Origin of the sequence: Thermaerobacter sp. FW80 (assembly GCF_004634385.1) — a bacterium.
GTDB lineage: Bacteria > Bacillota > Sulfobacillia > Thermaerobacterales > Thermaerobacteraceae > Thermaerobacter > Thermaerobacter composti.
This window is the reverse complement of record NZ_CP037895.1, coordinates 57,672-173,014: the sequence shown is the minus strand read 5'-3', so window position 1 is coordinate 173,014 and position 115,343 is coordinate 57,672. Positions and strand designations below refer to the sequence as shown.

General features: G+C 68.3%; 94 protein-coding genes and 7 pseudogenes (2 of these 101 cut by a window edge). 58 read left to right on the top strand and 43 right to left on the bottom strand.

Features of this window, described 5'->3' with window-relative positions:
• A protein-coding gene (locus E1B22_RS00740) for a GerAB/ArcD/ProY family transporter (protein WP_207669891.1) crosses the window boundary here: on the top strand, positions 1-661 show its 3' portion. Its footprint begins 617 nt before the window's first position; 661 of the gene's 1,278 nt are visible here — the last part of the coding sequence; its start codon lies off the left edge, out of view; the stop codon is at positions 659-661.
• Positions 658-1,974, top strand: coding sequence for a Ger(x)C family spore germination C-terminal domain-containing protein (locus E1B22_RS00735; protein ID WP_135224171.1), 1,317 nt, complete (start codon positions 658-660; stop codon positions 1,972-1,974). The genes E1B22_RS00740 and E1B22_RS00735 overlap by 4 nt, the downstream gene beginning before the upstream one ends.
• Positions 1,975-2,038: 64 nt before the next feature.
• Here the strand turns inward: E1B22_RS00735 and E1B22_RS00730 are convergent, their stop codons facing one another.
• Complete coding sequence (locus tag E1B22_RS00730) at positions 2,039-2,764, bottom strand: gamma-glutamyl-gamma-aminobutyrate hydrolase family protein (protein WP_243123516.1); 726 nt, start codon at positions 2,762-2,764, stop codon at positions 2,039-2,041.
• Positions 2,765-3,264: 500 nt separating this feature from the next.
• On the opposite strand from E1B22_RS00730, the gene E1B22_RS00720 reads away from it, so the two are divergent.
• From E1B22_RS00720 to E1B22_RS00700, 5 genes are all read left to right on the top strand, one after another.
• Positions 3,265-5,565 (top strand): right-handed parallel beta-helix repeat-containing protein, encoded by a 2,301-nt coding sequence (locus tag E1B22_RS00720; protein ID WP_167758809.1) that lies wholly within the window; start codon positions 3,265-3,267, stop codon positions 5,563-5,565.
• A 93-nt stretch (positions 5,566-5,658) separates the two neighbouring features.
• On the top strand, positions 5,659-5,988 hold the full coding sequence (locus E1B22_RS00715) for a cell wall arabinan synthesis protein (protein ID WP_135224169.1): 330 nt from the start codon (positions 5,659-5,661) through the stop codon (positions 5,986-5,988).
• A 29-nt stretch (positions 5,989-6,017) separates the two neighbouring features.
• Positions 6,018-6,431: a hypothetical protein gene (locus E1B22_RS00710; RefSeq protein ID WP_135224168.1), complete on the top strand. Its 414-nt coding sequence runs from the start codon at positions 6,018-6,020 to the stop codon at positions 6,429-6,431.
• A 7-nt stretch (positions 6,432-6,438) separates the two neighbouring features.
• A complete protein-coding gene (locus E1B22_RS00705; protein WP_135224167.1) occupies positions 6,439-6,618 on the top strand; it encodes a hypothetical protein in 180 nt (59 codons plus the stop codon).
• Positions 6,615-6,983, top strand: a complete 369-nt coding sequence (locus E1B22_RS00700; protein WP_135224166.1) for a hypothetical protein — start codon at positions 6,615-6,617, stop codon at positions 6,981-6,983. The genes E1B22_RS00705 and E1B22_RS00700 overlap by 4 nt, the downstream gene beginning before the upstream one ends.
• A gap of 82 nt (positions 6,984-7,065) precedes the next feature.
• Here E1B22_RS00700 and E1B22_RS00695 read toward each other — a convergent pair whose 3' ends face one another.
• From E1B22_RS00695 to E1B22_RS00685, 3 genes are all read right to left on the bottom strand, one after another.
• On the bottom strand, positions 7,066-8,670 hold the full coding sequence (locus E1B22_RS00695) for an amidase (RefSeq protein WP_135224165.1): 1,605 nt from the start codon (positions 8,668-8,670) through the stop codon (positions 7,066-7,068).
• Positions 8,671-8,795: 125 nt separating this feature from the next.
• Positions 8,796-11,138, bottom strand: coding sequence for a Ger(x)C family spore germination protein (locus tag E1B22_RS00690; protein ID WP_135224164.1), 2,343 nt, complete (start codon positions 11,136-11,138; stop codon positions 8,796-8,798).
• Positions 11,135-12,715, bottom strand: a complete 1,581-nt coding sequence (locus tag E1B22_RS00685; RefSeq protein WP_135224163.1) for a spore germination protein — start codon at positions 12,713-12,715, stop codon at positions 11,135-11,137. Before E1B22_RS00685 ends, E1B22_RS00690 begins: the two co-directional genes overlap by 4 nt.
• A gap of 294 nt (positions 12,716-13,009) precedes the next feature.
• Between E1B22_RS00685 and E1B22_RS00680 the strand changes: the two genes are divergently transcribed.
• The 17 genes from E1B22_RS00680 to E1B22_RS00605 all read left to right on the top strand — a co-directional run bounded on the left by E1B22_RS00680 (position 13,010) and on the right by E1B22_RS00605 (position 32,942).
• Positions 13,010-13,684 (top strand): GntR family transcriptional regulator, encoded by a 675-nt coding sequence (locus E1B22_RS00680; RefSeq protein WP_135224162.1) that lies wholly within the window; start codon positions 13,010-13,012, stop codon positions 13,682-13,684.
• A 211-nt stretch (positions 13,685-13,895) separates the two neighbouring features.
• Positions 13,896-15,074, top strand: coding sequence for a 2,4-dihydroxyhept-2-ene-1,7-dioic acid aldolase (gene hpaI, locus E1B22_RS00675; protein ID WP_243123514.1), 1,179 nt, complete (start codon positions 13,896-13,898; stop codon positions 15,072-15,074).
• The gene (locus E1B22_RS00670; RefSeq protein ID WP_243123512.1) at positions 15,071-15,889 is read left to right on the top strand and encodes a fumarylacetoacetate hydrolase family protein; all 819 of its coding nucleotides are present in this window, start codon (positions 15,071-15,073) and stop codon (positions 15,887-15,889) included. The genes hpaI and E1B22_RS00670 overlap by 4 nt, the downstream gene beginning before the upstream one ends.
• Positions 15,890-16,086: 197 nt before the next feature.
• Positions 16,087-17,637 (top strand): 5-carboxymethyl-2-hydroxymuconate semialdehyde dehydrogenase, encoded by a 1,551-nt coding sequence (gene hpaE, locus E1B22_RS00665; RefSeq protein ID WP_243123509.1) that lies wholly within the window; start codon positions 16,087-16,089, stop codon positions 17,635-17,637.
• Positions 17,638-17,941: 304 nt separating this feature from the next.
• Entirely contained in the window at positions 17,942-19,462 is a 1,521-nt protein-coding gene (gene hpaB / locus E1B22_RS00660) for a 4-hydroxyphenylacetate 3-monooxygenase, oxygenase component (RefSeq protein ID WP_243123506.1), read from the top strand.
• Positions 19,463-19,475: 13 nt separating this feature from the next.
• Entirely contained in the window at positions 19,476-20,630 is a 1,155-nt protein-coding gene (gene hpaD, locus E1B22_RS00655) for a 3,4-dihydroxyphenylacetate 2,3-dioxygenase (RefSeq protein WP_135224161.1), read from the top strand.
• A gap of 195 nt (positions 20,631-20,825) precedes the next feature.
• On the top strand, positions 20,826-23,231 hold the full coding sequence (locus E1B22_RS00650; protein ID WP_135224160.1) for a bifunctional salicylyl-CoA 5-hydroxylase/oxidoreductase: 2,406 nt from the start codon (positions 20,826-20,828) through the stop codon (positions 23,229-23,231).
• Positions 23,228-24,007: an SDR family NAD(P)-dependent oxidoreductase gene (locus tag E1B22_RS00645; RefSeq protein ID WP_135224159.1), complete on the top strand. Its 780-nt coding sequence runs from the start codon at positions 23,228-23,230 to the stop codon at positions 24,005-24,007. The genes E1B22_RS00650 and E1B22_RS00645 overlap by 4 nt, the downstream gene beginning before the upstream one ends.
• Positions 24,008-24,017: 10 nt before the next feature.
• Positions 24,018-24,533: a MarR family winged helix-turn-helix transcriptional regulator gene (locus tag E1B22_RS00640; RefSeq protein WP_135224158.1), complete on the top strand. Its 516-nt coding sequence runs from the start codon at positions 24,018-24,020 to the stop codon at positions 24,531-24,533.
• Between the two features lies 1 nt (position 24,534).
• A complete protein-coding gene (locus tag E1B22_RS00635) occupies positions 24,535-25,404 on the top strand; it encodes an enoyl-CoA hydratase family protein (RefSeq protein ID WP_207669890.1) in 870 nt (289 codons plus the stop codon).
• A gap of 4 nt (positions 25,405-25,408) precedes the next feature.
• Entirely contained in the window at positions 25,409-26,620 is a 1,212-nt protein-coding gene (locus E1B22_RS00630; protein ID WP_135224157.1) for an acyl-CoA dehydrogenase family protein, read from the top strand.
• Positions 26,601-28,223, top strand: coding sequence for a benzoate-CoA ligase family protein (locus E1B22_RS00625; protein ID WP_135224156.1), 1,623 nt, complete (start codon positions 26,601-26,603; stop codon positions 28,221-28,223). The genes E1B22_RS00630 and E1B22_RS00625 overlap by 20 nt, the downstream gene beginning before the upstream one ends.
• A gap of 41 nt (positions 28,224-28,264) precedes the next feature.
• A complete protein-coding gene (locus tag E1B22_RS00620; protein ID WP_207669889.1) occupies positions 28,265-28,684 on the top strand; it encodes a RidA family protein in 420 nt (139 codons plus the stop codon).
• 70 nt (positions 28,685-28,754) lie between these two features.
• Positions 28,755-29,546, top strand: coding sequence for a cyclase family protein (locus E1B22_RS00615; RefSeq protein ID WP_135224155.1), 792 nt, complete (start codon positions 28,755-28,757; stop codon positions 29,544-29,546).
• A complete protein-coding gene (locus E1B22_RS14015) occupies positions 29,543-30,097 on the top strand; it encodes a thiamine pyrophosphate-binding protein (protein ID WP_207669888.1) in 555 nt (184 codons plus the stop codon). The genes E1B22_RS00615 and E1B22_RS14015 overlap by 4 nt, the downstream gene beginning before the upstream one ends.
• On the top strand, positions 30,006-31,190 hold the full coding sequence (locus E1B22_RS00610; RefSeq protein ID WP_243123895.1) for a thiamine pyrophosphate-binding protein: 1,185 nt from the start codon (positions 30,006-30,008) through the stop codon (positions 31,188-31,190). The genes E1B22_RS14015 and E1B22_RS00610 overlap by 92 nt, the downstream gene beginning before the upstream one ends.
• A 522-nt stretch (positions 31,191-31,712) precedes the next feature.
• On the top strand, positions 31,713-32,942 hold the full coding sequence (locus E1B22_RS00605) for an IS256 family transposase (RefSeq protein WP_135224084.1): 1,230 nt from the start codon (positions 31,713-31,715) through the stop codon (positions 32,940-32,942).
• 282 nt (positions 32,943-33,224) lie between these two features.
• Here E1B22_RS00605 and E1B22_RS14010 read toward each other — a convergent pair.
• Positions 33,225-33,566, bottom strand: a pseudogene (locus tag E1B22_RS14010) (Crp/Fnr family transcriptional regulator); the annotation flags it as partial.
• On the opposite strand from E1B22_RS14010, the gene E1B22_RS00595 reads away from it, so the two are divergent.
• The 8 genes from E1B22_RS00595 (at position 33,565) to E1B22_RS00560 (ending at position 41,760) form a co-directional block, all read left to right on the top strand.
• Positions 33,565-34,701, top strand: coding sequence for an aminotransferase class V-fold PLP-dependent enzyme (locus tag E1B22_RS00595; RefSeq protein WP_135224154.1), 1,137 nt, complete (start codon positions 33,565-33,567; stop codon positions 34,699-34,701). The pseudogene E1B22_RS14010 and the gene E1B22_RS00595 overlap by 2 nt on opposite strands.
• Complete coding sequence (locus E1B22_RS00590; RefSeq protein ID WP_135224153.1) at positions 34,698-36,131, top strand: Na+/H+ antiporter NhaC family protein; 1,434 nt, start codon at positions 34,698-34,700, stop codon at positions 36,129-36,131. Before E1B22_RS00595 ends, E1B22_RS00590 begins: the two co-directional genes overlap by 4 nt.
• A 7-nt stretch (positions 36,132-36,138) precedes the next feature.
• The gene (locus E1B22_RS00585) at positions 36,139-37,389 is read left to right on the top strand and encodes an aminotransferase class V-fold PLP-dependent enzyme (protein ID WP_135224152.1); all 1,251 of its coding nucleotides are present in this window, start codon (positions 36,139-36,141) and stop codon (positions 37,387-37,389) included.
• Between the two features lie 206 nt (positions 37,390-37,595).
• A complete protein-coding gene (locus E1B22_RS00580; RefSeq protein ID WP_207669886.1) occupies positions 37,596-37,991 on the top strand; it encodes a MaoC family dehydratase N-terminal domain-containing protein in 396 nt (131 codons plus the stop codon).
• Between the two features lie 159 nt (positions 37,992-38,150).
• Entirely contained in the window at positions 38,151-38,609 is a 459-nt protein-coding gene (locus E1B22_RS00575; RefSeq protein WP_135224150.1) for a MaoC/PaaZ C-terminal domain-containing protein, read from the top strand.
• A 119-nt stretch (positions 38,610-38,728) separates the two neighbouring features.
• The gene (locus E1B22_RS00570) at positions 38,729-39,481 is read left to right on the top strand and encodes an SDR family NAD(P)-dependent oxidoreductase (protein WP_135224149.1); all 753 of its coding nucleotides are present in this window, start codon (positions 38,729-38,731) and stop codon (positions 39,479-39,481) included.
• A gap of 228 nt (positions 39,482-39,709) precedes the next feature.
• Positions 39,710-40,216: a zinc-binding dehydrogenase gene (locus E1B22_RS00565; protein WP_243123504.1), complete on the top strand. Its 507-nt coding sequence runs from the start codon at positions 39,710-39,712 to the stop codon at positions 40,214-40,216.
• Positions 40,217-40,326: 110 nt separating this feature from the next.
• The gene (locus E1B22_RS00560) at positions 40,327-41,760 is read left to right on the top strand and encodes an aldehyde dehydrogenase family protein (RefSeq protein WP_135224148.1); all 1,434 of its coding nucleotides are present in this window, start codon (positions 40,327-40,329) and stop codon (positions 41,758-41,760) included.
• 429 nt (positions 41,761-42,189) lie between these two features.
• Here the strand turns inward: E1B22_RS00560 and E1B22_RS00555 are convergent, their stop codons facing one another.
• The 7 genes from E1B22_RS00555 to E1B22_RS00525 all read right to left on the bottom strand — a co-directional run bounded on the left by E1B22_RS00555 (position 42,190) and on the right by E1B22_RS00525 (position 47,654).
• Positions 42,190-42,501: a PTS sugar transporter subunit IIB gene (locus tag E1B22_RS00555; RefSeq protein ID WP_243123502.1), complete on the bottom strand. Its 312-nt coding sequence runs from the start codon at positions 42,499-42,501 to the stop codon at positions 42,190-42,192.
• Between the two features lie 57 nt (positions 42,502-42,558).
• A complete protein-coding gene (locus E1B22_RS00550; protein WP_135224147.1) occupies positions 42,559-43,809 on the bottom strand; it encodes a PTS galactitol transporter subunit IIC in 1,251 nt (416 codons plus the stop codon).
• A gap of 5 nt (positions 43,810-43,814) precedes the next feature.
• Positions 43,815-45,149 (bottom strand): NAD(P)H-dependent oxidoreductase, encoded by a 1,335-nt coding sequence (locus E1B22_RS00545; RefSeq protein ID WP_135224146.1) that lies wholly within the window; start codon positions 45,147-45,149, stop codon positions 43,815-43,817.
• Positions 45,124-45,546, bottom strand: coding sequence for a PTS glucitol/sorbitol transporter subunit IIA (locus tag E1B22_RS00540; protein WP_135224145.1), 423 nt, complete (start codon positions 45,544-45,546; stop codon positions 45,124-45,126). Before E1B22_RS00540 ends, E1B22_RS00545 begins: the two co-directional genes overlap by 26 nt.
• A gap of 67 nt (positions 45,547-45,613) precedes the next feature.
• Positions 45,614-46,636, bottom strand: coding sequence for a PTS glucitol/sorbitol transporter subunit IIB (locus E1B22_RS00535; RefSeq protein WP_135224144.1), 1,023 nt, complete (start codon positions 46,634-46,636; stop codon positions 45,614-45,616).
• A gap of 37 nt (positions 46,637-46,673) precedes the next feature.
• A complete protein-coding gene (locus E1B22_RS00530) occupies positions 46,674-47,210 on the bottom strand; it encodes a PTS glucitol/sorbitol transporter subunit IIC (RefSeq protein WP_135224143.1) in 537 nt (178 codons plus the stop codon).
• 48 nt (positions 47,211-47,258) lie between these two features.
• Positions 47,259-47,654 carry a transcriptional regulator GutM gene (locus E1B22_RS00525; protein WP_167758808.1) on the bottom strand — a complete coding sequence of 132 codons (396 nt, stop codon included), beginning with the start codon at positions 47,652-47,654 and terminating at the stop codon, positions 47,259-47,261.
• A gap of 288 nt (positions 47,655-47,942) precedes the next feature.
• Between E1B22_RS00525 and pdhA the strand changes: the two genes are divergently transcribed.
• The 3 genes from pdhA to E1B22_RS00510 are packed head-to-tail and all read left to right on the top strand — an operon-like array spanning position 47,943 to position 51,308.
• Positions 47,943-48,917 carry a pyruvate dehydrogenase (acetyl-transferring) E1 component subunit alpha gene (gene pdhA / locus E1B22_RS00520; protein ID WP_135225861.1) on the top strand — a complete coding sequence of 325 codons (975 nt, stop codon included), beginning with the start codon at positions 47,943-47,945 and terminating at the stop codon, positions 48,915-48,917.
• Between the two features lie 40 nt (positions 48,918-48,957).
• A complete protein-coding gene (locus E1B22_RS00515) occupies positions 48,958-49,956 on the top strand; it encodes an alpha-ketoacid dehydrogenase subunit beta (RefSeq protein ID WP_256369291.1) in 999 nt (332 codons plus the stop codon).
• The gene (locus E1B22_RS00510) at positions 49,953-51,308 is read left to right on the top strand and encodes a dihydrolipoamide acetyltransferase family protein (RefSeq protein ID WP_135224140.1); all 1,356 of its coding nucleotides are present in this window, start codon (positions 49,953-49,955) and stop codon (positions 51,306-51,308) included. The genes E1B22_RS00515 and E1B22_RS00510 overlap by 4 nt, the downstream gene beginning before the upstream one ends.
• Before the next feature lie 38 nt (positions 51,309-51,346).
• Here E1B22_RS00510 and E1B22_RS00505 read toward each other — a convergent pair whose 3' ends face one another.
• Positions 51,347-52,315, bottom strand: a complete 969-nt coding sequence (locus E1B22_RS00505; RefSeq protein WP_167758807.1) for a sugar-binding transcriptional regulator — start codon at positions 52,313-52,315, stop codon at positions 51,347-51,349.
• 99 nt (positions 52,316-52,414) lie between these two features.
• On the opposite strand from E1B22_RS00505, the gene E1B22_RS00500 reads away from it, so the two are divergent.
• A complete protein-coding gene (locus tag E1B22_RS00500) occupies positions 52,415-54,034 on the top strand; it encodes a dihydrolipoyl dehydrogenase (RefSeq protein ID WP_135224138.1) in 1,620 nt (539 codons plus the stop codon).
• Positions 54,035-54,044: 10 nt separating this feature from the next.
• A complete protein-coding gene (locus E1B22_RS00495; protein ID WP_167758806.1) occupies positions 54,045-54,503 on the top strand; it encodes a PTS sugar transporter subunit IIA in 459 nt (152 codons plus the stop codon).
• A gap of 301 nt (positions 54,504-54,804) precedes the next feature.
• Here the strand turns inward: E1B22_RS00495 and E1B22_RS00490 are convergent, their stop codons facing one another.
• Positions 54,805-56,067 carry a Zn-dependent hydrolase gene (locus E1B22_RS00490; RefSeq protein WP_135224136.1) on the bottom strand — a complete coding sequence of 421 codons (1,263 nt, stop codon included), beginning with the start codon at positions 56,065-56,067 and terminating at the stop codon, positions 54,805-54,807.
• A gap of 463 nt (positions 56,068-56,530) precedes the next feature.
• On the opposite strand from E1B22_RS00490, the pseudogene E1B22_RS00485 reads away from it, so the two are divergent.
• Positions 56,531-57,364 (top strand): annotated as a pseudogene (locus E1B22_RS00485) (IS256 family transposase); the annotation flags it as partial.
• Positions 57,365-57,459: 95 nt separating this feature from the next.
• A pseudogene (locus E1B22_RS00480) lies at positions 57,460-58,624 on the top strand (IS3 family transposase); the annotation flags it as partial.
• Between the two features lie 34 nt (positions 58,625-58,658).
• On the opposite strand, the pseudogene E1B22_RS13010 reads toward E1B22_RS00480, so the two are convergent.
• Positions 58,659-58,784, bottom strand: a pseudogene (locus E1B22_RS13010) (IS110 family transposase); the annotation flags it as partial.
• 285 nt (positions 58,785-59,069) lie between these two features.
• Between E1B22_RS13010 and E1B22_RS00470 the strand changes: the two are divergent.
• The 5 genes and pseudogenes from E1B22_RS00470 to E1B22_RS13805 form a co-directional block, all read left to right on the top strand.
• Complete coding sequence (locus tag E1B22_RS00470; protein WP_135224134.1) at positions 59,070-60,041, top strand: asparaginase; 972 nt, start codon at positions 59,070-59,072, stop codon at positions 60,039-60,041.
• Between the two features lie 236 nt (positions 60,042-60,277).
• Positions 60,278-61,171: a polysaccharide deacetylase gene (locus E1B22_RS00465; RefSeq protein WP_135224133.1), complete on the top strand. Its 894-nt coding sequence runs from the start codon at positions 60,278-60,280 to the stop codon at positions 61,169-61,171.
• Between the two features lie 247 nt (positions 61,172-61,418).
• On the top strand, positions 61,419-61,679 hold the full coding sequence (locus E1B22_RS00460; RefSeq protein WP_135224132.1) for a hypothetical protein: 261 nt from the start codon (positions 61,419-61,421) through the stop codon (positions 61,677-61,679).
• Positions 61,680-61,742: 63 nt separating this feature from the next.
• Positions 61,743-62,732, top strand: coding sequence for a GTP-binding protein (locus E1B22_RS00455; protein ID WP_207669884.1), 990 nt, complete (start codon positions 61,743-61,745; stop codon positions 62,730-62,732).
• A gap of 150 nt (positions 62,733-62,882) precedes the next feature.
• Positions 62,883-63,423: pseudogene (locus E1B22_RS13805) on the top strand (oligopeptide/dipeptide ABC transporter ATP-binding protein); the annotation flags it as partial.
• An 8-nt stretch (positions 63,424-63,431) separates the two neighbouring features.
• On the opposite strand, the gene ilvB reads toward E1B22_RS13805, so the two are convergent.
• The 8 genes from ilvB to ilvN all read right to left on the bottom strand — a co-directional run bounded on the left by ilvB (position 63,432) and on the right by ilvN (position 75,413).
• Positions 63,432-65,252 carry a biosynthetic-type acetolactate synthase large subunit gene (gene ilvB, locus E1B22_RS00445; protein WP_371413476.1) on the bottom strand — a complete coding sequence of 607 codons (1,821 nt, stop codon included), beginning with the start codon at positions 65,250-65,252 and terminating at the stop codon, positions 63,432-63,434.
• Between the two features lie 710 nt (positions 65,253-65,962).
• Positions 65,963-67,651 carry a dihydroxy-acid dehydratase gene (gene ilvD, locus E1B22_RS00440; protein WP_135225858.1) on the bottom strand — a complete coding sequence of 563 codons (1,689 nt, stop codon included), beginning with the start codon at positions 67,649-67,651 and terminating at the stop codon, positions 65,963-65,965.
• A 344-nt stretch (positions 67,652-67,995) separates the two neighbouring features.
• Complete coding sequence (leuB, locus tag E1B22_RS00435; protein ID WP_243123500.1) at positions 67,996-69,555, bottom strand: 3-isopropylmalate dehydrogenase; 1,560 nt, start codon at positions 69,553-69,555, stop codon at positions 67,996-67,998.
• 151 nt (positions 69,556-69,706) lie between these two features.
• Positions 69,707-70,234, bottom strand: a complete 528-nt coding sequence (gene leuD / locus E1B22_RS00430; RefSeq protein WP_135224131.1) for a 3-isopropylmalate dehydratase small subunit — start codon at positions 70,232-70,234, stop codon at positions 69,707-69,709.
• A 276-nt stretch (positions 70,235-70,510) separates the two neighbouring features.
• Positions 70,511-71,812: a 3-isopropylmalate dehydratase large subunit gene (gene leuC, locus E1B22_RS00425; RefSeq protein WP_135224130.1), complete on the bottom strand. Its 1,302-nt coding sequence runs from the start codon at positions 71,810-71,812 to the stop codon at positions 70,511-70,513.
• A 322-nt stretch (positions 71,813-72,134) separates the two neighbouring features.
• The gene (locus E1B22_RS00420) at positions 72,135-73,463 is read right to left on the bottom strand and encodes a 2-isopropylmalate synthase (RefSeq protein WP_135224129.1); all 1,329 of its coding nucleotides are present in this window, start codon (positions 73,461-73,463) and stop codon (positions 72,135-72,137) included.
• Between the two features lie 17 nt (positions 73,464-73,480).
• Positions 73,481-74,551: a ketol-acid reductoisomerase gene (gene ilvC, locus E1B22_RS00415; RefSeq protein ID WP_243123498.1), complete on the bottom strand. Its 1,071-nt coding sequence runs from the start codon at positions 74,549-74,551 to the stop codon at positions 73,481-73,483.
• Positions 74,552-74,708: 157 nt separating this feature from the next.
• A complete protein-coding gene (gene ilvN, locus E1B22_RS00410) occupies positions 74,709-75,413 on the bottom strand; it encodes an acetolactate synthase small subunit (RefSeq protein WP_135224128.1) in 705 nt (234 codons plus the stop codon).
• A gap of 1,561 nt (positions 75,414-76,974) precedes the next feature.
• On the opposite strand from ilvN, the gene aceA reads away from it, so the two are divergent.
• On the top strand, positions 76,975-78,285 hold the full coding sequence (aceA, locus tag E1B22_RS00405; RefSeq protein WP_135225856.1) for an isocitrate lyase: 1,311 nt from the start codon (positions 76,975-76,977) through the stop codon (positions 78,283-78,285).
• A gap of 755 nt (positions 78,286-79,040) precedes the next feature.
• Here the strand turns inward: aceA and E1B22_RS00395 are convergent.
• From E1B22_RS00395 to E1B22_RS00365, 6 genes are all read right to left on the bottom strand, one after another.
• Positions 79,041-80,264: an IS256 family transposase gene (locus E1B22_RS00395; protein WP_135225854.1), complete on the bottom strand. Its 1,224-nt coding sequence runs from the start codon at positions 80,262-80,264 to the stop codon at positions 79,041-79,043.
• Between the two features lie 244 nt (positions 80,265-80,508).
• Positions 80,509-81,795 carry an IS256 family transposase gene (locus E1B22_RS00390; protein ID WP_135224104.1) on the bottom strand — a complete coding sequence of 429 codons (1,287 nt, stop codon included), beginning with the start codon at positions 81,793-81,795 and terminating at the stop codon, positions 80,509-80,511.
• Between the two features lie 481 nt (positions 81,796-82,276).
• Positions 82,277-83,563: an IS256 family transposase gene (locus E1B22_RS00380; protein ID WP_135224104.1), complete on the bottom strand. Its 1,287-nt coding sequence runs from the start codon at positions 83,561-83,563 to the stop codon at positions 82,277-82,279.
• A 471-nt stretch (positions 83,564-84,034) separates the two neighbouring features.
• Complete coding sequence (locus E1B22_RS00375; RefSeq protein ID WP_135224127.1) at positions 84,035-85,150, bottom strand: prephenate dehydratase; 1,116 nt, start codon at positions 85,148-85,150, stop codon at positions 84,035-84,037.
• A 397-nt stretch (positions 85,151-85,547) separates the two neighbouring features.
• Positions 85,548-85,979 carry a PIN domain-containing protein gene (locus tag E1B22_RS00370; RefSeq protein ID WP_135224126.1) on the bottom strand — a complete coding sequence of 144 codons (432 nt, stop codon included), beginning with the start codon at positions 85,977-85,979 and terminating at the stop codon, positions 85,548-85,550.
• Positions 85,969-86,208 (bottom strand): DUF6364 family protein, encoded by a 240-nt coding sequence (locus E1B22_RS00365; protein ID WP_135224125.1) that lies wholly within the window; start codon positions 86,206-86,208, stop codon positions 85,969-85,971. Before E1B22_RS00365 ends, E1B22_RS00370 begins: the two co-directional genes overlap by 11 nt.
• A 325-nt stretch (positions 86,209-86,533) precedes the next feature.
• On the opposite strand from E1B22_RS00365, the gene E1B22_RS00360 reads away from it, so the two are divergent.
• From E1B22_RS00360 to E1B22_RS00345, 4 genes are all read left to right on the top strand, one after another.
• The gene (locus E1B22_RS00360) at positions 86,534-87,394 is read left to right on the top strand and encodes a DinB family protein (RefSeq protein WP_135224124.1); all 861 of its coding nucleotides are present in this window, start codon (positions 86,534-86,536) and stop codon (positions 87,392-87,394) included.
• 143 nt (positions 87,395-87,537) lie between these two features.
• Entirely contained in the window at positions 87,538-89,472 is a 1,935-nt protein-coding gene (locus tag E1B22_RS00355; protein WP_135224123.1) for an FAD-binding oxidoreductase, read from the top strand.
• Between the two features lie 22 nt (positions 89,473-89,494).
• Positions 89,495-89,809 (top strand): hypothetical protein, encoded by a 315-nt coding sequence (locus E1B22_RS12620; protein WP_167758804.1) that lies wholly within the window; start codon positions 89,495-89,497, stop codon positions 89,807-89,809.
• 21 nt (positions 89,810-89,830) lie between these two features.
• On the top strand, positions 89,831-90,652 hold the full coding sequence (locus E1B22_RS00345; protein WP_135224122.1) for an NAD-dependent deacylase: 822 nt from the start codon (positions 89,831-89,833) through the stop codon (positions 90,650-90,652).
• 59 nt (positions 90,653-90,711) lie between these two features.
• Here E1B22_RS00345 and E1B22_RS00340 read toward each other — a convergent pair whose 3' ends face one another.
• Entirely contained in the window at positions 90,712-91,395 is a 684-nt protein-coding gene (locus E1B22_RS00340; protein WP_135224121.1) for a metal-dependent hydrolase, read from the bottom strand.
• A 269-nt stretch (positions 91,396-91,664) separates the two neighbouring features.
• On the opposite strand from E1B22_RS00340, the gene E1B22_RS13000 reads away from it, so the two are divergent.
• Entirely contained in the window at positions 91,665-92,936 is a 1,272-nt protein-coding gene (locus tag E1B22_RS13000; protein WP_135224120.1) for an XdhC family protein, read from the top strand.
• A gap of 254 nt (positions 92,937-93,190) precedes the next feature.
• Positions 93,191-93,640, top strand: a complete 450-nt coding sequence (locus tag E1B22_RS00330) for a carbon monoxide dehydrogenase subunit G (RefSeq protein WP_135224119.1) — start codon at positions 93,191-93,193, stop codon at positions 93,638-93,640.
• A gap of 63 nt (positions 93,641-93,703) precedes the next feature.
• Here the strand turns inward: E1B22_RS00330 and E1B22_RS00325 are convergent, their stop codons facing one another.
• Entirely contained in the window at positions 93,704-94,195 is a 492-nt protein-coding gene (locus tag E1B22_RS00325; protein ID WP_135224118.1) for a hypothetical protein, read from the bottom strand.
• A 136-nt stretch (positions 94,196-94,331) separates the two neighbouring features.
• A complete protein-coding gene (locus tag E1B22_RS00320; RefSeq protein ID WP_135224117.1) occupies positions 94,332-94,835 on the bottom strand; it encodes a nucleoside recognition domain-containing protein in 504 nt (167 codons plus the stop codon).
• 473 nt (positions 94,836-95,308) lie between these two features.
• Between E1B22_RS00320 and E1B22_RS00315 the strand changes: the two genes are divergently transcribed.
• On the top strand, positions 95,309-95,689 hold the full coding sequence (locus E1B22_RS00315; protein WP_135224116.1) for a carboxymuconolactone decarboxylase family protein: 381 nt from the start codon (positions 95,309-95,311) through the stop codon (positions 95,687-95,689).
• A gap of 113 nt (positions 95,690-95,802) precedes the next feature.
• Here E1B22_RS00315 and E1B22_RS00310 read toward each other — a convergent pair whose 3' ends face one another.
• The 3 genes from E1B22_RS00310 to E1B22_RS00300 form a co-directional block, all read right to left on the bottom strand.
• On the bottom strand, positions 95,803-97,077 hold the full coding sequence (locus E1B22_RS00310) for an acyl-CoA synthetase (protein ID WP_243123493.1): 1,275 nt from the start codon (positions 97,075-97,077) through the stop codon (positions 95,803-95,805).
• A gap of 82 nt (positions 97,078-97,159) precedes the next feature.
• Positions 97,160-98,446 carry an IS256 family transposase gene (locus E1B22_RS00305; RefSeq protein WP_135224086.1) on the bottom strand — a complete coding sequence of 429 codons (1,287 nt, stop codon included), beginning with the start codon at positions 98,444-98,446 and terminating at the stop codon, positions 97,160-97,162.
• Between the two features lie 90 nt (positions 98,447-98,536).
• Positions 98,537-99,235 carry an AMP-binding protein gene (locus tag E1B22_RS00300; RefSeq protein WP_243123491.1) on the bottom strand — a complete coding sequence of 233 codons (699 nt, stop codon included), beginning with the start codon at positions 99,233-99,235 and terminating at the stop codon, positions 98,537-98,539.
• A 338-nt stretch (positions 99,236-99,573) separates the two neighbouring features.
• On the opposite strand from E1B22_RS00300, the gene E1B22_RS00295 reads away from it, so the two are divergent.
• Both E1B22_RS00295 and E1B22_RS14005 read left to right on the top strand, forming a co-directional pair.
• Positions 99,574-100,461 carry a glycosyltransferase family 2 protein gene (locus E1B22_RS00295; RefSeq protein ID WP_167758803.1) on the top strand — a complete coding sequence of 296 codons (888 nt, stop codon included), beginning with the start codon at positions 99,574-99,576 and terminating at the stop codon, positions 100,459-100,461.
• Positions 100,462-100,512: 51 nt separating this feature from the next.
• Positions 100,513-100,575, top strand: a pseudogene (locus E1B22_RS14005) (hypothetical protein); the annotation flags it as partial.
• A gap of 16 nt (positions 100,576-100,591) precedes the next feature.
• On the opposite strand, the gene E1B22_RS00285 reads toward E1B22_RS14005, so the two are convergent.
• Positions 100,592-101,983: a glycosyltransferase family 39 protein gene (locus E1B22_RS00285; RefSeq protein WP_167758802.1), complete on the bottom strand. Its 1,392-nt coding sequence runs from the start codon at positions 101,981-101,983 to the stop codon at positions 100,592-100,594.
• A gap of 203 nt (positions 101,984-102,186) precedes the next feature.
• Here E1B22_RS00285 and E1B22_RS00280 point away from each other — a divergent pair, with 203 nt between their 5' ends.
• The 4 genes from E1B22_RS00280 to E1B22_RS00270 all read left to right on the top strand — a co-directional run bounded on the left by E1B22_RS00280 (position 102,187) and on the right by E1B22_RS00270 (position 105,520).
• Complete coding sequence (locus E1B22_RS00280) at positions 102,187-102,504, top strand: helix-turn-helix transcriptional regulator (RefSeq protein WP_135224113.1); 318 nt, start codon at positions 102,187-102,189, stop codon at positions 102,502-102,504.
• Entirely contained in the window at positions 102,501-102,746 is a 246-nt protein-coding gene (locus E1B22_RS12995) for an SRPBCC domain-containing protein (protein WP_243123490.1), read from the top strand. The genes E1B22_RS00280 and E1B22_RS12995 overlap by 4 nt, the downstream gene beginning before the upstream one ends.
• 345 nt (positions 102,747-103,091) lie before the next feature.
• Entirely contained in the window at positions 103,092-103,232 is a 141-nt protein-coding gene (locus tag E1B22_RS12615) for a class I SAM-dependent methyltransferase (protein ID WP_167758801.1), read from the top strand.
• Between the two features lie 332 nt (positions 103,233-103,564).
• Positions 103,565-105,520, top strand: coding sequence for a sigma-54-dependent Fis family transcriptional regulator (locus E1B22_RS00270; RefSeq protein ID WP_167758800.1), 1,956 nt, complete (start codon positions 103,565-103,567; stop codon positions 105,518-105,520).
• 143 nt (positions 105,521-105,663) lie between these two features.
• Here the strand turns inward: E1B22_RS00270 and E1B22_RS00265 are convergent, their stop codons facing one another.
• From E1B22_RS00265 to E1B22_RS00235, 7 genes and pseudogenes are all read right to left on the bottom strand, one after another.
• A complete protein-coding gene (locus E1B22_RS00265; RefSeq protein ID WP_135224111.1) occupies positions 105,664-107,619 on the bottom strand; it encodes an AMP-binding protein in 1,956 nt (651 codons plus the stop codon).
• Between the two features lie 12 nt (positions 107,620-107,631).
• The gene (locus E1B22_RS00260) at positions 107,632-108,198 is read right to left on the bottom strand and encodes an acetone carboxylase subunit gamma (protein WP_135224110.1); all 567 of its coding nucleotides are present in this window, start codon (positions 108,196-108,198) and stop codon (positions 107,632-107,634) included.
• A gap of 5 nt (positions 108,199-108,203) precedes the next feature.
• Entirely contained in the window at positions 108,204-110,498 is a 2,295-nt protein-coding gene (locus E1B22_RS00255) for a hydantoinase/oxoprolinase family protein (RefSeq protein WP_135224109.1), read from the bottom strand.
• Positions 110,495-112,264, bottom strand: a pseudogene (locus E1B22_RS00250) (hydantoinase B/oxoprolinase family protein); the annotation flags it as partial. The pseudogene E1B22_RS00250 and the gene E1B22_RS00255, both read right to left, overlap by 4 nt.
• Before the next feature lie 135 nt (positions 112,265-112,399).
• Complete coding sequence (locus E1B22_RS00245) at positions 112,400-113,803, bottom strand: IS1182 family transposase (protein ID WP_135224107.1); 1,404 nt, start codon at positions 113,801-113,803, stop codon at positions 112,400-112,402.
• The gene (locus tag E1B22_RS00240; RefSeq protein WP_135224106.1) at positions 113,779-114,339 is read right to left on the bottom strand and encodes a hydantoinase B/oxoprolinase family protein; all 561 of its coding nucleotides are present in this window, start codon (positions 114,337-114,339) and stop codon (positions 113,779-113,781) included. The genes E1B22_RS00245 and E1B22_RS00240 overlap by 25 nt, the downstream gene beginning before the upstream one ends.
• A gap of 135 nt (positions 114,340-114,474) precedes the next feature.
• Positions 114,475-115,343, bottom strand: the 3' portion of a protein-coding gene (locus tag E1B22_RS00235) for an IS256 family transposase (RefSeq protein WP_135225854.1). Its footprint extends 355 nt past the window's final position; the window shows 869 of its 1,224 coding nt (coding positions 356-1,224); the start codon falls outside the window, past its right edge; its stop codon occupies positions 114,475-114,477.

Sequence of the window (115,343 nt, the reverse complement as noted above, 5' to 3'; positions counted from 1 at the left end):
CCGGGATCGGCGGATCCGGCCGCTGGTGCTGGCCGCGGCGGGCATGATCGGGTTGCTGGCCGGCGTGACGGCGGCCTGTGTGGCGGTGTTGGGGCCTGGCGAGACCACGCGGGCGGTGGCGCCCACGTTCGTCTTGGCGCGGCTGGCGCGGCCGGTGCCGGTGCTCTCGCGACCCGAGATCTTCACCATCTCGGCCTGGCTGCTGGGGATCGCCCTCAAGCTGGCGCTCTTCGTCTACGTCGCCGGGGTCACCCTGCGGGTGACCCTGGGGCTCACGGAACGCCGGCAGGGGCTGGTTCACGGGGCGGTGACGGCGGCGGCCGTCGCCGTCGCCTTCTGGCTCTTCCCGGACACCCAGCGCTGGGAATGGCAGTTCACCCGGGTGTGGCCCCTGGTGGGATGGGCCGGGTTGGCGGCCGGCACGGTGGCGGGCCTCCTGCCGGTGGATCCGCGTCGTCGGGGCGACGGGTCAACGTCCCCGCCGGCCCCCGATCGCTCGGCCGTCGACGAAGTCCCCGCAGCGGCCAACGGAGGGAGCCCCGGGATCGATCCCGCGGTCGGCTCCCGCTCCGGGCGGACGCTCCGGCCACCGACGGACGGCGGGAGGGGGGCGGTGTCGGTGCGGGCGGCCGGCGCCCCGGAGGAGGCAGTGACAACGTGAGGGCTCGGCTCGGGGCCGGGTTCGTCCTGGTCCTCAGTGCCCTGGCCTTGACGGGGTGCTGGGGCTACAGCGAGGTGAACGACCTGGCCTTCGTCACCGTGGCCGCCCTGGACCGCGCCCCATCCGGCGGCTACCGGTGGACGGTGGCGGTGCCGGTGCCCGAGCTGGTGCTGCCCGCGTCGCTGGGGGGTGCGGGAGCGGGGGCGGCCGGTGCCGCGACGCGGACCAACCTGTTCCGCTCGGCGGTCGGGCCTGGTCCCCAGGCGGCCGCCCAGGCGCTGGACGATCGCATCCCCCGCGAGGTCCGCTGGTCCTTCGCGGATCACATCCTGGTGGGCGAGGCGGCGGCGCGGTCGGGCCTGCGGCCCCTGCTGGAGATGATCTCTCGCGGGTATCGCGTGGAGCGTCGGGCCTCGCTGTACGTGGTGCGGGGCGAGGCCGGCGCGATGCTTCTGCAGCTGCGGCCCTCCCTCGACCGGGCCGTGGCCCGCTCCTTCGACGCCGTGACCCGGAAGAACCGGCCCGGCACCATACGGGGCGTCGACGGCAACACCGTCCTGCGTTGGCTCGACACGCCGGGCACCGACCCCTTCCTCCCCGTGGTGACCACGGCCGGGGAGGGGAGCTCCGGGAGCCCTGCGCCGGCGGGGATCGCCCTGTTCCGTGGCGACCGGCTGGTGGGCTTCCTGCCGCCTCCGCTCCACCATGGGCTGCTGATGGCGCGGGGCGAGGCGCATCCCTTCACCCTGGTCGTGCCCTGTCCGGGGGAGACCGCCACGGCACCCGGTGGGGGCGGATCCGGAGACCGGACCGGTGGCACCGGCGTGTCGCTCCAGGTCGACCACGACGAGGCGCGGGTGCGGGTGATCGGCCCGACGGCCGTGGCGGACGGCGCAGGCGGCGCCGGGGCTTCTGGGGCGGACGGGGCGGCCGGGGCGGCAGCGGCCGGGTCCAGGGCGAACGGGGCCAAGGCCCTGTCCGGCGCCGCGATGCCCGGGGTTCGCCTCGAGGTCGACCTGGCGGGCGTCGTGCTGGAGTGGCAGTGCCGCGACCCCCAGGTCGACCGGCGACGCATCCAAGCGGTGGCCCAGGCGGCAGCCCGGCAGACCCGCGGTTGGATCGAGGCCGCCTTGGCCCGCGCCGCGGCGCTGGGCGTCGACCCCGTCGGGTTCGGGGCGGCCCTGCACCGCCAGGACCCGGCGACATGGCGGACCATCCGGACCCAGTGGCGCACCTGGGTGCGGGACCTCCGTCCCGAGCTGACGGTCACCTTCCACGTCCGCGGGCAGCAGCTGACTGTCTCGGCGCCGTGACGGGAGGGTGCCGTCCGGCGGCGATCGTCCCCCCGCCACGGTGCCACCGGGGGCGGCGCACCGCTCACGCCCCGCTCCGTCCGGCCGCCTCGACCAGCGCCGCGAAGAGCCGCTGCTGGAGCGCATCGTGGGCGATCCCGTCCTCGGGATGCCACTGCACGCCGATGGCGAAGGGATGGGTGGGATCGGTCCACTCCACCGCCTCGACGACGCCGTCGTCCGCGGTTGCCGCCACCGCCAGGCCCGGGGCGGGCCGCCCCACGGCCTGGTGATGGCGGGAGCGCACCGGGATGCGGTCCGACCCGTAGATGCGGTGGAGCTTGCTGCCCGGCACCAGGGTGACCGCGTGCACCGCTCGCGGTCCACTCCCGTCGGGGGGTGCGTGCGATACCCCGTGGCCGTAGCGGTCGGGAATGTGCTGGACCAGGTCACCCCCCAGGGCCACGTTCATCACCTGGGCGCCGCGGCAGATGCCCAGGACGGGGATGCGGCGCTCGATGGCCAGGCGGACCAGGGCCAGTTCGAAGGCGTCGCGCGCTGCATCGACCCCGGTGACGGTGGGGTGGGGGTCGGCGCTGTAATGGATGGGGTCCACGTCACCGCCTCCCACCAGGACGACCCCGTCGACCCGGGCCGCGATCTCCTCTGGCGGCGGGCCGTCCGCCACGAGGACCACGGGGATGCCGCCGGCCAGCCGCACCGCCGTCAGGTAGTCGCCGGGGACGAACAGGCGACCGCGCGCGTCCCACCCATAAGAGGTTACGCCGATCACGGGTCGGGGCACGACCATCACACGACCATCACCCCACGAGCCGCAGCGATGGCGATCGCTGTTCCCTTCGCACCGCCGGGGCCGGTTCCTCCCGGGAGCCCTTCGACGGGGAGCCGTTCCCAGCAGCAACAACCGTCGCCTCCGACGTCAAGCAGCCGGCCTCCATCATGAGTCCGACCCCGTGGGTCCAGGCCGGGCAGCAAGAACCGTCGCCTCCGACGTCGAACAGCCGCAGGAGCGGAGCAGATCGCACCACCTCGCCGAACGGTGGGACCCGCGCCACCGGATCCGGACCCCACCCGATCGCCGCGTCATGGGCGTCGGCGACGTCGACGGCGCGGGGACCGGATCGCGCCATCGATGGCGTGGAACGCTGCGTTCCACGCCGCCTGGGGGGATGCGTCATGGCGGCAGGCGTGGCGGGTTGCGGTAGCGCCGTTGCGGGAGGCCGTGGTGGTCCGCAGCCGAGACGCGGCGGGTTCCCCCGCGTCCGCTGTGACCTTGCCGGGCTCGGGATCGTGTGGACCCGGGCTTTCGAGCGCCAACGGTTCCCGCTTGCGGCGGCGGTCCTGCTGGGCGTCGTGGCGGTGGCGGCGGGAGCCACCCGCGCACCGGAAGGGGGCATGCCGCGGAGGGCGGAGGCAGCGTCGGCGCAGGGTGCTGCGGCCGGCAGCCCGGAGGTCTACGTCGAAGCGCGTGACGACTTCTTCCGCGACCCGGTGATCCGCATCACCCCGGGCACCACCGTGGTCTGGGAGGTGACGGGGCGCAACCCCCACACCGTGACGGCGGACGACGGGTCATGGGACTCCGGCCACCTGCGGCCCGGGGACGTGTACCGCCGGCGGTTCGACCAGCCTGGACGGTACCCGTACTATTGCATCTACCACGGCGCCCCCGGGGGCATCGGCATGGCCGGCGTCGTCATCGTGGAAGAACCCGGTGCCGGCGGCGGGACGGCGCCTGGCGCACCGAGCGACGGGGCCGGTGGCGCCGCAGGCGGCGCCCAGGGAGTGGGAGGTGGTGCCGGGGCCGGATCGGGCGGTGGGCCTGGAGCAGCCGTCGGTGGCCCCGGATCGGGTGCCGGTTCGTCTGGGGGGGAGGGACCGTTGCCGCCTGGGCCGCCCCCGCGGCCGGCGGGCCCGTACGACACCCTGCGGGTGCCCGAGGACTACCCCACCATCCAAGCGGCCGTCGACGCGGCCGAACCGGGGGACCTGATCGTGGTCGGGCCGGGCATCTACCGCGAGGAAGTGGTGGTGACCAAGCCCCACCTGACCCTCCGCGGCCTGGACCGCAACCGGGTGATCATCGACGGGGAGTTCAAGCGGGCCAACGGGATCAAGGTCCTGGGCGCCGACGACGTGGTCATCGAGAACATGACCGCCCGCAACCACCTGCTCAACGGCTTCTACTGGACGGGCGTGCTGGGCTACCGCGGCTCGTACCTGACGGCTTACAACAACGGGGATTACGGCATCTACGCCTACGACTCGGTCTACGGCCAGTTCGACCACTCCTACGCCTCGGGCAGCCCCGACTCGGGCTTCTACATCGGCCAGTGCAAGCCGTGCCACGCGGTGATCACCGAGGTGGTGGCCGAGTACAACGCCCTGGGCTATTCGGGGACCAACGCCGGCGGCAACCTCACCATCATGAACTCCGTCTGGCGGTACAACATGTCGGGCATCGTCCCCAACACCCTGGATTCGGAGAAGCTGGCGCCCCAGGACGGGACGCGGATCGTCAACAACCTGATCTACAGCAACCACAACCTCGACGCGCCGACCAAGGCCCTGCAGTACCCGTCCTTCGGCAACGGCATCGTGGTGGCCGGCGGCATCAACAACGTCATCGAGGGCAACCTGATCTGGGACCACCCCAACTACGGCATCCTCATCGTCCCCAACCTGGACGAGCAGGTCTGGATCGCCTCGGGTCACACGGTGCGGGCCAACACGGTGTGGGATTCGGGGCACGCGGACCTGGCGCTGGCGGCACCGGCCGGGCCGGGCAGCTGCTTTGTCGGCAACCGGTTCCGGACCAGCCGGCCGTGGGGCATCCAGGTGCTGTACGGGTGCGGGCCCGGCAGCCTGCTCAGGCGGGTGGGCGGCGGCGATCCGGCACCGCTGCTGGTGACGGGACGCCTCTTCCTGGCCGCGAGCACGGGCGACGTGCCCGACAACGACTGGCGGAACCAGCCCGTCCCACCACCCCAGCCCAACATGCCGGATCCGCTGGCACCGCCCAAGCCATCCTGGCCGACGCCCGAGAGCCGGCAGGTTCCGCCGCCGGTCGACCAGGCGCCGGTGGACCCGCCGTCGCCGCTGCCGGTGGAGGTCTTGCGGGTGGCGGGCGCTTCCGGGACGGAGGTCCCCGCGGCGGGCAGCGGGGCTGGTGTAGGAGGTCCTTCGGGGCCCAGTGGCGCGGCTCCGGCCGGGACGGGTCGCATCACTCCGGCCGGCGGCGGTTCCGGCCACGGTGGAGGTGGGGGAGCGGGCGGTGTGGCCGTCAGCGGGGAGGAGCCGGCCGTCCTGCCGCCAGCGGATGAGCTCCCGCCTGCCGAACGCTCCCTGGCCGGTGACCTGGCGGGCGCCGTGGGGTACCTGGCGACGATGATCCTGCCCCCTGTGGCCGACCTGGCCCTGGTGGTCTGGACGGGGCGGGACACCGGGCGGCGCAGGTTGCGGCCTTGGGCCCGGGTCTTCTGGGTGGCCGTGGCCGTGGTGCTGCCCGTGGTGGGCGGGCTTGTGTACTGGGTGTCGGCGCGGTGGAGCCCGTGGCGGGGCAGAAGGGCGGGAGCAGGAGCCGAAGCGTAACAGCGTAACTTACGCTGGCTGAGGGGGCAGGGGGCTGGTGCGGGCGCGAGCGGGCAGGAGGTTTGCACCGGCTCCCGGGGGAGGTGGGAGATCGTGCCCTTCGATCTTCACGCCGTCACCGTGCAGTTGACAGCAGGCATCGGTGCCGCGCTCGCCATGGTGGCGGCGTCGGTCCTTGGCCTGGTGCGGCGACGGCCGGGATGGCTGTTCGTCGCGGCGATCTGCGCGTTGGGGCCGTGCTATTATCTGCTCGGCCTGTCGGCGGTGCTGGCCACCCTCGGTGCTCTGGGGCCGCTGCTGCTGGTGGGGGCGGGGGTGGCGATGCAGCGGGGCCGGACGGATCTCGCCGCGGTGGCGGTGGCGCCCGTCTACCTGGCGGTGCTTGTCCTGCTCCTGATGTACGGGATGGCGACCGCCTACTGAGACTGCTGATACATGGAGGGGTGAACGCGATGGATGGGGTGAAGACGGGGGTGAAGACGGTCGACCGGATCACGGCGGTGCCGCCGCTGCTCGTGGGGGTGGCAGGTTCTGCGGCGGTCCTCTATGGGGCCCTTTTCTGGCTCCCTTACCACGTGCAGGGGGGCCGGTTCCACAGCACTGGCATGATCTTGCTCGCAACCCTGCTGGCCCTGCTCTCCCTCAGCTGGGCGCCGCTGGCCAAACGGCGGCTCAACCCGCGTGCCCGTACCGCCAGGCTCCTGGGTTATGACCTGTCCCTGGCGGGAGGAACGGCGATCCTGGCGGTGCCCTTCTTGATGTCGCCCGTGCGGTTGGTCGTCCTGCTGCCTCTGGTGGCGTATCTGGTGCTGATCGCTGCGGACCTGGCCGTGTGCCTTGGCCGGCCCCGGGCTGAGGGGAGATGATCCGACGGTGCCTGCCATCGAGTGCGTCCTGACGCTGGCGGTGACCGGAGTGGCATACGTGTTGACGCCCCAGGTCCTGGGGCTGGTCATCCTGTTCGCCATGCTCCTGCTCGGCCGGACCGATTTCAGCGCCTGGCACAACGCCCCCTGGCCCCCGCGGCGGTGTGGACGAGCGGCCTGCTCATGAGCACGATCCCGTACGCGGTGGGCGGCCTTTTCGTCGGCTGGGTCAGCCGTCGCAGGCAGACCGCACACCCGTGGTCCCAGGTGGCCGCCCTGGGCGTGGTGGCGGCGGCGATGGAGCGCGTGGTGATCCTGGGCGGTGCCCATCTCACCTATCTGGCCCATCTGGACCTCTTCAAGGGTCAGGAGTGGCTCGGCGTCCTTCAAGCTGAAGCCTTGCCGTACTACACGCCGGCCTACATCGGGGCGGGCCTTGTCGTATCGCCGCTGGTCCTGCTGGCTGCGGCCAGGGCAGCCACAAGGCGCCCGCAGGCCCCGCTGCCAAGGATCCAGCGGCCGCCCGCGGCGACCCGGGGAGTTGAGGACTGAACGGGTTAAAAAGGGCAACCCGGGGCGCCCGCTGCCGGACCCGCGGGCTTCTACGCCCGACTCCACCGGCCGGCCCGCGGGATCACGGCAGCGGCGGCCGCCGCTCGCACCACGGCGCCGCCCGCTCGAGCTGCCCCGCCAGGCGGAAGAGCACGTCTTCGCCGCCGAAGGGCGCCACGAACTGGACGCCGATGGGCAGGCCCTCCGGCGTCCAGTGGAGCGGCACCGACATGGCCGGCACCCCGGCCAGGTTGGCCAGCTGGGTGAAGGGGGTTGCGGCCAGGTTTTCCAGCGCCACCGTCTCCAGGATGCCCGCCGCCCGGTAGATCCGCCCCGAGCCCAGGGCGCCCAGGCCGTTGAGCACCTTCATCAGCCGTTCCTGGGCCGGCGACGGTTTCAGTTCCCCGATGGCCACGGGCGGCCGGGCCACCGTGGGCGTCATGTACAGGTCCCACTGCTGGAAGAACCGGCCCAGCGCCCGGGCGGCCTGGTCCCACTGGTCCAGGGCGCGGCTGAACTCCCCCGCGCTGACGGTCTCACCCAGAAGGCCCAGCATCCGCGTAGCCGGCTCCAGCTGCTGCACCGCCTCCGGACCCCGCAGCTCCCGCACCCGCCGCACCTCCGCCGCCACCACCCCGCAGTACATCGTGAGGTAGCTGCGGGCCAGGGCCAGGCCGTCGATCTCCGGGCGGGCCTCCTCCACGTGGTGGCCGAGTTCCTCCAACAGGCGCGCGGCCCGCCGCACCGCCTCCACGCACTCGGGATCCTCGGGCCGGCCGACGGGCGAGCGGGTGTCCATGGCGATGCGCAGCGGCTCAGGGTCCTGGCCGAGTTCGTCCAGGTAGGAACGGCGGGGCGGGGCGATCACGTAGGGTGCCCCGGGCTCCGGCGCGGCCAGCAGGTCCAGGATGGCGGCGCTGTCCCGCACTGAGCGGGTGACGACCCCGTAGACCGCGGCACCGTGCCACAGCTGGCCGAAGTCGGGCCCGGTCGGGGTGCGGCCACGGCTTGCCTTCAAGCCGAAGAGGCCGCAATGGGAGGCGGGGATGCGCAGGGATCCGCCGCCGTCGCCGCCCGAGGCTAGGGGCACCATGCCCGCTGCCACCGCCGCCGCGGAGCCGCCGCTCGAGCCGCCCGGGGTACGGGAGAGGTTCCAGGGGTTGCGGCAGGGGCCGAAGAGCTCGGGCTCGGTGAAGGCCACGAGGCCCAGCTCGGGCGTGTTGGTCTTCCCCAGGATGACGAGCCCGGCCGCCTTGTAGCGCCGCACCGTCTCGGCGTCGTGATCCGGGACGAACCCGGCATACGCCCGGGAGCCGTTGGTCAAGGGCACCCCGGCCAGCGCCTCGCCCAGGTCCTTGACGAGGAAGGGGACGCCGGCGAAGGGGCCTCCGGCGGAATAACCCGTAGCGTGGCCGGTGGTGGCCGGGGATCCACCGGTCGCGTCACCGGGGGCGGAACCGGAGGCCCTGACGGTCCCGGACCTGGCGGCATCGAGCTGACCGTCGATCGCCTGGGCGCGCTCGAGAGCCTGCTCGAAAAGCGGTACCACCACGGCGTTCAGCCGGGGATTGACGGCCTCGATGCGCCGGATGGCCGCCTCGACCACCTCCACGGCCTTCACCTGACGCGAGCGGATGAGCTCGGCGAGACCGAGACCGTCGTATCGGTCATATTCCTTGAAATCCACGGCCTGGGCCCCCTGGACGGGCTGCGCGGGCGGCGGGAGGACGCTGCCGCCCCGTCGCTCCGCCATATACGTCCCCTGGCAGTCGGTTCCTGCCCGCGCGGCCTCGGGGACCGGTGCCCGTGGGATCAGGGCGCACCCATCGTCAACCCGGTGCGCCGCAGGTGGACGTCCACCTGCACCGAGACCGGGAGGCTCGCGACGCGCCGGCGCCACCGCGAGGCCACGGTCCGCCACGCGGCGGGATCGCGGCGGTGCAATTCCAGGCCGAACCCGGCCGGATCCACCCCCTGGCGCCGCGCCAAGTCGATAAGGGCGGCGACGTCGCGGCGCACGGCGCGTTCCGCTGCGGCCTCGGCGCGCGGCAAGGCGGCCGTCGTCAGGGGCTCCGTACATCGCCACTCTTCGACGTCCGCCTCCACGCGCACCCGCACGGAGGCCGCAGGCCCTTCGGGGGTCCAGCGGGCACTCCGCCGGCTGCTGCTGCGCACGGCGGTGGCCCCGAACCCACGGCCCGGCGGATCCCCGGGGCAGGGCCACACCAGCCGGTCCACCTCTTGCTGGCCCGTCAACCAGTACAGGCCCCGGGTGGCCGGTTCGTCCGCCAGGGCGACCAGGTGCAGGCCGCGGAACAGGGCCACGCGCCGCACCATGGGCTCGGTCAGCGTCGACGCGGCGAGATCCACCACGGGCACCGCCGGATCCTCACCCCCGTGGCCCACGGTGCGCAGGAAGGCGTTCAGATCGATGGGTGGACCGAGACGGGCGGAGGGGCGAAGCATCATCCGCTGGAAGGCGACGAACCGCGGCGCGCCGAAGGCGGGGTGGAGGCGGCGGAGGAACTGGCCGGCCGGACCGTCGGTGACGAACAGGAAGGCGTTGCGGCGAAAGGTGTAGCGCCGGGACAGGGTGTCCAGGACGGGCTCGAGGCCCGATCGGGCCAGGTCCCGCCCCACCAGCACCACGTTGACGTGGCTCCACAGCATCTCCCGCCCCGCGGCCAGCTCCAGCCGCCGCTGCGCGTCGAGGAGCGACTGGCCTTCGGCGTGGAGCAGCCGGTGGGCGATGCTGCCCGGTTGTTCCATGGGACCGGCGGTGGGGGCGCCGACGATCTCGACGGTCAGCAGCAGGCGGTCGCTGCGGGTTCGATCGAGGCCCAGCACCGTCACCACGGCGGCTTGCTCGGGCTCGATGCGGCCATAGCAGCCGCCGAGGAACAGGCCGGCCGAGAGGGCGAGCATCCCCAGGGCCGCGGCCCGCCGCGACCCGGGTGCGGCGCCACGGACCTCGAGGCGGGAAGGACCTGCCTTTGCAGACCCAGCGGATCCGGTCTCCTCCCTCCCGTCCAACCGGGGGGACCCGGTCCGGGGCGTCGGCGGTCGCGGTCGGCTGGACCGGCGTCCCTTGAGGCTCAACCACCCGCCGACCAGCAGGAAGGCCATCCCCGTCATGGACACCGCCGGGAAGATCCGCTCCACGTGGTCGAGAAGCATTGGACCGCTTTCGAACGCCACCACGCCCAACCATCCCGCCCCGGCGGCGGGGACGGCGGTCACCACGCCGTGCCATCGCGACCGCACGGAGAGAGCGCGGGACGCGGCCGTCCCGGCCGCCGTCAGCAACAAGCCCAGATGGACGAAGGCGCCCGTCAGCCACGCGAACAGCGTGAGGATCTCCAGGCGCAGGAGGAACAGGCTGGCGCGGACCTGACGGATCAGGCTGAGCACGGGGAAGGTGGACCGCGCCACCTCGGTCGCCCCGAGCACCGCGACGGCGGCGGCGGTGTAGGCGACCAGCAGGAGGCCTGAGAGGGCCACGGCCAGGGGCAGCGCCCGGCGCAGGCGCCCAGGGTCCCGGACCCGGCCGGCGGCTGCCAGCACGACGACCGCCTCGCCGGCGAAGGCCAAGGCCACTGGCAAGGCGGCCATCACCGGACCGAGACCCGTTTCGAGGAGGGGCGTCAGCTCGCGGACGTCCACGTTCCCCGCCAGCACGACGGCGAGGTTGAGCACGCTGGCCCCCACCATCAGGGGGAAGAGCGCCTGGCCGCTGCGGTAGACCGCCTCCAGGCCGTAGGCCGCCAGGACCCAACCCGTCAGCGCCGTCCCGGCGGCGAACACCGCGACGGGCATCTCCGGCAGGACCGTGGCGAACACGGTGGCGACCTGGGCGACGAGCACCGCCGTCAGGTACGTGGCGTACCCGGCGAGGCCCGCGGCCAGCAGGCGATCGCCCCAGCCGGGCCGGGTCCCCGACGCCTGCTCGCCCGGTGCCCGCTCCGGCCGGAAGAACAGGGCCCACCAGCACCAGGCCAGGGCCATGCCGAGCAGCGTCGCCAGGCCCACCGCCACCCAGCCATCCCGCCCCGCCCGCACCACCACGGGCCGCGGCAGGTACAGCAGCGCCGCCGTGGTCACCGCGATGATGGCGTTGATGGCGACCTGCAGGGCTTCGACCCGTTGCGATCTCATGGCGTGGGCCCCGCCGTCCGCGCGAAGGTCCGCTCCACGGGGACGAAGGGCACCGGCTTGCGGTGCCGGGTCCACGGCATGCGCACCAGGACGTCTTCCAGCAGCGCCCCACCCCGCCAGGGTGCCAGCGGGGCGAGGAAGGGCTTCCCCACCGACTCCAGGGAGCTCAGGTGCCCGACCACGACGGTCACCCCCATGGCGATGCCGAACAACCCCAAGGCGCTGCCCAGGAGCAACAGGGCGTAGGAGATCAGGCGGAAGGGTACCGTGACGGCGAAGGTCGGCAGGGAGAGGGTGGCGACCGCCGTCACCGCGGCCAGCACCACCATCGGGGCGCTGGCCAGACCACCCCGCACCATGGCCTCCCCCACCACCAAGGCGCCGACCACGGACAGCGCACCGCCGATGCCGCGGGGCATGCGGGCCCCCGCCTCGCGCAGGAGGTCGAAGCCGAGGTTCAAGATGATCGCCTCGACCACCGTGGGATAGGGGACGGCGGCGCGACTGGTGAGGATCGTGACCAGCATGTTGGTCGGGATCAGCTCATGGTGGTAGTTGACGATGGCCACGTACAGCGCCAGGCCGATCACGCTGACGAACACGGCGAAGAGGCGCAGGAGACGCATGGCGGTCCCGAAGGGCCAGCGCAGGTAGTGGTCTTCCGGGCTCTGCAGGAAGTCCCAGAAGGTCGCCGGGGCGATCAGGGCAAAGGGCGTCCCGTCCAGCATCAGGACCACCCGCCCCTCGGTGAGGGCGGCGGTGCAGACGTCGGGGCGCTCGGTGCTGCGGTACTGCATGAAGGGCGACCAGGGCCGCCCCGAGAGGAACGCGGCCAGCTGGCTGGTGTCGACCACGGTATCCAGGTCGACGGCGGCGAGCCGCTTGCGGACGGTCTCGACCAGCAAGGGGTCGGCGCGACCGAGCACGTAGAGGAGGGCGCCCCGGCTGTGGCTCAGGCGGCCGACCTCGAAGTCCTCGATGCGCAGGCGATGGTCGGCCAGGCGGCGCCGGATGGCGGCCAGGTTGGTGCGCAGGACCTCGGTGAAGCCCTCCCGCGGCCCGCGTGTCACCACCTCCGACGTCGGCTCCTCCGGGAGCCGGTGTTCGAAGCCGCTGAAGTCGAGGATGAGGGCGCGGTCGACCGAGTCCACCAGCACCACGGCGCTGCCGCGGTGCAGCTCCCGCACGACGTCGTCGAAGCGGCGGGCCGCTTGCAGGCGGGTTCCCTGCAGCCCGCGGCGGACGAGCCACCGCACCACCTTCTCCGGGGTGTCGATGCCGGTCGGGACGCGGGCCAGCGGGACCAACACGAAGCGATGGATGAGCTCGTCGTCGGCCAGCCCGTCGATCACCGCGACGGCCACCCGGACCTGGCCCGGCAGCCGCAGGTGACGGATGTGCAGGTCGCTGGCATGGCCGAGCAGCGTGGCCAGGCGGCGGGTGGTCTCATCGAGGCCGCGGGGAAGGGGTTCCATCGTCGCCCGGTCGGCGGCCCAACCGTCCAGATACGCCCCGAGCCGGGCGCTGGCCGTATGGATGTCGCGCGTGAGCCGTTCCACCAGGTTGCGGTTGGCCATGGCAGGCGTAGTATGGGCTGTCGCGGATCATTCCTAGCGGGTTGCCGCCGGGGTCGAAGGCATCGCAACGGGGGTCGCCGTGGTCGGATCGCCGTCCGGACCGCCCGTGGCGGGTGCGGGCTCGGCCACCCGGAGCGAGCGATGGCGGGACGATCGAGCGGCGGGGGTTGGCAGCCACTTCGTGGATCCTATATGATTTCAGATAGCATCCGACGCCATCGGGCCGGTTCGACCCCGGGGCTGCGGCACCCGCGACGGCGGCGGTCCGCCCAGGCCGAACGGAGGGGCCGTGGGATGGGCAGCAAACAGGAGCATGCCTACCAGGTCATCCGCCAGCGGATCCTCGACGGGACCTACGGCCCGGGCTACCGGCTGGTGATCGACGCCCTGGCGCGGGAGCTGGGGGTCAGTCCCGTGCCCGTCCGGGAGGCGATCCGTCGCCTCGAGGCCGAGGGCTGGGTGGTCTACCGCGCCCATGCCGGGGCCGAGGTGGCGCCGGCCGACCCCCGCCAATGGGAGCACCTGATGGAGGTCCTGGCCGTCCTCGAAGGGGCCGCCACGGCTGCCGCGGCGCCCCGCCTCGCGGCCGTGGACCTCCAGCACCTGGAGTCCATCAACCGGGCCATGGCCGAGGCGCTCGAGGAACTGGACGTCATGGCCTTCGGCCGTCTCAATCGCCGGTTCCACTTCACCATCTACGCCGGATGCCCCAACCCCTATCTCATCGAGCTCCTGCACCAGACGTGGGACCGCCTCGACCGCATTCGCAGCACCATCTTCCGCTACGTCCCCCACCGGGGCTGGGAGTCCATCGAAGAGCATCGCCAGCTGCTGGAGATGATCCGGGCCGGGGCGGAGCCGGAGGCCATCGAAGCCTTCGCCCGGCAGCACAAGCTGCGCACCGTCGCCGCCTATCGGACGAACCGGCCGGAGCCGGCGGGCGTCCCCACGGGTGGTCCCGCCTCGTGACGGACCCGCCTGCCCCGGACGGATCCGTCTGCGCAGGCGATGACGCGCCAAGCCCGCTCGGTGTCCCGCTCGCGGGTCGTGGCCGACCCTCCCGGATCCGGAGCCGTTCGCCCCGCCGGCCCGCGATCGCAGGACGTGGGATGCGCCGTGGGACGCCTATCGCAGGAAGTGGGATGCGTCGTGGGACGCCTTGAGAGGGGAGGCCGGAACCATGGCCAGGACGGCGCCGCGGGACATCGCGCGGCTCAAGGGGTCCATCGTCCCGCTGGTGACCCCCTTCCGCCCCGACGGGGTCATCGACGAGAAGGCCCTGGTCGACCTCATCGAGTGGCAGATCGACAGCGGCAGCCACGGCATCTCCGTCTGTGGCACCACCGGGGAGCCCAGCGCCCTGTCCCTGGAGGAACGGGAACAGGTGATGGAGCTGGCCGCCCGCACCATCCGGGGAAGGGTTGCGTTCGTCCCGGGCACCGGCACCAACAACCTGGACGAGACCCTGCGCCTCACGCGATTCGCCGCGAAGCTGGGCGCCGATGCGGCCCTGGTGATCGTCCCCTACTACAACCGCCCGTCCCAGGAGGGCTTGTACCGCTACTTCCGCCGGCTGGCGGACGCGGTCGACCTGCCCTTGATCCTCTACAACATCCCCGGGCGGACGGCGGTGAACCTGGAGCCGGCCACCATGGCCCGGCTGCGCCGGGATTGCCCCAACATCATCGGCGTCAAGGAGTCCAACAAGGACTTCGAGCAGGTCTCCAAGGTGCTCCACGCCTGCGGGCGGGACTTCCACGTCTACTCGGGCATCGAGCTGCTCTGCTACCCCATGCTGGCCGTGGGCGGCGTGGGCCACTTCAGCGCCACGGCGAACGTGCTGCCGCGGGAGGTGGCGGCCCTCTACGACCACGTGGCCGCAGGCCGCTGGCGGGAGGCCATCGACCTCCACTACCACCTGCTGCCGATGAACGAGGCCCTGTTCCTGGAGACGAACCCCGGCCCGGTGAAGTGGGTGCTGGGCCAGCTGGGACGCATCCACCCCGTGTACCGGCCGCCGCTGTGCGAGCCGTCGCCGGCGAACCAGGAGCGGCTGCGGCAGGTCATGGCGTCGTACGGGCTCGAGCCGGTGCCGCGCGGCGGGGAACCTGCCGCCGGTGAGGATGCCGGCGGCCCGGTCGCCGCGGTCGGGGACGCCACCGGCTCGCCGGACGGGGCGGGCAGCGGGATCGCGGTCCGCGGGATGGGGCCGACCTCCAGGGTCAGCGGGCGCGGCGACGCCGGCCCGCGTGCCGGTGCGACGGCCGATCCGGCGCCGGGGGCGGCCGGGGCTTCCGGGCGGCGCGGGCCGACCGCCGCGCCGGACGCCGCCGGGGCGGCGGGAGGCGGGACGGCATGAAGCGGGCCCGTTTCCTCGCTGCCGGCCGCTACCACGAGGGATACCTGGCCGAGCCCGGCATCCTGGTCGACGAGGCCGGCCGCCCCCACCTGGAGGACGCGGTGAGCTTCCTGCCACCCGTCGAGCCCCGCAAGGTGATCGGCTTGGCCCTGAACTACGCCGACCACGCCGCCGAGCTGTCGCTTTCCGTGCCGGACGAACCGGCCCTCTTCTTCAAGCCGCCCAACACCTGGGTGGGTCACCGGGCGCCCGTGGTGGTGCCGGCGGGGGCCGGGTTCGTCCACTACGAGATCGAACTGGCGGTGGTCATCGGCCGGCGGTGCCGGCGGGTGGCGCCCGAACGGGCCTACGACGTGGTGGGCGGTTACACCATCGCCAACGACGTGACGGTGCGGGACTTCATCACCAACGTCTACCGGCCGCCGGTCAAGGCGAAGGGCTGGGACACCTTCTGTCCCCTGGGGCCCTATCTCGTGGAGGGGGAGATCGCCGACCCCCACGCGCTGGGGATGCGGGTGTACGTCAACGGGGAGCTGCGGCAGCAGGGGCACACCTCCCAGATGCTGCGCCGGGTGCCGGAGCTGGTGGCGTACCTCAGCGAGTTCATGACCCTGGAGCCCGGCGACGTGATCCTGACCGGAACGCCCAAGGGCATCAGCCCGGTCCGACCGGGCGACGTGATGCGGCTGGAGATCGACGGGTTGGGGGCGCTGGAGAACCCGGTGGTGGAGGAACCGGCGTCCGGCGGGCCGCGCAGCGGGCTAGACACCGGGCCGCGGGCCGGACCCGTGGGGACGCCGCCCACCGGGCCGTGACCCGAGGCCGGTTGCGTGACCCGAGACCGTTTGAGGGTGGGTTACCGCGGGGCGATGGGGTCCGGCCGGGTCAAGCGGACGGCCGTTGGGCGGTGGCCATGGCCCGTTGCGTCGTACGGATGGTCGCCCTCGGCCATGGCCAGTGATCGAGGCGACCGGGCGGCGGTTGCGGGGATGGCCGATGGGAGCGTGAGGTCATGGGCGGAGCGATGGGAGAGGCGGTCCACCAACAGGGGCAAGGCGCGGGCACGCCGGCGGCCGCCGTCCCCCGGCAGGCGCTGCACTTCATCGGCGGTCGGTTCGTCCCGGGGAAGGAAGGCCGGTTCTTCACCACCCTGAACCCTGCCACCAACCGGCCTCTGGCGGAGGTGGCGGAGGGCAGCCCGGACGACGTCGACGCGGCGGTGCAGGCGGCCCGGCGAGCCTTCGACGAGGGGCCGTGGCCGCGGATGCTGCCGGCGGAGCGGGCCCGGTACCTGGAGCGCATCGCCGACCGCATCGAAGCCCGCAGCGAGGCCATCGCCCGGGTGGAGGTGCTGGACACGGGCATGCCCATCAGCCAGGCGCGGGGGCAGGCGACCCGGGCGGCGGAGAACTTCCGCTTCTTCGCCCGGCGGATCCAGGACCTGGGCGGTCACGTCTGGCAGGTGGGCGACCGGTTCGTCAACTACGTGGTCCACAAGCCCGTCGGGGTGGCGGGTCTGATCACCCCGTGGAACACCCCCTTCATGCTGGCGACCTGGAAGGTGGCGCCCTGCCTGGCGGCGGGGAACACCTGCGTGCTCAAGCCCGCCGAGTGGGCGCCCCTCTCCGCCCACCTGCTGGCGGAGATCGTGGCGGAGGCGGGGCTGCCGGAGGGTGTGTTCAACGTGGTCCACGGCTTCGGCGAGCCGGCCGGGGCCAGCCTGGTGGCCCACCCGGCGGTCAACCTGATCTCCTTCACCGGCGAGACCACGACGGGCAAGGCGATCATGGCCAACGGGGCCGCCACCCTCAAGCGGTACTCCTTCGAGCTGGGCGGCAAGTCGCCGGTGGTGATCTTCGCCGACGCGGACCTCGAGCGGGCGGTGGACGCCGCGGTGTTCGGCGTCTTCTCCCTCAACGGCGAGCGGTGCACGGCGGGGTCGCGGCTCCTGGTGGAAGAACCGGTCTACCGCGACGTGGTCGAGGCCGTGGCCCGGCGGGCGGCTCGGATCCGCATCGGCGACCCGGCCGACCCGCGCACGGAGCTGGGGCCGCTCATCCACCCGGAGCACTGGCGGCGGGTGATGGGATACGTGGAGGCCGGGCGGGCCGAGGGGGCGGAGCTTCTCACCGGCGGGCGGCGGCCACCCGGGCTCCCGCCGGAGCTCGCGGGGGGCAACTACCTCGAGGCGACGGTCTTCGCTGGCGCCCGGCCGGGCATGCGGGTGTTCCAGGAGGAGATCTTCGGGCCGGTGGTGGTCGCGACGCCCTTCCGCACGGAGGACGAGGCGGTCCGCCTGGCCAACGCCGTCCGCTACGGGCTGGCGGCCTACGTCTGGACCCGGGACGTGGGGCGAGCCCACCGGGTCGGCCAGGCCATCGACGCCGGCATGGTGTGGCTCAATTCCCAGAACGTGCGCGACCTGCGGACGCCCTTCGGCGGGATGAAGGACAGCGGCATCGGCCGGGAGGGCGGCGACTACAGCTTCGAGTTCTACTGCGAGCGGCAGGTGATCCACGTGGCCCTGGGGGAGCACCCGATCCCGCGCTTCGGTGCGGGATGAACCGGCTGGCTGGGCGGGCCGGTGAGCGCCACCGAGCCCGCGCCAGTCCGCCGCGCCGCGGCCCCGGTCCCGCAGGCGGTGCCGCCGATGGCGATGCCGTATGCGGCCGTGGGCACAGGGGACGCCGGCCGGGGTGCTTTCGGGTATGCCAACCCGGCGCCCAGGGTGCTTCGCAGGGCGAGCGGGATGGGTGGTGCACAGGGCGAGCCGGGCTGGGGCCGGTTCGTCCGGAAGAACCAGGCCTGGCGGGGCGGCAGGCAGCCGGCCGCCGGACCGAGCGGCGACGCACGCGAGGAGGGGGAACATGCCGGCACGGGACGGCCGTGCCTACGTGGAGGCGCTCAACGCCTCCCGACGCGACGTGCTCATCCACGGGGAGCGGGTGACGGGCCGCATCGCCGAGCACCCGGCCTTCCGCAACCTGGTGCGGACCTTCGCCGCCCTCTACGACCTCCAACACCGGCCGGAGCTTCGGGACATCATGACCTACCCGTCGCCCACCACCGGCGAGCCGGTGGGGGTGCATTTCCTCATGCCGCGCACCCGTGACGACCTGGCCCGCCGGCGAGCCTTTATGCAGGTCTGGGCCGACTACAGCGGCGGGATGCTGGGCCGGACGGGCGACTACCTCAGCGGGGCCATCGTCGCCATGGCGGGGGCGGCGGCGTGGTTCGCCCAGGCGGACCCCGCTTTCGCGGAGAACATCCGGCGCTATTACGAGTACATCCGGGAGAACGACCTGCTCCTCACTCACACGCTGATCAACCCCCAGGCCAACCGCGCGGCGGGGCCGGCGGGGCAGAAGGACCCCTACCTGGCGGCGCGGATCGTCAAGCACACCGACCGCGGGATCGTGATCCGCGGCGCCCGGATGCTGGCGACCCTGGGCCCCATCGCCGACGAGATCATGGTCTTCCCCTCGACCCTGCTCAAGGCGACGCCGGAGGACGAGCCCTACTCCTACGCCTTCGCCATCCCCTGCGACACGCCGGGACTGCGCTTCCTCTGCCGCGAGAGCTTCGACTACGGGCGCAGCCGGTTCGACCACCCGCTCGGGTCCCGCTTCGACGAGATCGACGCCATCGTGATCTTCGACGACGTGCTGGTGCCCTACGAGCGGTGCTTCATGATCGGCCACCCGGAGCTCTGCAACGGCCTCTATGCGGAGACGTCGGCCACCGCCTTCATGACCCACCAGGTGATGGTGAAGAACCTGGCCAAGACGGAGTTCATCCTGGGGGTCGTGTCGCTGCTCACCGACGCCATCCAGATCGAGCGGTTCCAGCACGTGCAGGAGAAGGTGGCGGAGATCATCGTCGCCCGGGAGATCCTGGCCAGCCTGCTGCGGGCGGCGGAGGTCGACGCGGCGCCCAACCGGTGGGGGGTGATGACGCCAGCGTGGGGGCCGCTGAACGCCGGCCGCAACTGGTTCCCCAAGGTGTACCAGCGGTTCGTGGAGATCCTCCGGCAGCTGGGGGCCAGCGGGCTCATGGCCCTGCCCACCGAGGGCGACGTGTTCGGGCCGGGGCGGGCCGACGTGGAGCGCTACCTGCAGGCGGCGACCCTGGACGGGGTGGAGCGGGTGCGGCTCTTCCGCCTGGCATGGGATGCGGCCCTCTCCGCCTTCGCCGGGCGGCAGGCGCTGTACGAGTACTTCTTCTTCGGCGACCCGGTGCGGATGGCGGGGGCGCTGGTGGCGAGCTACGACCGGGAGCCCTTCAAGGAGCGGGTGCGGCGGTTCCTGACGGAAGAACCGGCCACCGCCGGCGGGGCGACGCGGCCGGAAGCCGGGCCGGCATCCGGTGCCGCCGCGGCGGGTCTGTGAGGGGGGCCCGGGGATGGTCGACATGCGGTGGCAGCGGCCGCCGTTCGACATCGTGCGGGCGGCCCACGCCGAGCTCCTGGTCTCGGATCTCGAGGCATCCCGCCGGTTCTACGTCGACCTGCTGGGGTTCGTGGTGACGGCGGAGGAACCCGGCGCCCTGTACCTCCGGGGCTACGAGGAACAGGTCCACCACAGCCTGGTGCTGCGGCGGCTCCCGGCGGCTGGCGGACCGGCTCGCTGGGGGCCTGGGCCCGGTCCGCACCCGGAGGCGCCCGGATCGGTCCCGGACAGCCAGGGGTTTCCATCGGAGGCGGACCGGTTCGAGCCTGGATCGGGGCCCGCAACGGCTCAGGGCCGCTCCCTGCCCGCCGTCGCTCACCTGGCGTACCGGGTGGCGGACGAGGACGACCTGGACCGGCTGGCCGCGTTCTTCCAGTCCCGGGGGTGTCCCGTGCTCTGGCTCAAAGCCGGGGACGAACCCGGCCAGGGCCGCGCCCTGCGGGTCCAGGACCCCCTGGGCTTTCCCGTGGAGTTCTTCTGCCGCATGGAGCGGGCGGAACGCCTGCTGCAGCGGTTCGACCGTTACCGCGGCGCCCACATCCTGCGCCTCGACCACTTCAACCTGCACGTGCCCGACGTGGCGGCGGCCTTCGACCACTACAGGGCCCTGGGCTTCCGCTGCTCGGAGTACACCGCCACGGACCCGCCAGGGCCGGGCGAGAGGCTCTGGGCGGCCTGGATGTACCGCAAGCCCAACGTCCACGACGTGGCGCTGATGAACGGCGACGGGCCCCGGCTCCACCACCTGGGGTTCTGGGTCAGCGACACCCAGAGCGTGCTGCGGGCCTGCGACATCGTGGCCGCGGCGGGGCTGGCGGCGGCCATCGAGCGGGGGCCTGGGCGGCACGGGCTGAGCAACGCCTTCTTCGTGTACCTGCGGGACCCCGACGGCCACCGCATCGAGCTCTACACCTGCGACTACTACACCGGCGATCCCGACTTCGAGCCCATCCGCTGGAGCGTCAACGACCCGCGGCGGGGCACCTTCTGGGGCCACGCGGCGCCCGCCAGCTGGTTCGAGGAGTCAAGCCCCGTGCTGGACCTAGAGGGCCGGCCGGTGCCGGTGGAACCCGCCCGGCTCACGGAGCGGCCCCAGACGGTGACCTAAGCCACAGCGGGCTCCGACCCCATCCCGTGGATTCCTGCTGGATAAGTTCGGTGGTCGGCCCCGGCTTGCAGGGCCGCCGCCCATAAAAATAAATGTTTAAAAAGTTGACGTATATAATATTTTCAGGTAACCTAAAGCTTAGGATGCGTCTGGGTGGGACCCGGTGGTGCTGGGTCGCTAGAGGGGGACGGTAACATGCGCATCCTTTGCGTTGGGGGTGGCCCTGCGGGGCTTTATTTCGCCCTGCTGATGAAAAAGCTCGATCCTGGGCACGAAGTGGTGGTCTATGAGCGCAATCGGCCCGATGATACCTTCGGCTGGGGCGTGGTGCTCTCCGACAGCACCCTGGACAGCCTGAAGGCCGCCGACCGGGAAAGCTACGACGCGATCCAACGCAACTTTTACCACTGGGATGACATCGAAGTTCACTTTAAAGGACGGGTCATTCGCTCGGGCGGCCATGGCTTTGCCGGCATCGCACGCAAACGCTTGCTCCTCATTCTCCAGGAACGAGCCCGTGAACTAGGTGTGCACCTGGCCTTCCAGTACGAAGTGGAAGATGTGGTGACTCTGGCCGAAGAGTGGAACGCCGATCTGGTGGTCGCCGCCGATGGGGTCAACAGTCGGATTCGCAGCCAATACGCCCATGCCTTTCAACCCGAGATCGAGTGGGGTAAGTGCCGCTACGTATGGCTCGGAACCCATAAACCCTTTAAGGCCTTCACTTTCGCCTTCGAGCAAACCCAGTGGGGCTGGTTTACCGCTCACGCTTACCCTTTCGACCACCAAACCAGCACCTTCATCGTTGAAACCCCGGAGGAAGTTTGGAAAGCCGCCGGGATGGATCGAATGGAGAAGGAAGAGTCCATTGCCTTTTGCGAACGCCTCTTTGCCCGTCATCTGGATGGCCACGCCTTGATGTCCAATGCGGCCCACTTGCGGGGATCCGCCCAATGGCTGCGTTTCCCGTGGCTCCATTGTAAATCCTGGGTGCACCGGCTCGACGTGAAGGGTCGCCCCGTGCCCCTGGTGTTGATGGGCGATGCAGCCCACACCGTGCACTTCTCCGTAGGTTCAGGTACCAAACTGGCGATGGAGGACGCCATCGGCTTGGTCAAAGCGTTCGCCAAATATGGCGACCAGGATGAGCGGGCCGTGGTCGCAGCCCTGAAGGCCTACGAAGCGGACCGTAAGGTGGAGCTACTGCGTCTGCGGAACGCAGCCCGTAACTCGGCGGACTGGTTCGAAAACGTCAAGCGCTATGCTTACCTTGAGCCGGAGCAGTTTGCTTACACGCTACTGACCCGGTCGCAACGGCTTTTTCACGAAGAGTTACGCCAGCGGGATAGCAACTACATCAAGCGCTTCGAAATCTGGTTTGCACGCCAGTGCGGACTTGGTGATCAACCGGTCCCGCCGATGTTTACCCCCTTTCAGCTGCGCAGCATCCGCCTCAAGAACCGGGTGGTTGTGTCTCCCATGGCGATGTACTCCGCCATCGATGGCACCCCCAACGACTTTCATCTCGTGCACCTGGGGGCACGGGCTTTAGGGGGGGCGGCCTTGGTCTTTACGGAGATGACCGCTGTGTCCCGCGAGGGTCGCATCAGCCCGGGTTGTGCGGGGATGTACAAACGCGACCATGTGGATGCCTGGAAGCGCATCGTGGAGTTTGTGCACCAGCATACCGATGCGAAAATCGCCCTCCAACTGGGTCACTCCGGGCCCAAGGGTTCCACCCGGGTTGGCTGGGAAGGGTATCACAAGCCTTTGCCAGATGGGAACTGGCCGGTCATCGCCCCGTCCCCCATTCCGTGGAGCCCCGAGAATCAGGTGCCGCGGGCGATGACCCGGGAAGACATGGACCGCGTGAAGGCCGATTTCGTGCGAGCGACCCAGTGGGCGATCGAGTGTGGTTTTGACTGGTTGGAACTTCACTGCGGCCATGGCTACTTGCTTTCCGCGTTTATCAGCCCGCTCACCAACCGACGCACCGATGAGTATGGCGGAAGCCTTGAAAACCGCATGCGCTTCCCCCTTGAGGTGTTCCGCGCAATGCGGGAGGTGTGGCCCGCCCACCTGCCCATGTCCGTTCGGATATCCGCTCATGATTGGGCACCAGGGGGCATCACCCCGGACGATGCGGTGGAGATCGCCCGCCTGTTCAAGGAGGCAGGTGCCGATCTCATCGATGTGTCCAGCGGGCAAACCACCCTCATGGCGCGGCCGGTGTACGGGCGTTTATACCAGACCCCGTTTGCCGACCGGATTCGTCATGAGGTGGGCATTGCCACCATGGCGGTGGGATCCATTTACGAAGCGGACCATGTCAACTCGATCATCGCCTCGGGGCGCGCGGATCTATGTGCCATTGCTCGGCCCCACCTCGCCAATCCCCACTGGACCCTCCTGGAAGCCGCCAAGCTGGGGTACACCAAGGTCGGTTGGCCGAAGCAGTACCTGGATGGCAAGGAGCAGTTGGAACGCCTCATGGCTCGGGCCCAGGCGGCTCAAGAGGGTGAGCGGGCGATTATTGAAGAGCTGGAGCGCATCATGGCCCGGGCCGCCCAGGACCGGGCGGAGGTGGAAGCCAGCTCATGAGCGAGCGCTTCCTTGAAGGCCAGCACGCCCTGATCACGGGGGCAAGCCGGGGCATCGGCGCGGCCATTGCCGAGGCCTTGGCTCGGGCGGGCGCTCGCTTGACCCTGGTCAGCCGCAACCAGCAAGCCCTTCGGGAGCGGGCGACCCACCTTAAGGCCCTGACGGACGTGCATCTCAAGGTGGCCGACGTCACGGATCCGGCGGCGGTGGACCGGGCCTTTCGGGGGGCCGCGGCAGCCTTCGGTCCGGTGACCATCTTGGTCAATAACGCGGGCCAGGTCGAGTCCCGGCCCTTTCTCAAGACGGACCTGCAGCTGTGGACCCATTTGCTGGCCGTCAACCTGACCAGCACGTACCTTTGTACCCGGTGCGCCCTGCCCGGCATGCTGACGGCCGGCTGGGGGCGCATCGTCAATGTGGCCAGCACGGCTGGACTTACCGGGTACCCGTACGTCAGCGCCTACTGTGCTTCCAAACACGGGGTCGTCGGGCTGACCCGGTCCTTGGCACGAGAACTGGCCCGCAAGGGCATCACGGTTAATGCCGTCTGTCCGGGCTATACGGAAACAGACCTGATCCGCAATGCAGTCCAAACCATCGCCGTTGCCACCGGACGCACCGAAGGGGAGGCCCGGGCCGAGCTGGTCAAAAGCATTCCCCTCGGTCGACTGGTTGAACCCAGCGAGGTGGCCGACGCCGTGCTTTGGCTCTGTCGGCCGGAGTCGGCGGCCATCAACGGGCAAGCCATCGCTGTCGCTGGCGGCGAGGTCATGTAAGGAGGATCCCATGGGTACGCGGACCAAGGAGGCCAAGGTGGTTTCGTTGGACCTTGAATCCCGGATCACCGAGGACGACCACCAGGCCATCAAACTATGGCTCCGGCTGCTGTCGACGACGAACCTGATCGAGCATCAGGTACGGGTCCGGTTGCGGGCAGAGTTTCAAACGACCCTGCCCCGGTTCGACCTCTTGGCCCAGCTGGAACGCCACCCGGCGGGTCTCACCATGAATGAACTTTCGCAGCGCATGATGGTCACAGCGGGCAACATCACCCGTCTGGTCGACGAGCTGGAGCGGGAGGGGCTGGTGGCACGAGAACCCCATCCTCAAGACCGGCGCGCCATCAAGGTCAAGCTGACTCCCGCCGGGTCCCGCCGCTTTGCTGCCATGGCCAAGATTCACGAAGGCTGGATCATCGACCTGTTTGCAGGTCTTTCCCGCGAGGAGAAGGAGTTGCTGTACCGTCTGTTGGCCAAGTTGAAACAGCACGTGCTTGCCACTGGGAACGAGGAGGCGCCGTGACGTGCAACAGGACGTGCCACCGCTACGCCCGATGAAGGGCCTTCACCTTCCGGGACATGGGCTTCGCCTGGCGGACTATCAGGCCCGGCATTTTCTCTGGTCTGTTGAGGGTTCCGTCGCCACCATTACGCTAAACCGTCCCGAGCGCAAAAACGCCCTGACCTTTGAGAGCTATGCCGAGCTGCGGGATCTTTTCCGGGCCCTGGCCTACGCGGTGGACATCAAAGTCGTGGTGGTCACCGGGGCCGAGGGCAACTTCTGCTCTGGGGGCGACGTCTTTGAGATCATCGGCCGGCTAGTGGAAACCGACATGCCGGGGCTGCTGCGCTTCACCCGGATGACGGGCGATTTGGTCAAGGCCATGCGCCATTGTCCTCAGCCGGTGATTGCGGCAGTCGACGGCGTTTGCGTAGGCGCCGGGGCCATGATCGCCTTAGCCTCCGACATCCGCCTTGGAACCCCGCGGAGCCGAGTGGGATTCGTGTTTACGCGGGTCGGCTTGGCGGGATGTGACATGGGAGCGTGTACCCTGCTGCCCTGGGTGGTCGGCCAGGGACGGGCTGCCGAGCTGCTTTACACCGGCCGGATGATGGATGGTCCTGAAGCGGAACGGTGGGGCTTTTTCAACCGCTTGCTCGCGCCCGAGGAACTTCTTCCCGCCGCCCAGTCCCTGGCGTTGGAGCTGGCCCAGGGCCCCACCTTTGCCTTGGCTATGACCAAAGCGATGCTTCATCAGGAGTGGAACATGGGCCTGGATGAGGCCATCGAGGCCGAGGCCCAGGCCCAGGCCATCTGTATGGCCACGCGCGACTTCACCCGCGGCTATCAGTCGTTTTTGGCCAAGGGGATGCCCGAATTTCAGGGGGATTAAGGCCATGGGAGAAGCCGCCCACCTGGACTGGCCGTTTTTCGAGCCCCACCACCGGGACCTGAAACAGCGCCTGGAAGGGTGGGCGCGGAATCACCTGGCGACCCATCCTTTAGACCCTGTGGATGTGGATTCGGCCTGTCGACAGCTGGTGCGCTTGCTCGGCAAGGCCGGCTGGCTCCGTTATGCGGTCGGTGGACGCGAAGAAGGGGGTGGTTCTTCCTCGATCGATACCCGGGCGGTCTGTTTGATCCGTGAGACGCTGGCCTATTACAGCGGGTTAGCCGACTTTAGCTTTGCGCTGCAAGGCTTGGGCTCTGGGGCCATTAGCCTCTTCGGTACGCCGGAGCAACGCCAGCGGTACTTGCCGCGGGTTGCGACCGGCGAAGCCATTGCTGCCTTTGCCCTTTCCGAACCTGATGCCGGGTCCGATGCGGCTGCCCTACGCTGTGAGGGTCGTCTGGAAGGTGACGAGTACGTCCTCAATGGCGTCAAGACTTGGATCTCCAACGGTGGAATCGCTGATTTCTACGTGGTCTTCGCACGCACGGGGGAGGGTGAAGGAGCGAGGGGCATTACCGCCTTTATCGTGGACGCCGGGACACCCGGCTTCGAGATCGCCGAACGCCTTGAGGTGATGGCTCCCCATCCCCTCGCCACCCTGCGCTTCCGCGACTGCCGCCTTCCCCAAGGCCAACGGCTGGGTGCGCCTGGGCAGGGGTTCAAAATCGCCATGCAGACCCTAGACGTTTTTCGTACGTCGGTCGCGGCGGCCGCCCTCGGCTTTGCCCGGCGGGCGCTGGACGAAGCGCTGCACCGAGCCGTGAACCGGCGGATGTTCGGCGCTGTCCTGGCCGATTTTCAGCTTACCCAGGCCAAATTGGCCAACATGGCCACCCAGGTCGAGGGAGCCGCCCTGTTGACGTATCGAGCCGCGTGGCTCAAAGACCAAGGTCGACGGGTCACCAAAGAGGCGGCCATGGCCAAGATGGTCGCCACCGAGAGCGCTCAGCAGGTCATTGATGCCGCCATCCAAATGTGGGGCGGTCTGGGGGTCACACGGGGTCAGCGGGTCGAGGCGCTCTACCGGGAGATCCGGCCCCTCCGCATTTATGAGGGGGCGACGGAGATCCAGCAACTCATCATTGCCCGGGAACTGCTACGGGAGTATCGCGAACGGCTCGCAGAGGGGGATTGCCATGAGCCAAACCGCTCATAAGGATACCTTCGTCCGCGATCGGTTGCCGCCACCCGACATGCAGCCTGAGTTCATTTTTGAACTGCCTGAACTCCAATACTCGAAGCGGCTGAACTGTGCTCGCCCACTTCTTGATCACTGGGTCGAGCAAGGGCAGGGGGAGCGTGTGGCCCTGGTGGCGCCTGGTGTGCGCTGGACCTACGGCGAGCTGCAAGCCAAAGCCAATCAGATCGCCCATGTGCTGGTGGAAGACATGGGGCTCGAACCCGGCAATCGGGTGCTGCTCCGGGCGCCCAACAACCCCATGTTGGTAGCTTGTTGGTTTGGGGTGATCAAAGCCGGTGGTGTGGTCGTCACCACCATGCCGCTGTTGCGTACCAAAGAGCTCATCGACATTCTATCCAAGGCCGAGATTACCCACGCGCTGTGCGATTGGAGATTCCGGGAGGATCTGGAGGAAGCGAGCCAACACTGCCCGACGCTGCGGGAAGTCCGCTACTTCGGTTGCGAGGGCCCCGACGGGCTCGAAGCCCTGATGTCGACCAAGCCCAAGGGTTTCGTAAACGTGGATACGGCCAGTGACGATCCGGTCCTCATCGCCTTTACTTCGGGCACCACCGGACGGCCCAAGGGCTGCGTCCACTTCCACCGCGATGTGTTGGCGGTTTGCGATACCTTTGGCAAATACGTCCTCCGTGCAACGCCCAACGACGTCTTTATTGGCAGTCCGCCACTGGCCTTCACCTTCGGCCTGGGTGGTTTGGTGCTCTTCCCCATGCGCATCGGTGCTTCCAGTGTGCTTCTGGAGCGGGCGACCCCCGACCTCTTGCTTGAGGGCATCGCCAAATTTGCGGCCACCGTGTGTTTCACGTCGCCCACGGCCTACCGGGCCATGGCCGCCAAGGCAGGCGACTTCGACCTCAAGGCTTTGCGCAAGTGCGTCTCAGCCGGTGAGGCCTTGCCCGCCTCCACCCGCCTGCTTTGGCGACAGGCCACTGGCATAGAGATCATCGACGGCATCGGCTCCACCGAGATGCTCCACATCTTTATTTCCCACACCGAGGAAGAGGCGAAGCCGGGGGCCACCGGCAAGCCGGTACCAGGCTATCGGGCCTGCGTGCTCGACCCGGACGGCAACCCCCTGCCCCCGGGTCAAGTGGGTCGCCTTGCGGTCAAAGGACCCACCGGTTGTCGCTATTTGGCCGATGAGCGCCAAAAGGATTACGTGCAGCGGGGGTGGAATGTGACCGGCGATGCCTACCTGCTGGATGAGGAAGGCTACTTCGTCTACCAGGCACGTACCGACGACTTAATCATTTCGTCCGGTTACAATATTTCGCCGGCGGAAGTCGAGGAGGCATTGCTGCTCCATCCGGCCGTTCGCGAATGCGCCGTCGTTGGGGTTCCGGATCCGGACCGTGGTCAGGTGGTCAAGGCGTTCATCGTGCTGGCGGAAGGGGTCACGGCGACGGACGAATTGGCTCGACAGCTTCAAGACTTTGTCAAGCAGACGATCGCTCCCTACAAATATCCTCGCGCCATCGAATTTTGCGATGCGCTGCCTCGCACCGCCACCGGTAAACTCCAACGCTTTGTGCTGCGGCAGAGGTCGGGCACCCTTTAGGAAGAACACCACGCCAGGTTCTCGGTAGCGAGGGACTCGAAATGAAAATGAAAGTGCTTCAACCACCACACTGGGCCAAGCCAAAGGGTTACGCCAACGGGATTGCCGCTCGGGGTACGCTGGTCTTCCTCTCAGGGATGGTGGGCTGGAATCCCGAGGGCCGTTTCGAAACCCACGACTTCGTCGGTCAAGTTCGCCAAGCCCTGAAAAATATTGTGGAAGTCCTCGCCGAAGCGGGCGGCCTTCCGGAGCACCTGGTACGATTGACCTGGTTCATCACGGATCGCGAGGAGTACCTGGCGGCCCTTCCCCAGCTGGGTGTGGTCTATCGCGAGGTGATCGGCCCCCATTACCCCGCCATGTCCGTTGTCCAAGTCCAAGCGCTGGTGGAACCGGAGGCAAAGGTCGAAATTGAGGCAACGGCCGTCGTTCCGGATCCAGCGGAACGATCCCTGCCGTGACGCAGCGAGGCCGTGGGTACCACGATTGTTCCATTTTCACAGGTGTTCCATTTTCACTGGGGGTGGCACCATGACGGTTCTTGCGCAACTCCTTGCGGCGATGACGTCCGGGGCCGTGGACATTGTGGATCTATCCGCGCCATTGTCGGAACGCACGCCTGTCATCCAGCTGCCTCCTCCCTTTGCAAACACCAAGCGCTTTTCCCGGACGGTTGTCAGCCACTATGACGATCGAGGGCCAGCCTGGGCGTGGTACGACCTTGAGTTGGGTGAGCATGTGGGCACCCATTTTGACGCCCCCATCCACTGGATCAGCGGGCGGGAAGGCCTTGACGTATCCCAAGTTCCCTTGCGCAGCCTGATTGCACCCGCTGTGGTGATTGATAAGAGCGCCGAGTGTGCGGAAAACCCGGACTTTCTCCTTGAGATTGCCCATATTGAGGAGTGGGAGCAACGCCACGGCCGTTTGCCCGAGGGATCGTGGCTTTTGTTCCGTACGGGTTGGAGCGCTCGGGGTGACGACGAGCAGGCGTTTTTTAACGCCGACGCCCAGGGACCCCATACCCCCGGTGTCTCGGTGGAATGTGCCCGGTGGCTGGCAGAAGAAGCACCAATTGTAGGCATCGGTGTGGAGACCGTGGGTACCGATGCGGGTCTGGCCGCCCGGTTCGATCCCCCCTTCCCCGTCCATCATTACTTGCTGGGGGCCGGAAAGTACGGCATTACGCAGCTCCGCAACCTCGATCAACTTCCTCCAACCGGTAGCATCCTGGTGGTGGCGCCGCTGCCCATCGTCGGAGGCACCGGCAGTCCCGCCCGGGTGCTGGCCTTGGTTCCTCGTGGCGAGGAGGCCCGTCCATGAAGCGGGTTAGCGACGCGGTGGCCCGTGTCCTGGCACAACTGGGGGTCCGCTGTTTCTTTGGCCTTATTGGCAGTGGCAACTTCCATGTCAGCGCCGCCTTATGTGCGGAAGGGGCCCGGTTTGTCGCAGCCCGCCACGAAGCGGGTGCCATCACCATGGCGGACGCTTTCGCTCGGGTCACCGGCCAGGTGGGCGTCTGCACGGTGCACCAAGGGCCAGGGGTGACGAATATCATGACCGGCTTGGCGGAAGCGGCCAAGAGCCGGACGCCCCTTCTCATCCTCGCGGCGGACACGCCCAGGGCGGCGGTGACCTCCAACTTTCGCATCGACCAGGCCCAGCTGGCTTCCGGTGTGGGCGCGATTTTCGAGCGCCTCCATACCCCCCCAGTCTGCCATCACGGATACGGTTCGGGCCTGGTGGCGGGCTCAGACGGAACGGCGCCCGGTCGTCTTGAGCATGCCCCTAGACGTTCAGGCATCGGCGGTGGAACAGGAAACGGTCCTGCCATCCCTACCGAAACTCAGCCCCGTTCGTCCCCACGCCGATGATGTGGCCCGGGTGGTTGACTTACTACGGGGGGCAAGTCGTCCCCTCATCCTTGCAGGACGGGGTGCCGTCCGGGCCGGTGCGGGCGACGTTCTTCAGCGCTTGGCGGATCGGATCGGCGCCCTCCTGGCGACGACGGCCGTGGCCAATGGCCTGTTTGCGGGCAACCCCTGGTGTCTGGGTATTTCCGGAGGGTTTGCCTCCCCGGTGGCCGCTGAACTGATCCACGAGGCCGACCTGGTTCTGGCTTTTGGCGCGTCGCTAAACATGTGGACTACACGGCACGGGAAGCTGTTCAATCCCGAAGCCACCATTGTGCAGGTGGACGAGGAAGCGGAGGCCATCGGACTCCACCATCGGGTCGACCTGGCCCTGTTGGGGGACGCCCGAGAGGTCGCGGTCGCCTTGTTAGATAAGCTCGAGCGGTCGGCGGTGCCGGTTTCGTCCTGGAGAGAGCCCGGCATCCAGGAGGCCATTCGGGCGGGCAGCTGGCACGGCGTTCCTTACGAGGATGCCAGCGATGGAACCACCATTGATCCGCGCACCCTTTCCATCACCTTGGACGCGATCTTACCCGAAGAGCGGGTGGTGGTGACCGACTCAGGGCATTTCATGGGGTTCCCGGCCATGTACCTACGGGTTCCTGATGCGAGGGGGTTCGTGTTCACCCAGGCCTTTCAATCGGTAGGGCTGGGATTGGCGACGGCCATCGGTGCCGCGGTGGCAATGCCGGATCGCCTCACCGTGGCTGCCTTGGGTGACGGGGGCGCCCTGATGGGGCTTTCCGAACTGGAAACGGTGACTCGCCTTCAACTCCGGATGCTTATCGTGGTTTATAACGACGCGGCGTACGGCGCGGAGGTTCACCACTTCAAGCCAACGGGTGTTGGCCTTGACCTCGTGCGCTTTCCTGACGTGGATTTTGCGCCGCTGGCGCGGGCAGTAGGCATGCGTGCCGTCACCGTGCGTCGGGTGGAGGATCTTGACGCCGTTCGAGAGTGGGTCGCGGCAGGGGCCCAAGGAGCGATGCTGGTCGACGCCAAGGTCACGCCGACCGTGGTGGCCGAGTGGCTTGAAGGGGCCTTTGGTCACTGATCAAACACCCAACCACCGGCGGTTCAAGCGAATCGCGAAGGTCACCGGCGGCTCCCCTTTGGGTTGCAGGTCCCGTGGCCCTGGGGACCGTCCCCCGGTGACCTTTGACTTTTCAATGGACTTCCGGCGACGGCTTCTGGCGGCCTAGTGTTTCGGACCTTCGCCAAGATGCTTCCGGCCGTGATCCTACTGTAAATGGGTTAACAGATTTGCACCTTCCTCACCGTTTAGACTTGGACTTAAGCAGACTCTCCGCCGGCCTCCTCCATCACGCCAAGGAGTCGCGACACGTTGTGGATGTGGTAATACCGCCCGTTGCGGGAGATCAGTCCGGATTTCACCAAGCGGCCTAGTCCAAGGGCCACCGTGACGCGACTGGTACCGACAAGGGTTAAAGTCCCGGGTAGTGGTGGACTTTCCGGCCAGGGTTTAGGCGTGGCTGGTGGCCGTTGACAGCAGCGGTCACCGGCGGCTTCCCTTCGGGTTGGACGAACCCGAGCACGAAGGGAGGTCGGACCACCGGTGACCGCTGACTTCAGGATGGCACTTCTCGAACTGCTGCGCCAGTACCAGGGCGAGCCCGAGGTCGACGCCCTGCGGGAGGGCCTGCGCTGGCTCGCCCAGCAGCTGATGGAGGTCGAGGTCAGCGAACTCATCGGCGCCCAGCGCTACGAGCGCACCCCGTCGCGCACTACCTACCGAAACGGGTACCGCCCCCGGCGCTGGGACACGCGCGTGGGCACCATCGAGCTGCAGATCCCGAAGTTACGCCGCGGCAGCTACTTCCCCAGCCTCTTGAAGCCGCGGCGGCGCGCGGAGCGGGCCTTGCTGGCCGTGGTGCAGGAGGCCTACGTGCACGGGGTGAGCACGCGCAAGGTGGACGAGCTGGTCCAGGCGCTGGGCGTCGGGGGCTTGAGCAAGAGCGAGGTCTCCCGCATCTGCGCCGAGCTGGACGAGCACATGGAGCGCTTTCGGAACCGGCCGCTGGAAGGCGAGTACCCCTACGTGTGGCTGGACGCCAAGGCGGTGAAGGTGCGGCAAGACGGACGGGTGGTGAACATGGCGGCCGTGATCGCCGTGGGTGTGCGGGAGACAGGGGAACGGGAGGTCCTGGGGTTCGACGTGGGCGCGGCCGAGACGTACGAGTTCTGGCTGGACTTCCTACGTCGCCTGGTGGCCCGGGGGCTGAAGGGCGTGCGGCTGGTGATCTCGGACGCCCACGAGGGCCTCAAGCGAGCCATCGGTGAGGTGCTGGCAGGCGCCACGTGGCAGCGGTGCCGGGTGCACTTCATGCGGAACCTGCTGGCGCGGGTGCCCAAGCACGCCCAGTCCATGGTGGCAGCGCTGGTACGGACCATCTTCGCCCAGCCGGACCGTGCCTCGGCTCGGCAGCAGCTGGAGCAGGTGGCGGCAAACTTGGAGCGGCGGTTCCCCCAGGTGGCGAGCCTGCTGCGGGAGGCCGCGGAGGAGGTTTTGGCCTACATGGACTTCCCGCCGGAGCACTGGCGGGGGATCCACTCGACGAACGTCCTGGAGCGGCTGAACCGCGAGCTGGCGCGGCGGTGCGACGTGGTGGGCATCTTCCCGAACGTGGCGGCGGTGCTGCGCCTGCTGGGTGCGCTGCTGGAGGAGCAGCAGGACGAGTGGCTGGTGCAGCGGCGGTACTTTAGCCAGGCGTCGATGGCGAAGCTCAAGGGCGGTGACGCGTTGGGGAGTGACTCGGTGAGCGCCTTGGCTGTTGCAGCGAGGTAAGCCCATGGAACCCGAGGGGGAGCCGCTTTTCCACCACTTGCCGGGACACGGCCCGACAAGGTCGGCCATTTCCTGCTGGGTGAAGGGGATGGTGATCCGCACGGACTCGTTAGAAAGCCATTGGCCATAGGTCATAGCGAGGCTCACCAAGGCACAGCCCATTCGCTGTAACGGCGTACCATAGGCTAACAAATGCGAATAGATCGCGAGCATGTGAACCTTCATGTTGAGAAATTCAATGACTTGACGACTCAACATGGGAGAGGCCCCAATGGCATCGTGAAATTCCTGCGTGGTAAAGGCCCACAGGGTGGCCGCCGTGGTGGTAACCGCCGTATACGGGTACAAGGCTGCGGAAGCCCCAGCCACCTGCCCGATGAGGCCGTTGCGGCCAATGATGGCCAGGGTTTTTTCGCGGCCATCGGTGGAGGCCATGGCCAACCGGACCCTCCCCGTCTGAACGATGTAGACTTGCTGGGCGGGTTCACCTTGCCGAAAGACGGTTTCACCGCGTTTTTTGGCCACCTGGCGATGGGATGTCGCGATGGCGGACCAGTCGAAGGGAAGATGATCGAGCCAAGGTGAGACCGTGACACCCAGTGGCGCGGAGGGGGGTAATGCCATGGACGGACCGTATGAACGGCACCACTTCCCCATCCTCAATCACCTCACCCAGCTATCCAGCTGCTCCCAAAGTGCCCTTCATACGGAAGTCCGGGCGGCCATCGACGAATTCATCGAGAGCTGGTCGATCCGGGGCATGGACTGGGACGCATGGATGGCAGCTTGTGAGGAAGCACGCCGGACCTTTGCGAACCTCATCGGAGCAGAGCCCGATGAGGTTGCGCTGGTATCCTCGGTATCTCATGGCTTATCGGCTGTCGCAACGAGCTTACCACGAAGGGGACGACACAAGATCGTCACGACCCTTCTGGACTTCCCCTGCGTAGGCAATGTATGGCTGTCCCAACCCGACCTACAGGTGACGTTCCTTTCTCCTGACAACGGCGAGATTCCTCTCGACCGATATGCGGAATCAATCGACGAACAGACCCTCCTCGTTTCCACCTTTCACGTCGCCTATTACAACGGCTATAAGCAGGACGTGGCTCGCATTGCCCGCATCGCTCACGACCATGGTGCCTACGTACTAGTAGACGCCTACCAATCGGCCGGGCAAATACCCCTGGATGTCAAGAAGATGGACATTGATATTCTGATTACCGGTTTGCAGAAATATCTCCTTGGTACGCCAGGACTCGCCTTTCTCTACGTGCGGCGAGAATTAGCCGAGCAAATCCAGCCTCGGGTCACCGGCTGGTTTGGCCAGGCCAATCCCTTTGCCTTTAACCCCGCAGTGATCCACTATGCGCCAGGTGCACGACGATTTGATAACGGAACCGCACCGATGATCAATGCCTTTGCCGCGAAGGCCGCCCTGTCCATCATCCAGCGGGTTGGTGTAGAGCGTATCCATACCTACCTGCACGCCCTGGTTCGCGACGGCCTCGATTACCTGGGGCGGCATGGATTGACGGTTCGGGGGCCTTTGGATCCAACGGCAAGGGGTTCGAATCTGGCAGTGGTGGTTCCTGACGCCCACGTCATGGAAGACCGTATGCGAAAGGAGGGGTTCATTGTTTCGGCCCGCCAGGATGTCGTCCGAATTGCGCCGCACTTTTATAATTCCGCCGCCGACGTACGGAATGCGGTTGATTGTTTAATCCATCTTTTGCAAAAGGGGGAAGCCGTCCCATGAGCAGCGCCGGACAAAAGGTGCTCGAATTTCATGGCGGAGTGCCCGCCATGTTGTTATCCTTTGGCGTCATGTTCGCTGGCATTCTGTGGCTCGGTTTCACCGGCTCGGCCCTTCCGGAGGCCTTTTGGCCCTTTGTCATCCTCGGCCTATTTGTTGGACTCGTCCTGGCCAAAGACCGACAGCTGTACATCGATGCCTTGGTACGGGGCATTAGCTCAAACATGCTGGCCATTATGCTCCTGGCCTGGTTTCTCGCTGGTATTATGGCGCGCCTGCTTCGCGAAACCGGCTTAATTGAAGGGCTCATTTGGATGTTTATTAAGATCGGTATATCCTCTGCTTGGTTCCCGCTCATCACCTTCTTGGCATCTTCGATGATGTCCCTATCCACAGGAACCTCCGTCGGCACCATTATCGGTGTAACACCCATCCTCTTCCCCGTGGGTTATGCCTTAGGGGCCAACCCGCTGCTCATCGTTGGAGCGGTGATCGGCGGGGCTTTTGTTGGTGACAACCTGGCACCAATATCAGATACGACCATTGTATCCGCCTATTCCCAGGGCACAACAACTCAGAAAGTCGTCCGCACCCGCCTTAAGTATGCTGTCGTTGCGGGTACGGTGACCATCCTAACGTATATTGCCTTTGCCATCGGAAATCCAGGTCAGACCGTCCGCGAGCTACCGGAGCTGAAGCCAATGGGCCTTGCCATGCTATTGGTGCCGATTCTCTTAATGTATTTAATGATCCGGGGACAACACTTGGTATCGGCGATGTTATATAGCACGGCCTTTGGAATGATTTTGGCATTGGCCACCGGGTTGTTGACGCCATCGGGCCTACTTTCCATCAACAAGGCTGAGTTTACAGCCGGGGGAATTGTTATTCAAGGCATTGCTGATATGTGGGGGGTTGCGGTCTTTACGATCTTCCTTATGGGGATGATCGGTACGCTGGAACAGGCGCGCTTTATTGATTGGCTCATTGAAAAGTCGGAAAAGTTCGCGACCACTCCACGTCGGGCTGAAATCGCCATGGTTTTTGTATCGCTCCTCGTCAACGCCTTGACCACAGCAGGTACACCGACGATGGTCATGCTCGGCCCATGGGTGCGCCGTCTTGGCCACCGGTTTCGTATTGCTCCGTGGCGGCGAGGTAATTTGCTTGACGCCACTTCATGCTCGATCATTGGCTTTTTGCCGTACAGCGTGGCAGTTCTCATTCCCTTTGCGATGGTGGGCACTCTCGTAAAAGATGCAGCAGCCATCAACTTCACACCGGTAGGGTTGATTCCATATGTATTTTACTGCTGGGCATTGATGTTGGTGATGATTTTCGCTGCGGCCACCAGTTGGGGCATTGAGTTGATCGACGAGGTGGAATACGAGCGGGAAGCTGAGGAAATTTACGGCATGCAGGAGGCGCTCTGAGGAATCCATGGCTTCGTCATCGCTGCCGGACAGTCAGGGCGCGGTGGTTACGGGTCTGCCCGAGATTTACCTTGATTTTGCCTCCATGGGGCTGGTATCCCCCCGCGTTGCGCAACGGGTGCGGGACGCAATCGACACCTTAGCCGGTCCACCCTTGGGGCAGACAGGAACTCAACGGACGCTGGAAATGATGGACGTTGTGGAACGGGCCCGCCGGTCCATTGCGCAATGGTTGGGTGTTGAACCAAGGCATATTGCATTGATTGACAATACCACCCATGGGTTGGGAGTCCTCGCTGCATCGCTAACGGCCTCGGGGTATCTGGGCAGGGGGGATGCAGTGGCTCTACCAGACATAGAGTTCATCAGTTCAGCCCTGGTGTGGCGACGGGCCCAAGTGCGGTATGGCTTTCAAATTCGAGTCATTCCGTCGCGGCAAGGGTGTGTTGTGCTGGACGATTTGCTGGAAGCTTGCGATCAAGCCGTTCGCGTTGTTGTCGTTTCAGCCGTTCAGGAGGTTACGGGGGATCGGTTGGGTTCTCGTGCCTTTACAGAGCTGGCGAAGCATTTGCACGCTCGAGGAGGGTTCTTAATCGTCGATGGGATTCAAGAGGCAGGAGTGAGGCGACGCGACCTTCGGTTGGAGGGTGTCGATGCTTATATTGCCGGGGGTCACAAGTGGTTAGGTAGCCCCTTTGGTCTGGGCTTTATGTACGTCAGCGACCGTTTGATCGAAAGTTGCGATTCCGTATTCCACGGATACCTCAGCCTTTGGGAGCCGCCCCGGGGGTGGGACGAATACCTGTCGGACCGTAGTCGGCATCCACTGGATTGGTTGCCTGTGCGGCAGGAGGCCCGCAAGTTTGAGGCGGGCGGGATGCCCAATTACGTCGGTGCGGTAGGGCTAGCCGCGGCTATGGAAGAAATCGAGTCGTTGGGCATCGACAACATTGAACAACATGTCCTAGGGCTCAATCGCCACTTTCGTGACAACTTGAGGGTGATGGGGCTGACGGAATTCGTCCTCGGTCGGCCCGATCCGGATGCCCAGGCCGGCATTGTAACCCTATCCCTGCCCGGCGGGGTGGAACGAGAACGCCAACTGCTTCATTGGTTACGAAGCCGACGGGTGGCGGTGACGCTGCGGTCCATCGCAGGGGTGGGGGGAGTTCGCTTTTCCTTCTACACGCCAACGACAGTGGCGGAGATCGACCGGTGCTCGACCTACATCGAAGCCTTTTTGCGGCCCGGTGCCTGACAACCGGTGGCTGCAAGCCCCAACGCCCAGGCTGAGCCTGGGCGTGTTCGTTTTCTGGCCGCCTGGCCGTCGGCCGGAAGGACGCCCTCCGGGAGGCGGCGAAAGCAGCTCCTAGGGCGGGCTCCGGGTGGATCGGAGCCCCCCTTGACACCCGTGCGATGACCCCCCAGCCGACCCACCCCTTGGCGGGAAAGGAGGCTGAGACGGTGTCCATCGACCGTTCTTTAATAGGAAAGGAATCCCCCGAAGAGGTCTTCGAAGTCGAAAAGGGGGCCATCCGCAAGTTTGCCGAAGCCATTGGCGACCCCCACCCCGCCTTCCGGAGCGGGGAGATCGCCCCGCCCACCTTCCCCATCACGTTCCGCATGGGCATCCCCGGGGTGAACCTGGAGCTCAGCCGGGTGCTCCACGGCGAGCAGGAGTACAGCTACCGCCGCCCCGTCCGGGCGGGCGACCGGCTGCGCTGCAAGACGCGGGTGGCCGACGTTTACGAGCGGGAAGGCCGCCTGGGCAAGATGACCTTCCTGGTCACCGAGATCGAGGGGCGCGATGAGGCCGGGGAGCTGGTCTTCACGGGGCGGAGCACCATCATCGTGCGCTAAGCCGTCGGGGCGCCCGCGGTGTCGGCCACGGCCGGCAGGGCCGCAGGGGTTCCGCGGGGTGGCGGCGAGCCCGGGGCGGGCGGTGCCGCAGGGTCCCCGGCGGGTGATGCCGGAGGGCCTGCAGCGGGCCGGAGCCCGCTGCCAGGGAGGTGAAGAACCGTGCCGGAACCGGTGCGAGCGGAGGCAGCCCCGGTACGCTGGGAACCCGGGGCCGAGCTGCCGCCGCTGGTCAAAGAGCCCATAACCAAGGTGCAGCTGGTCAAATACGCCGGGGCTTCCGGCGATTACAACCTGATCCACACCGACGACGAGACCGCCCGGCGGGTCGGGCTCGACGGCGTCATCGCCCACGGCATGCTGAGCATGGGTTTCCTCGGCCAGTATCTGGTCCAGCTGGCGGGCCCGGAAGGGGTGCGCCGGTTGAAGGTCCGCTTCCGGCAAATGGTCCGGCCCGGCGATGTTTTGACCTGCAAGGGCCGGGTGGTGGAGGTGGGGGCGGAAGAGGCCCCCGGCCTGCGGCGGGTGCGGGTTGAGGTGTGGGCCGAAAACCAGCGGGGTGAAGCCGTCACCGCCGGCGAGGGCGAGGTGCTGGTGCCGGCGCCGGCAGGTTCGTCCTGAAGCGGGGCCCGACCGGGAGCCGGTCCTGAAACGGGGCCTGCCCGGGAACCGGTACCGGGCCCTGGACGAACCGGCCCAGGGGCGGGGCGGCGGACCCGTGGAGGGAGAGGAGGATCCGGATGCGCTTTGCCGATCGGGTCGCCCTGGTAACGGGGGGCGGCCGGGGCATTGGGGCGGCCACCGCCCTGCGATTCGCCCGGGAAGGGGCGGCGGTGGTGGTGTCCGACGTGGATGAGGGGCCGGCGGAGGAGGTGGCCTCCCAGATCCGCCAGGAGGGCGGCCGGGCCCTGGCCGTCGCCTGCGACGTGCGGGACCGCGGCCAGGTGGAGGCCATGGTGCAGCGGGTGGTCGAAACCTTCGGCCGGCTGGACTTCCTGGTGACGTGCGCGGGGATCATCCGCGACAACCTGATCCACAAGATGACTGACGACGACTGGGATGCCGTCATTGACACCCACCTCAGGGGCACCTTCCTCTGCGCCCAGGCGGCCCAGCGGGTGATGGTCCCCCAGCGCTACGGGAAGATGGTCTTCCTCTCGTCGACCTCGGCCCTGGGGAACCGCGGCCAGACCAACTACTCGGCGGCCAAGGCGGGGATCCAGGGCATGGCCCGGACCCTGGCCATCGAGCTGGGGCCCTTCAACATCAACGTCAACGCCGTGGCGCCGGGGTTCATCGAGACGCGGATGACCCGGTCGGTTGCCGAGCGCACGGGGGTGGATTACGAGGAGCTCAAGAAGGCAGCTGCCGAGCGGACGCCCCTGCGCCGGGTGGGCCAGCCCGACGATGTAGCCGGCGTGATCGCCTTCCTCTGCAGCGAGGACGCCAGCTACGTCACGGGCCAGGTGATCTACGTCCGCGGCGGTCCGTGAGGTCGCATCGGCCTGCTCTCGCGGGCCGTCGGGCTAGCACCGGCGAGCTGCCCTCGCCCCACGGGACCCTTGGCGGACGAACCCCGTCCAACGGTTTGCCAGATCGCGGCCGCCCGCCGCCCGGGGGATGCCGGGAACCGGCCCCACGGCTGCGCGAAGCGGTGGTGTCGACCTTGGCGCTCCTGCTCGGGTTCGAGAGCGAGGGGCTGGCCGGTCGTCGGGGAGGCCGTGACGGGGGCGGTGGCGGCCGGGGCGTACCCCGTCGTGGCCGTCGACGTACTGCCGGACAAGTTGGAGCGGGCTCGCGCCCTCGGCGCCACGCACACCGTCGACGCCCCGAATGTCGACGCGGTGGAAGCGGTGCGGGATCTCACGGGGGGTGGCGTGGACTACGCCATCGAGGCGGCGGGCAACGCCGACGTCCTGGCCCAGGCCTATCGGGCCACCCGGCGGGGTGGCACCACCGTGGCCGTCGGCCTCCCGCATCCCGCGGCGATGTTGTCCATCCCGGCGGTGACGGTGACGGCCGAGGAGCGCGTGATCCGGGGATCGTACATGGGTTCCGCCGTCCCCCGGCGGGACTTGCCGCGTTTCCTCCGCTTGTTCCGGGCGGGTCGGCTCCCCGTCGACCGATTGATCACCCATCGCCTTGGCCTCGAAGAGATCAACCAGGGCTTCGATCGCTTGGCTGCCGGGGAAGCGGTTCGACAGCTGGTGCTGCCGCATGCGGACTGAACTTTCGGGCCATCTGAGCCGGGAGCGCCTGGTGGCCGAGGGCGAGCACCGGTATCGTGGGGGTGGGGGACGGCCGGAGGACCGGCCATCCGGCGGGAGGCGATAGGATCATGGCTGCTGTTGCGGTTCGCACCCATGGGCTGTTCATCGGCGGCGAATGGGTGGTTCGACCCGAGACCATCGCGGTGTACAACAAGTACACCGGCGAGGTGATCGGTCATGTCGCCCGGGCGACGCGGGAGGACGTGGACCGGGCTGTGACCGCGGCGCTACGGGCCTACCGAGAGAATCCGCTGCCCCCGTACCGCCGCTACGAGATCCTCAAGCGGGCCTCGGAGCTGGTCCGGGAGCGCAAGCCCGAGCTGGCCCGCACCATCGCCGCCGAGGCAGGCAAGCCCCTCAAAGAGGCGCTAATCGAGGTGGACCGCTGCACCCAGACCCTGGAGATCTCGGCCGAAGAGGCCAAGCGCATCCACGGCGAGCAGGTACCGATTGAGGCCGCCCCGGGGGCGGAGAACCGGCTGGCCTTCACCCTGCGGGTTCCCGTGGGAGTGGTGGCGGCCATCAGTCCCTTCAACTTCCCGTTGAACCTGGCGGCCCACAAGGTGGGCCCCGCCTTGGCGGCGGGCAACGCGGTGGTCCTCAAGCCGGCCACCGCCACGCCCTTGAGCGCCGTTCACCTGGTCCAGGCCCTGGTCGATGCCGGACTGCCGGCCGGTTACCTCAACCTGGTCACGGGTGCGGGGGGCGAGGTGGGGGAGTGGCTGCTGGCGGATCCCCGCATCGCCGCCTACACCTTCACCGGCAGCGCGGCGGTGGGCGAGCGGATCAAGGCGGCCTCGGGGCTGCGGCGGGTGGTGCTGGAACTGGGCAACAACTCGGCGACCATCGTCTGCGCCGACGCCGACCTGGACCTGGCCGCGGCCCGCTGCGCCCGGGGTGCCTTCGCCAACGCCGGGCAGATCTGCCTGTCGGTGCAGCGGATCTACGTGCAGCGGCCGGTGTACGAGGCCTTCCTGGAGAAGCTGGTGGCGGAGACCCGGAAGCTCAAGGTCGGCGACCCGCTGGATCCGGACACCGACGTGGGGCCTATGATCAGCGAGGCCGAGGCCCAGCGGGCCGAGGCCTGGATTCGCGAAGCCGTCGCGCAGGGGGCCCGCATCGTCTGCGGCGGTGGGCGGCGGGGCGCTGTGCTGGAGCCCACGGTGCTCGTGGACGTGCGCCCGGACATGAAGGTGGTCTGCCAGGAGGTCTTCGCGCCGGTCGTCTCCGTGGTGCCCTTCGACGACGTGGACGAGGCCATCGCCATGGTCAACGACAGCTTCTACGGCCTGCAGGCCGGCATCTATACCCGGGACATCGGCGTGGCCATGAAGGCGGCGCGGCGCATCGAGGTCGGCGGCGTGATGGTCAACGAGATCCCCAACTGGCGGGTGGACCTGATGCCCTACGGTGGCGTCAAGGGTAGCGGCATCGGCCGCGAGGGTCCGCGTTACGCCATCGAGCACCTGACGGACCTGCGACTTGTGGTGTTCAACCTGTAGGGTGGTGTGAGGTGGCCTGCGCCGGGGACATGGCCACTCGAGTATATAGATTTAGGACGGCGAGCAGGTTAGGACGGCGAGCAGGCGTGCATGTGTTCAGCGATGAAGCACGGGACATGGCGGCCGACCCCTGGCGTTGACCCATGGCGTACCCGCTGACCTCCTCCAGCAGCGCTCGAACCACCGCGGGGAGAACAGTGTCGGACGGAGGACGAGGAGAGCAGCGGCCGACGGAGGCCCCGCCGCGGCGCCGACCGTCGGTCCCCACGCCAGCGCCGGGGGCCGGTCTCGCCGAGACCGGCCCCCGGCCCGGCTCGGGGCATCGGCCGACGAGGGGTATGGATTATGGCCAGACAAGGGCTATGCCCTTTGCCCCCCTTTGCCCCCTTTGCCCCCCAAGGGCTATGCGCTATACGCCCGGCGGGCCCATCAACGCTGGGCGGTCGACAGCGCTTCCACGATCTTGTCGATGACCTCCTGCTCTCCCACGCCCGTCAGGAGCGACACCGCCGGTACGACGGGCACGCCACGGGTATCGCCCACGACCGTGGTCGCCACGATGAGGTCCGTGTCGCTGAGATAGTTGGGAACCTCGGTCACCTTGCACTGGATCAACTCCGCATCGATGCCATGGCTGCGAAGGGCGTTCGCCACCTTCTCGGCCACCACCGTCGACGTCGCGATGCCCGTTCCACAGACGACGAGGACGCGCTTCTTCCGCATCACCCGACCCCCCGTCACCGCGGCCATCCCTGGCGTGCAAGGCACCGATGGATGCGATCCCAGTGTATCACGAAGCTACGAGACCAACTGCATCAACTTCAGGAGAACCCACGTCAGCGGATTGGCACCGTCGCAGATGCTGGAGATCAGCGTCGCGCCCTCGGGCATCTGAAAGCCGCTGGCAATCGCAGCCTCGGTGTGCAGGGGCGCCACGTTCGTGGCGATGAGCAGGCCGACGGCCAGGACCACCGAACCGATGATGACCGATCGAAATACGTTGCCCCGGACGACGGGAATCACCATGGCGACCATGAACGGGATGGTGGCCAGATCCCCGAAGGGCAGGACGTGGTTACCAGGGATGATGACCGCCAGCCCGATGGCGATCGGCACCAGGATGAGGGACGTGGCGATGGCCGCCGGGTGTCCGACGGCGATGGCCGAATCCAGCCCGATGTAGACCATCCGGTGGGCGAACCGCCGCTGCATGAACTGCCGGGCGGCCTCGGAGACCGGCATGAGCCCCTCCATGAGCAAGCGGACCATCCGCGGCATCAGCAACATGACGGCGGCCATCGTGATGCCCAACTGCAACGTCTTCTGAGCGTTGTATCCGGCTAGCAAGCCGAGGGCGATGCCCAGGACCAGTCCCTGGACCAGGGGATCCCCGATGACGCCGAGCCGGCGCTGGATGGATTCCGGGCTGATGACCACGGATCGGATGCCGGGGATCCGGTCGAGAAGGGCGTTCAACGGCACGGCGATGGGCACGTACGCCGCCGAGAACCCGTGGGGCAACGAGATGCCGGGTGCATCGTAGAACTCCTGGACGGAGCGGGCAGACCAATCGCCCAGTTTCAGCACGATGGCGGCATTGATCGCAGCCGCGATGAGGCCAAGTGGCAGGCTTCCGGTGGCGGCGGCCACCAGGGCGCCCGTGAAGGCGAAGTGCCAATAGTTCCAAAGGTCGACGTTCAACGTCTGGGTGGTCCGCGTGAGCAACATCAGGATGTTGACCCCAAGCCCGATGGGGATGACGAACGCCCCCACCTGTGACGCGAAGGCGATGGAGGCAGCCGCCGGCCAGCCGACGTCCACCACGTCCAGCTGCACGCCGAACCGATCCACCATGGCCTTGGCCGCCGGTCCCAGGTTCTCCACCAGCAGGTTGATGACGAGGCCGATCCCGACGAAACCGACGCCGATGGTCAGACCCGCCCGGAAGGATCGTCCCCATCCGAGGCCAAAGGCTGCCCCCAAGAGCAAGATGATGATGGGAAGCATCACGGAGGCGCCGAGATCGAGGATGTACTGGATCACACCCATGCCCTTCACTCCTCAGGAGGTGATGTGCGACTCGGAACACGGTGCGCATCGGGCCCCATGGCTGCGAAGTGCTGGTCCTGCCGTCTGCGCAAGGTGAGGACGACCGGTTCTTCGCTGGGCCATTCGACGTCCCCGTACGTCAACACCTCCCCCTTCCGCACGCGACGTGCGACGCGGGTCCCTGGGAGCGCCAGCCCCACAGGGAGCAGCTGGTCGCGGCGAGCGCGTTCCGCTTCGATGCAGAGGCCGTATACGGTCGTCCCCCCCAGACCATCGAGGCGATCGCCGGGGTGAAGGTCGCGTTTGGCCACGGCGACGGTCTCCGCCACCGGGGCGCCGAGCGGCGCGATGGTGGGTTCCCCATAGATCGCGGCACGCGCCACGGACAAGGGCGTTTCCACGCTGGTCAGGTGGTACGGGCGGTAGAGCACGAAGTTGGGGCCCTGGCCCAGGCGGACGTACCGGAGGGTTTCCAGGGATATCGGGTGCTGTGCCCGGAAGATGACGAACACGCCCGGTGCCAAGCCTCGGACGTACTCGACCACGCCGTACCGGTTCAGCACGCCGCCTTCGCTGACGAGGCGGAGTCGATCGACCACGGTGTCGAGGTCGGCTTCGACGCCGTGCATGCCGGGGACATCCGGGACCAGGCCGGTGGCGTTGGCGAGGCACGTCATCTCCACCATCGTCTTCGTTCCGTCGACAAAGGACGCCAGCATCTTCGGGTTCATCCCGCGGCGCACGGCTTCGGCGCGGACGCTCTGCGGGGTGGCAAAGGGGTCGAGGGGGTTGTTCTTCCCCTTCCCCGCGACGAGCACCTCGAAGCCCAATGCATCGCAGAAATCGTAGAGCTCCTTGGTCGCACCCGGCTCGTCACCGGCGGACCCGGTGTACACGACGCCCCGTTGCGCGGCCTGGTACGCGAGCCATGGGCCTACCGTCGCATCGGCCTCGGCGTTGAGCATCACCACGTGCAACCCCGCGGCGATCGCGGCGTCCGCCACCCGCGCACCCGCCTCGGGATCGCCCGTGGCCTCCACGACGGCGTCGAGCGGGCGTTCGAGCAGGCGCTCTGCAGCCACCGTCACACCCGGTCGTTCGCCGTCAGGGGATGGTCCCGCGTCCAGATCGACGATCCGGTCCCGCGCCCATCCCGCGGCGACCAGGGCATCGGCAGCCCGTGCCGGATCGAGATCGCACACGGCCAGCAGGCGCATGCCGCGCATCCGCCCCACCTGGGCGGCGAAGGCCATGCCCATCTGACCCGCCCCGACCAGGCCGACGCGAATGGGTGCGCCGACTCGTTCACGGTCGTCAAGGTGCCGGTTGATGTTCAGCACCTTCGCGCCCCCCTTCCGTTGTCGCCGGGATCGAGGCCACCCTCTCGACGCGGATCCACATGCCCGGTCGTACGGCGGGCGTCGGCCAGGTCTCCACGCACACGTCGCCGGGGAGCTCGGGTTCGGTTCGTCCGTTGAACTTGATCACCACGTGTCCCAGGTTCTGCAGGTTCTGGTTGGCCATCGACCCGACCGCTGTGATGGTGTACCGGTTCGGCCCGACCCACAGGTGCTGACCCGGTTCGAGGGGGGCCCGGTGGTGCCGGGGCTCGTGGATCACGGCGACTTGCCGCAGTTCGGGCGGAGCCGACGGCCCGAAGAGGATCAGGAAGCCTGCGGCGATCAGCTCTTCCGCTTCGGGTCCGAGCTCGAGGACGCGGCTCTCGAACACGGTCATCGCGCTCTCCCACCTGTCCCAGGTTGGCGTCTGGACGTGCCGAATTGAGCGCAAGGACGTGCCGACATCAGCGGTAGAGGCCAAAGCTCGCCAGGTAGGCGATGACGACCGCGGCCGGGCCGGTGAACAGCCGGGAGATGAGCACCGCCGGTACGCCGACCTCGATGGTCTCCGGTTTGGCCTCGCCCAGCGTGAGTCCAACGGGCACGAAGTCGCACCCCACCTGGGGATTGATGGCAAAGAGGGCGGGCAGGGCGAGCTGGGGCGGGATGTTGCCCCGTCCGATCTCCACGCCGACCAGGGTCCCGACGACTTGGGCGACCACCGCACCGGGTCCCAGCACGGGGGACAGGAAGGGAAGGCTGCATACCAGGGAGATGAGCAGCAGTCCAGGAAGGGTGCCCGCCAGGGGTTTGATGCCGGCGGCGATGAGGTTGCCGAGGCCCGATGCCGGGATGATGCCCACGAGGGTCGAGACGAAGGCCATGAAGGGGATGATGTTGCGCAGGACTTGTTCGATGGTCTCCCGGCCGGCCTGGTAGAAGATCCCCACCACGCCCCCCACGGCCCGCCCGGTGCGCGTGAGCGGGTTGTCCGAGCCGCCCGCGGGTCGGGCCACGGGAGCCGGCGGGTGCGCGACGGCCGCATGGGTGGCCGTGGGGGCTGCCATGGCGGGCGCGGGCGCCGGCTCTCGGGTCTGGGTGGGGACGCCCGCCTCTTCCGCCAATTCCACGCATTCCGCCGTCACGCCGGAGACGAAGTTGTCCTCGCGGATGTATTGCATCAACGGCCCGGACGGGAAGGTCGGGGTGACGTCGACCGTGAGGACCCCCATCCGCGGATAGACGCCGCATCGCGCGGTGCCGCCGCAGTCGATGACCACACACGCCATCTTGTCGGTGGGGACCGGGTTGTTGAAGGCGTCCACGACGTCGGCTCCCGTCAGCTCGGCGATCTGTTGCGCCACCGGGTGGATGCCCCCACCCGTGACGGAGGCGATGACATTCCGCTCGTCGGACGGGGTGATCCGCAGGGGACCTCCCCAGCCACCCGGCCCCTTGCGGACGATCACGGTACGGTACCGGCGCATGGCAGTCCTCCTCCGATCCGATGCGCGTTCGACCCGGTTACGGACTCGTTCGCACGTTCTGGCGACGGGCCAACAACTGGTTGGTGATCAGCTCGGTGACCACGCCACGAAGGAAGATGACGACGACGCCCACGAGGAAGTACCGCAAGGCGAGGGGACCCAGGGGCAGTCCCAGTTGCTCCACGCCCTGGGCGATGCCAAGCCAGACGAAGAGTTCGGCAGGGTTCGCGTGGGGAAAGAGGCCGGTGACGGGGTGGACGAAGGAGACGGCGGCGTCGTAGAAGGCGGGCTTGTGGCGCTCCTGCAAGAACCTACCGAATGTATAGGCCATGGGGTTCGTCAGGAAGAACACCGCCAGGACGGGGAGCAGGGTGTAGCGGAGGACCACGTTGCGCGTGATCCGCTGCGCGAAACGCTCCACGCGCTCCTGGCCGATGATGCGGACCAGCGCATTGACGGCCACGAGCAGGCAGATGAGGGTGGGCAAGATGCCTCCCGCGAGGCTGAGAAACACCTCCCCGCCCTTCCGGAACAAGCCAATGAACCACTCGGCGCCATGCGCAAGGACGTCCATGTTGGATCTTCCCCTCGGAAGCGTGTTTCAGGCGGTGCCCGCCTTGGATCATCCAGCGGCCATGCGGGCCGCGATCTGCTGCGCTGCCTCGGCCGCCGCCCTGTGAACCAGGGGGACCGAAGGGTCGGACGAATCCACCGCGGCGAGTTCCCTTGCGTGACGGCCGTTCCACACCTCCTCCCGCTGGAAGCGGGCGAACACCGAGACGCCACGGAGCACCCAGGCGTCGACGATGGTGCCGTGTTCGTCCGCCAGAAGGATGACGACGGCTCCGCCCCGCCAGCCGTGCCGGATGCGGCCGGAACCCAGGAAGCCACGGCTACGGGACGCGTAGATCCGCCGGAGCAGAGTCCGATAGTGCGCGATTTGGCGGTACGTCAGCAGAGCCTGGACGGCCCAGGCGCCGGCCAGCGCCACGAGGACTCCTTGCCAGTCGACGGGCACACCGACGCATCCCCCTCTCGCCGTCCTCCCCACGTCCACCGGGTTGCAGCAGGGTGCGAGGGAACCCGGTGCGCAGGCCATTACAAGTGAATTTAGAATGAACTTTTGTGTTCACAGGGTTCGCCGCTTTCCGTCGATCTCCTCCCGATGGTCACGGTTTTCCTGCGGAGACGGATTCCTTGCCAGCGGTCCGGAGCCAACCATTTGATATGGTATAGTTACAGTTGATCTACCCCGGGCCCGACGGACCACCCCGGAACCGGGACGAGGGGGAGCGGAGGTGTGAGCATGGGCACCCAGGTGCTGGGAGGCGACCGGGCACTGGCCCGCTGGATGTACGAGACCATGGTGCTCATCCGCCGCTTCGAGGAGGCTGCGGAGAGGCTCTTCTACGCCGGGCGCATCCACGGCACCATGCACCTGTACATCGGCCAGGAGGCCGTTGCCGTCGGCGTCTGCGCCGCGTTGGAACCGTCCGACTACATCACGAGCACCCATCGGGGGCACGGACACGCCATCGCCAAAGGACAGGACGTCAACCGGATGATGGCGGAGCTCATGGGCAAGGTGTCGGGATACTGCCGGGGGAAGGGCGGCTCCATGCACATCGCCGACATCGAGGTCGGGAATCTCGGAGCCAACGGCATCGTCGCCGGCAGCCTGGGGATCGCCTGCGGGGCGGCCCTGGCCTTGAAGATGCAGGAACGGGCGCAGGTGGTGGTGGCCTTCTTCGGGGACGGGGCCGTTCACGAGGGCGACTTCCACGAGGCGCTCAACCTGGCCGCGATCTGGAGGCTGCCGGTGGTCTTCGTGTGTGAAAACAACCAGTACGGCATGTCCGCTCCGGTGGAGCGGATGCTGGGCAACCCGCGCATCCACGAGCACGCCCACGCGTACGGCATCCCCGGGCTCCGGGTCGACGGTTGCGACGTGCTGGCGGTGTACGAAGCGGCCCGGCAAGCGGTGGATCGGGCCCGCCAGGGGGAGGGGCCCACCCTCGTCGAGGCCGTCACGTATCGGTACCGGGGTCACTCCCGGAGCGACGCCCAGCGCTACCGCACCCGGGAGGAAGTGGAGCGCTGGAAGGCCCGCGATCCCATCCCCGCCTTCCGCCGGCATCTGGAGGCCCACGGCTTCGAGGCCAAGGAGTTGGATGCGCTGGAAGCCGACGTCATGCAGCGGATCGATGCGGCGGTCCGGTACGCCGAGGAGAGCCCGGAACCGGATGCGGCCGACCTGCTGGCCGACGTCTACGCAGAGTGACGGGCGTTGCGTCTACGCAGAGGGACGGAGGGTGAGGGGCGTGCGCGAGCTCACGACGGCCCAGGCGATCCGTGAAGCGCTAGCCGAGGAGATGCGTCGCGATCCCCGGGTCTTCCTGTTGGGGGAGGACATCGGGATCTATGGCGGTGCGTTCGGGGTGACGAACGGGCTGCTGGAGGAGTTCGGCCCGGAGCGGGTGCGGGATACCCCGATCGCCGAGTCGGCCGTGGTGGGGTGTGCCATCGGTGCGTCCTTGCTGGGGATGCGACCGGTGGTGGAGATCCAGTTCTCGGATTTCATCACCAACGCCATGGACGCCATCGTCAACCAGGCCGCCAAGATTCGCTACATGTTCGGAGGGAAGGCGCGGGTCCCGATCGTGGTGCGCACGCCGGGGGGAGCCGGGACGGGAGCGGCAGCCCAACACTCGCAAAGCCTCGAGGCGTGGACGGCCCATGTCCCGGGTCTCAAGGTCGCGATGCCCTCGGACCCCGCAGAGGCGAAAGGCCTGCTGAAGGCAGCCATCCGCGACGACAACCCGGTGATCTTCTACGAACACAAACTGCTGTATCGCGTCAAGGGTCCCGTGCCGGAGGAGGACTACACGATTCCCATCGGCAAGGCTCGCGTGGTCCGGCCGGGGCGGGACGTCACCGTCATCGCCACATCGTACCAGGTGCAGCGCGCCCTGCAGGCTGCGGAGCTCCTGGCGGCGGAGGGAGTGGACGTGGAGATCATCGACCCGCGAACGCTGCTGCCCCTGGATCGGGACACCATCGTCGAGTCGGTGGCGAAGACGGGGCGGGTCGTCATCACCCACGAGGCCGTCGAGCACGGTGGCGTCGGCGCGGAGATCGCAGCCGCCATCATGGAGAGCGAGGCCTTCTACTACCTGGATGCGCCGCTGGTTCGGGTGTGCGGGAAGCCGGTGCCCATTCCCTGCAACAAGCGGCTCGAGGAGATGGCCCTACCCCAGGTGGCGGACATCGTCGACGGGGTGCGGCGGGTCCTCGGCGTCGCCGCGGGGGGTGTGGCATGATGGAACCCGTGATCATGCCGGTCCTGGACATGACCATGGAACGGGGGATCATCCTTCGTTGGCTCAAGAAGGAAGGCGATCCGGTGCGGGCCGGTGAGCCGCTCTTCGAGGTGGAGACGGACAAGGCCGACATCGAGGTCGAAGCGCCGGCCGACGGGGTCTTGGCTCGGATCGTCCACCCGGAGGGCGCCGAGGTGCCGGTGCGGGAGATCGTCGCCTACATCGCGGCCCCCGGCGAGCGTTACGACGACGACCGCCAGAACCCGCCCCAACCGAAGGCCGACGTCGACCCCAGCGCGCGGTCCGATCCGGCCCAAGGAGCGGCCCAAGGAGAGGTCCAGGGAGAGGCCCGGAAAGGCGCACCGGAGGTTCCCAGCGGTGCGGCGCTCGGCCGTAACCGCATCCGGGCCACGCCTGCGGCGCGGCGGCGGGCTCGGGAGCTCGGCCTGGACCTGGCCCGGGTCCCGGCAGGCGGTCGTGGCGGTGTGATCCGCCTCGCGGACGTCGAGGCCGCGGCCGCGACCATGGCCGCGACGACGAAAGGGGAGCCGGGCCCGCGGGGTCGCCAGGAAGGGGGTCGGGTGGACGGGGTTTCACCGACGCCCCGCGACGCCGAGCATGGCGCGTTCCGCCCACCCGCTCCGGAGCCGGAGGATGACGGCGTGGAACGCATCCCCGTGACGGGCAACCGCAAGGCGGTGGCCGAGCGGATGGTGCAGAGCGCCCGCATCCCCCAGGTGACGTTGTTCGCCCGGGCGGATGCCGAGGCGATCCAGGACTTCCGTCGTCGCCTGGAACCCGCGGTGGCCGAGGCCACCGGCCAGTCGCTCTCCTATACGGCCCTGTTTGCCTTCGCGGTCGCGCGAACCCTGCCCCGCTTTCCCGATCTCAACGCCCACTGGCGAGACGGTGAGATCTGGCGTTTTCGGTCGGTGCATCTCGGGATCGCGGTGGCCCTGCCGGCAGGTGGCCTCGTGGTACCGGTCGTTCGCCACGCAGACCGGCGTCCCCTGGCAGAGCTCGTCAAGGCCGTGGCCGATGTCACCTCGCGGGCCCGGGAAGGCCGGTTGAAACCCGACGAGATCGGGGGCGGGACGTTCACGCTCAGCAACCTGGGCATGTTCGGGGTGGAAGCCTTCAACGCCCTGCTGAACCCGCCGCAGGTCGGGATTCTCTCCGTAGGGACCTTCGTGAAGGAGCCGGTGGGAGGCCGGGAGGAATCGTCTGCAAGGACCTGGTTGACCCTCGGCCTGACCTTCGACCATCGTGCCCTTGACGGCGCCGACGCGGCGCGATACCTGCGGTTTCTCGTGGAGACGCTGAGCGATCCCTGGCGGTTGTTGGTGTCGTAGCGCACGAAGCCTTGTGGGAAGCGGCGGGTGATGCGGCGCTACGGCGGCGTGCCGACGGCTCCGTCGGCGGTGAGCAGCGCCCGCGCCGTTCCCGCATCGGTGATCAGCGTCTTCACGTAGCCTCCCCGCAGGGCGCCCAGCAGCGCCCGCACCTTGGCCGGGCCACCGGCGACGACGATGACGTCTTCGATGGCATTGAGGTCTTCAAGGCGGATGGCCACCGTACGGCGATCGAGATCACTCGGGACCGGTTGGCCGAGGGCGTCGTAGAAGCGGGCGAACATGGAACCGACGGCGCCCATCCCGATCAGCGACCGGAACGTCGCTTCGTCCAGGTAGCCCACCTGGCGGAAGGTGGCCGTGGGCTCCATCTCGCCAACGCTGGTGAGCACGTGGGTTGCACTTCGCGCTTGTTCGAGGACGTGGGCGATGAAGGGTTCGTTCATCAGGGCTTCGCACACCTCGGGTCGGCTGACGAACATGGGAGCGTAAAGATAGTAGCAACGCGCATCGAAGGCCTCCGCCACGCGACGGGCGATGTCGAACGGGTTGATCTCGCCCACATCGGGGGTCAGACCCCCGGTGATCTGCACCACACGCAGATTGGATACGGAGCGGGGTACCAGTTGCTGCGCGACTTCGAGCAACGTGGTGCCCCAGGTGACCCCCAGGCAGTCGCCGGGACGAAGGGCCCGTTCGAGATAGGTCGCGGCCGCCTTGCCGAGGACCCGCTTGAGCTGCGTGCGGTCCAGGGGGGTGGGGATCACCACCGCCCGCATCAGGCGAAAGTGATCGATGAGGCGTTCCTCGAGTTCGATGAGGCGAACCGAAGGGTGTTGGATCGAGATCTGCACGATCCCGGTGTCGCGGGCTTGCTTGAGGAGTCGATTGACCCGTAGCCGACTGATCCCGAGCCGGTCGGCGATCTCCTGTTGCGTCAGGCCTTCCTCGTAGTAAAGCCAGGCGCAGCGGACCAGCAGCTCGATGGTCTGGTCGTCGAGTTGCATCGGGCGTTCCTCCCTCGCAAGACCCGTGTCCATGGTATCATTCGCCGCTGCGGTCACCGTGGAATCCTTCGCTGGGTACCGATGGGAGTGGGTCGCAACATGGTCGTCGGCGAAGTCGCGACGGAAACGGAGGTCCTGGTCATCGGCGGCGGGCCGGGCGGCTACGTGGCCGCCATCCGCGCGGCACAGCTCGGCAAGGACGTCACCCTGGTGGAGAAGGATCGCCTCGGTGGCGTGTGCCTCAACGTGGGGTGCATCCCCTCCAAGGCGCTGATCGACGCCGCCAAGGCCTACCACCGCCTGGCGCGCGAGGCCGAGCGCGGCATCGTGGTCGAGGGGGCGCGCCTGGACTTTGGCCGGCTGCAGGGGTGGAAGCAGTCGGTGGTCCAGCGGCTGACGAGTGGCGTCGAGCAGCTCCTCAAGGGCCACGGCGTGACGGTGGTGAAGGGGCGGGCGACCTTCACCGGCCCGAACCAGGTGTTGGTCGAGAACCCCGGCGGCGGCAGCGAGGTCTACCGCTTCCAGCACTGCATCGTGGCCACGGGCTCGCGGCCCGTGGAGCTGCCGGGCTTTGGCTTCGACGGCGTGCGGATCCTGGATTCCTCGGACGCCCTGGCCCTGGACCACCTGCCGCTGCGGCTGGTGGTGATCGGGGGCGGGTACATCGGCCTGGAGCTGGGCACCGCCTTCGCCAAGCTGGGCTCGGCGGTGACGGTGCTGGAGCTGGCGGACCAGCTCTTGCCCGGCACGGATCCCGAGCTGGTGCAGGTGGTGGCGCGCCGGCTCCGCCAGCTGGGGGTGAAGGTGCACACGGGGGTGCGGGTGCTGGGCTGGGAGGAGGAGCCCGGCGGCGAGGGCGTGCGGGTCGTGTTCCGACCCGAGCCGCGCGGGGCGGGTGCGGCGAGCGCCGCGATGGCAGGGGCCGGTGCGGCGGGCCGGGGGGCGGCGGCCGAGGGGCCGGGGGCGCGGTCGAGTGGCGCCGGGACGGGCGGCTCCGGCGGGGCGGGTGCGGCGGGGGCCGGTTCGTCCGGATCGGAAGAACAGGCCGTGGTGGCCGATGCGGTGCTGGTCAGCGTGGGCCGGCGGCCCAACACCGACAGGCTGGGCCTGGAGCGGGTGGGCGTGGAGCTGGACGAGCGCGGCCGGGTAAGGGTCGATGCCCAGCTGCGCACCCGCCAGCGGCACATCTTCGCCATCGGGGACATCGCCCCGGGCCCCATGCTGGCCCACAAGGCGAGCCGGGAGGGGATCGTGGCGGCGGAGGTCATCGCCGGGCTGCCGGCGGCGGCCGATTACGTCGCCGTGCCGGCGCCGGTCTTCACCGACCCGGAGATCGCCACGGTGGGGCTCAGCGAGGTGGAGGCGCGGCAGCAGGGGTACGACCCCGTGGTGGGCCGCTTCCCGTACGCCGCCAACGGGCGGGCCCTGACGCTGGGCGAGCGGGACGGGTTCGTCAAGCTGGTGGCCGATCGGGAGAGCAAGGTGGTGTTGGGGGCGGGCATCGTGGGGCCGGAGGCGTCGGACCTGATCGCCGAGCTGGCGCTGGCGGTGGAGATGGGAGCGACGCTGCAGGACCTGGCGCTGACCATCCACGCCCATCCGACGTTGAGCGAGGCCGTCATGGAGGCGGCGGAGGCGGGGCTCGGGCACGCGATCCACGTGCTGGCGGGGAAGTCCCACCGGGGCGATGCGACGGCGAAGCGCTCCGCGACGGAATGAGGGTGAGCCCATGTTCTCCCGTGAGCTCATCATGCTGGATCTGGACGTGGCGGATGCCCAAGGCGCGATTCGTGCGCTGGGGAGTCGGCTGCGGGAATGCGGTCACGTTGCAGAGACCTTCGTCGATGCCGTCCTCGACCGCGAACGCACGTTTCCGACGGGTCTCCCCACGAGGATCCCGGTCGCCATACCGCACACCGACGCAGCCCATTGCTACAAGCCGGCCATTGCCGTCGGCGTCTTGCGGCACCCCGTCGAGTTCGGCGAGATGGGCAATCCCCAGGGTACCGTGGGCGTCAGGGCCGTGTTCCTCCTGTCGATACCCGATCCGTCCCAGCAAGTCGACTGTCTCCGCGCCTTGGTCGAGGCTTTTCAAGACCCGCACTTCCTGCCTGCCCTGGTGGGCAGCCGCACCACCGACGAGGCCTGGCAGGTCTGCCAGCGTACCTTCGGAGGAACGTTGGCTTGAGCCGCGGGGCGGGTTTCCATGGGCTCGCGGAGCGGGGGGAAGGGTTCCATGGGCTCGCGGAGCGGGGGGAAGGGTTCCATGGGATCCCGGAGCAGGGCAGGGGTTCCATGGCCTCCCGGGAGGGGGCTTCGCCGGGTCTCTTCACAATGTAAGGGCTTTCGCAACATGGAAGCTGTCAGACGAGCCCGATGGGGCGTCAGAGGAGCCTTGTGGAGCGCCAGAGGAGCCTTTCCCGTGCGGGAGGGGCGTGCCGACCGATGATTCGGAATCGATGATTCGGAATCGTCACACCCCCCGTTGCTCAGGGTAGGTGGCGGTCCAACCACTGCAGGGCCCGCGCCAGCACCTCCGCCCCGCGGGCAATGTCCCGAGGCTCCGCCCATTCCTCCGGGCAGTGGCTCAACCCCGCGCGGCAGGGGATGAAGAGCATGCCCATGGGGGCGATCCGAGCCACGTGCATGGCGTCATGACCGGCGCCGCTGCTCAGCCGGAGGGTGGCGTAGCCGAGCTCCTGCGCCGCTCGCTCCAGGGCTTCCATCACCATCGGGTCGGCCTGGACCCCCGGCGCCCTGCCGAGGCAGCGGGTCGAGCAGCGTAGACGGCGGGCTTGGCAGATGGCCTCGACCGCATCGAGGATGCGCTGCCACCCATGGTCCAGCAGGGCCTCGTCGTGGCTGCGGAGGTCGACGGTGAGCTCGGTGCGGGCGGGCACCACGTTCATGTTGTTCGGCTCGTTGCGCAGCCGGCCGGCCGTGGCGACGAAGGGGCCGCGAGCGGCCAGCTCCCGGCCGATGCGTTCCACCGCCAGGACGATCTCCGCCGCGCCCGCCAAGGCGTCCTGCCGCAGGTCCATCGGCGTGGTGCCGGCATGACCGGCCCGGCCCTCCACCACGATCCGGTGCCATGCCATGCTGGCAATGCCAGTGACGATGCCGATGGGCACGCCGCGGCTCTCCAGCACCGGTCCCTGCTCGATGTGCATCTCGAGGTAGGCCGCGATCTCCCCCGGCCGGCGCAGAGGGCGGGCCAAGGCGTCGGGGTCGCCACCCATGCGGCGGATGCCCTCGGCCAGGGTCTCGCCGGCGGGGTTGACCTGGGCCAGCATCGGAGGGCTCAGGCCGCCCGCCAGCGCCTGGCTGCCCACGCAGGAAGGACCGTAGTCGGTGGGTTCTTCGGCGAGGAAGTCGACGACCTCCACCGGATGTCGCAGCCGGACTCCCGCCTCCTGCAGGGCCCGGATCGCCTCCAGGGCGCCCAGCACGCCCACCACCCCGTCGAACCGACCCCCGTTGACCACGGTGTCGGTGTGGGAGCCGGCCATCAACGGCGGTAGGCCGGGATCGGTACCCTCCCAACGGCCGATGAGGTTGCCTCCCGCGTCGACGTGGGTCTCCAGGCCCGCCTCCCGCATGCGGGCGGCCAGCCAGCGCCGCCCTTCAAGGTACACCTCCGTGAAGGCCCGGCGGGTGTAGGGTCGATCCGGCTCGGTCCGAGCCGCCAGCGCCTCGATGTCCGCCCAGAGGCGTTCGGCGTCGATGCGGGCCGGTGGTGTTGTGGAAGTCATGGGGGCTCCCCCTCGGCTTCACGTGGTTCGGGTCCAGCTGCCACAGAGCTGCCACACCCAACCACGGTGTTCTCGGAAGCGTCCTCGTCCCCTTCACGCAGCGGGCATCGCGCCGGTCTGGGGGCGGAGGGGACTGTCAAGCTGACGATGTGAGACCCGCAAAAGTCGCTTCGCTTTCGCGGCCACCGCGAGGCCACCGAAACGCTAGAGTCCCAGGTGGTGGTGTGGGCATGATTTCGGTCAAGCCCCCGGCGCAGGAATTGGGCGCTTCAAGGGATAACCTTGTGCCGATTCTGTGGGCGGAGGCGGCAGCGGAGCGTAGGCAGACGCCGTTAAAGTCCCGGGTAGTGATGGACTTTCCGGCCAGGGTTTAGGCGTGGCTGGTGGCCGTTGACAGCAGCGGTCACCGGCGGCTTCCCTTCGGGTTGGACAAACCCGAGCACGAAGGGAGGTCGGACCACCGGTGACCGCTGACTTCAGGATGGCACTTCTCGAACTGCTGCGCCAGTACCAGGGCGAGCCCGAGGTCGACGCCCTGCGGGAGGGCCTGCGCTGGCTCGCCCAGCAGCTGATGGAGGTCGAGGTCAGCGAACTCATCGGCGCCCAGCGCTACGAGCGCACCCCGTCGCGCACTACCTACCGAAACGGGTACCGCCCCCGGCGCTGGGACACGCGCGTGGGTACCATCGAGCTGCAGATCCCGAAGTTACGCCGCGGCAGCTACTTCCCCAGCCTCTTGAAGCCGCGGCGGCGCGCGGAGCGGGCCTTGCTGGCCGTGGTGCAGGAGGCCTACGTGCACGGGGTGAGCACGCGCAAGGTGGACGAGCTGGTCCAGGCGCTGGGCGTCGGGGGCTTGAGCAAGAGCGAGGTCTCCCGCATCTGCGCCGAGCTGGACGAGCACATGGAGCGCTTTCGGAACCGGCCGCTGGAAGGCGAGTACCCCTACGTGTGGCTGGACGCCAAGGCGGTGAAGGTGCGGCAAGACGGACGGGTGGTGAACATGGCGGCCGTGATCGCCGTGGGTGTGCGGGAGACAGGGGAACGGGAGGTCCTGGGGTTCGACGTGGGCGCGGCCGAGACGTACGAGTTCTGGCTGGACTTCCTACGTCGCCTGGTGGCCCGGGGGCTGAAGGGCGTGCGGCTGGTGATCTCGGACGCCCACGAGGGCCTCAAGCGAGCCATCGGTGAGGTGCTGGCAGGCGCCACGTGGCAGCGGTGCCGGGTGCACTTCATGCGGAACCTGCTGGCGCGGGTGCCCAAGCACGCCCAGTCCATGGTGGCAGCGCTGGTACGGACTGGACTTGCCCCGGTTTAGTGGACACCCCGATACTTGGGGCGTAAGCCCCGGAAAGGGTGATCCCCATGCCGGCGACCAAGCCGCCGTAGCCTCCCCAGTTCCGGGCCGAAGCCGTCCGCCTCGTCCGGGAAAGCGGGAAGAAGCTCCAGCAGGTTGCTGCCGATCTCGGCGTTTCGGAAGCCAGCTTGCGGAAGTGGATCCGCCAAGCCGAGATCGATGCGGGGCAGCGCCCCGGGTTGACCCCAGCCGAGCGGGAGGAGCTGAACCGGCTGCGGCGGGAGAACCGGATCCTGCGGGAGGAGCGTGAAATCCTAAAAAAAGCTGCAGCTTTTTTGCCCAGGAGAGCCGACGGAACCGGTGACGGTGTTTCGGTTCATCGAGCAGGAGAAGGCCCACCACCCGGTCGCCACGCTGTGCCGTGTCCTGGGCGTCTCGACGAGCGGCTACTACGCATGGCGGCAACGTGGTACCTCCAGACGGTCCCAGGAGGACGCGGATTTGAGTCAGCAGATCCGAGCCATTCATGTCGCCAGCCGGGGCACCTACGGGGCTCCGCGCGTTCACGCCGAACTGCGGATGGTTCATGGCGTCCGTTGTGGGCGGAAACGCATCGCCCGGCTGATGCGGGCCATGGGGCTGGCTGGCGTGCACCGGCGCCGAGCCCGGGGGATCACACGCCGGGATCCCCGCCGCCCGGTCGACCCCGATCGGCTGGGTCGGCAGTTTGTGCCCGATGCCCCCAACCGGGTGTGGGTGGCGGACCTCACGCAGCACCGCACCGAAGAGGGCTGGTTATACCTTGCCACAGTGGTCGACGCCTTCTCTCGCATCGTGGTGGGCTGGGCGATGGGCGACCGGCCCGTGGCGGAACGGGTGGTGGACGCTGTCACCATGGCGGTGCGGCGGCGCCGCCCGGGGCCCGGTCTAATCCACCACTCGGATCATGGAGCGCAGTACACCTCGCTGGCGTTCACCTGCCGCTTGGAGGCCCTGGGCATCGCCGGGTCGATGGGTTCGGTGGGCGATGCACTCGACAACGCCGTGGCCGAGAGTTTCTATGCGACGCTGCAGCGGGAACTCCTCGACCGGCAAGCCTGGCCTACCCGGCAGCAGTTGCAAACGGCGATCTTCGAGTATATCGAAGGCTTTTACAACCGACGGCGACGTCACTCGTCCCTGGGTTACCTCTCGCCCTATGAGTACGAGGCACGTTGGTTCCAAGGGCGAAAAGTTCAGCAGCAGTCAGGGGTCGTCGCGTAAGCCTCAACCTGTCCACGAAACCGGGTCAACTCCAATCCGTCTTCACCCGATCCCCAGGACGTGTCGGCGTCAGCGCCGGGGCGACCACCACGCACCGGATCCCCATCCGGGCCAGCAGGCGCTGCAGCTCGTAACCCGTAGGCCCGGCTTCGTAGCCGACCATCAACTGCTCCTTTCGGCTCACCGGGCTCATGAGCTTACGGACCGCTTCGGCCCGGTGAGGGATCGTGCCCCAGGACCGGCCCCGGCCGCCTTCCCGGTCGGCTACACCGACCGCAATCGTGTCCTGGTGCACGTCGAAACCCACGAACTTCGTGATATCCTTCATGGTACCGGCCCCTTTCGTTTGTGGCTCTGCGCGAAGGTAGCCACCTTCAGCGTAACCCACGTACCTGCGAAACGGGGCCGGCCTCGTTCATTATGACTAGGTCGTGCAAGGGGGGGCGTGAGGGTGGGCCACGTGGTGGTGCTTGCGACGGGGGGCACGATTGCATCGGTTCCAGGTGAACATGGTGACTACGTAGCATCGTTGGGCGGTCGTGAGTTGGTGAGCCGGATTGGCGAGGCAGGAGCCGTCCGGGTGGAAACCCTGTTCGTCAAGGGCAGTTATGCCTTTACGTTGGAGGACCTGCACACTCTTGCCCAAGCGGCAATCCAGTATCTGGATGATTCGGCCATAGACGGTGTGGTGATCACCCAGGGGACGGACACCCTGGAGGAAACGAGTTTCTACCTGGCGCTGGTACTTGAGCGCCGAAAGCCGGTGGCACTCACCGGTGCGCAGCTCCCCGCCAGCGACCCCCAGGGTGACGGTCCACGGAACCTGTCACAGGCGATTGCAGTGGCCCGCGATCCGGAGGCGGCTGGCTGGGGACCGGTCGTGGTCTTCAACGGAGAAATCCACGCCGCGCGGGACGTGCGCAAGGTCGACACGGCCGCCCTCGACGCGTTCAAGTCGCCGGGCTGGGGCCCTGTCGGGCTGGTGGATCGCGGCCGGGTGATCAAGGCCCGTAGCGTGCCGGAGCGCCGCGTGTTGCCGCCGGCTGTTCCCCGTCCCGTGGCTCTCATTCGCCTGGCCGTAGGTTTGACAGGAGATCAAGTTCTGCAGGCGGCCGCCGGGGCTGCGGGAGTCGTGTTGGAGGCCTTCGGGCGGGGGAACGCGAACCCGTCGGTGGCCGACGCTGTCAGGCGACTTGTCGACGCCGGCGTCCCCGTGGTAGTCACCAGCCGTTGCGTGCGAGGGTTTGTGGCCCCCATTTACGGTGATGGCGGGGGACGCGACTTGGAACGAGCAGGCGCCTGGTTTGCTGGTGACCTGGCAGGCGAAAAGGCACGCTTATTGCTCGGTCTCTTGCTGGCCCATGGCATCAGAGGGGAGGCAGCTCAGGAGTGGCTAGCGGAGTGGGCTATGTCGTAGACCGCGCAGGAATGAAGGCGGAATGCCGCAAAATCTACGGCCTTGGAAGGGGGTGAGCCGTCGCCTTCAGTTGTTGTTGGAGACCGGATACGGTTGCCATCCGTGGGATTACAAGCTGGTGTTGCCAGACGCGTGACACGATGTGGTGGCCTGTTACCACACGAGAGGGGCTATGGTGACCGTAGGGACGCGTTATAAAGGCGTATTTCATGACATTAGAGTGGGAGGGAATGCGGATGGCGAAGGAGATCCTGGTTGCCTTCGGTGTCGACGTCGATGCCGTAGCCGGATGGTTGGGGTCCTATGGGGGAGAAGACTCGCCCTGTGACATCTCACGCGGCATCTTCGCCGGCGAGGTTGGGGCCCCGCGCCTGCTAAAGCTATTTGACAAGTACGGGCTCAAGACCACCTGGTTCATTCCCGGCCATTCCATTGAAACCTTCCCGGAGCAGATGCAGATGGTAGCGAAGGCCGGTCACGAGATCGGCCTGCACGGATACTCCCACGAGAACCCGACGGCCTTGACACGAGAGCAGGAAGAAGCAATCCTTCGTAAGTGCGTTGATCTGGTAGAGAAACTCTGGGGCCGGAAGCCGGTCGGCTATGTTGCCCCCTGGTGGGAATTCTCGAAGAACACGGTCGAACTGCTGTTGAAGTACGGCATCAAATACGATCACAGCCTCATGCACAACGACTTCCACCCCTATTATGTGAGGGTTGGTGATAGTTGGACGAAAATCGACTACTCCCAGCCTGCGGAAACGTGGATGAAGCCCCTAGTACGTGGCGAGGAGACGGACCTGATCGAGATCCCGGCCAACTGGTATCTGGATGATCTCCCGCCCATGATGTTCATCAAGAAGGCGCCTAATAGTCATGGCTTCGTCAACCCGCGCGATATCGAACAACTGTGGCGGGATCAGTTCGATTATGTCTATCGGGAATACGATTATGCGGTCTTCACGATGACGGTTCACCCGGACGTCAGTGGGCGTCCCCAAGTCCTGCTGATGCTGGAGCGGTTAATTGAGTATATCAGCCGGCACCCCGGGGTACGGTGGGTCACGTTCGAGCAGATCGCTAACGACTTTGCTAGGCGGTTCCCGCGGGCGAAGGTCGGTACTCAGTGAGCCGGACTTTGCCCACCACAAAACCGGATGGGGCGAGGGGAACCCGGTTGACGCGTCCGGCGGTTCCCCTCGCGCCAATTCCCAGGGTTGGCCAGCCGCGAGTACCGGGTGCGGGGAAGGAGGAACGGGAATGTGTTTGCTCTGCAGTGAGTTCGCCACCCGGGTGCACTGGTCCGAACACGCACCGGTGTCGACGGGACCCGAAACGGTCAGAGTTGAGCCGGGTCACGAAGGAGTTGGCATGCGGTTGCGCCAGCGCTATCGCCGCCTAGACATCGTCAACGAACTGCTGTGCCCCTTGGGCTTGGCGGTTTACGACTGGAACGGAACCAAGTACGTGGTCGATGACCGCAAGGGAAATGTGGCCCTGGTGGATGACCTCGGCGGCATCTGGGGAGTTGTCGAGACCCGCTTGGGCTGGAGGCTCGACCCGTTGGACCCCAAATGGCTGGAAATGCTATCCGCGGGAACCGGCACGGACGGGCGGTCCACGGCGGCTCCGCAGTGATATCAGCGGCAAGATCAAGCGCAGAGGTTCGATTTTCGTTTGGCCCTTCGAGCGAGGGAATGTATGATGCCCGGCTCTGCGCGATTTCCCATCACCCTCCTTACTGGCTTTCTCGGGAGCGGTAAAACGACCATCCTGCGGCGCGTCCTCGGGGCAACGGCAGAACCCGGGGTTGCGGTAATTATCAATGAATTCGGAGAGGTAGGGCTCGACCATCACCTCGTCCGGCATGTGGGAGAGAGCGTCACCCTGGTCGGCAACGGTTGTCTGTGCTGCGCCCGGCGTGAGGATCTGGTCCGCGTGCTGCGCGAACTCCTGGAGCTTCATGACGGGGGCAAATTGCAACTTACGCACGTCATCCTTGAAACCACGGGACTGGCCGATCCAGCGCCCATCCTTTTTACGGTAATCAACGACCCGTTGCTACAGCACCGCTGCCGCATCTCGCGCGTCTTGGTAACGGTGGACACGGTCCATGGCGAGCTCCAACTGGAGCGACACCCGGAGGCGCGCAAACAACTGGCCGTAGCCGACCATGTGATCCTCACCAAAACTGATTTGAATCCCCACACGGAGGGACTGGTTCAGCGGATCCGCGAGCTCAATCCTGCTGCTCGTGTGCACAGGGATCTCGATACCCCCGCATTGAGGGATCTCTTGCTGGATCGAAATGATGACAAGGTTTGGCGAGCCCTCCTGGAAATGAACGAGGCGGTCCCTGAATTCACCGGTGGGAGTGCGCACGGAGCGAACACGGAGTCGCTTTCCCTGGTATTAGACTCACCCATGGATTGGAATGTCTTCGCCGTCTGGCTGACCATGCTGCTCCACGCCCACGGGCAGGAAGTGTTGCGGGTGAAGGGCATCCTGGATGTGGGCGATGGGGCGGTGTTGATCAACGGGGTTCAGCATGTGATTCACCCGCCTGAACACTTACCTGAATGGCCGACGCAGGACCGCCGGTCCCGAATTGTCTTCATTGTTCGGGGCCTCGAGCACGAGCGGCTGCTCCGGTCCTTGGAGACGTTCCAAGCCCGGTTCGGTTCCTCGTAGGGCGTAGCCGCCGGTGCGCTGGTCCTGCGCGGTGCGAGGTGACGGGGGCGATCGGGACCTCCGGGGACGGCCGGCTTCGTACTGCCTGGTAGCCCACGGTGAGCCTGTCCGGGTACGTCCCCGAGTTTCCGTCAGATTGTGTGGAAATACCCCAAGCTCATCGTGTGCGACGAGCCCGTCTCCGCCCTGGCCGTGTCCATCCAGGCCCAGATCCTGAAGCTGCTGGCAGACCTGCAGAAGGAGTTCGGGCTCACGTACCTATTCATCTTCATCTTCTTCATCTTCATCGCCCACGGCCTGGCGGCGGTGAAGCACATCTCCAACCGGGTGGGCGTGCTGTACCTGGGGAAGCTGGTGGAGCTCGCGGACTAGCAGGAGCTCTACCGGAATCCTCGGCCTCCGGACACGGAGGCGCTGCTGTCGGCGATCCCAATCCCCGACCCCACGGTGAAGCGGGAGCGCATCATCCTCCAGGGCGACGTGGCCAGCCCCCTGAACCCGCTGCGGGGCGACCGCTTCCACACCCCGCGGCCCGCTGGCGGAGGACATCTGCCGCGAGAAGGAGCCGCCGCTGTTGGACATTGGCGGCGGTCACTGGGTCGCCTGCCACCTGTGGGCGGGGGAGGGGCCGCCGGCACCAGAAGGCACGGACGCATCCCACCGACGGGAACCCGAAAAAATGGTGGGGTAGCCTCCCGGCTACCCCACGATCATCTCCTTCAGCGCCGCCCCCGGCGGGACCATGGGCAGCACGTCCTCCTCCTGCCGCACGACGCAGTCCACCACCACCGGTCCGGGGCGCGCCAGGGCCTCGCGCACCGTGCCGGCCAGTTCGTCCGGATGGGTGATCCGGAAGGCTGCGATGCCGTACGCCTCGGCCAGCTTGACGAAGTCCGGCTGGTGCTCGAAGACGCTGGCCGACAGGCGGTGGCCGTAGAACAGGTCCTGCCACTGCCGCACCATGCCGTGGGCGCGGTTATTAATAATGAAGACTTTCACCGGCAGGCCCAGCTCGGCCAGGGTCGAGAGCTCCTGCACGTTCATCTGGAAGCTGCCGTCGCCGTCGATGCACAGCACCCGCGCGTCCGGCCGGGCCAGCTGGGCGCCGATGGCGGCGGGCAGCCCGTAGCCCATGGTTCCCAGGCCACCGGAGGTCAGGAATTGCCGGGGCCGGCGGTACCGATAGAACATGGCCGCCCACATCTGGTGCTGGCCGACGCCAGTGACCACCAGGGCGTCGCCGGCCGTGGCCCGCTCGAGTTCCTCGATCACCGCCTGGGGAAGCAGTTCGCGGCGGGCCAGGTCCCGGTCGTAGCGGTAGGGGTACTCCTGCTTCCAGCCGTTCACCCGCTCGAGCCACGGGCTGCGATCGGACCACTCGTCCGGACGAACCCGGCCCAGGGCCTCCCGCAGCGCCTCCAGCCCCTGCCGGGCGTCGGCGGCGATGGCCACCCGCGGTGCCTTGACCTTGCCCAGCTCGGCGGCGTCGACGTCGATGTGGATGATGGCGGCGTCGGGGGCGAAGGCCGACACCTTGCCGGTCACCCGGTCGTCGAAGCGGGCCCCGACGGCGATGAGGCAGTCCGTCTCGGTGAGGGCCATGTTGGCGGCGTAGGTCCCATGCATGCCGGGCATGCCGAGGAAGAGGGGGTGATCGCCGGGCATGGCGCCCAGCGCCATCAGGGTGGTGGTGGTCGGAAGAACCGCCTCGTCCGCCAGGCGGCGCAGGGCCTCGGCGGCCCCGGCGACGATCACCCCACCGCCGGCGTAGAGCACGGGCCGCCGGGCGCGGGCGATGAGCCGGGCCGCCTCGTCCAGGTTGCCCAGGCCGCGGCACCCGGCGGGCCCCCATGGGGTGGGGTGGGCGCCAACCCGTGGCGCGCTGTCGTGGCGCCGACGGTGGTCGTCCCCATCGGCCGTCGACGCCACGGGCGTCGGTCGCAGCGGGCGATCCCACGCCTCCGGCGAGATGGTCGCCGTGAAGACGTCCTTGGGGATGTCCACCAGCACCGGCCCGGGCCGGCCGGACGCGGCCACGGCGAAGGCCTCCCGCAGGATCGCGGGCAGCTCCTCGGGGTCGAGCACCAGGTAGTTGTGCTTGGTCACCGGCATGCTGACGCCGAAGGTGTCCGCCTCCTGGAAGGCGTCGGTGCCGAGGAACGCCCGCCCCACGTTGCCGGTGATGGCCACCACGGGGACCGAATCCAGGTAGGAGGTGGCCAGGCCCGTGATCAGGTTGGTGGCTCCGGGGCCGGAGGTCGCGATGCACACCCCGACCCGGCCACTGGCCCGGGCGTAGCCGTCGGCGGCCAGGGCGGCGCCCTGCTCGTGGCGGGCCAGGACGTGGCGCAGCGGGGCCCCGTAGAGGGCGTCGTACAGGGGCAGCACGGCGCCGCCGGGAATGCCGAAGACCACCTCGACCCCCTGTTCCACCAGCACCTGGACCACGGCTTCGGCGCCCGTCATGGGCGCCCGCTGGGTACGGGGAGCAGGGCCCGCGCCGGCCGAGATGCTGGCCACGACGCCGGCCTGGGGGCCCCCTCCAGCCCCGACGGCGCGGCGAGCCTCGGCTCCGGTTTTGGGGCGAGCCTCGGTGCCGGTCTGGGTGCCCACCGCAACCTCGGTCTTGGGCCGAGCCTCGGTGCGGGTCTGGGTGCCCACCGCAGCGCCGGTCTTGGGGCGAGTCTCAGTGCCGGCCTGGGGGCCCCTTTTTGCCCCCCTATCGGGGCGAGCCTCGGCCCCGGTCTTGGCGCGAGCCTCGGTCCGGGCTCCGGGGTGAGGCTCCGCGCCGGCCTTGGAGGCGGTGCCAGGGGGGACCGCCGGGTGCCGGCTCCGTCCGTCGGCCCGGCCGTCGGGCAGCGGCTCACCGTCAGGCGACGGCTCTCGCCCGTCGGCGCCCGGGGTGAAACCGGGCGGAGTCTCGCGCGCGGCGGCCGTCGATGGGGGGCGGGTGGCAACCCGTTCGCCGAAGGAAGTCACGGCGCAACCCTCCTAACCGGAAAGAACCACCGAAACCTGAACGAACCACGACACCTGCGAAACCACGGCCTCGTCGGGGCCAGGACCATACCACGACCCGATCAGCACCATGTCGGAACCCTGACCATGTCGGAACCCTATCGGACCCTTTGCGATCGCACCCTACGGGCCCATCGGGCCCAGGCAGGCCCCACGCTGATGCAACGCGGCTGCAACGCGGCTTCCGTCAAGGCTCCCGTCAGCCCATCAGTTCAACCCATCAGCACCGCACCCGTGTTGGCCGACGTCACCGCCCGGGCGTAGCGGGCCAGGTAACCCCGCGCCTCCCGCGGGGGCCGCGGCTGCCACCGCTCGCGGCGGCGGGCCAGTTCGTCCGGAGGAACCCGCAGCTCCAGGCGGCGGCCCGGGATGTCGATCTCGATCTCGTCGCCGTCCTCCACCAGGGCGATGGGCCCGCCGGCGGCGGCCTCCGGCGAGACGTGGCCGATGGAGGCGCCCCGGGTGGCGCCGGAGAAGCGGCCGTCGGTCACCAGGGCCACCTCGCGGTCGAGGCCCATGCCGGCCAGGGCGGCGGTGATGGCCAGCATCTCCCGCATGCCGGGCCCGCCCCGCGGCCCCTCGTAGCGGATCACCACCACGTCCCCCGGGCGGATGCGGCCCTGGCGGATGGCGTCGGCGGCGTCCTCCTCGCTGTCGAAGACCCGGGCCGGGCCGCGGTGCCGCAGCATGGCCGGGTCAACGGCCCCCTGCTTCACCACCGCCCCGTCGGGGGCCAGGTTGCCGCGCAGCACGGCCAGGCCGCCCTCGGGGCTGTAGGGCTCCTCCAGCGTCCGGATCACGTCGGATCGCCAGGCGCGGGCCCGCTGGATCCGGCCCTGGGCGGCGGCCACGTTCTCTGCCAGGGTCCGGCCGGTGACCGTCAGCACCGAGCCGTCCACGTGCCCGCCCCGCAAGAGCTCCGCCAGCACCGCCTGGATGCCGCCGGCCTGGTGCAGGTCCTGGATGTGGTGGGGGCCCGCCGGGGCCAGCTTGCAGAGCTGCGGCGTGGAGCGGCTGATCTCGTCGATCAGGTCCAGGGTGATCACGTCGGCCAGGCCGGCGTCGTGGGCGATGGCCAGCAGGTGCAGCACCGTGTTGGTGGAGCAGCCCAGGGCCATGTCGACGGCCAGGGCGTTGCGGAAGGCGGCCTCGGTCAGGATGTCCCGGGCCCGGATGCCGCGGCGCACCAGCTCCATCACCTGCATGCCGGCCTGCTTGGCCAGCCGCAGCCGGGCGGCTTCCACGGCCGGGATGGTGCCGTTGCCGGGCAGCCCGAGGCCGATGGCCTCGGTCAGGCAGTTCATGGAGTTGGCGGTGAACATGCCGGAGCAGGAGCCGCAGGTGGGACAGGCGGCCTCCTCCAGCTCGAAGAGCTCCTCGGCGGTGATGCGGCCGGCCTGGAAGGCGCCCACGCCCTCGAAGACCGTAGCCAGGTTGACGGCCCGGCCGTAGACGTTGCCGGCCATCATCGGCCCGCCGCTGACCACCACCGTGGGCAGGTTCAGGCGGGCCGCGGCCATCAGCATCCCCGGCGTGATCTTGTCGCAGTTGGGGATCAGCACCAGGCCGTCCAGCTGATGGGCCTCGGTGACCGTCTCGATGGAGTCGGCGATGAGCTCGCGGCTGGGCAGGGAGAAGCGCATGCCGCGGTGGCCCATGGCGATACCGTCGTCGACGCCGATGACGCCGAACTGGATCGGCGTGCCGCCGGCCATGCGGATGCCGTCGCACACGGCGCGGGCGATGTTGTCCAGGTGCACGTGGCCGGGGATGATCTCGTTGCGGCTGTTCATCACCCCGATCAGCGGGCGGCGCAGCTCCTCGTCGGTGTAGCCCATGGCCTTGAAGAGGGAGCGGTGGGGGGCGCGGTGGAATCCCTCCACCACCTCCCGGCTGCGCAGGGGGACGGCCGTGCCGTTGGCCCGGGGCTCGGCCGCCGGGGGCGCCTGGACCGACGAACCGGCCGTCGTGGCGGAGCCGGTGGCGGTCGGCCCGGGCGGCACGGCGACGGTCAATGCTTGCTGCGCCGCGGCGGTCGGCCCGTGCGGCACGGCGACGGTCGATGCTTGCTGCGCCACGGCGGTCCGCCCGTGCGGCACGGCAGAGGTCGACCCTTGCTGCGCCGCACCGGTCGGCCCGGGTCGCACCGCAGCGGTCGGCCCCAGTTGCACCGCAGCCGTCCCCCGTTCCGTTGCCGCCGCAGGGGCCACGCCCGTCCCCGTTCCGGATGGCGACGTCACGCGTCTCACACTCCCTTCCGAGCTCGGGCCCGGCGACGGGTGCTCCCCGTCCCGGCGCCCCGGCGTGCCTTTGGTGGGGCCGTGGGGCGTTGGCCGGGCGGCACCATCCCGTTGGTGGCGGCGGCGTGGTCGGCCGAGCCCTGGGGTCCAGGGGTGGTGCCGCGGCTTCCCGCCCGGCCGGCCGACGCCGCCTCGGGTCCGTGGACGCCGCCGGGCGCTGCGTCGGGGGTCGGGCCCCGGCCGGCGCGGTCGCGGGCAGCGCCTGGGGCCCCGGCGGGCGGGGCCGGTTCGTCCGGAGGAACCGGCCGGAAGCCGTAGTCGCCGGCGATCCACGAGGCGGCCACCGCATCCCCGGCCAGCCCCGGACCCTCCCCGGACCCGCGGCGGTCCGGCGATCCCCGGCCGTCCCGCTCCGCCGCCGGCACCACCGGCTCCAGCGGCGCGGGGGCCAGCCGTTCCCGCACCCGGCGGGCGACGGCCCGGCCCACGTCCTCGGTGCCCGCCACCGGGGCGCCGGGCGGCGCGATGTCAGGCGTCCACGGCCCCGCGGCCAGCAGGTCGTCGACGGCCTCTTCCACCGCGCGGGCCTCCCGCTCGAGGCCGAAGGCGTAGCGGAGCATCATCGCCGCCGAGGCGATGGCCCCCAGGGGGTTGGCGATGCCCCGGCCGGCGATGTCGGGCGCCGAGCCGTGGACGGGCTCGAAGAGGGGCGGCCGGCCGGGCAGCCCGAGGCTGGCCGAGGGGAGCAGTCCCAAGGAGCCGCAGAGCGCCGCGCCGAGATCGCTCAGGATGTCGCCGAAGGTGTTCTCGGTCACCAGCACGTCGAAGCGGCCGGGGTTGCGGACCAGCTGCATGGCGGCGTTGTCCACCAGCATGTGCTCCAGCTCCACGTCGCCGAACTCCTCGGCCACCGCCTCGGTCACCCGGCGCCACAGGCGGGAGGTCTCCAGCACGTTGCTCTTGTCGACCGAGATCACCCGCCGGCGCCGCCCGCGGGCCAGCTGGAAGGCCATGCGCACGACCCGCTCGATCTCGGGCGTGGTGTAGACCATGGTGTCGTAGGCCCGCTCGCCGAAGGGCTCCTGCTGCACCCCGCGCTCGCCGTAGTAGAGCCCCCCGGTGAGCTCGCGGACGATCAGGATGTCGATCCCGCCGCCGACCACCTCGGGGCGCAGGGGACCGCGGCCCGCCAGGGCCGGATGAACCCGCACCGGCCGCAGGTTGGCGTAGGCGCCGACGCCCTTGCGCAGCCGCAGCAGGCCGGACTCCGGCCGGCGGGCCACCGGCTCGCGATCCCAACGCGGCCCGCCCACCGCTCCCAACAGGATGGCGTCGGCGGCTAGGCAGGCCTGCTCGGTCTCGGGCGGGAAGGGGTCGCCGGTGGCGTCGACGGCGGCGCCGCCGATGGGTGCCTCGACGAACTCGAAGCGGATCCCGGCCGCCGCCCCCACCGCCTCCAGGACCCGCACCGCTTCCCGCGTCACCTCGGGGCCGATGCCGTCCCCGGGCAGGACGGCGATGCGATACGTCATGCTGCCCGCCCCCTCCGCAATCCGTCCCGGCACCGGAAGGCCCTCATGGCACTCGTGCCGGCGTCCGTCGGCTGCCTTCGTCCGGGCTTCCGTTCCCCGCGGCTCCCTCGGGGAGCGCTGGTCCGGTCCGTCCCCGAGGCCCGCGACATCGCGTGGTCCGGTGGCAGTTGTCCGGTGTCAACCGTCAAGGGGACCGCTGTGGGTCCGCACCCTCCGGTGCCGCCGCGGCGGCCGCCAGCTTGCGGCGCGCGTACTCCACCAGCCCGCCGCACCGCAGGATCTCCTGCATGAAGGGCGGGAAGGGGGCCGCCTGGAAGGTCTCCCCGGTGGCCACGCGCCGGATGGTGCCGGCCGCCACGTCGACCTCAACCTCGTCGCCGTCCTGCAGGGCGGCCACCGCCTCGGGGCACTCCAGGATCGGCAGGCCCACGTTGATGGCGTTGCGGTAGAAGATCCGCGCGAAGGACACGGCGATGACACACGCCACCCCCGCGGCCCGGATGGCGACGGGCGCGTGTTCCCTCGACGAGCCGCAGCCGAAGTTGCGGCCGGCGACGATGACGTCGCCGGGACGGACCTTGCCGGCGAAGCTGGGGTCCAGGTCTTCCATGCAGTGGGCCGCCAGCTCCGCCGGGTCCGTGGTGAACAGGTACCGCGCCGGGATGATCACGTCGGTGTTGATGTCGTCGCCGTACTTCCACACGCGGCCCACGGCCGCCACCTCCTCACCGTGCGCACCTCGCGTCGTCTATCGCGTCCGACGCCCGTAGGACGGGACGAACCGGCCGCCGCCCCCGGATGCTCCCTCCGCCGCCCCCGCCGGCCATGGACCCACCGCGCTCGCGCGAGCGGCCTGCTGCCCTCGGGGAGCGCCCTGCACCACGGGCGCCGCCCCCGGGACGGAGGCACCGCAGGTCGCCTTCCGCCGCCCCCCGGGATGATGGCACCGCAGGGTCGCCTCCCGCCGTTCCGGCTACTCCGGGCCGCCTCACGCCACCCCGGCCACCTCTTCGTACCGGATGCCGAGTTCCTCCGGATGGCAGAGCCGGCCCGCCACCGCCGAGGCCGCGGCCACCGCCGGATTGGCCAGGTACGACTCCGACTCGGGGTGGCCCATCCGGCCGACGAAGTTGCGGTTCGAGGTGCTGACGCAGCGCTCGCCCTTGCCCAGCACGCCCATGTGGCCGCCCAGGCAGGGGCCGCAGGTGGAGGCGCTGACCACGCACCCGGCGGCCATGAAGACCTCGATGAGCCCCTCCTTGAGCGCCTGCAGGTAGATGTCCCGCGACGCGGGGATCACGATGGCCCGCACCTCGGGATGCACCCGGCGGCCGCGCAGGATGCGGGCGGCCATGCGCAGGTCGTCCAGGCGGCCGTTGGTGCAGGAGCCGATGAACACCTGGTCGATGGGGACGCGCTCCACCTGGCTCAGGGGCCGCACGTTGTCGGGCGACCAGGGCAGGGCCACCTGCGGCTCGATCTGGGCGGCGTTGAACTCGTACACCTCGGCGTATTCCGCGTCGGGATCGGACCAGACGGGGCTGCACGGCCGCTGGGCCCGCTGGGCGACGTAGTCCAGGGTCCGCTGGTCGGGGTTGAAGATGCCGTTCTTCCCACCGGCCTCGATGGCCATGTTGGCCATGGCCAGCCGCCCGTCCATGCTGAGGTCGGCCAGGGCCTCGCCGGTGAACTCCATGGCCTTGTACGTGGCCCCGTCGCACGAGATGCGGCCGATGGTGTAGAGGATCAGGTCCTTCCCGGTGACCCACGGCTGCAGCCGGTTGTAGTACACGAACTTCAGCGTCTCCGGCACCTTGAGCCACGTCTCGCCGGTGGCCATGGCGTACGCCAGGTCGGTGCTGCCCACGCCGGTGGCGAAGCAGCCCACGGCGCCGTAGGTGCAGGTGTGGGAGTCGGCCCCCAGCACCAGCTCGCCGGGAAGAACCAGCCCGCGGTCGGGCAGCAGCGCGTGCTCGATGCCCTCGCCCATCTCGTAGTAGTGGGTCAGGCCCTGCTCCCGGGCGAACTCCCGCGCCACCTTGCACTGGTCGGCGCTGCGGATGTCCTTGCTGGGGGCGAAGTGGGAGAGGACGATGGCCACCCGCTCGGGGTCGAAGACCTTGGTCGCCCCCATCTCCCGGAAGGCCCGGATCGCCAGGGGCGCGGTGATGTCGTTGGCCATGAGGAAGTCGACCCGGACCTCGACCAGCTGGCCGGGTTCGACCGAGGGGAGGCCGGCGTGGGCGGCGAGGATCTTCTCGGTGATGGTCATCGGGCGGCGTGCCGCCATGGGTTGAACCTCCTCTGCGCAAGCCTTGCCGTCGACGCATGGGGCCCTCGGCGCGGGGTGTGGCCGTGGACCGGGCGGCCGGTCGTGCCGGGTCGGTCGCCGGGGCCAGCCCCCCGTCCCTGGAGGTCCGCCGACATCCGGCGCCTTCCCAGGCAGGGGCCGGACGTCGGCGCCCGCCGGCCCCCGGGGCCGACAGGGAGCCGCACCTCGGTCGCCGAATCCTCATAGGCTGGGCATGCGGCCGGCCGTCTGGGCTGGGGACCCGGCCGCACGCCCGGCCTTGCGGGGGCCGCCCCGTGCTCCCCATGGCCCGTTCGGGGGGTCAGGCGCCGTGGGCGAGCCGGGATGCGGCCCCGCTCTCTTGCTGCCGTTCGTCCAGCACCTCGGCCGCCAGCCGGGCGAGGGCTTCCTTGCTGACGAACTCCCGGCGGTCGGCCAGGGCCTTGAAGCGGCGGAAGACCTCGCGGAAGGCCTCCTCCGGCAGGCGGAAGCCCAGCCGCTCCAGCTCCACCCGCACGGCGTGGCGGCCCGAGTGCTTGCCCAGCACCAGCTGCGAGCCGCCGGCTCCCACCGCCTCGGGCCGGATGATCTCGTAGGTCAGCGGGTTCTTGATCACGCCGTCCTGGTGGATGCCCGACTCGTGGGCGAAGGCGTTGGCCCCGACCACCGCCTTGTTGGGAGGAACGGGCACGCCCGTCAGGCGCGAGACCAGTTGGCTGGTGGGGACCAGCCTCTGAGTGTCCACCCCCGTGGTGGCGCCGAAGACGTCGCCCCGTACCGCCAGCGCCATGACCACCTCTTCCAGGGAGCAGTTGCCCGCCCGCTCGCCGATGCCGTTGATGGTGCACTCCACCTGGCGGACCCCCACCCGCACCGCCGCCAGGGCGTTGGCCACCGCCATGCCCAGGTCGTCGTGGGTGTGGGCGCTGAACACCACCCGGTCCGACCCGGGCACCCGGGCCATGACCTCCTGGAACATGCGGGCGTAGGTCCAGGGCGTGGCGTAGCCCACGGTGTCGGGCAGGTTGATGGTGGTCGCCCCGGCCTCGATGGCTGCCGCCGTCACCTCGGCGAGAAAGCCCACGTCGCTGCGGGTGGCGTCCTGGGCGGAGAACTCCACGTCCGGGCACAGCGAGCGGGCATACGCCACCATCTCCTCCACCAGCCGCAGCACCTGGTCTTCCGTCATGCGCAGCATGGCCTCCAGGTGGACGGGCGAGGTGGAGACGAAGACGTGGATCCGCGGCCGGCGGGCGTGGCGGATGGCCGCCCAGGCCCGGTCGATGTCCGCCGCCGCGGTGCGGGCCAGGGCCGCCACCACCGGGCCCTGGATCGCCTCGGCGATCCGGCCCACCGCCTCGAACTCGCCGTCGGAGGCCACGGGGAAGCCGGCCTCGATGACGTCCACGCCCAGCGCCTCGAGCCAGCGGGCCACCTCGACCTTCTCCTCCACCGTCAGGGCAACGCCGGGGGTCTGCTCGCCGTCGCGCAGCGTGGTGTCGAAGATGCGCACCCGATCGGGGTTCGCGCCGGCTCCTCCGGCCTCGGCGTCGGCCCCCGCGGGGCGGGTCACGCCGGTCCGCGTCGCAGAGGTCTCCGCCGAGGCGTCCGTCGTGGGGGTCCTCGTGACCTCGCCCACCCCATCCGCCATGGGGCATCCCTCCCTTCCTAACCGGCTTGCCGCGTCGAGCCCACCGGCTGCGCCGCCTGGGGGCCCCCGGTGGCGCCCGTCGCCTGCGGCGCCTCGTCATCCCTGGGCAGCCAATCCATCATCGCCCGGAGCCGACGGCCCACCTCCTCGATGGGGTGCCGGGCCTCCTGGGCACGGCGGGCGTTCATCACCGGCCGTCCCGCCTGGTTCTCCAGGATCCACTCGCGGGCGAAGGCGCCGGACTGGATCTCCGCCAGGATCTCCTTCATCCGCTGGCGCACGCCGGCGTCGATGATCCGCGGCCCGCGGGTGAGGTCGCCGTACTCGGCGGTGTCGCTGATGGAGTAGCGCATGCGGGCCAAGCCACCCTCGTACATCAGGTCCACGATGAGCTTCAGCTCGTTGAGGCACTCGAAGTAGGCGATCTCGGGCTGGTAGCCGGCCTCCACCAGGGTCTCGAACCCGGCCTTGACGAGTTCCGTCACGCCGCCGCAGAGCACGGCCTGCTCGCCGAAGAGGTCCGTCTCCGTCTCCTCCTGGAACGTGGTCTCGATGACGCCGGCGCCCGTGCAGCCGATGCCCCAGGCGTACGACAGGGCCAGTCGCTTGGCCTGGCCCGTGGCGTCCTGGGCCACGGCCAGCAGGCCGGGGACGCTGCGCCCCTCCCGGACGAACCGGCGCAGCAGGTGGCCCGGCGCCTTGGGCGCCACCATGAAGACGTCCACGCCCCTGGGCGGCCGGATCTGCCCGAAGTGGACGTTGAACCCGTGGGAGAAGGCCAGGGCCTTGCCCTCGGTCAGGTGGGGGGCGATCTCGTCCCGGAAGACCGCGGGCTGCCGCTCGTCGGGGATGAGCATCACCACCACGTCGGCCATGGCCGCTGCCTCGGCCGGCGCGTAGGTGGGGAAGCCGTCCGCCCGGGCCCGCTCGGCGCTGGCGCCGGGGCGGATGCCGATGACCACGTCCACCCCCCGGTCCCGCAGGTTCTGGGCCTGGGCGTGGCCCTGGCTGCCGTAGCCGATGACGGCCACCCGGCGCCGGCGGATGAGCTCGGGATCGGCGTCCCGGTCGTAGTAGATGGTGGCCACGGGAACCCCTCCTCGTGTCGTGGTCCGGGCATGGGGCCCGAACATGGGATGGTGGCGTCTGGTGCCGTCGGCCTGCCGCGGGGCCCTCGTCGGAGGGGCCGCCTCCGGTCGACCCGGCCCCTCGGTCAGCCCGGCGCCAGGTCCGTCGGGCCGCACCCTACGGATGGGGACCGGGCGTCGCCGCGGCGGCGAGGGCGCCGGCGCCGTCGGGTTCCGCCATCCCGGCCAGGGGGTTGGCGGCGGCTGCGGCCGGCGGAGCGGCCGCGGTCCACCGCGGCTCCGGGGGGGCAGCGGCCCCTGCGGCCGCGGCCTGGGCCGGTTCGTCGGCGGGACGCGTGGTACCGGCCCTGCCCTGCCCGGGTCCTGTGACGCCACCGGGAAGGACCCGGCCGCCCCGGCCCAGGGCCGCCACCCCGGTGCGCATGACCTCCACCGGGCCGAACTCCGCAGCCAGGTTGAGGAAGGCCTCGACCTTGGTGGGGTCGCCCGTCACCTCCAGCACCAGCGAGCGGGGCGCCACGTCCACCACCCGGGCGCGGAAGACCTGGGCGACCTGCAGGACGTCGGCCCGCCGGCCGGGGTGGTCGAGCAGCACCTTGACCAGGGCGAGCTCCCGCCCCACGGCGCGGGAGGGCTCGACCACCTCGACGCTCACCACGTCGATCAGGCGCGCCAGCTGGGCGGCCAGCCGCTGGGCCCGCGGGGCCGGTTCGTCCAAGCCCAGGTTGATTCGGAGGAACCCGGCCGGTCCGGCGGGGCCGGCGGCCAGCGACCGGACCTGGTAGCGTCGGCTCTCGTAGACGCCGAGGATGCGCCGGAGGATCCCGGGTCGGTCGGCGGCCAGCACCATGACGTGGATCACCGGTCTCACCCCCTTCGTACAAAGGCGGAGGGCGCTCTTCGCCCCGGGCCCGCTCTGGGCCGGGGGCGAAGAGCGCCCTCTTCGCGGTACCACCCCGGTTGCCGCCGCCTCGCGGCGGCGGCCTCGGCGGGTGGCGGAGACCGCCACCCTTTGGGCTAACGACGACTCCTCTCCCGGACGCCGGTCCCGCTGGCCCTGGCGACGCTCGTCGTGGCGGACCCCGGCGGGTCCTGCCGGCACCCGCCCGGCGATCGGGGCCCTCAAGGGGCGCATGCCGTCCGGCCTTCCGCAGACCGCGCGGCATGGCGCGGAGCGGGTCCACCGCGCGGTCCGTCGGGGACCGGGGCTGGACCGTCGGGCGGGTCGCCATCGGCATGGCCGCGTACGACTTGCCAGGACGGTGCGCTGCCGCACGCAGGCGCTTCGCCATGGGAGCGAGCGACCGGGTTCTGAAGCCGCCGGCTCCGGCTAGGGGCTGCGGCCCTTCACCGGAACGGCTCCGGGGCGAGTTCGCCGGGTCCACGGCGCCGGTTCGCACCGGCCACCGGCTCTCTGCAGCCGGGAGCACCGGGTACTGCTCCCCTTCACGGCCGTTGCTCGCGTCGGGTTGTCAAGGATGCGCCACGGATAACAAGAGACCCCGAGCGGCGAAGGCGCCAACCGGGGTTGGGAACCTGCCGCTCGGGGCTTTTATCCCCACGGTGTCCCGCCGGACGAACCCGACGGGTTGCGCCGCTCGGTCCAGTCCACCGCATCCGGCCGGCCGCCATTGCCTTCGCGGTCCGCCAACCGGGGCGCCTCGCCCATCGGCGGCGCCCCGTAAAGGGACGGGGCGGCAGAGCCTCTCGGGTCGTGCCGGCCACCGGATGGGGCCGGTACCGACACCCTGCGGACACGGTGCGGAACCCTAGGCGCACTTCCCAAACCGACGCGGACCGCTCTGCATCGCGGAGCGCTGGTGCTGTCCGTGTCAGGTTTGACCTGGATTATAGCACCGGCTCGGGGGGTGTCAACCCATTCCGCCGAAAGATGTTTGATTAAGGTTCTTTAACGTTCGGTGGACGTCACGCGACCACCTTATGCGGGCGGAAGACGCATCATGCGACCGCTTCGCCTGCGGAATCCGCCGAGTGCGGCCCGTTCGTCGAGCCCGCCGCACCCCCACCGAGGCCGGCCGGCGTCCGGGGGCGGTCGGGTGGCGGTGGGGGCAGCCGGCGGCCGGACCCCGGTCGGCGGCCGGCGGCTGGGATCGGCCCCCGGTGGGCTCGCTGCCCCTTGCCCTTGGCTTCGGCGGTCACTGGCACGGACGGGGCGCGAAGGGGAGGGGACCCTGCCGGCGCCGGACCCCGCCGTCCACCGCCGGCCCGGACCCCTTCGGTGGGCCAAGGCCACCGTTCGCCGCCGTCCCATTGCGCCTTGCACCGCACCGACCGTACAGGGTAAGAAAACGATCAATACCCCCCGCAAGAAGGAGGATGGCCCCGTGAGCATCCACAACGGCAAGCCCCGGGCCGGGGAGTCGGCCGGTTCGTCCGCACCGTCGCAGGCGGAGCGACCCTCCCTGGAGGAGCGGATCCGCCAGGAGGCGGCCCAGCTGGAGGAGGAATGGCGCACCGACCCCCGCTGGCGCGGCATCCGTCGCAACTACTCGGCGGAAGACGTGGTCCGGCTGCGAGGCTCCGTGCGGGTGGAGTACACCCTGGCCCGTCAGGGCGCCCGGCGGCTCTGGGAGCTGCTCCACAGCGAGGACTACGTCGCGGCCCTCGGTGCCCTGACCGGCGCCCAGGCGGTGCAGATGGTCAAGGCCGGGCTCAAGGCGATCTACCTGAGCGGCTGGCAGGTGGCGGCCGACGCCAACCTGGCCGAGCAGATGTACCCCGACCAGAGCCTCTACCCCGCCAACAGCGTCCCGGCGGTGAGCCGGCGGATCAACAACGCCCTGCGCCGGGCGGACCAGATCCACTGGGCCGAGGGGGACGACTCCACCTACTGGATGGCGCCCATCGTGGCCGACGCCGAGGCGGGGTTCGGCGGCCCCCTCAACGCCTTCGAGCTGATGAAGGCCATGATCGAGGCCGGGGCGGCCGGGGTCCACTACGAAGACCAGCTGGCATCGGAGAAGAAGTGCGGCCACATGGGCGGCAAGGTGCTGGTTCCGACCAGCCAGTTCATCCGCACCCTGACCGCCGCCCGCCTGGCGGCCGACGTGTGCGGCGTGCCCACGATCCTGATCGCCCGCACCGACGCCCTGGGGGCCACGCTGCTGACCAGCGACGTCGACCCCTACGATCAGCCGTTCATCACCGGCGAGCGGACGCCCGAGGGCTACTTCCGGGTGCGCAACGGCATCGAGGCGGCCATCGCCCGCGGCCTGGCCTACGCGCCCTACGCCGACCTCTTGTGGTTCGAGACGGCCAAGCCCGATCTCGAGGAGGCGCGGCGGTTCGCCGAGGCGATCCACCGCGAGTACCCGGGCAAGCTGCTCGCTTACAACTGCTCGCCGTCCTTCAACTGGAAGCGCCACCTGGACGACGACACCATCGCCCGCTTCCAGCGGGAACTCGGGGCCATGGGCTACAAGTTCCAGTTCATCACCCTGGCGGGCTTCCACGCCCTCAACGCCTCCATGTTCGAGCTGGCCTACGGCTACGCCCGCACCGGCATGACCGCCTACGTCCGGCTGCAACAGCGGGAGTTCGAGCTGGAGGAACTCGGCTACACCGCCACCCGGCACCAGCGCGAGGTGGGCACCGGTTACTTCGACCGGGTCGCGGAGGTCATCGCGGGCGGGCAGTCGTCGACCCTGGCCCTGAAGGGCTCGACGGAGGAAGAGCAGTTCGAGGGGGCGCCGCGGGCGGCCCGGGGGGCGTGACGGAACACCGGGCGGCAGCGGTAGCCCGTCACGCCGGCGGGTGCCAGCGGCGGGCTCGGGCCCGCACGCATCGAACTCGCCGGAGTGGATCAGCATAAGACAAGAGGGGTGTGCCACAGCGTAACAGGCAGAGAAGGGCCGGGGAACAACCCGGCCCTTCGACGTATGAAAGTGAAAGAAATCATCTGATGTTTGTGCGCCGGGGGTGAAAAGATGTGGCGGTTAAGGGCAGCTGTCGCCTGCGTTACTGTCCTGGTGGCAGTGGCGACCTTCGGCGTTGTGAATCGGTCCCACGCTGACGCACCGCCTGATGTTGTCCAGGGCATTAAGGACGACATCCCATATGTGCGGGTTGTGTTGGCAAGCGAACCGCAACATTTTGGGCTTACAAAACTGAGTGATGCGGATAACGTAACTTTCGGCGAGGGCTTTCGCGTCCACTATGTCTCTGAGCAAGGTGTTATCGACGCATCAACGGACGTGGATGACATCATTAAGCCCTATCCAAGCATCCATATTTTCCCAATTTACGTGAATGCAAATCCGGTTGGCATCGCATGGGCACAAAGGGTCGGTGATGAGTGGAAGATTATTGGGGTATCAAGTGACTCGCGGTTTGCGAATGACGTACGAGAGGCTCAACGGATACTTGTGGCCAATGGTATCACTGGGCAACTGCGCTTGGTCTATGATGAGGGACATAGGTCACGTCCCGTCAAGTGGTGTGATTTGCGCTCCCCTCGGGTTTGAACGCCTTACATGGCCAGCACCTTCAGGGTTGCTTCGGTTTCATGGAGCCGCGTAGCCTCATGTGATGTACACGCGTCAATCTTGGCCATCGACTCCAGGCTGAAGTACCGCCGGGACACCAGCCATTCGTCCTGTTGCTCCTCGAGAAGAGCTCCCAACAGGCGGATGGCGGCGGCCATGTTCGGGAAGATCCCCACCACGTCGCAGCGCCGGGCCAGTTCCCGATTCAGCCGCTCCAGAACGTTGGTCGAGTGGATCCGCCGCCAGTGCTCGGTCGGGAAGGCCATGTACGCCAGCACGTCCTCCATTGCATCCCGAAGCAGAGCGGCGGCCTGGGGGAATCGCCGGTCCAGGTTGGCTGCCACGTGTTCCAGCTGCTCCCGGGCGGACTCCAGGTCGGGCTGGGCGAAGATCGTCCGCACCAGGGCCGCCACCATCGGCTGGGCGTGCTTGGGCACCCGGGCCAGCAGGTTCCGCATGAAGTGCACGCGGCACCGTTGCCAGCTGGCGCCCGCCAGCACCTCGCTGATGGCGCGCTTGAGCCCCTCATGGGCATCGGAGATGACGAGGCGAACACCCTTGAGCCCGCGGGCCACCAGGCTGCGGAGAAACGCGAGCCAGAACTCGTACGTCTCGGCGGCGCCCACGTCAAAGCCCAGCACCTCGCGCTCCCCGGTTCGCTTCACCCCGACGGCGATGACCGCGGCCATGTTCACCACCCGGTGGTCCTGCCGCACCTTGATCGGCTTGGCGTCGAGCCAAACGTAGGGGTACTCGCCTTCCAGGGGACGGTTGCGGAAGCGCTCCATCCGCTCGTCCAGTTCCGCGCAGAGTCGCGACACCTCGCTCTTGCTGATGCCGTCCAGGCCCAAGGCCCGGACCAGGTCGTCGACCTTCCGGGTGCTGACCCCCTGCACATAAGCCTCCTGCACCACGGCGACCAGGGCCCGTTCCGCCCGCCGGCGTGGCTCCAGCAGGCTTGGGAAGTAGCTGCCCTGGCGGAGCTTTGGGATCCGCAGCTCGATGGTGCCCACGCGGGTATCCCAGGGCCGGGAGCGATAGCCGTTCCGGTAGGTCTTGCGCGTTTCCGTGCGCTCGTACCGCTGAGCGCCAACGAGTTCGCTCACCTCGAGCTCCATGAGCTGTTGGGCCAGCCAGCGTAGTCCTTCCCGCAGGGCATCGGCTTCCGGCTCCCCCTGGTGTTTGCGTAGAAGCTCGAGAAGTGCCATCCTGAAATCAGCGGTCACCGGTGAGCGGACCTCCCTTCATGGCGGTTCTTGTCCAACCCGAAGGGGAGCCACCGGTGACCTTTCTTGTCAAGGGCCACCAGGCTCGGGCCCTACAGCCCGGCGATTTCCACCACCACCTGGGACACTAACGGGACATAGAATAGTTGGTCTTGTGGGGGTCGACAGCCGTGGCAACAGCCGGTTTGCGGGTCAAGTCCCGAACTGTCTGTAAAAGCGGTCTGGGTCATGCCACGGTGGCAGCGGGTGAAACCTCTTTCTGCGCCGCTCTTTGCCGTTGCCGCTCCTCGATGTAGCGCTCCAGCTGCTTTCGTTCGTGCTCGCTGAACTGCACCCGCCGCCAGCGCTCACTCGCCCGCCACAGCACGGCGAAGACTAGCTTCAGGCACTCCCGCTCGCTCCGAAACCGCGGGATCACCTTGGCGCGCCGCCGCTCCTCCTCGAAGCTGCGCTCCACCAGGTTGGTGGTCCGGACATGCTTGCGGTGGGCGGCGGGTAGCCGCAGGTGCGCCAGGCTCGCTTCCAGGTCCTCCTGCAGGCTCCGCATGGCCGAGGGATACTCCCGCCCGAACCGCTCCACCACCTCGGCCACCAGCCGCCGGCCCTGCTCGATATCCGGTGCGTCCCGGATCGCCTCCAGGTAGGGCTTGAGCACGGGCCGCGCCTCCTCCGGCACCTTGTCCAGCACGTTCCGCATCTTGTGCACCCAGCAGCGGATGCGCTCCGCCTCCGGCCACATGGCTTCCACCGCCTGGATCAGCCCCGGCGCCCCGTCCGTCGTCACCGTCAGCGGCGTCTTCAGCCCCCGGCGCACCAGATCCCGGAAGTGCTCCAGCCAGTCCTCGTAGCGCTCCTTGTTGCCCAGGCTCAGGTGCACCAGCACCTTGCTGCCGTCGCTCAAGATGGCCCAGGTGACCAGGATGCCCTCACGGCAGCCCGCCTGCCGGCGCAGCGACTCGTAGATGGCGTCGGCGAACAGGTACACCACGTCGAGGCCTGACAGGTCCCGCTGGGCAAAGGCCTCGAACTCCTCGTGGAGCGCCTCGGTGATCCGGCTCACGGTGGACCGGCTCAAAAGCGGCGCTTCGCTGCCCGCCAGCTCCGCCAGCGCATCCTCGATGTCCCGGGTAGAGAGGCCCCGGGCGTACATCTCCACCACCAGGCGCTCCAGCACGTCCGTCCGCCGCTTGAGGGCCCTCCACAGCGTGGGCTGGCACAGTCCCTCCATGCCCCGCACCTGGGGGACGTCGATCTCGAGCCGCCCCTCGGCGCAACGCAGCGTCCGCGGCTTGTAGCCGTTGCGGGCGCCTTCCTGGCCAGGCTCGCGCCGCTCGTAGCGTCCGCGCCCCAAAAGCTCCGTGACCTCTGCCTCCAGCAGCTCCTGGATGAGCTTGCGGGCGCCCAGGCGGACGAGGGCATGGGTCAGGTCCTCGACCTCAGTACCCTCCCGGGCCTGCGCGGCCAGCTGCCGGGCCAGCTCCGCCAACTGCTGGCTGGGTGGTATCCTGGACATAGGTCTGGGTCCTCCTCGGTGTGCCCCAGCTGGGGCGAGTTTTCCGACGCCACCGATGGTAGCCCAGACCGCTTCGCGTTTACAGACAGTTTAGGACGTCACCCGGTTTGCGCCCATGCGTGACATAAGCATGTATAATCTTCCCTCGTCGCAAGTCGTGGATATGGAGCGCTTGGTGAGTGAGGTTCGACAGAGAATACAGTCGTCTTCTGATAAGGGTGCTGTTGGTGGGCCTACCGGTGTTAGTTCAGAACCCGAGCATGCTATGCCGAATCCGGTATGGGCCGGATTTGGAGCGGGTGCGCTGGCAGTTATTGTCGGATCACTCTGGTGGGTACGACGGCGGGTGAGATGAGGAGAAATCGGCACCTGCGGGATTTCTATAGGAGTGCACCGTGAGAGTAACCGAAGGGGCGTGGGCGTGACGGGCCGTTGTCCGCGGGTTGGTCAAGTCCCGAACTGTCTGTAAAAGCGGTCTGGGTCATGCCACGGTGGCAGCGGGTGAAACCTCTTTCTGCGCCGCTCTTTGCCGTTGCCGCTCCTCGATGTAGCGCTCCAGCTGCTTTCGTTCGTGCTCGCTGAACTGCACCCGCCGCCAGCGCTCACTCGCCCGCCACAGCACGGCGAAGACTAGCTTCAGGCACTCCCGCTCGCTCCGAAACCGCGGGATCACCTTGGCGCGCCGCCGCTCCTCCTCGAAGCTGCGCTCCACCAGGTTGGTGGTCCGGACATGCTTGCGGTGGGCGGCGGGTAGCCGCAGGTGCGCCAGGCTCGCTTCCAGGTCCTCCTGCAGGCTCCGCATGGCCGAGGGATACTCCCGCCCGAACCGCTCCACCACCTCGGCCACCAGCCGCCGGCCCTGCTCGATATCCGGTGCGTCCCGGATCGCCTCCAGGTAGGGCTTGAGCACGGGCCGCGCCTCCTCCGGCACCTTGTCCAGCACGTTCCGCATCTTGTGCACCCAGCAGCGGATGCGCTCCGCCTCCGGCCACATGGCTTCCACCGCCTGGATCAGCCCCGGCGCCCCGTCCGTCGTCACCGTCAGCGGCGTCTTCAGCCCCCGGCGCACCAGATCCCGGAAGTGCTCCAGCCAGTCCTCGTAGCGCTCCTTGTTGCCCAGGCTCAGGTGCACCAGCACCTTGCTGCCGTCGCTCAAGATGGCCCAGGTGACCAGGATGCCCTCACGGCAGCCCGCCTGCCGGCGCAGCGACTCGTAGATGGCGTCGGCGAACAGGTACACCACGTCGAGGCCTGACAGGTCCCGCTGGGCAAAGGCCTCGAACTCCTCGTGGAGCGCCTCGGTGATCCGGCTCACGGTGGACCGGCTCAAAAGCGGCGCTTCGCTGCCCGCCAGCTCCGCCAGCGCATCCTCGATGTCCCGGGTAGAGAGGCCCCGGGCGTACATCTCCACCACCAGGCGCTCCAGCACGTCCGTCCGCCGCTTGAGGGCCCTCCACAGCGTGGGCTGGCACAGTCCCTCCATGCCCCGCACCTGGGGGACGTCGATCTCGAGCCGCCCCTCGGCGCAACGCAGCGTCCGCGGCTTGTAGCCGTTGCGGGCGCCTTCCTGGCCAGGCTCGCGCCGCTCGTAGCGTCCGCGCCCCAAAAGCTCCGTGACCTCTGCCTCCAGCAGCTCCTGGATGAGCTTGCGGGCGCCCAGGCGGACGAGGGCATGGGTCAGGTCCTCGACCTCAGTACCCTCCCGGGCCTGCGCGGCCAGCTGCCGGGCCAGCTCCGCCAACTGCTGGCTGGGTGGTATCCTGGACATAGGTCTGGGTCCTCCTCGGTGTGCCCCAGCTGGGGCGAGTTTTCCGACGCCACCGATGGTAGCCCAGACCGCTTCGCGTTTACAGACAGTTTAGGACGTCACCCCGCGGGTTGGCGGGCGGAATGTCATCGCAGGTGTGCTGAGTTTGTTTTCGAGGACGCGAGGCATACGGGGCAGTTAAGCAAGGTGTGGCAGTCGACTGGCAGGGCCACCGTGGCGCTGTGGGCTCGCCGCATGGTCTTTCTGGTGGATCAGCTCGAAGCCGTCTGTCGCGAGCTCGAGGCCTGTCACCAGTAGCTTGAGACCCTGGTGCAGGCGCACCCGGACGGGGATTTGTTTCGATCCATGAAAGGCAGCGGCACGGTTCTGGCCGCCGGAGTGATCAACGTCTTCGGGGAGGACCGCCAGGCGGTCCCCAGCGTCCACCCCATCCAATGTCGATTCGAGGACGGCTCCGATGAATGTCCCCAGTCAATGCCCGACGTCAGCATCATGGACTTGCCACACGCGGTAGCTGCCCATGATGCGGACGTAGGTTGCCTGCCGTCGCAGCTCGTCGATCGCCTCCTGGACCCGCGGCTGCTCAAGGCTCCCCTCGAGGTCTGCGAAGAACATGTACTGCCACGACCCACCTGGTTCCGGCCGGGCCGTCAGCTTCGTCAGGTTGATCTCCCGCCGGGCGAAGGCGCCAAGACAGCGGTACAGCGCACCCGGGCGATCCTCGCCGACGAAGAGCAGGGAGGTCTTGACCCCTGCCGGGACGAGGTGGGGCCTCGCACGGGAGCCGGGTGTCCCGGGTCCCCCGGCTGCCCCGGGTACCCCCGGTGTCCCGGGTGTCCCCACGCTGGTGGGGCCGGCCGCACTTGGGGGCCCTGGCCATCCTGGCGGGCCCTCCAGGCCCTCTGAGGTCTGCGGGCCCTGCGGATCCCGCGGGCGGCGTGACGCGCCCATGGCCGGAGGACCGGCAGGCGGCGAGGCACCGGCCTGCGGGGATGCACCGGCCTGTGGCAACCTCCCCGCCGGTTCCTCCCGTTCGAGGTGGTAGAACCGGGTCACATTGCCGGCCGCGTCCTGGATGTCTTCGGCCAGCACCGCGAGGCCGTAGCGGACGGCGGCCTGGTGGGAGGCGATGGCCCCCAGGTCCCGGCGGCCGGCTTCGGCCACCTGGCGGGCGGCGGCGGCGGTATCGTAGGCCGGCTCGGCGATGAGGCCGTGGCGGTGGAGGAACTCCCGGCACTGGGTCAGGGCCTGGGGGTGGGACCGCACCACCCGCAGGTCGCCGAGCCGGGTGCCGGGCAGGGCCAGCAGGCAGTGGCGGACCGGCAGCTGAAGCTCGCCCCGGATCCGCACCGCGTGGCGGCGCAGGAGGTCGTAGACTTCGCCCACGTCGCCGGCATAGGAGTTCTCGACGGGGACCATGGCGGCCGGGGTGTCACCCGCCACCAGCCGTTCGAACACGTCGGCGAAGGTGGGGCACGGGACGGGTTCGACATCCGGGCCGAAGTAGGCCCGTACGGCCGCCTCGCTGAAGGCGCCCGGTTCGCCCTGGAAGGCCACCCGCGGGCGCCCGTGGCCGACGGCGGTCACGGCTTTCCGCGTCCCGGTGTGGGGTGTGGTCGCGGTATATGTCGCGGCGCGGTTCGTCCGTCCTGCCACCGGCTGGCCTGCACAGGTCCGGTTCGCCAACGGATCGTCCACCGGAGCAATTCCCTCCCCAGACGGAGCCGTGCCCGGTGGCCCGCCCTGCGGTCCGGCCGGCCACGATCGCCAAGCACCGGGCGAGCGATGCTTCCGTGGGGCCGCGGGCTAGACGGATCGGCGCATCGCCGGGAGTGGGCGAAGACGGCCCACGATCTCATGTCGCCAACGGTGCCCGTCATATCTGTCAGCGGGTCTTATAGGAGGTAGGATAGCACAGGGCGTTCGAGGCAGGAGCTCCCATTCCCCTGATTGCGGTGAAACATCCCTTCGTCACGGCAATCCTTCAAGAAAAGGGATTGACAACCATCACCCCGCCATAATCCTGTCCGGCGTTCAGGTCTTCGGACCAGATCACGTTGCTACCTAGTGCCTGGGCACTGCGAATGATCATTGCGTCCCAGAAGGATAGGCTGTATCGACGGTGAATTCTGATCGCCTCCAGCACGTCACCGGCATCCGGCGTGTGCACCTGCCAGTGCGAAAGATACTCGATGATCCGTGCTGCCGTTTCCGGCAGAAGTGGCTTTCGGACCTTTTGGGTGACCGTCACGTAGAACTCCTGCAATACCTGCACGCTGAGGCAACCGTTGCCCGATTGCCACAGCTCGGTGACAAGAGCCTTCGCCCGGGCATGCTTTTCCCCGGCTGAGGTATCGTGGGCATATACCAGCACGTTCGTATCCACGAACTGCCGGTCGCCGTTTTTACCGGTCATGGAGATCGCTCCGGCTTCCGACGATGTTCCCCTTTGTCGCCAGGTCGAACTTGTCCAGCATGGCCAGGTGGCACTCTCTTGCCTTGCGGTACTCGTCTTCCTTGCGCGTGAGATCTTCGAGCAACTGGGTGAGAAGACCAGAGAGCGAGGTCCCCCGTTCAATGGCGATGTGCTTTGCCCGGCGCAGCACGTCCTTCGGTAGGGAAAGGGTCACATTCTGGTACTCCACGGGCTTCACCCCCACGAAATCAAGTGTATCACGTCTTTGCGTGACCGGTCCGTCGCTCCGGCCCGAGTGTCCAGATTCCCGCCTCACCCTGCGCGTGCTCCCGGTCAGCCGCCCATACTACAACAGGTGGTCGGTGGCAGGCCGGGCCGGCGACCGTGTTCCTTTGCAGGTGGGCGTGCTTCTTGTAAAGGTAACACGGGCCCGCGTGTAGAACCATTCATAGAACGATTCCTGTTGCGCTCCGCCGCGGTGGAACCGGCACGGCCGCCTTCCGGTGACCGCCCGTGCGCCATCCGTGCTCTGTGGACGATAGGGAGGGGATCTCTTGGCGTCATTCCGGCCGTCGCTGCATCTGTTGCGTGTCAAGGACCTGGAAAGGTCCGCCCGTTTCTACCGTGGATTGGGGTTCACCGTGCGCTTTATCGACCCCGCTGCCGGCGTGGCCGTGATCGACCCGGTAGACGGCCATCCCTTCACCCTCGCACTGCCTGGCGTCGACGCCACTCCCTGGCTCCATGAGGTCTACGAAGAACTGACCCAAGGTCGCCAGCTCTACATGGGCGCCCCCGGAGGGGACCTCGACGCCTTCTACGGCCGGCTGGTGGAGCAGGGCCTGCCGGTTCCGCCACCCGAAGAAGCACCTGACGGTAGCCAGAGCCTTGTGATCCAGGACCCCGACGGGCACCTGCTGTCCTTCTGGCAAGGTCCGGAATGGACCGATGGGGAACTCCTCGAGATGTACACCAGCGCCTCCCAGCGCCTCGCGGAGGCCCTCGCTGGGCTTTGCGACGAGGAACTTGACCTGGCGCGGGCTCCGGGCAAGTGGACCATTCGGCAGATCGTCCACCATATCGCCGATTCCGACGCATCAAGCCTGGTCCGAATCCTCATGTGCCTGGCCGAACCGGGCCGGCCGTACAACAACAACCCGTACGACCAGGACGTGTGGGTGGAGCGGCTGGGCCACGCCCACCGGCCCGTCGAGCCGTCCCTGGCGCTGATCGCAGCGGTCCGTGGCCACGTCGCTGCCCTGGTGCGGCACCGGCCCGAATCGCTGGACGGAGCGGTCGCCCCCTCGCTCGGTGCTCCCATGACGGCCCGGGAGCTGATCGCCATGCTAGCCAGTCACGCCCTGCACCACATCGCCCAGATCGAGGAGACACGCCGGGTCCACGGCCGGGGCTGAAGAGGCCGAGACGGACCCTCCTCCCGTTCCCGTCTGGCGTCTCCCTGCCCGCCGGCCCCGCGGGAACCGCCGCCCCCGCCGCCCTTGCCCTGGCAGTCCGCTCCCGGAGTAAGGTAAAGATAGCGGTGAGCGGAGGGATCGGCATGGACGGCGAGGGTTCCCTTGTGACCCAGTCTGCGTCGCTACCCGAGCCGCTGCTGAAGGAGCTGTGCGATCTCGTGGGGGCGCACCACGTCTCGGTGGATCCCCACGAGCTGGAATGGGCCGCCATGGACTTCACCGGCGGCTACCGCCTGGGACGAACCGGCCAGCGCGCCCGGCGGCCGCTGGCCGTGGTCCGGCCGGGCGACGTGGAGGACGTGCGCCAGCTGGTGGTCTGGGCGGCCCGGCACCGGATCCCCCTGGTGCCCCGAGGCGGCGGCACCGGGGTGATGGGGTCGGCGGTCCCGCAGCTGCCCGCCGTGGTCGTCGACCTGACGCGCCTCGACGACATCGTCGTCCACCCCGATGACATGCTGGCCGAGGCCGGCGCCGGCGCCACGCTGGCGGCCGTCGACGCCGCCCTGCGCCGCCACGGCCTCGCCCTGGCCCATGACCCGTGGAGCGTGGGCATCGCCACGGTGGGCGGCGCCATCGGCACCGACGGCGTCGGCTACCTGGCGGGTCGGTGGGGCAGCATGGGCCAACAGGTGGTGGCCATCGAGGCGGTGCTGCCCGACGGCCAGGTGGTGCGGACGCGGCCCGTGCCCAAGCCGCCGGCGGGGCCGGACCTGCGCGCCCTGTTCGCCGGCAGCCAGGGCACCCTGGGGATCGTCACCCGGGCGTGGATCCAGGCCATCGGCGCCCCGGAGGTGATGCTCTTCCGCAGCTACCGCTTCCGCGGCTTCGAGCCGGGCTTCGAGGCCGTCCGCGCCCTGTGGCGGGCCGGGGTCATCCCCGACCTGCTGGACTTCACCGACGACTACCCGGCGGCGGTGGAGCTTCCGCCCGGCTACGAAGACGACCTGGGCCGCACCGGTCTGCTCCACCTCGGCTTCTTCGGGGCGGCCGAGGAGGCCCGGGGGCGCTTGGCGGCGGCGGACCGGATCGTCAAGCGGTTCGACGCCCGCGACCTCGGGGAGGAACCGGCCCGCGAGTTCTGGGAGCGGCGGCACGAGATCGCCGAGCAGTTCGCCCTGCCCATCCTCCAGGCCCGCGACGCCCGGCGGCGCTGGCAGCAGGGCGCCTTCGACTACATCAACCTCGCCTTGCCGGCCAGCCAGGTGATCCCCTACCGGCGCGAGGCGCTGGCGCGCATCGCCGCGGACCCGCGCTTCTACGCCGGTGAGACGGGTCTTTGGGGCCGGCCGGAGGTCTTCTCCCTGCTGGTGAGCGCGGCGCACCCGGCCGCCGCGCAGGCCGCCGGGGGCGCGGCGGGCGCCGGTTCGGCAGGCGCCGGCGGGCCGGAGTCCACGGGGGTCGGGGCGGCATCCGCGGACGAACCCGGCCCGTGGGCCGCCGAGTGGACGCCCGAGGACGCCGCGGCCATGGAGCAGCTGATGCACGACCTGATGCGCATGGCCCAGGCCCGCGGCGGCAACATGGAGTGCTTGCACGGGACGGGCCTGAAGCTCCTGCCGCTGCTGCAGGACGAGTTCGGCCCGGCGCTGGACGTCATCCGCAAGATCAAGCGCGCCCTGGACCCCCTGGACCTGATGAATCCGGGGAAGTGGGGCGAGACCGCGGGCGCGCCGGCGTCCGACGGCGGCGTCGCGCCACCGGACGGCTCCGGCGGCCGGGACGGCGTGGTCGTCGTCCGCGGCGGGTCGGGAGGCGGGTCGGGAAGCGTTGAGGCCGACCGGCGGGGCGATGGCGGTCGGAGCCCCGGTGCGGCCGGCGACCCCGTGGCTCCCCGGAGCGGCCGGGAGGGCGATCCGGCCGGCGAGCCCGGGGCTCGCCCCGCTGGCAACGGCGACGGCGGAGCCACCGCGGGTTCCGCCCGCGGCCGCCGGGCCGCCGACGCCACCGCGGCCATGCCGGGCAACGGGCGTTGGCGCACGGGGCGTGCCTTCCATCCGGGTTGGTTCACCCGGGCATGAGGGCGCGGAGGAGGGAGATGGGGTGGAGGACGTCGTCCCCATGGTGGACCCCAACCTGCCCGGCGTGCCGGCGGTGGTGGTCCTGGAGGGCGGTCAGCGGCTCCACGTGCGGCTGCAGGCCGGGGCCTGGCACAACGGCGGGCTGCTGCTCCCCGTCGAGGCCGTGGAGAAGGTGGACGGCCCAGGCGGGACGAACTCCCTGGCCGAGGTGCTGGCCGTCGAGCCGGAGGGGTTGCCGGATCAGGCCACGGTCTGGATCCCCGGTCCGCGGCTGCGCTGCGTGATCCTGGCCGGGGAGCCGCGGCGGCCGCGGCCCATCGGCTTCGGGGGCGTCTGATCTGGGGGGAGGCGGGAGACGGTGCGGCACCCATCCCGACCGGGGGACGGGAGCGCGAGAGGGGATGCCGCCGCGCAACTGGCGGGATTGCTGGTCCGTCATCGCGGGCGGGCGGTGGCGCTGACGGGCGCAGGGATCTCCGTCGCCAGCGGGATCCCGGCCTTCCGCGGCCGCGACGGCTTGTGGAGCCGGTTCGACCCGGAGGAGTTCGCCCACATCGACGCCTTCCGGCGCGACCCCGAGCGGGTCTGGACCATGCTGGACCAGCTGTACGACAACCTGGCGGCCGCCCGCCCCAACCCCGCCCATCGCGCCCTGGCCCGACTGGAGGAGCTGGGATACCTGCGGGCGGTGATCACCCAGAACATCGACGGGCTGCACCAGGCGGCGGGGAGCCGCGACGTCATCGAGCTCCACGGCAGCTTCCAGCGCGTGGTGTGCATGGACTGCGGCAGCCGCTACGCCGCCGAGAGCGTGCGGCGGCTGGCCGGGCTGCCGGGCGGCGGCGGGCACCGCTGCTGGTGCGGCGGCTGGTTGAAGCCCGACATCGTGTTCTTCGGCGAGGAGCTGCCGGAGCACGCGTTCCTGCGCGCCTGGGCGGAGGTCCAGAACGCCGGGCTGTTGCTGGTGGTGGGCACCTCCGCCGAGGTGGAACCGGCGGCCAGCCTGCCCCGCTGGGCGCGCCAGGCGGGCGCGGTGTTGGCGGAGGTCAACCCCCACCCCGCGTTGGACGCCGAGGTCGTCCTGGCGGCGCCCGCCGAGCAGGCGCTGCCCGCCGTGGTGGAGCGCCTCGAGGCCGACGGCGGGACGGCGACGACCGCCGAGCCGGCGGCGCTCGGGTGACGGGCGCCCGGGGCGTCCGCACCGAGGCCACCGGGGCGGTGCCGGGGCACGATCCTTGCCTAGAACTCGAAGGTGCCGCCGGGCTCCAGCACCCGCACCTCGACCCCCGGCGCCTTCTGCTTGGCGAAGCGCACGAAGTCGTCGGCGCTCTGCACCAGCAGCGGGAAGGTGCCGTAGTGCTGGGGCATGGCCACCTTGGGCTTGAGGAAGGTCAGGGCGTGGGCCGCCTGGCGCGGGTCCATGGTGAAGTGGCTGCCGATGGGCAGAAGGGCCACGTCCAGCGGGTAGAGCTCGGCCCAGGTGGCCATGTTGCAGTGGATGCCCGTGTCGCCCGCGTCGTAGACCCGCTTGCCGTCCTCCAGGGTGACGATGTACCCCGCCGGCTCCCCGGTCTCGCTGGAGTGATAGGCCTCGGTCATGGTGACCACCACGCCGCCCAGCTCGACCGAGCCGCCGATGTTCATGCCGATGCACTTGTCGCCCGGCAGGCCGTCCTTCTGGTACCGCGCCGCGGTCTCCGGCTGCAGGATCACCGTGGCCCCCGTCTGCTTCTGGACCGCCACCACGTCGCTGGCGTGGTCGAAGTGGTCGTGGGTGATCAGGATGTAGTCGGCCTTGAGGTCCTCGATGCGGGCGGCGGCCTTGGGGTTGCCGTTGATCCAGGGGTCGAACAGGATGACCTTGCCGCCCGCCGTGGTCAGCTCCCAGCTGGCGTGTCCGAGCCAGCGCAGCTTGTGCGCCATGGCGCTTCCCTCCCCTGTTGCGTGTGCCCTTAGGGATGCGGTCGAGCGTGCGCCGTCCAGATGCGGTTGTGGTTACCAGTTCAACGCGGTGAACGGGGCTCCTGCCCGAACACGAGCGGGCCGCGGCCGCACCGCCCCGACCCCTGCGCCGTGGTGGTACCATGGAGGAAGAACGAGCCAATTACGAGGCCGGTTCCGCCTGCCGGTGCCCAGCGCTGGGGCCGGGGCACCATCCGGGGACGGGCCCGAGGCCGAGGAGGCGATGGGACGTGCGCGACGTCTTGGACCGTGTCGTCCAGTGGCTCGACGCCGGCCGGGACGTGGCCCTGGCCACCGTGGTCGAGGTGGTCCGCAAGGCGCCGCGCGACCCGGGCACCACGATGGCCGTCAGCGAGCGGGGCGAGATCGCCGGCTCGGTGTCGGGCGGCTGCGTGGAGCCGGCCGTGGTCGAGGTGGCCCAGGAGGTGCTGGCCTCGGGACGGCCGCGGCTGGTGACCTTCGGCATCACCGACGACGATGCCTTCGAGGTGGGCCTCAGCTGCGGCGGCACCATCCGTGTCTGGGTCGAACCGGCCCGCGGGCCTTGGCACGACGTGGCCCGAAACCTGCAGGAAGCCCTGGCGGCGGGTCGCCCGGTGGCCCTGGCCCGGGTGCTGGGACCGGCCGCCGAGCCGGCGTCGGCGGCCCAGGCTCAGGTGGCGCGCGAGACCCCCGGTGAGACGCACCGCGAGGACCACCGCGAAGCCCACCGAGTGGATCACCCGGCCCACCGCGAGGACCATCAGGCCCACCACGAGGTCTCCAATGGGCCGACCGGTCCCGCACCCGGGGCCGTCCTCCTGCTGGCCGAGGACGACCCTGGCGGCCCGGCGCGGCTTCTGGCCGGTTCGTCCGGTGACCCCGGTCTCGACGCGGTGCTGGCCCGGCGGGCTGGAGAACTCTTGGCCCGGGACGAGGCCGCCCGCCAGCGGTTGGCCGGCGCGGACGTCTTCATCCAGCCCTTCGCGCCGCCGCCCGTGCTCTATGTGATCGGGGCGGTGCACCCCGCCCCGGCCCTGGCGGAGGCGGCCCGGTTCCTCGGCTACCGGGTCGTGGTCTGCGATCCCCGCTCGCCCTTCGCCACGCCGGAGCGCATCCCCGCGGCCCACGCCATCGTCCGCCGGTGGCCCGACGAGTACCTCCGGTCCGTGCGGCTCTCGCCGCGCGACGCCGTCTGCGTCCTGACGCACGATCTGAAGTTCGACGTGCCGGCGATCTTGGCGGCCCTGGCGTCGCCCGTCGGTTACATCGGCGTGATGGGCAGCCGCCGGACCCACGAGCGGCGACTCGCGGCGCTGCGGGAGGCGGGGGCGACCGAGGGGGACCTGGCTCGGCTGCACGCCCCCATCGGCCTGGACATCGGGGCCCGCACGCCCGAGGAGATGGCCGTGGCCATCATGGCGGAGATCATCGCTGCGCGCCGGACGAACCGGCCTCCGGCGGGCCGGCCGGAAGCGGTCCCCGCAGGTGACGGTGCGGCCGCGGGTCGCTCCGACGATTGATCCCGTCCGGGCGACCCGGCACCGCGGCGGCAGCGGCAGGAACGGTTCGTCTGAAAACCGAATGAGCCATGGCATGAGCCGTCCCTTGGGCGCCGTGGCAACGGGGGCTGGTGGCGGCCTCCGCAACCCGAGCCCGGGCTGCGGGGCCCGGGTGGGTCGTCCCGCGAGGGCGGAGCCCCCGCGGTGCACGGCTTCTGTCGAGGTGGAACGTCCTCGCCAGGGAGTTTTCGCGACTATCACTGGGGGTGCCAGGGATGCAGGTGGCCGGCAGCCAGAAGATCGCCGCACCCGTCGACACCGTGTGGGCGTGTCTCAACGACCAGGAGATCCTTGCCCGTTGCACCCCGGGATGCAAGCGGCTGGTCCAGGTGGGCGAGGATCGCTACGAGGCCGATCTGGAGCTGGGCATCGCCGCCATCCGCGGGCGGTACAAGGGCCGGATCGCCATCGCGGACAAGGAGCCGCCCAGCCGGTACCGGCTGAACATCGAGGGCGAGGGCGGGCCCGGGTTCGTCCGGGCGTCCCTGGTGCTCGACCTGGAACCCCAGGGCGAGGAGACCCTCCTGAAGTACCAGGGCGAGGCCCAGGTGGGTGGTCCCGTGGCCAGCATCGGCCAGCGGGTGCTGAGCGGCGTGGCCAAGATGATCATGGGCCAGTTCTTCGGCAGCCTGGCGCGGGAGATCGAGAAGCGGAAGGCGGGGTAGGGACGGGCGGATGCCCATCCCCTGCCCGCGGCCGCGGTCGTCGGCGGTCTGGTCTTCGACGGTTCACCGGTGACGTGCCGGCTGCGGCGCCAGCACCCGCCCGTCCAAGGCGGCCCGCCGCAGGTCGAGCCACCGCCGGTACACCCAGAAGGCGGCCACGCCGAAGGCAAAGCGGGTGGCGACCATGATCAGGCCGTTGCCGCCGAAGGCGAACACGGCCGCGGTCTCCTCGAACATGGCGTGGAAGATGCCGACGAACACGAAGAGCAGCGTCACCTGATCCCGGGCGACCGGCCGCTCCCGGCTGGTCTCGAGCACCACGCCCGACCCGAGGATCACGCCGAGGACGGCGCCCACCGTCAGGGACGGCGCCAGCTCCGGCGCCAGCCCGAGGCGCCGGCACAGGGGCTCCAGCCGGTGGGTGAGCCGGTCAAGACGCCCGGTCAGCTTGGCCCACTCCAGCAGGATCAGCACCGGTGCGACGAACAGGGCGACCCGCAGGAGGAGCCGGAACCCCTCCCCTATCCCGTCGACGACGGCATCGATCAACCACATGGTGCGTGTCCCCCCGGTTCGCCCCCGTTTCGCGGGCTTGGCACCCCGCCGGCGGACGTCCTGACCCGGCCCCCTCGGGGCATCGGCACGCTACAGGACCCGGTTGAGTCACGCTACAGCACCCGGTTGAGCCACGCTACAGGACCAGGTTGAGCAGGACGCCGGCTGCGGCCGAGGCGGTCAGCCGGGCCGCCAGCACCGTCCACGGGTTGGCGCCGGCCCGCGCGATGATGGACGCCTCCACCGGGTGGGCGTGGCTGATGGCCAGCATGGTGCCCAGGATCGTCCACTGCTTGTAGTCGAGCCCCAGGGGGATCGCCGCCGCCACCCCGCTGTAGAGGCCCACGGTGTTGCCGATGAGCAGCGCCAGGGCGCTTCCCCCCGGGAGGCCGAACCAGGCCATGGCGGGTGCGGCGAGCCCGGCGATGCGCGCCAGCCACCCGCTGCGGTCCAGGATCATCACCACGATCATGGCGGGGATCATGGTGCGGGCCAGGTCGGCGAGCACCCGGAAGGTGGAGCGCAAGCCGCGCCCGACGGCCAATGGAAACGGGTGGGTCCCACCCTGGCGGTGGTGGACGCCACCCTCTCCCTTGACCCCCTGGGATGTCGCCGCCGGTGGAGAAGCGGGTCGGGCCACGGAAGCTGCCTTCTTTCCCGGGGTTCGTCCGCCGGGGTTCGTCCGTCGAAATCCTGGCCACCACCCGGCGGGATCTGGAATGCTCCTGGCGACCAAGATAGTGCGGGCGAGGGGCGGTGTCAACGGCGCCGGGGCTGGGCGGCGGCTGGTTCGGGACGAACGCGGCCCGACGCCGCACCGCACGTCTCCCCTTGCTGCCCGGTTGCGGTTGCAGGCCGTCCACCGACCCGAGCGGCCCCCCGTCGAGGCTCCTGAACGGGTTTGCGGGCGCCGGTCCGTTCGACCGGCATCCCTTCGTTCGATCGGGCCCCGGGGCCCCCGTGGTTGGAAGGGCTCCCTGGTTCGGCCGCCCGGAGGGCGGGTGGGGGGTGTGCGAACCCTGGGGCCGGAGGTGTACGCTAGCGGCCGGACCCCGGGACACCTCGCCGGCGATACAGGCCGGCGGAAGGAGGGGTGGAAGGAGGGGTGACCACATGGGCGAGCGGCTCGACGCCTTTCATCGCTTCCGCACCGAGATGAACGAGAAGATCCTGGCCCACGACAACCTGGTGGTGCGCCGGTTCTTCAACCTGGACGGGCAGGCGTACAAGCCCGGGGCGCTGTCCAGCAAGGTCAAGGAGATGCTGGGGCTGGTGGCGTCGCTGGTCCTGCGCTGCGACGACTGCGTCACCTACCACATGATCCAGTGCCATAAGGAGGGCGTGACCCGCGACGAGTTCTTCGAGATCTTCGGCGTGGCCCTGATCGTGGGCGGGTCGATCACCATCCCCCATGTGCGGCGGGCGGTGGCGGTGCTGGAGGAGCTGGAGGCCGAGGCGGCGACCGACGAGAATGCCGGAACCGGTGCACGTTGAGCGTCGCACAGCGACGCTCCTATTTTGGCCCAATGAACGGCCACGGTGCGCGTGAGACAGCGGTCACTGCGGCGACTGCAAACGCGCTTCCCCCTGTGTGGGCACCCATGAACCTAACTGGTTCCTCCCGCGGCCGGTTCGACCCGCGCCAGGATGCGCTCCAGCACCTCGGGGTCCTCGAGGGCGGTGGTGTCGCCCGTCACCTTGCCGGTCGTCACCGCCTCCCGCAACAGGCGGCGCATGATCTTGCCGCTGCGGGTCTTGGGCATGGCGTCGACCACGTACACCCGCGCCGGGCGGGCGATGGGGCTGATCCGGCGGACGATCTCCTCCCGCAGCTGCTCTTCGATGTCCGGCGGTGGCGTCACCCCGCTGCGCAGCACCGCGAAGACCACCGGCACCGTGCCCTTGACGGGGTCCGGCATGCCCACCACCGCCGCTTCGGCCACTAGCGGGTGGTTGATCAGGGCGCTCTCCATCTCCATGGTGCTCAGGCGGTGGCCCGCCACGTTGATCACGTCGTCCACCCGTCCCAGCACCCAGTGGTGGCCGTCGGCGTCGTACATGGCGGCGTCGCCGGTGAAGTACCGCCCGGGGAAGCGGGCGAAGTACGTGTCCAGGTACCGCTGGTGATCGCCCCAGATCGTCCGCGCCAGGCAGGGGAAGGGGTCGGTGATCACCAGGTAGCCCGTGGTCCCGGGACGAACCGGCCGGCCCTCGGCGTCCACCACCTGGCAGCGGTAGCCCGGCAGGGGAAGGCCGCAGGAGCCCGGCCGCGAGGCCGTGACGCCGGCGATGCCCGACATCCACGCCGTCCCCGTCTCCGTCTGGCCGTAGGTGTTGTTGATCTCCACCGCGCCGTCGCCCACGTGCCGCCGGACCCAGTGCCAGGTCTCGGGATCCAGCGGCTCGCCCACCAGCGCGATGAGCTCGAGGCTGCGCAGGTCGAACTTCTGCGGCCAGTCGGCCCCCGCCCGGCTGAGCATCCGCAGGGCCGTGGGCGCCGTGAAGACCTTGTTGACCCGGTACTGCTGGATCATCCGGTAGAACCGGCCGGGGTCGGGGAAGTCCAGGGCGCCTTCGTAGACCACGTGGGTCGCCCCGTGGGCCAGGCCGCCCACCAGGGCGAAGATGGGGAAGGTCAGCCAGCCCACGTCGGCGGTGCACCAGTAGATGTCGGCGGGTTGGAGGTTGAGGGACCACTTGACGTTGGCGTAGGTGCCGACCAGGAAGCCCACCCCGGCGTGGACCAGGCCCTTGGGCTTCGCCGTGGTGCCGCTGGTGTAGATGATGAACCCGGGTTCGTTCGCCTCCAGGGGCTCAGGCGGGAAGTCGGCCGGCATGCCGGCGATGAAGTCGTCGTAGTCCACGTCGCGACCCGCCGTCATGGGGGCTTCGGCCCCCGCCCGCCGCACGACGACCACCCGCTCGACGGGTCAAGTCCCGAACTGTCTGTAAAAGCGGTCTGGGTCATGCCACGGTGGCAGCGGGTGAAACCTCTTTCTGCGCCGCTCTTTGCCGTTGCCGCTCCTCGATGTAGCGCTCCAGCTGCTTTCGTTCGTGCTCGCTGAACTGCACCCGCCGCCAGCGCTCACTCGCCCGCCACAGCACGGCGAAGACTAGCTTCAGGCACTCCCGCTCGCTCCGAAACCGCGGGATCACCTTGGCGCGCCGCCGCTCCTCCTCGAAGCTGCGCTCCACCAGGTTGGTGGTCCGGACATGCTTGCGGTGGGCGGCGGGTAGCCGCAGGTGCGCCAGGCTCGCTTCCAGGTCCTCCTGCAGGCTCCGCATGGCCGAGGGATACTCCCGCCCGAACCGCTCCACCACCTCGGCCACCAGCCGCCGGCCCTGCTCGATATCCGGTGCGTCCCGGATCGCCTCCAGGTAGGGCTTGAGCACGGGCCGCGCCTCCTCCGGCACCTTGTCCAGCACGTTCCGCATCTTGTGCACCCAGCAGCGGATGCGCTCCGCCTCCGGCCACATGGCTTCCACCGCCTGGATCAGCCCCGGCGCCCCGTCCGTCGTCACCGTCAGCGGCGTCTTCAGCCCCCGGCGCACCAGATCCCGGAAGTGCTCCAGCCAGTCCTCGTAGCGCTCCTTGTTGCCCAGGCTCAGGTGCACCAGCACCTTGCTGCCGTCGCTCAAGATGGCCCAGGTGACCAGGATGCCCTCACGGCAGCCCGCCTGCCGGCGCAGCGACTCGTAGATGGCGTCGGCGAACAGGTACACCACGTCGAGGCCTGACAGGTCCCGCTGGGCAAAGGCCTCGAACTCCTCGTGGAGCGCCTCGGTGATCCGGCTCACGGTGGACCGGCTCAAAAGCGGCGCTTCGCTGCCCGCCAGCTCCGCCAGCGCATCCTCGATGTCCCGGCTAGAGAGGCCCCGGGCGTACATCTCCACCACCAGGCGCTCCAGCACGTCCGTCCGCCGCTTGAGGGCCCTCCACAGCGTGGGCTGGCACAGTCCCTCCATGCCCCGCACCTGGGGGACGTCGATCTCGAGCCGCCCCTCGGCGCAACGCAGCGTCCGCGGCTTGTAGCCGTTGCGGGCGCCTTCCTGGCCAGGCTCGCGCCGCTCGTAGCGTCCGCGCCCCAAAAGCTCCGTGACCTCTGCCTCCAGCAGCTCCTGGATGAGCTTGCGGGCGCCCAGGCGGACGAGGGCATGGGTCAGGTCCTCGACCTCCGTACCCTCCCGGGCCTGCGCGGCCAGCTGCCGGGCCAGCTCCGCCAACTGCTGGCTGGGTGGTATCCTGGACATAGGTCTGGGTCCTCCTCGGTGTGCCCCAGCTGGGGCGAGTTTTCCGACGCCACCGATGGTAGCCCAGACCGCTTCGCGTTTACAGACAGTTTAGGACGTCACCCGCTCGACGAAGTCGAGCCCTTCCAGGGCCCGGTCCAGGGTCGCCTTGAGCGGGAGCAGCCGGCCCCGCCGGTAGCTGCCGTCGGCGGTGATCACCAGGCGGGCCCGGGAGTCTTCCAGGCGGGAGCGGATGGCGTCGGGCGAGAACCCGGAGAAGATCACGTTGTACAGGGCACCGATCCGGTAGCAGGCGTGGATGGCGGCGAAGGTCTCCGGCAGGTTCGGGAGGTAGATCGCCACCACGTCGCCCTTGCCGATGCCCGCCTGTCGCAGGGCGTGGGCCAGCCGGCAGGTCTCGTCGTGCAGCATCTGGAAGGTCCAGACCCGCCGGTCGCCCGGCTCCCCCTCCCAGATGATGGCCGCCTGGTTCCGCCGCTCGGACAGATGGCGGTCGATGCAGTTGAGGCTGACGTTGGTCAGCCCACCGACGAAGTACTTGAAGTCGGGCAGGTCGCCCGTGCGGACCCGGGTCCAGGGCGCCAGCCACTCCAGCTCCCCGGCGATCTCCGACCAGTAGGCGTCGGGATCGGCCTCCGCCCAGGCGCGGTAGGCGGCATAGGCTGCTGCCGGGTTCGGCCCTTCGAACAGGGGCCGTCCCGACAGCTTCCGCGGAGGAACCGGCCGCTCCGCCAGCAGCGCCCCGGCGGCGGGCGCGGGCCCCGCCACCTCGACCTCGGTGTACCCCATCGCGCATCCCCCCGTGATGGCGATCCGGCCGGCCGGTGGGGCGCGGCGGGCGCCTGCCCGGGCGTTCACGTGACGCGGCAAGCCCGGTCCACCGGTCCGCAGCCCGTTTCCCAAACGGATACGGGGTGCACACCGGGAGGTCCTTCCTGGGACTTACGGGAACTGTACGCTGGGAACGCCGTCGTATTGTTGGAGGCCGTATAGTCTGCCGTACTGTCCACGATCAGGGTAGCTCCGGGCACTGCGGGGGGTTGCCAGGCTCGGCAGGGTGCGCCCTGGGTGCGTCCCAGGTAACGGGGCTAGCTTCGATCCGGTTGACCCGGCATGGAGGGGCGGGCTTGTTAAGCATCATCGTTCCGACCTACAACGAGCGAGAGAACGTGGTGCAGCTAACCGACCGCATCGCCGAGGCGGTGTCCATCCCCTACGAGATCGTGTTTGTGGACGATAGCGACGACGATACCCCCGCCATTCTGGCGGCTCTCGCCCGGCAACGGCCCCAGGTGCGCTTTGTTCACCGCACCAGCCAGCGCGGCCTTGGTTCGGCCGTGGTCGAGGGCTTTCACCTGGCCCAGGGCCACCTCCTGGCCGTCATGGACGCAGACCTGCAGCACCCGCCTCAACTCCTGATGGACATGGTCCGGGCTGCGGAGGCCGGCGCCGACGTGGTGATCCCTAGCCGGTTCGTCCCGGGTGGGTCCGATGGAGGTCTGAACGGTTTTCGCAAGCTGGTGTCGTGGACAGCCCGCATGCTGGCGCGCCTCCTACTCCACCGCGTCCGGCCGGTGAGGGACCCAACCAGCGGCTTCTTTTTGATCCGGCGTTCGGTCGTCGAAGGGATCGACATGCAGCCGATCGGCTGGAAGATCCTGATCGAGATCCTGGTTAAGGGCCGGTACCGCCGAGTGGTGGAGATTCCGTACACCTTTGCAGCCCGTGCAGCCGGCGAGTCCAAGATGGGCCTGAGGGAACCATGGGAATATTTGATCCACCTGGGCCGTCTCGTCGCCGCGTCCCCGGAGGACCGCCGCTTCTGGCTCTACTGTTTGGTGGGAGCATCCGGCGTCGTGGTGAACTTCACCGTCTACTGGTTCCTGGTCCGGCTTGCCCACTGGCCGGTTCCCACGGCGGGCGCCGCGGCGGCCCTTTGTGCCATGATCTCGAACTTCCTTCTCAATGATCGCCTCACCTGGCGAGAGCGGAAGGGCGGGTGGCTTGGTGCTTGAGCGGCGCGGTTCCTCCTGGTTTCGCTCGCAGGTGCGCTGATCAGCACCACGGTGCTAGCGGTGATCCACCCATACGTCCACTATCTATTGGCCAATGGGATTGCCACTGGGACGGCCGTGGCCTGGAACTTCACCATGAACGAGCGCTGGACCTGGGCGCCGCGTCGCCCGGACCATCCGGAAGAACCCGGCCTATCGCCGCCCTCCGCCGGCCCCAGGTTGTGACCGCCAGCCCGGCCAGGGCCAGCATAAAAGGGGTGAAGGGGAACCGGAACCGGTCCCATCCCGGGAACACGAAATGCAGAGCCAGCATGAAGGCCAGAAACAGCACCGGCACGGACGTGCGAGCCCTCTTCAGGTACCGGCCCGAGGATCCCGGGCGGCCTGCCAGCCACCACATTCGGATCCCCGCAAGGGTGAGCGCCAGTAACGAGTAGAGGCCCGCCTTCAGAATCAGGATGCTGAGGGGCACGAGCAGGGTTGGAAGGGGTCGGGAAGGTTGCTGAAGGGTAAAAAAGACCGCGGTGCGAACGTCCGTCAGCAGCCAGCCCCACTTGATGAAACCCAGCTTAAGGAAATCCCACGGATGCTCCCGGATCCACTGCAGGGCCAGGCGGCGACCGAGGCGGTCCTGTTCGACCTCATCGCTTAACCGAAGTATGGGATTGACGGCCGGGTCATCGCTCCAGTAAAAGCCACCGGTGGCGTTGGGGTTGTTGCCCTGCCAGAGATTGACGCCACCATTGGTCGACACCGGAACCAGGGCCCCCAGGGTCACATAGTTGCGCACCGTCCACGGGCCGACGACCAGGACCATGCCCAGCGTCAGAACGAAGGTTCCTGCCACCACCGGCCGCCAGGCCACCCGCCGCCAGAAGGGACGACCGGGCTGCCCGCCCTCCCGGGTCCGGGTGGTCAGCCATGCATAGACGAAATAGAGGGTCGGTACGGGCAGCATGACGGGCCGGGTCAAAGAAGCCAGTCCCAGGAGAACACCGCTGGCCAGAAGGACCCAGAGGGGAGGAAATGGACAGGCTGACGCCGGGCGGGCTGGAATCCACAACGTCACCGCGAGCAAAGTGCACAGCATGGCCGGAATTTCGGAGTTCAGCACGGTGCTCCAGAGCACATGGTCGGGCATCAGGGCGGTGAGGGCTGCCGCGGCCAGCCCGGCACTCGTACCAAAAAGGCGCCGGGTGAACCAGTAGGTTGCAGCCACGATGGCGGTGCTCATAAGAACCTGGGCCAGTACCGCGTACCACCAGCGGGGGCCAAACAGCCGGATCACCAGGCTGAGGAGAAGGGGGTATCCAATGGGACGAAAGGCGCTGGGAACGCCGCCCATGACGTATCCCCGCCCTTCGGCCAGGCCCATGGCGATGTCCCAGTAGATCTTGAAATCGGAGGTGGGTACGGGGCGCAGGTACCATGCTGTGGCGTAGCGCACCACTAGGGCAAGCAGAAGAATGGCAAAAAGAACGCCCAGAGACGTCCACCGGTGCCGTTGCGCTGGGCCTTCCAACCCTTGATCTCCCTCACAGAAATGGTTTGGTATAACCATACTAACCCAACAATAACAACCATCCAAGGCATTGAGTGTCCAAACAAAAGGCCTCTGCCGAAGCAATACGCAGCATGGCAGGCCGGAGGCCACAGGGCCCGCGTTGCCGTGGGCCGCGGTGGCAGGTCTTGACTGACTGGTAACTCATAAGTTACCTTTGCCGCATGGATCTCGATCGCAAGTTCGCGGCCCTGGCGGATCCGACGCGGCGCCACATCGTCACGGTGCTTCGTTCGGGCCCCAAGGACGTGGGCACCCTGGCCCGACCGCTGCCCATCAGCCGGCCGGCGGTGTCCAAGCACCTGGCCGTCCTCGTGGCTGCGGGTCTGGTCGAGGTCGAAAAGTCCGGGCGGCGGCGGCTCTACCGGCTGCGCCGGGAAGGGTTCGACGAAGTACGGGAGTGGTTGGACCAGGTCGCCAGGACCTGGGACGTCGCCCTGGAGCGCTTCCGCCGCCACGTCGAGGGGGACGGTCTGGGATGATTCGACGCAGCGTTGTCGTCCGCGGGCCCGTGGAGGCAATCTTTGCCCGGTTTACGGCCGGCATCGGCCAGTGGTGGCCGCTGGACCAGTTCTCCTACGGCGGCGACCGCAGAGCCGATTTGATCCTGGAGGACCATGCCGGCGGCCGCTTCTACGAGCGGTTCCGGGATGGCGAAGAGCACGAGATCGGCCGGGTCCTGGTCTACGAGCCGCCCCACCGGGTGGTGTTCACGTGGAACTAGGCGAACTGGCCGGAGCCTACTGAGGTCGAGGTTCGGTTCTATCCCGAGGGTGCTTTCACCCGCGTCGAACTGGAACACCGGGGTTGGGAGCGACTCGGCGAGGCGGGCCCGGGGACGCAGCAGGCCTTCGGTGGCGGATGGGGAATCATTCTGGGGCGGTTTCAGTATCGTCTCATTGGTCGCGGGACGTGATGACCATCATGGGTGCCTATGACCGATGGGCATGGGCCTATGACGATTTGATCAGGAACAGAAACCCTGTTGTGGAATTGTCGTACGATTGGGTACTCGAAGTCGTGGGTGAGTGGCGTGGAAGGCAAGTGTGCGATTTAGGGTGTGGCCAGGGTGAGCTGGCACGGAGAATGGCTCAGCGTGGAGCGATTGTCACGGCCCAAGGGACCGTTCGACGTGGTCGTGATGAACCTCATGCTCATGGACGTGGATGACTTGCAACGGGTGTTTGCTTCGGCGGCGGTGTGCGTCTAGCCCGCCCCCCACCGACAGAGTCTTTATATAATATACATGGGTGGGTACGTCAAACCAGAGCCTCTAGGGTCATCTAGTCTGCAGCTACGGTTCTTAACCGCACGCTGCTTAAGAAAACGATTCGGTGTCATTCCAACCCTACCCAAAATCTCTACCATACCCAACATCGCTACTTATGCACCACAATCCCGTCCCATTGGTTAGTCTGCGACACGGTGATTCGATCGGGAGGGCGGAAGACTATGTACACTCTAAGTCCTGGTCTTGGTCTTGACGTGCCTTCCGATCCCATTCAGGCTCGCAGCAAGTTGTTTGTAGAGTGGGAACGCTACATGAGGGACTTCGCCTCGCCTCCTCACGTCCGGCGTCCAATTGTCGATTCCTGGAAGCGTTGCAAGGAGCACGGCCTCGATGCGCACAGAACCCTGGCACCCGTCGCGGTCGAAGAAGATGAGGTTAGTGAAATATGGAAAAACCATTCTCTGTACCACGTGGCGGAACCCATATTCAATGACAACCATGTGAAGAATCTCCTCAACGACTCTCGTCAATTATTGGTGGTCGCTAACCCGGACGGTGTCTTGCTTCGGATCGAAGGACATCCACGTGTCCGGCTGCAGGCATCCAGCCTGCACTTCCACGAAGGCACCTGCTGGCTTGATGAAGCCGCGGGCACCAACGCGATCGGCGTCGCCGTCACCCACAAGCATCCCATTCAGGTCTTCGGGCCGGAACACTTCTCCCAGAAGATTCATGATTGGGTTTGTTCCAGCAGTCCTGTCCGCGACCCGGAAACGGGCGAGGTGGTGGGGATTATTGATTTAACCGGCCCTTTTGACACCATCCATCCACATGCCCTGACCACGGTCGTTACTTTGAGCAAGATGGTAGAGCAGCAACTGCGGACGGAACACCAATTGCACGAGGCGGTGCTACGTAACTTGTTTGACGAGGTTACGAATCGGCCTGGGAGCAAGGCGGTAGCCGTTTTGACACGCTCAGGACGGGCTATCATGGCGTCGCCGACCTTTTACGCAACCCGTGTTCTTGATGCCGGGGGCCGGCTCAAGGGCGTGACGCATTCGTGGTTGACCGCGATCCGGGACGAAACGGAACTAAGGATTCCAGACCGCGGAGGCGACGGTCTAACGATCCGGCTTCAACCTGTGTCGCATGAGGGACGGCGCATTGGCTACATCGCCACGTTGGAAGAGAAGAATAACGGTGTCTGGAAGGTACCGGTCCGTGCAGTAAAGAGTGGGCAGGGCGGCGGATTGACGGAGAATTGCCTTGGAAGAGACCGCGGTAGCATGAGCAGCAACATCGGTACCAGCCCCCCGATCTCTGGCGATTTCACGTTCATCCTGGGACGTTCCGCCGTGATGCAACGCGTGCTTGCCGTAGCGACCCGGGTCGCGGAGACACCCTTGCCCGTGCTGTTGACGGGGGAGACGGGTACAGGCAAGGAAGTCCTGGCCCGGGCCATCCACGCTTGGAGCGGGCGCGGTCCGTTTGTTGCGGTCAACTGTGCCGCCGTTCCCCGGGAACTGCTGGTGAGCGAGCTCTTTGGCTACGAGAAAGGTGCCTTCACGGGTGCTGCCCGCGAGGGCTTTCCGGGACGATTTCGGTTGGCCCATGGAGGCACTCTGTTCCTGGACGAAATCGGTGACATGTCGCCTGAGGGGCAGGCGGCTCTCTTGCGAGCCCTCGACCAGGGCGAGATCACGCCGCTGGGTGCGCGGCAGGCCGTGCGGGTAGATGTCCGTGTGATCTGTGCCACCAACCGGGATCTGCAACAGGAAGTCCAAGCGGGGCGCTTCCGCGAGGACCTCTACCATCGCCTCCAGGTCGTTCACATCCATCTCCCGCCCCTGCGGGAGCGTTCGGAAGACATCGTTCTCCTGGCGCGGGAGTTTCTCCGCCGGATCCGTGCCGAGTTGGGACGGGGACCTCTGGACGTCAGCCCCGAAGTAGCGGAGCTGTTCCGGCGGTATTCGTGGCCGGGCAACGTGCGAGAGCTGAAGAATTTGTGCTACGCCCTGGCCGTACAGATCGATGAGGAGACGGTCACGGTCGCAGACCTTCCGGCCCACATCCGGGTCGCTAACGTCAACGATCGGGCAGCCACGGGTGCCCCCGGCGAGCAAGGGACTCTCAGAGAGATGGAACGGCAGGCCATCCTGACGGCTCTGGAAGAACATGGAGGTTCCGTGGCGAAAGCGGCACGAAGGCTGGGCATCGCGCGGGGCACGCTGTATCGGAAACTGAAAGAAATGGGGCTACGGTAAGTGTGAAGATAAAAAATTCCCCGCCTGCGGGCGGGGAACCTTTCACGCCCCGACCGGGCCGGCCCGACAGCGCCGGCCGACCTGGAGCAGGTCGCATGCAACCGGCATGCTTGTTTTGAGGTGGCCGGCCCGCGGCCGCCGCCTCAAGCCGTTGACTGAGCCGAACCTTCCGCGACCGGCAGTGCATCCAGCGCCTCCGGGTTCATGAGGCTGGACGTGTCCCCCAAGGGGAGACCCAGGTATTTCTCCTTGATGAGCCGGCGCAGAATCTTCTGCGAGCGCGTCTTCGGCAGGTCCTCGACCACGTGCACTACACCGGGCTGGTAGGGTTTGCCCAGTTCGTCCGCCACAAAGCGACTGATTTCCTCCGGGGAAGGACGCTTGCCCGGTCTCGGCACCACGAAGAGCACGATCGCCTCGCCCTTGACCGGATCGGGCACGCCGATCACCGCCGACTCCAGCACCGCCGGGTGCCGGTTGACCACGTCCTCGATTTCACCGGGCCCCGTCCGCCGCCCGGCCACTTTAAGGACGTCGTCGGCCCGGCCCAGGTGGAACCAGAAAGCGTCCTCATCCACCATCACCATGTCTCCGTGCCACCACAGTTCCGACCCCAACGGGAAGTAAGTGTCCAGATACCTCTTGGGGTCTTTCCAGAATCCCCGGGTCTGGGCCGGCTGCGGAAGAGTGAAGACCAAGTAGCCCGGTGTCCCGGGAGGGACCGGTTTCCCCTGTTCGTCCACAACTCGGGCGCCCACCGCCGGTGTCACGCCGAGGCAGGTCGGCTTCAACGGTTGCAAGACTGTGGAGGCGATGATCTCGGCGAAGATTTCGGTTCCGCCGGAACCGTTGATGATGGGAACCCGTCCATCGCACCAGGAGAAGTACCAGTTCCACGTATCCTCATCGATGGGTTCTCCTGTGTGCCCAAGGATCCGCAGGGAACTCAGGTCGGCCTCCTTCCGGAACGGCTCGCCATAGGTCTTCAATAGGCGCAGGGCCGTGGCCGGTGCCCCGAAGAAGGTGATGCGGTATTTCTCGATCAGGTTGAAGATCCGGCCCGGGTTCGGGTACATGGGGCTTCCTTCGTAGATGAGGAGGGGGGCCGCCACGGCATGGGCGCCAAACATCGGCAGCTGGCCCATCATCCATCCAAAGTCGGTGATCATGAAACAGACATCGTCGGGCTGCACGTCAAAGATGAACATCCCGGCTTCGGCAGTCTTGACGGCCAGGCCACCGTGGACGTGCACGATGCCTTTGGGCTTACCCGATGTTCCCGACGAGTAGCTGACCATGCAGAGGTCTTCTGAATCCATCGGTAGGGTTCGGAATTGATCCGCAGCTGTGGCTACCGATTCCCGCCACGGCGTGTCGCGCCCGGCCTTCATGTCCACAGCGCTCTTGAGGCGTTCCGCTACGATCACCGCCCGGACGCTGCGGACCCGCTCCAGGGCCCGGTCCAGCGTGGCCTTGAGCGGCACTTGCTGGCCGCCCCGCCAGAAGCCGTCGGCGGTGACCACGGCCTTGGCCTCGACGTCGTTGAGGCGGATGGCGATGGCGTCGGGGCCGAAGCCGGAGAAAAGGGGTACCGCGATGGCGCCCGACTTGTAGATCCCGTAGAGGGCGATCACGGTCTCGGGGATCATCGGCATGTAGAGAGCCACTCGATCCCCTTTTTGCACGCCAAGGGCCTGCAGCGTGTTGGCAAAACGGTTGGCCTCGCGGTTAAGTTCGGCAAAGGTGTAAGTCCGTGTTTCGCCGTCTTCTCCCTCCCAGATCAGCGCCGGGCGTGCAGCCGTTTCCGGGTGCGCCGCCCACTTGTCCACGAAATTATGGGCGATGTTGATTTTCCCGCCGACGAACCACTTGGGCCAGGGTAGGCCGCCCGAGAGGTCGAGGACCTCGCGGTAGGGCTCGTAGAATTCAAAACCGGCGAAACGGATGAACGCGTCCCAGAACCAGCGAATGTCTTCCTCCGAGCGGCGCAGCAACTCGCTATAATCGCGGATGCCGTGCGCCTGCATGAACCGCCAGAGGTTGCTGCCCTCCACGTACTCCGGCGTCGGTTGCCACACGACCGACCGGCGACGCGCCATGGCGCTCCCTCCTCAAGCTGGTAGATGTTCCGCCAGATACCGCGCCGTCAGGTCCTCGAAGGGGTGGGGATCGACAGGGAGGTCCCGTCCCAGCCACTCCCGGTAGAAGGTCTGGATATCCGGGAGCGCGTCGAAGACCGGCGGGTAGCCGGCTGGCACGGCCTCTACCTCGAGGAGGGCATGGCACCCCGGGCAGTAATACTCACGCAACTGCTGCCAGCCGGGCTCTGGGTGCATGTAGGCCGGGTAGATCTCCCGGAACTGTTCCTCCGTTTCCCGAACGTACACCCTGGCAGCGACCTTCCAGTTGACCCGGTAATCCGGGAATTCGTGCCCGCAGGTACACTTGACGATGGCCTCGGTGCGCCCATTCCGTTCCTTGGCCACGATCATAAGGTGGTCGCTTAGCGGAAGCAAAATGGGTTCGCTCCAGGCCACCTTTTGCTGAAAGTAGGCGACCAGGGCGTCGAAGGCCTCCGGGTCCTTCTCCCGGACCACGATGCCGAAGACTTCCTCAACGGGCATCCGGCCTTCCAGCAGATCGGCGATGCGCCGGATCTTTTCCGGGGAAACGGCCATGGTTCTCACCTTCCCACATAGACACGGGCGTCTTCCCAGGGACGGATGGCCCAGAAGACGCGGCGCCGGTCGAGATAGAGTTGATATGCCGGAGGCACGAGGACCGTCGTCGCCGGCGATTCCACCAGGCACGGTCCCGCCAGCAGGTTCCCAGGACGTAGGGCGTCCATCTCGTAGACGGTCGCTTCATGCCATTCGCCTTGCCAGTAGATTCGCCGCCGACCTTTGATGGCCGCTTCGCTGGGCAGTTCCTCCAGCGTCTGCGCTTCGGCCATGTGGGGCTTGATACTGTCGTAGTAGCCGGTCAGCACGACCCGCGTGATCTGATAACCAAACTCCGTGCTGCGCGCACCGCGGGCGTAGACCTTGTCGAAATTCTCCTCGAAACGCTCCATGAGCTGGCGGAGGCTTTCGCCCGTCACCGCGGTGGTATCACCCTGGACCTCAAGGTCGTCCAGCATGCCGGCGTACCGCACACGTACGGAGGGTACGAAGCGGAGGCGGGAGATCTCAAGGCCTTCCCGGCGGGCTTCGGCCTCGATCTGGCCTCGTAGAGTCTGCCACGCCGCCTGCAATTGCTGGACGGCCACGCCGGCCAGCACATTCGCCATGGCCTGCTCCCGGGTGATGCGGTGCGTCTCCACCGCCTCGTCCACCTGGCGCCGGGTCTCCGGCGGCAGGTTGTCATACACGCCCCGCAGGATGTCCAGCGCGATGCCGGTGGGTGTGACCCCAGGCGGTGGTGGCACGTAAATGTCGACCGACATTTCCTGGCGGACGCCGTAATCACCGCATGCCGCACCGAAGGCCGAAAAGCCCGGGGCCCAGGCCGGGATCATCACCCCGGCCAGTGGCAGGCCGTCGGTATAACCGATGGCGTGCACCGGCCCGCCGCCACCGAAACAGGCCACGTGGAATACCTCAGGGCCGAAGCCCATGCCGAGCATAACCTGCTGCAGGTGAAGTTTGAGAGTGAGGTTCGTAAGGTTGTGAACGCCCCACGCGGCCTCGTACACATCAACGCCCAGTTTGCGGGCCACCTGCTCTTCGAACAGGCGCAGTGCCCGCTCACGGTCAAGGCGGACCTGGCCGCCGAGGAAATAGTCGGGGTTCAGGTAACCGAGGATCAGGTTGGCATCGTTGACGGTTACCGTGTCGACACCGCCCTCGGGCCAGCAGACCCCTACTCGGTAGCCCGCGCTGTCAGGTCCGATGCGGACCCGTTCGGTGACGGGGTCGACACGGACATAGGACCCGGTGCCCGCTCCGATGGAGTCCACCGCAACCATGGGGATGTTCACGAAGAAGCGGTCGATCAAGCCCTGGTCGCGCAGCACGACATCACCGTTGATCACGGTTCCCACGTCGAAACTGGTGCCACCCACATCCGTGGCGATGAGGTAGCGCAGGTCGTAGTGTTGTCCGAGGAAGCGGGTCCCGATCACCCCGCCGGTCGGGCCGGAATTGACCGTGTGGATCAGCCGCTCGTAGTCCGTCGAAACGGTGGTGCCGTAATTGGTCAGGAGCCGGACGCTGGCCCGGCTGCCCGCGGCACGGAACTCCTGCTGCAGTTCCTTCAGCTGGGACCGAGAGGGTTCGGCCGCATAGGCCTGGATGACCACGGCATTCAACCGCCCGGCCTCGCCGACGATGGGGTGGACCTGGTGGGAGAGCAGCACGTTGACCTCCACGCCACGTTCCCGGGCGACCTGGCAGACGATCTCGGCGGTGCGCAGCTCATGCTCGGGGTTCACGAAGGCGTTGAGGTAGGCGATGATAATCGTCCGCATCCCCCGGTCGATGAGGGTTTCCGCCGCCTGTCGGGCATCCGCCTCGTACAGCGGGATCATCACGTGACCCGTGGACAAGACTCGCTCGCGCACGCCGAGGACGTTCTCCCGCGGGACCAGCGGTTCGGGATGGAAGTGGGAGACGGCGTGCAATCTCTCGGGGAGCGAGAGGTGCTGCCACGACTGCCTTGCCCGGCCAAAGCGCAAGGTGTCTTCGAAGCCCGCGCTGGTGATCACACCGATGGCCTGCTCACCCGTCCGGCTAACGATGCGGTTCAACATCACGGTTCCCGTGTAGACCACCAGTTCCAATCCCGCAGCGGCTTCTTCTAACGTCATCCCCCACTGGCGGGCGGCGTCCCGCAAGGAGTCCATGATCCCCCGCGCCAGATGGTCGGGGGTGGTCTGTGCCTTGCCGACAACGAAGTCACCGCTCGTGTCAATTAAAATCGTGTCAGTCATGGTGCCACCCGTATCGATGGCCAGGATTCGGGCCGTGTGCCCGCTCATCGGTCCGTCCCCTCCCCGCTCATCACGGCGAAATCCTCGGGAAGCTGCCAGATGGCCTTGAACTCCTGCCACCACCGCGGCCCGACCTCGGCCAGCTCGGCGTACATTCGGCGGACGACTTCCGCCAGGTCACCGTTCAGCAGCCGCTGGCGTTCCCGGCGGTAGAACTCGGCGAAGTCTACCCCACGGGCACGGCGCTGTTGGCGCAGTTCCTCCCGGCGTCGTTCGGACGCTTCTCGATCGACGGTGAAACGGCCCCTTTCGTCACGATGAGCGATGACCCCGTAGACGTTAGACATGATCCGCTCGGTGTAGATGCCGTCGTTTAGATCCTTCTCACACAGATCCAGCGGTCTCTCCAGCGGATCCCCGTAGCCGGGCCCACCGTTGTACTTCATGTAGATCAGGTCGCCTTCGCCGAAGGGCCGCGGGTAATAGGTGCCGTAGTTGAGGCGGGTGACCTGGGCACCCTCCAACAAAGCGACTTCGGGCTGGTCAGGGTGGTCACCCTGCGGATACGGTTGGTGCCGTTGCCACCGTTGTTCAATTCCCGAGTTGTGGACGTGCAGAGTGTAGGCAGCAAATGCAGGATAACCGCCGGCGTTACCGGCGTTGGTGAAGACGTATCCCTGATTGATGCTGAAGGCCAGCGCTCCTTCCGTGCCGTAGAAAACACCCATCGTTTCGTAACCGGTTCCACCACGCCGACGCCCGTATCCGGCGCTGTCGGGCTTGATGCGGCGGGACAGGTAGCGGAGGCCCATCTGGATTCGTTCCCAGTCCTCCACATCGCCCATGTCCGCTTCGGGGTTCCACATGGCGTACCCATGATCGATCCCATCGCGGGCGGGGTTGGCACCAAGTCCAACGCTGGAGATCTCGAACGTCGTGATGGGGGCATACAGGCCTCTGGGTTCTCCAGCCTTACCGCTCAAGGTCATTCCACCCTGGGTGGGATCCGCCGTCATGCCGTAACCGGAGGCACCTTCCTCGATGTATCCGCGGCTGAAAAAGCTGCGTTGCAGGTTGCGATAGAGACCGGTGTAGATCGGAATGGTCAGATACCAGGGCGTTTGCCGGGAAAGGTCGTATATCTCGTTGTTGTTAAGCCACGTACGTGGAGGCCGTTCGGTCGCCAAGGCTAGATTGAAGCCTTCGTTAACCACTTCGCTGTAACCCAGCATTTGCGTCAGCACAACCCACAGAGCACCTAGGACTGAGGCCAGAGCGGTGTTCCATGCCCATGGTCCATAGCCGCTGTTGCCCTCATAATCTAGATGGAGGGTTCCGTTCGGGCGGACGACGACTTCAAGGGGAAGATGGTGCAGCGTATCGCGACGTGCCTGGGGTTGCCAGGCCTCCTTGGAGAAGGGGGTGTCGGCGAAGGCCACCGCCCGGAAGCGACCGGGCACCAAGCGCTCTTTGACCCTGGCGATGAAGTTCCGACGGGAGAATTCGATCACCTCGCGGGATATTTGCTGATAGAAATCGAGGCCATATTCGTCGATGAACGAGATCACCGCCCGCCGGATCATGTCGGCGCCGGCAATCCGGGCCTTCTCGTCCAGGTCGTAGTAGAGCGGCGTGCGGACGCCCTGCCGGGAACGGAGGCGATAGTGGGGCAGGAGCTCGCCCCGCTCGCCGATCTTTTCATTGGTCATGTATAGGCCGTCTTCGTATCGCGATGTTGCGGCCACGATGTCATGGCCCGGGGTGACACCGCCAATGTCAACCTGGTGGGTTACGCCACCCGCCCATCCCACTAGCTGCCCTTTATAGGAGCCTGTTTCACGGACACTGACTTGATCGGGACGGGCTGGAAGGTACTGAGCCTATACAGCAACATCGCATGGGTTGGCGGTCAGCATCGCGTCGGTGAGGGGGCCCCGGTCGCTGCCCTTCTACGCCGGCGCCGCAGCAGTGCAACGAAAGGGTAAGGACGCGGATCTCTCCGTCACCCTTCGCCAGAGCTTCAGCAAGTTGTGGGTCAAGCAGAGCAGCTTCCACTCGCTGTCACACGCCGCCAGACCGCGACGCAGGAACCGGTCGGCGCCTCGCACGGCCTTGATCTGCCCAAACACCGGCTCCACGGTCTGGCTGCGCTTGGCGTAGATCGCCTGCCCTCGCCGGGTCCGCAGCTTGCGTTCCATCCGCTCCCGCAGGCTCAGCCCCTTGGGGATCCGGCCCCGCGGAGGGGGTGCATCCTTCACCGCCTGACGATGCTTCCACTCCTTGCTCGTCGCCAGGAACAGCTCCGGCCCTTCGGCCGGCGCCTGCTTCACGTTCGCCTCGCTCCAGTACCCCGCATCGGCCACCACGGCCCGGATGGGCTCGTCCACGCCCGCGGCCCGGAGGTTGGCTTGCGCCTGCTGGAGCATCGGGTGCAGTTGGCCCACGTCGTTGGCGTCCTGCGTCACCGCCGCGGCCACGATGAGTTGGTCTTCGCTCACCACCGCCTGGGCGTTGTACCCTTGCACAAAGCCCTGCCGGGTCTTCAGGATCCGGCTGTCCGGATCCGTGATGTTGGCCTTGGCTGCCGGATCCACCGAGGGATCCGGCGCCTTCGGCTTCCGCCCCCGCCGCTTCTTGCCGGTCGCCTGCTCCTGGGCCTTCCGTTCGTCGATGCGGGCCTGCTGCCGGGCGGCTTCCCGGGCCGCCTCTTCCTCCAGCCGCCGCTTGCATGCCTTTAGCCGCTCCAGCCGGCTCGCACGGTGGCGCAGCTCCTCCGGCAACTCGTCCCCACGACGCCCGGGGCCGTACCGCTCATCTTCTTCTCGGTCCGTGGCCTCCGCTTCCCGGAGCATCTTCTCCACTTCCTGGCGAATCGCATCGTAGGTTCGGTTGGCCGCCAGCGAGGCGTTGGCCTTCATCTTCGTCCCGTCAAGGGCGACCACGCCCACCTTCCCGAGCCCCGCCTCGCGGCACAGCCGCAGCACCTGCGTGAACAGCTCGGCCAGTTCCCGCGCATGGCGCTGGCGGAAGCGGGCGATGGTCACGTGATCCGGCTTCTGGTTGGCGGTGATCACCCGGAAGGCCACGTCCTCGAGGCACAACCGCTCGATCCGCCGGCTCGACCGCTCGCCGACGCAGTAGGCGTACAGCAGCAGCGTCACCATCATGGTCGGGTCGTAACTCTCTCCACCCCAGCCGTCGGCGCGGTACTTCTCGTAAAAGGCCCGCAGGTCCATCTGCTCCACCGCATCGATCAGGAACCAGGCCAGATGGTCCTCAGGCAGCCAGTCGCGAAGGCTCGGTGGAAGCAGGTACAGTTGGTCACGGTTCACCGGGCGGAAGTTGTAGGCCATAGGGACACCTCGGGCGACGGAGAATTCCAATCCATGGCCTCACTTAAACCCACGTGGGTGCAATCCTGCGGAAATACCTGGGTTCGTGAAACAGGCTCATAGAAGATGGGGATGAGGGTATGGATATCGGTTGTATGCACATTGCCCAATGCCGGGTCATTATTGGAGAAAATGTCGCCATCGCGGATCCCGGGGAATTCTTCGTAGCCCGCCTCGATCATCTGCTTGATGTCTTCACTCATGGTGTGGACATGAACAATGATCCCCGTGGAGAGGGCAACGGCATCCCCGTCGGGGGTGAAGAGCGCGAAGCAGGTTTCGTTGAGGCTGCGCGTGATCGGTGAGGCGGCGATATGGACGGCAACCTCACGCGCCGTCACGGTGGCGGCTACTAATTTCGCCAGTGCCTCTTCCCAGCGAAACGGGTTTTCCTGCCGTAGCGGGAGTTCCCGCAGGCCGGCATAATAACCCGTCTCCTGGGTCTTCCGCCGGACATCCTCGAGCATCTGCCGCAACGATCCTGTGGCGACAGACATTTCGCATCCCCCTCCTCCTCGCCGGGAAGCGGTGTTAGTACCGCAGTCCAGTCTGCTGTCTTCGATAAAGATTTTAAAGCAACGGTCACGTCCCGTCAAGTGGTGTGATTTGCGCTCCCCTCGGGTTTGAACGCCTTACATGGCCAGCACCTTCAGGGTTGCTTCGGTTTCATGGAGCCGCGTAGCCTCATGTGATGTACACGCGTCAATCTTGGCCATCGACTCCAGGCTGAAGTACCGCCGGGACACCAGCCATTCGTCCTGTTGCTCCTCGAGAAGAGCTCCCAACAGGCGGATGGCGGCGGCCATGTTCGGGAAGATCCCCACCACGTCGCAGCGCCGGGCCAGTTCCCGATTCAGCCGCTCCAGAACGTTGGTCGAGTGGATCCGCCGCCAGTGCTCGGTCGGGAAGGCCATGTACGCCAGCACGTCCTCCATTGCATCCCGAAGCAGAGCGGCGGCCTGGGGGAATCGCCGGTCCAGGTTGGCTGCCACGTGTTCCAGCTGCTCCCGGGCGGACTCCAGGTCGGGCTGGGCGAAGATCGTCCGCACCAGGGCCGCCACCATCGGCTGGGCGTGCTTGGGCACCCGGGCCAGCAGGTTCCGCATGAAGTGCACGCGGCACCGTTGCCAGCTGGCGCCCGCCAGCACCTCGCTGATGGCGCGCTTGAGCCCCTCATGGGCATCGGAGATGACGAGGCGAACACCCTTGAGCCCGCGGGCCACCAGGCTGCGGAGAAACGCGAGCCAGAACTCGTACGTCTCGGCGGCGCCCACGTCAAAGCCCAGCACCTCGCGCTCCCCGGTTCGCTTCACCCCGACGGCGATGACCGCGGCCATGTTCACCACCCGGTGGTCCTGCCGCACCTTGATCGGCTTGGCGTCGAGCCAAACGTAGGGGTACTCGCCTTCCAGGGGACGGTTGCGGAAGCGCTCCATCCGCTCGTCCAGTTCCGCGCAGAGTCGCGACACCTCGCTCTTGCTGATGCCGTCCAGGCCCAAGG

Bases quoted from the DNA above. Each gene is read 5' to 3' on its own strand.
- E1B22_RS00265 (WP_135224111.1), bottom strand. From the start codon at position 107,619: ATGGCGCGTCGCCGGTCGGTCGTGTGGCAACCGACGCCGGAGTACGTG.
- E1B22_RS00620 (WP_207669889.1), top strand. From the start codon at position 28,265: ATGAAAATGAAAGTGCTTCAACCACCACACTGGGCCAAGCCAAAGGGT.
- E1B22_RS00630 (WP_135224157.1), top strand. From the start codon at position 25,409: ATGGGAGAAGCCGCCCACCTGGACTGGCCGTTTTTCGAGCCCCACCAC.
- E1B22_RS00420 (WP_135224129.1), bottom strand. From the start codon at position 73,463: ATGGCGGATGGGGTGGGCGAGGTCACGAGGACCCCCACGACGGACGCC.
- E1B22_RS00595 (WP_135224154.1), top strand. From the start codon at position 33,565: ATGGACGGACCGTATGAACGGCACCACTTCCCCATCCTCAATCACCTC.
- E1B22_RS00310 (WP_243123493.1), bottom strand. From the start codon at position 97,077: ATGACGGCGGGTCGCGACGTGGACTACGACGACTTCATCGCCGGCATG.
- E1B22_RS00640 (WP_135224158.1), top strand. From the start codon at position 24,018: ATGGGTACGCGGACCAAGGAGGCCAAGGTGGTTTCGTTGGACCTTGAA.
- E1B22_RS00585 (WP_135224152.1), top strand. From the start codon at position 36,139: ATGGCTTCGTCATCGCTGCCGGACAGTCAGGGCGCGGTGGTTACGGGT.
- hpaD (WP_135224161.1), top strand. From the start codon at position 19,476: ATGGTCGACATGCGGTGGCAGCGGCCGCCGTTCGACATCGTGCGGGCG.
- E1B22_RS00510 (WP_135224140.1), top strand. From the start codon at position 49,953: ATGATGGAACCCGTGATCATGCCGGTCCTGGACATGACCATGGAACGG.
- E1B22_RS00530 (WP_135224143.1), bottom strand. From the start codon at position 47,210: ATGGACGTCCTTGCGCATGGCGCCGAGTGGTTCATTGGCTTGTTCCGG.
- E1B22_RS00245 (WP_135224107.1), bottom strand. From the start codon at position 113,803: ATGGCCTACAACTTCCGCCCGGTGAACCGTGACCAACTGTACCTGCTT.
- E1B22_RS00700 (WP_135224166.1), top strand. From the start codon at position 6,615: ATGAGCACGATCCCGTACGCGGTGGGCGGCCTTTTCGTCGGCTGGGTC.
- E1B22_RS00465 (WP_135224133.1), top strand. From the start codon at position 60,278: ATGGCGAAGGAGATCCTGGTTGCCTTCGGTGTCGACGTCGATGCCGTA.
- E1B22_RS00540 (WP_135224145.1), bottom strand. From the start codon at position 45,546: ATGACCGTGTTCGAGAGCCGCGTCCTCGAGCTCGGACCCGAAGCGGAA.
- E1B22_RS00370 (WP_135224126.1), bottom strand. From the start codon at position 85,979: ATGACCGGTAAAAACGGCGACCGGCAGTTCGTGGATACGAACGTGCTG.
- hpaI (WP_243123514.1), top strand. From the start codon at position 13,896: ATGGCCAGGACGGCGCCGCGGGACATCGCGCGGCTCAAGGGGTCCATC.
- E1B22_RS00590 (WP_135224153.1), top strand. From the start codon at position 34,698: ATGAGCAGCGCCGGACAAAAGGTGCTCGAATTTCATGGCGGAGTGCCC.
- E1B22_RS00625 (WP_135224156.1), top strand. From the start codon at position 26,601: ATGAGCCAAACCGCTCATAAGGATACCTTCGTCCGCGATCGGTTGCCG.
- E1B22_RS00730 (WP_243123516.1), bottom strand. From the start codon at position 2,764: ATGGTCGTGCCCCGACCCGTGATCGGCGTAACCTCTTATGGGTGGGAC.
- E1B22_RS00390 (WP_135224104.1), bottom strand. From the start codon at position 81,795: ATGTCCAGGATACCACCCAGCCAGCAGTTGGCGGAGCTGGCCCGGCAG.
- E1B22_RS00305 (WP_135224086.1), bottom strand. From the start codon at position 98,446: ATGTCCAGGATACCACCCAGCCAGCAGTTGGCGGAGCTGGCCCGGCAG.
- E1B22_RS00645 (WP_135224159.1), top strand. From the start codon at position 23,228: ATGAGCGAGCGCTTCCTTGAAGGCCAGCACGCCCTGATCACGGGGGCA.
- E1B22_RS12995 (WP_243123490.1), top strand. From the start codon at position 102,501: ATGATTCGACGCAGCGTTGTCGTCCGCGGGCCCGTGGAGGCAATCTTT.
- pdhA (WP_135225861.1), top strand. From the start codon at position 47,943: ATGGGCACCCAGGTGCTGGGAGGCGACCGGGCACTGGCCCGCTGGATG.
- E1B22_RS00270 (WP_167758800.1), top strand. From the start codon at position 103,565: ATGAGGGACTTCGCCTCGCCTCCTCACGTCCGGCGTCCAATTGTCGAT.
- E1B22_RS00685 (WP_135224163.1), bottom strand. From the start codon at position 12,715: ATGGCCAACCGCAACCTGGTGGAACGGCTCACGCGCGACATCCATACG.
- E1B22_RS00680 (WP_135224162.1), top strand. From the start codon at position 13,010: ATGGGCAGCAAACAGGAGCATGCCTACCAGGTCATCCGCCAGCGGATC.
- E1B22_RS00455 (WP_207669884.1), top strand. From the start codon at position 61,743: ATGATGCCCGGCTCTGCGCGATTTCCCATCACCCTCCTTACTGGCTTT.
- E1B22_RS00570 (WP_135224149.1), top strand. From the start codon at position 38,729: ATGCGCTTTGCCGATCGGGTCGCCCTGGTAACGGGGGGCGGCCGGGGC.
- E1B22_RS14015 (WP_207669888.1), top strand. From the start codon at position 29,543: ATGAAGCGGGTTAGCGACGCGGTGGCCCGTGTCCTGGCACAACTGGGG.
- leuC (WP_135224130.1), bottom strand. From the start codon at position 71,812: ATGGCGGCACGCCGCCCGATGACCATCACCGAGAAGATCCTCGCCGCC.
- hpaB (WP_243123506.1), top strand. From the start codon at position 17,942: ATGCCGGCACGGGACGGCCGTGCCTACGTGGAGGCGCTCAACGCCTCC.
- E1B22_RS00500 (WP_135224138.1), top strand. From the start codon at position 52,415: ATGGTCGTCGGCGAAGTCGCGACGGAAACGGAGGTCCTGGTCATCGGC.
- E1B22_RS00670 (WP_243123512.1), top strand. From the start codon at position 15,071: ATGAAGCGGGCCCGTTTCCTCGCTGCCGGCCGCTACCACGAGGGATAC.
- E1B22_RS00355 (WP_135224123.1), top strand. From the start codon at position 87,538: ATGGACGGCGAGGGTTCCCTTGTGACCCAGTCTGCGTCGCTACCCGAG.
- E1B22_RS00300 (WP_243123491.1), bottom strand. From the start codon at position 99,235: ATGGGGTACACCGAGGTCGAGGTGGCGGGGCCCGCGCCCGCCGCCGGG.
- E1B22_RS00535 (WP_135224144.1), bottom strand. From the start codon at position 46,636: ATGCGCCGGTACCGTACCGTGATCGTCCGCAAGGGGCCGGGTGGCTGG.
- E1B22_RS00330 (WP_135224119.1), top strand. From the start codon at position 93,191: ATGCAGGTGGCCGGCAGCCAGAAGATCGCCGCACCCGTCGACACCGTG.
- E1B22_RS00380 (WP_135224104.1), bottom strand. From the start codon at position 83,563: ATGTCCAGGATACCACCCAGCCAGCAGTTGGCGGAGCTGGCCCGGCAG.
- E1B22_RS00340 (WP_135224121.1), bottom strand. From the start codon at position 91,395: ATGGCGCACAAGCTGCGCTGGCTCGGACACGCCAGCTGGGAGCTGACC.
- E1B22_RS00610 (WP_243123895.1), top strand. From the start codon at position 30,006: ATGCCCCTAGACGTTCAGGCATCGGCGGTGGAACAGGAAACGGTCCTG.
- E1B22_RS00395 (WP_135225854.1), bottom strand. From the start codon at position 80,264: ATGGCACTTCTCGAGCTTCTACGCAAACACCAGGGGGAGCCGGAAGCC.
- E1B22_RS00495 (WP_167758806.1), top strand. From the start codon at position 54,045: ATGTTCTCCCGTGAGCTCATCATGCTGGATCTGGACGTGGCGGATGCC.
- E1B22_RS00560 (WP_135224148.1), top strand. From the start codon at position 40,327: ATGGCTGCTGTTGCGGTTCGCACCCATGGGCTGTTCATCGGCGGCGAA.
- hpaE (WP_243123509.1), top strand. From the start codon at position 16,087: ATGGGCGGAGCGATGGGAGAGGCGGTCCACCAACAGGGGCAAGGCGCG.
- E1B22_RS00710 (WP_135224168.1), top strand. From the start codon at position 6,018: ATGGATGGGGTGAAGACGGGGGTGAAGACGGTCGACCGGATCACGGCG.
- E1B22_RS00325 (WP_135224118.1), bottom strand. From the start codon at position 94,195: ATGTGGTTGATCGATGCCGTCGTCGACGGGATAGGGGAGGGGTTCCGG.
- E1B22_RS00650 (WP_135224160.1), top strand. From the start codon at position 20,826: ATGCGCATCCTTTGCGTTGGGGGTGGCCCTGCGGGGCTTTATTTCGCC.
- E1B22_RS00690 (WP_135224164.1), bottom strand. From the start codon at position 11,138: ATGAGATCGCAACGGGTCGAAGCCCTGCAGGTCGCCATCAACGCCATC.
- E1B22_RS00280 (WP_135224113.1), top strand. From the start codon at position 102,187: ATGGATCTCGATCGCAAGTTCGCGGCCCTGGCGGATCCGACGCGGCGC.
- E1B22_RS00260 (WP_135224110.1), bottom strand. From the start codon at position 108,198: ATGGCCGTTTCCCCGGAAAAGATCCGGCGCATCGCCGATCTGCTGGAA.
- E1B22_RS00255 (WP_135224109.1), bottom strand. From the start codon at position 110,498: ATGAGCGGGCACACGGCCCGAATCCTGGCCATCGATACGGGTGGCACC.
- E1B22_RS00615 (WP_135224155.1), top strand. From the start codon at position 28,755: ATGACGGTTCTTGCGCAACTCCTTGCGGCGATGACGTCCGGGGCCGTG.
- E1B22_RS00490 (WP_135224136.1), bottom strand. From the start codon at position 56,067: ATGACTTCCACAACACCACCGGCCCGCATCGACGCCGAACGCCTCTGG.
- E1B22_RS00240 (WP_135224106.1), bottom strand. From the start codon at position 114,339: ATGTCTGTCGCCACAGGATCGTTGCGGCAGATGCTCGAGGATGTCCGG.
- E1B22_RS00550 (WP_135224147.1), bottom strand. From the start codon at position 43,809: ATGGGTGTGATCCAGTACATCCTCGATCTCGGCGCCTCCGTGATGCTT.
- E1B22_RS00315 (WP_135224116.1), top strand. From the start codon at position 95,309: ATGGGCGAGCGGCTCGACGCCTTTCATCGCTTCCGCACCGAGATGAAC.
- E1B22_RS00505 (WP_167758807.1), bottom strand. From the start codon at position 52,315: ATGCAACTCGACGACCAGACCATCGAGCTGCTGGTCCGCTGCGCCTGG.